The sequence below is a fragment of the Parabacteroides sp. PH5-46 genome (assembly GCF_029892785.1).
Classification (GTDB): domain Bacteria; phylum Bacteroidota; class Bacteroidia; order Bacteroidales; family Tannerellaceae; genus DFXE01.
Window position 1 is genome coordinate 1 of the sequence record NZ_JARXXA010000019.1, and the last position, 84,190, is coordinate 84,190.

Below are 84,190 nucleotides of genomic sequence, written 5' to 3' on the forward strand. Positions count from 1 at the left end.
AATAAATACAAACAAAAAATTGCCTATATCATTTTACGGATACAGACAATTTTATTAAGTGAAAAACTTAAAGCCGCTTTTTAAGGGGTGACTATATAAAGTCCTGCTATTGTATATAGTATCTTTTTCATATCCATTTATTTGATGATGTAGATTAAGGATATTCCCGCTTTGGTAGGTCCAAAATAGTTTTTGGTAAAATCGCCGATTTTCTCGGCGCATTTCTCACAAGGATACTTGGCATGATCGAGGTAGGCGTACCCTACGCCGACAGTTGCTTCTATGCTCCAGCGCTTATTGAGGATCCACTGGTAGCCGTAGGAGATACCTGCGCCGTAGAGGTAACCCTCGTAGCGGTTTTCATTGAGGCCGAACATTTTCAGTCCTCCGACATTGTAGCCTGCCACATGCGCATGCAAGCCCATGAAGTGACCCATGAAGCGCTGGCAGAACCAGTAACGAGCTTCAGGCTGTATGGCCCAATGCTTGAGTTTGCGGTTCTTGGAGAACTCCCAGGGGTTGTAATTTACAGGTAGTTCCAGCGTCCACTTAGGAGCTAGCCCGATTTCGAGGCCGAGGTTCAGCGTCGTTGTCGCATCATACAGTAAGTTCGACTTCAGGGCCACATCCTGTGATTTAGTAAAGGGTGAGAAAAATGTCAGCATGGCAAACGCCACGACAGTCTTTTTTATCCATCCAACGGTTATACAATTCTCTGTTTTCATCAATGTTAGTCTTCTGTTTTTTTAGTCTTCTCCCTTTATTTTTGCACTACCTATCACTTAGTGAGTGACAGCAGACTGGATTTATGAAAATGTAAGTGTCTAGATCTATAGTAATTGCAAAACTTATTTACATAATTTCATAAAAAGGTGAAACATTTTTACAAACAGGAGGCGCTGGAAAGTGCTGTAAAATCCGTATCAGACTGTAATAAAAAAGCCCGTTTGGAAGATTGAAGGAATAGGCTTTAAAAGAGTGGAATTTGTAAACATTTTATAAACAATCTAATAATCTATCAGTTAGATTTGTTTTTCAACGATTATTGTCTTGGCTGGAGAAGGAGAGAGGTATTTCTATTGAAAACGCATTAGGTTTAGTAAACCCACATAAAAGCCAAAGACAAGAGCGTTTAATGGATTCGAATCCGAATAAAGTCCGTTCTTTTACCGCATTTTTAGGTCTTTGCCCGCTACATGGGGCTTGTAAGTGATATGTCTTCGATGCCGATATGGCATAGATAATCCGACCGGACAATTTTTGTTTGTCTGCCCGGCTTCCGGTGTATATTTTCCAGCCTATATTATATGTATATTCACAAATTAACTGATGATAATTGTGAATATATTGAGGGGAATTAAGTATTTCCGGCGAATTTAAATGGTGGATATTTGCAGAAACTTACTGGTTTTTCTTTCTTTTCTGCCACTCGCTAAGTGACAGATTTGTTGATAAATAGTCAGATACTGCAAATATATATAAAAATCGCCATTCTTTTCTTATCTTTTCCTGGAAAATATAAATTAACTTAAATATTCTATTCTTTTATATGGCCTGTTCGATGGCTTTAGCTACCGTTTCGTTGGCCTCGTCGAGCACACTTCTGTCGAAAGAGGCCAGGTAGATGCGGGTAGTTGCCTCGGAAGTATGTCCGAGGGCTTCGCTGATAACCGCCAGCGGCAGGTTCGCCCCTTTGGCTATGGATGCCCAGGTGTGACGTGCCACATGGGTAGTGAGCTTGCTTTTCAAGCCAAGGAACTGTGAGATTTCCCCCAGTTTCTGGTTTTGTTTCCGTAGGCCGCTCTCATACTGTAGCCGGGGGGATACATCCTTCCGGGTGATGATGGGTAGGAGGTAAGGACTTTCTTCGGTAAGCGGTTGGAATATTTCCAGTATTGACTTTAGTTGTGAGTTCACTTTCAGTTCGATCCGTTGTCCGGTCTTCATCCGCTTGTATGATATGACATTGTTCTGCAAGTCTTCTTTTTTCAGGAAGGCCATATCTACGTACGACATACCTCTGGCATGAAAGCTAAAAAGGAACATAAGGAGTGCTTGCTGTAGGTGGAAAGGAAGTCCGGTGGGCTCTGAAGGCTGCGACTTAAATTCCACCTTATCAAGCAGACCCATCTCTTTTTTGCCCAGGGCGCGCTTTGGGGTGGTGGCATTTCCTGTATATACATCACGAAAGGGCGGTATACCGTGTGCCTGGAAGAGACCTTCTGCTGAAGCCTTGTTGTAGATGGCCCGCAGATTACGCATATAGAATGAAATGCTGTTGCGTGCAAGCTTTTCTTCTGTTAGCTGTGACTCAAAGTCTTTCATCAGCAGAGGGGTCATGGCGTCAAAGGTCATCCGGGGTTTCTTACTGAAGTTGATAAACCTATCCAGTACGGTCTGGTAGGCTCTGGCAGTACGTATCTGTTCTTTTTTCAGTAGTCCTTCAACTAATTTGTTGGTATAATCTGCCAGGCTGATCTTTTCTTTATGCAGCCTGTAGGCAGCAGCCACTTTGGCAGCATCGGGTGTACCTTCCCTTTCGAGCTGTAAGGCAGTAGATTCAACAAAGTATCGATCGCTTTCCAGCTCTACTCTTGCCCATGCCAGGTGTGCGGATCGGTCTCCTCCGGCGGTCTGGGGGATAATCATCTGCCTCTTTAGATCCCACTCATGGGGATACAGTTGGATACGGGTTGATACATTGTACGTGGTACGTTTACTGATAATGCGTACAAAAAGACGAGAAGCACGGCCATCCACGCTGGAGTCGCGCAACATAAATTTTACAGAGGTCATCTTATCTTTCTTAAAAGGTTAAAAAATAATTAAGTCTACTAAGAATTAGTTATTGAATATGGCGGCAAAAGTATAAAAAAAACACGAAAAATTGCAAATTGTCAAAATGTTAATTTACCCCTTGCTTGCAGGCCGTATTTAGAGCTGAAGCAGGCTTTGCTTGTAAAGAGGGCGTTTATTTAACAGTTTGGCTTTGTTGTTTTGCAAACTGCAGCACGCAGAACGGAACACGCAGTACGCATTTTTAAACATTTTTCGTTCACTATTCTATATTCTTTATTTTAAACCTGTCTTTTTGTTATTTCAAAAAGAATAGCTTTTTTGGGTGGATTTTGTGTTAAAAAGTGCTTCATTTTGTATATTTCAGCCATTCGGTTTTTGACTTGGCCGGAATAGTTAAAAAATCATTTGGATGAATCTCCGAAATCATTTGGATCAATAGGGGATTTTAATTGGATGATTTACTGAAATCATTAAGATAAAATGGAGAAAAGTGGGTGTTTTTACCAAATATCTGTTAAATATCGCTCGATATATATTAAAAAACCTTTTATTTTTTATTTTTTCGGAGGTTTTGAATAAAAGTAAAGTTAGTGGAAAGTGGTGTTTTGTGTAATTATGTGATAATATAAGGTAATTTAACATCAAAAAGACATAGTTATTGCTCCCTCTCTAAGGGGGAATGAGGGGTGAAGAATGATAAACCTTTTGTTGTACTTCGGAAGAAAGGCACTATTTTTGTAGGTTGTAAATTAAAGATGGTTTGATGAGAAGAGTAGCATTATTATATCTGGCGATTGTTCTTGCGCTTCCGCTGTCGGCTCAAATAAAGTTGAGTGATCAGGCGTGGATTAGTTTGCTGACTTGTTCACCTTCCGAAGAGGCGATATTCACTGTCTATGGGCATACAGCCATACGGGTGTGTGATCCGGCAGCAAATATGGATGCTGTCTTTAATTATGGAATGTTTGATTTCAGCAAACCTAATTTTATTTACCGTTTTGCGAAAGGGGAGACGGATTACCGCTTGGCGGTGGCGCACTTTAAACGTTTTCTGGCAGATTATGCGATGCGGGGAAGTAGCGTTACAGAGCAGGTTTTGAACCTGTTGCCGGAAGAACGGGCACGGATTTGGGAGGCATTGGTGATTAATGCTGAGCCGGAGAATGCCGTGTACAGATATAATTTCTTTTACGATAATTGCGCTACCCGCCCGGTTGCCATCGTTGAGAAGTATGTAGAGGGCGAAGTGGTATATAATCATCAGCCAAAGCCTCAGACATTTCGTCAGTTGATTAACGATTGTGCCCGAAACAAACCCTGGCTGATTTTTGGTACGGAGCTGGCACTGGGTAGTCCGACGGATAAGATTGCTACGCCGCATGAAGAATTATTTCTGCCTTTATACCTGGAAGCGGCTTTTGATAAGGCGACTGTCAAATCGCCGGACGGAACGGAGCGGAAGTTGGTTTCCCAAACGAATATACTGGCAGAGGAAGTCCCCGAAGAAATAGAAAAGGAATTTTTCACCCCTTTAGTTTGTAGTCTGCTTTTTCTGGCTGTTATGTTGTTACTTACCTGGCTGGAATGGCGTAAGAAAAGCTACTATCGCTGGCTGGATTGCCTGTTGTTTCTTATCGCGGGAATAGCTGGGGTTATTATCTTTTTCCTGGCTTTTGTGTCGGAACATCCGGCTACCTGGCCCAACTGGCTGGTTCTTTGGTTGCATCCGTTCCATTTGGCTGCAGTGGTCTTATTTGCTGTAAAAAAGTTTAATAAGGCCGCATATTACTATCATTTTATTAACTTTGCGGCGCTTACGCTGATGCTGCTGGGCTGGTACTTCATTCCGCAACATCTGAATACGGCATTCATCTTTTTAGTGGCGGGCTTTTGGCTAAGGTCGGCCGTGTACCTGAGAAGGGAAAAGGTGAAAAAAGCTTTGAAACAAGAGAATAAATGAGGAAAATACTAACATCGCTCATTGCAATACTGGCCGTTACCAGTCTGGAAGCACAACAGGTACCTAAACTGGTTGTGTGTATTACGGTAGACCAGTTGCGGGGAGATTATGTCGAATATTTCTATAATACCTTTGGTGAAGGGGGATTTAAACGTCTGCTGAATGAGGGTCTTGTCTATAAGAATATTCGTTTTGAGTTTTCAAATATAGACCAGGCAACCGCTTTTGCTACGCTATTTACAGGCTCTAATCCCTGTTTTAACGGTATATCCGGTGAAAAGGTTTACGACTTTAACCGAGAGCAGGAGAAGTCGGTTTTGCATGATGCTAATTACATCGGAAACTATACGCGGGATAACTATTCACCCAGAAAACTGTATGCTTCAACAATCGGCGATGAGTTAAAAATAGCCTCCAAAGGGCGGAGCGACGTATATGCTATTGCTCCGGACGCGGAAAGTGCCATATTGTCAGCAGGGAATGCAGCGAATGGTGCCTTCTGGATTGACAATATAAACGGGAAATGGGCTACTACTACCTATTATAAAGGCGTTCCCTGGTATATAGATCGCTACAATAACGGACAGGAATCTTTGCCGGTACGGCTGGATAAGCTGGTATGGACTCCTTCGCTAGCGCTCACGAAGTTTGATGCATTCCCTTATATAACGGATGAAAGCTCTTATCGTTATACATTTAATGAGAATCAGAGAAATTGCTATCCCGATCTGAAAACCTCTCCTTTTGTAAATGCAGAGGTAAATAAACTGGCTTTTCAGTTTCTGGAATATGGCGGCTTTGGTTCGCGTTCATGTCCGGATATGCTCTCTGTTACCTATTATGCGGGTAATTTTAACCGATTGAAGGATAGAGAGTATTCTCGTGAAATACAGGATACTTACTACCAACTGGATAAAGATATTGAGAAGCTACTGGACTTTATCGACAAGAAGGTAGGCCTACGCAATACGCTTGTTGTATTTACCGGTTCGGGATATTACAAGAGCGTTGAAGATTATCCGGAAGGAGTTCAGTTGAACGGAGGCGATTTTTATCCGAAGCGTTGCCTGGCTTTGCTGAATATGTATCTGATGCAGATATACGGACAAAAGCAATGGGTGACAGGATATTATAACGGACAGATATTCTTGAACCGAAAAGTAATAGAGGACGAAAAACAGGCGCTGGAGAGTGTTCAGAATAAGGCTGCCGAATTTGTTGCCCAGTTTTCAGGTGTGCAGTCTGTCATTACGGATTGCGCCTTAAGGAATGGCGAATGGAATGAAGGAACGGCCAAGTTTCGTAACGGGACACACTATCTGGGACGGGGTGATTTGATTATCGAATTGCAACCCGGCTGGCGGGTGAATAATGAGGTGCCCGGCGAAAAAGTAAAAATGGTACGTCACAATGCCGTTGTAACCCCTTTGATTTTTATGGGTAACGGCTTGAAGCCTAAACATATTTACCGTGAAGTAAAAGCAACGGAAGTGGCACCGTCTGTCACGCATATACTCAGGATTCGTCCGCCGAATGCTGCTACAGAGCTACCGCTTTGGGAATTGAAAGTTGAAAACTAAATATTCAATTCCCGCAAACTCACAGAGAATTATCGAATTTCAATTTTCAATTTTCAATTAAAGATAAAATGGGATTTAATGAGTTTATGACAAAGCTGTTCGGCAATAAGTCGCAGCGTGACCTTAAAGAAATCGACCCGTATGTAAAGAAAATAAAGGATGTATATCCTTCTATAGAAGTACTATCCAATGATGACTTACGTGCAAAAACCGACGAGATAAGAAAACGGATTAGCGATTATGTTGCTGAAGATCGTGCCAAAGTAGAAGAACTTCGCAAAAATATAGAAGAAAAAGAGCTGGAGGAACGGGAAGCCATTTGGGCGGAAGTAGACAAGATCGAAAAGGAGATTACCGAAAAAATGGAAATCGTACTGGAAGAATGTCTGCCTGAAGTATTTTCTATTGTAAAGGATACAGCCCGCCGTTTTACCCAGAATGAAGAGATTGTAGTAACAGCCAATCAGTTCGACCGTGACCTGGCAGCAAAACATGACTTTGTTCGCATAGAAGACGATAAGGCAATCTATCAGAACCATTGGGTAGCTGGTGGTAATGAGATTACCTGGGATATGATTCACTACGATGTGCAGTTATTCGGAGGAGTAGTGTTACACAAAGGTAAGATTGCGGAAATGGCAACCGGTGAAGGTAAGACATTGGTGGCTACCTTGCCGGTGTTCCTGAATGCACTGACCGGTAATGGCGTACATGTAGTAACAGTGAACGACTACCTGTCTAAGCGTGACTCGGAATGGATGGGACCTTTATATATGTTCCACGGACTTTCCGTAGACTGTATAGATAGACACCAGCCCAACTCGGACGCCCGCCGGATGGCATATAATGCCGATATTACTTTCGGGACAAATAATGAGTTTGGCTTCGACTATCTGCGCGATAATATGGCAATTAGTCCGAATGACCTGGTGCAACGCAAGCATAATTATGCCATTGTCGATGAGGTTGACTCCGTATTAATAGATGATGCCCGTACGCCATTAATTATTTCAGGACCTATCCCACGAGGCGAAGAACAGCTGTTTGAGCAATTCCGCCCGAATGTAGAAGTAGTGGTAAATGCCCAACGGAATCTGACAAACAAACTGCTGACCGACGCTAAGCAAAAACTGGCCAGTGACGATTCCAAAGTGCAGGAAGAAGGAAGCCTTCTTTTATACCGTTCATTCAAGGGACACCCGAAATATAAACCGCTGATCAAGTTCCTGAGCGAGCCGGGAATCAAAGCTGCTATGTTAAAAACAGAAGCTTTCTATATGGCCGAAAACATGCGTAATATGCATCTGGTTACGGATGAACTATATTATGTAATAGATGAAAAGAATAACAGCATTGAACTGACAGATAAAGGGATCGATTTGCTGACAGGTAAATCGGACGACCCGCATTTCTTTGTCTTGCCGGATATCGCTTCCGAGTTGTCACAGTTGGACAACATGACAGGCTCTGAAGATGAAAAGCAGGCCAAGAAGGATGAAATACTGGCTAATTATTCCGTGAAGAGCGAACGGGTACATACCATTAACCAATTATTGAAAGCCTATACCCTGTTTGAAAAGGATGATGAATATGTGGTAATGGACAACAAAGTAATGATTGTAGACGAGCAGACCGGACGTATCATGGATGGTCGTCGTTACTCAGACGGCTTGCATCAGGCTATCGAAGCAAAGGAACGTGTGAAGGTGGAAGCTGCCACACAGACGTTTGCTACCATTACTTTGCAGAACTATTTCCGTATGTATCATAAGCTGTCGGGTATGACCGGTACGGCTGAAACAGAAGCAGGAGAGTTCTGGGATATCTATAAACTGGATGTTGTGGTAATCCCGACGAACAGGCCGATTGCGCGTGCGGATATGAATGACCGTATCTACAAGACCAAGCGCGAGAAGTATAATGCCGTTATTGAGGAAATTAATGACCTTGTATCAGCCGGACGTCCTGTGTTGGTTGGTACTACTTCGGTTGAGATTTCTGAATTGTTGAGCCGTATGTTGACCATGCGCAAGATTGCTCATAATGTGTTGAATGCGAAACTGCACCAACGCGAAGCCGAAATCGTAGCCCAGGCAGGACAAAAAGGTATGGTAACCATTGCTACCAATATGGCCGGTCGTGGTACGGACATTAAGCTGTCGGCAGAAGTGAAGGAAGCCGGAGGTTTGGCCATTATAGGTACCGAACGCCATGAAAGCCGCCGGGTAGACCGCCAGTTACGCGGACGTGCCGGACGCCAAGGAGACCCGGGTTCTTCCGTGTTCTTTGTTTCGCTGGAAGATGATCTGATGCGTCTGTTTGCCTCCGAAAAGATTGCCGGACTGATGGATAGGATGGGCTTCAAGGAAGGCGAAGTATTGGAACACAGTATGCTGAGCAAATCGGTAGAACGCGCCCAGAAGAAGGTGGAAGAAAACAACTTTGGTATCCGTAAGCGTTTGCTGGAGTATGACGACGTGATGAACTCACAACGTAATGTAATCTATACCCGTCGCCGCCATGCACTGATGGGAGAACGTATCGGTCTGGATGTATTGAATACGATTTACGACAATACCACCTCTATTGTAGAGCAGCATGCGGACAACATGGATTATGAAGGCTTCAAGCTGGAACTGTTCCGCACCTTCGCCATGGAAAGCCCGTTCAACGAAGAAGAATTCAAAGAATTGAAAGCTGCCCAATTAACCGATAAGCTATTTGACGAAGCCTTGAAAAACTTCAAACGCAGAATGGATCGTTTAGTGCAGGTGGCTAATCCGGTTATCAAACAGGTATACGAAACACAAGGTGCTCAATATGAAAATATTCTGATACCTATTACAGACGGTAAGCGAATGTATAATATTGCTTGCAACTTGAAAGAAGCCTACGAAACGGAGAGTAAAGCTATTTCTAAAGCCTTCCAGAAATCGATAGTGCTTCACACCATTGACGAATCCTGGAAAGAGCATTTGCGTGAGATGGATGAATTACGCCACTCCGTGCAAAATGCCAGCTACGAAAATAAAGATCCTCTATTGATCTATAAGCTGGAATCGTACAACCTGTTCAAGACAATGGTAGATACGATGAACCGTAAAACGGCCAGTATCCTGATGCGTGGGCAGATTCCTGTAAGAGAGGAAGCCCCGGAACAAGGAGGCGAACGCAGAGTAGATGTACGTCAGGCCGCAGAACAAAAGCGACAGGATATGAGTCGCTATCGTACGGAGAAGAGCGATGTACTTAGCGGGGGAGGAGACGATCCTTTGCAACAGAAACCGCCTGTAGGTCCGACTCAAGCTCGTCAGCAAACACCGGTTCGCGTAGAGAAACGGGTGGGACGTAATGACCCATGCCCTTGCGGAAGCGGAAAGAAATACAAAGCCTGCCACGGAAAAGGTTTATAATTCAGAAATATAATATATGGTGTAGAGACAAGGCATTGCCTTGTCTCTACCTATTTTAATCAATAGATAATTTGATAATCGTAACGGAATTAGCCGGGAAAGTATAGGTTCGTTTTCGGTTTCCAGGGAAATGTATTGTTTTTTCGACAGGTGTAGCGTTTGATAGTTCTACAATTTCAGCATCTCTCTTTACTTTTACTTCCGGGATGTGGATTTCTGTTTTCTCTTTGTGATGTGTTGTGTTTACTACTTTCAGAATGATCTTTTTCTGCTCTTTGTCTGAAGTTGCCAGGGCTACGAGAGAAGGGAAGGGGGCTAATATGGCTTCGTGCAGTAATTCCCTGTCCGCATAGCAACGAATCGTATCATCTTTACACACAACTTTTAGCTTATACCATTGCTCGTTTTCAGTTTTGAAAGCTTTGGGGGGCGTTAGCATATCCTTTATGGTGCCTGTTTGCCGGTATAGTTCGCTGCTTTCGTTGCCGAAAGCCAGACAAATATAGTCTGCCTCATCACCTCTTTGCCCATTGTCGCGCACGAACAGGCGAAGGGGAAGATCTCCTTTGGTATGTTTAACCGATAGCGAAAGTTCATAATTGTACGATAAGGAGTCACCTGCAAATAGCGGATTGGCGGCATCTATCTCGTAATTATTGCCGGGCACTTCTATGGCTGCACGCCCGGAGAGGACTTGTGGCTTTGAAAACGTTTCTACCTCTGTGTTTAACAGCGTGTCTCCCCTATATTTATTGAACATTTGCAACAGGTAATAGGAGGGGGAAAGTGTAATTTGCGACTGATTAAATGTAATGAGCGGATAGCGCTGCATATCATAATTTCGATTCCCCAATGCCGGAGCATACGCTAGTCGCATAACACCATCCGGATTACTTTCGGCAGCAATCAGGAAGCAGGCTTCGGCCACAGCAGCGCGCAGTGTACCTCCTTCTTTACCTACGGAAGAGAACTCGCCGATAAAAGCAGAGGGTGACTGTCGCTCGTAATTCCGGCTGAAACGCTCATGATTCGATATAAAGAACGATTCAGTCGCATAGTAATGATCGTCTACCCAATCGTTTCTGTTCTGGTTTCTGAGGAGGGAACTGCTGATTACTGTCATGTCCGGATAGGCCGCGTGGATCGCATTTTTGAATAATTCAAAGCGACGGCTATATTCTATCCCGTAATTTTCACTTCCTATCTCGATGTATTTCAGATGAAATGGCGCCTGATGGCCATTGGAAGCCCTCATTGCTCCAAAGGTAGAATCGGCGGGCTGATTGGCATAAGCGATAGCGTCTAATGTCTCTTGCACGAGGATGTTCATTTGTGTGATATCTTCGATGCGGGGGCGTCTGCATTGACTGGTTATACCACTATTTACAACGTAAACGGGTTCGGCTTTCAAGTCTTCGCACATCTGTAAAAACTCATGATAGCCTACACCATTACTGCTCCCGTATCCCCAGATATTCCAGAAATGTTTTCGTTCAGCAATATCGCCTATTGACTCCCGCCACTTGGGGTAGGTGCCGCTTGTGTAGCCTTCTACAAAACTTCCCCCGGGAAACCGGATAAAGGCAGGTGACAAGTCTGCTATCTTTTCCATGATATCGGGACGTAATCCGTTGGGACGGTTTTTCCACGTCTTTTCAGGCATAAGCGATACAACATCTAGCCAGAAGAAGGTAGAACTGTCTGTAGAAAAGGTCAGGACAGCATTCTCCGCATCCTCATTGGCCGTGAACGTAAAGGCTTGTTTTCTCCATTCAAAGGTAGGTGTTACTCTCACCGTATTGCTCAAAGCCTTTGTGGCAGATGAGTCTTCCAGGGCGATGCGGATGGAGCGGGGAGTAACAGAAGTGGCTGTCCGGGTGTAAAATGATAGGTTATACTTTTCTCCTTTGCGGATGGGGATCCCTTTATAGCCTTCGGCAATTACACCTCCTCGTCCGGTAGCCTCCGAAGCGTAAACGGCAACCATTAATGAGCGCTGGTTCTTCTCGCTTAATGCTTTTCGGTCGTCTGTTGAAATGTATGAATTATCGGCCAGCTTACGCCAGCCCGGGATAGAGTCGGGATGGATGAAGGGAATCGTCCAGCCATTGGGAGTAACCAATACATTGCGTGTGCGATCATACGCACAGTGCAAGGGAATGGAACCCTCTTCAAAGCTCCTGTTTTGTATATATTCGGCATATATACCTCCGTCTATCGCATGGTTAATCTCTTCAATGGTAAGCCCGTACAACTGCTCGTTGACAGGGTAAGAAACACCTTCAGTTGTTATTGTGATGGAAGAAGTTGCCGGTAATTCGGGTTTGCATCCGGCTAAAAAGAAAATAAGTAATAAAACGATTATATGTATATATGTCCGCATTCCAGCTGGTTAGATTAGATTGTTAGGGATACAAAGCTAAGGAAAACTGGCAAACATGCAAAATAAAACGACTCACGAGCAAAATAAAATAAGTTGTGAGCAAACGAGAACAAGATGCAACCTATTTTTGTTATATAATAAGTGAAGGGATAACTATTTATATAGAAAAGAACAAATAACTCGAACTATTTAGTTAATTTTGCGTGGATAGAATGAAAAGTTTTAAATGAAAAGTTTCGCGTCAGAATATAAGATACTCATTGTTGATGACATTCCAACGAATGTTATGCTTGTTGAGGCAATCCTGAAGAAAGAAGGTTATTCATTGATCACAGCCGATAATGGTGTTGATGCTTTAAAGATCGCGCAAGAACAACACCCCAATATTATTCTGCTGGATATCATGATGCCGGGGATGGATGGCTATGAAGTATTGCAACACCTGAAAAGCAATCCGGATACGAATGCTATTCCGGTGATTATCATGTCAGCACTAAATGATATGCCCAGTATTATAAAGGGGTATCAATTAGGAGCTACAGAGTATGTGACGAAACCTTTTCAGCGGGAGGAGCTGGTAAAACGTATTGCTCACCGTTTCGAATTGTATAGCATCGAACGAATTAAGGAAGAGCTTGTGCTTACCATAGAGTCCAGAGATATGCTCTATTCTGTCATATCGCATGATTTACGGACTCCCTTAGGCTCGTTAAAGATGATGAATAATTCTATCCTTAAAATGGTTGACCGGGAAAGGGTAGGGGATGATGTTTACGAGATGCTTCTGCTAACGAACAAAACCTCTGAAGATACTTTTCAATTACTGGACAACCTTACAAAATGGTCTAAATATACTCAAAACAAGATAGCTCTCCATAAGCAAAAGACGGATATCAACGGACTGATTGAAAGTATTATTACTATCTATCAGCCTATTGCCGAACTGAAACGTGTATCAATTATTTCAAAAGGCCTGGATGAAACATTGTCGGGTATTGTTGATGTTGATATGGTAAAGACCATTGTTCGCAACTTATTGTCCAATGCTGTTAAGTTCAGCTATGAAGGAGGTACAGTGGAAATTGCTACCCGTTTGGAAGATAACTATCTGTATTTTTCCGTTACAGACCATGGAAAAGGCTTAAAAGAAGGAGACAAAGAAAGGCTCTTTAATGCCGAACATTTCTCAACCTTCGGAACCGATAACGAACAAGGCTCCGGCTTAGGCCTGATGATCAGCAAAACGTTTGTTGATTTGCACGAAGGTAAGATCTGGTTTAAATCGGAAGAAGGCAAAGGAACGACTATCTTCTTTACGCTAAAAATAAGAGAGAAAGACGAAGACGATGAGGATTAATCTTTGTTGAATGATATACAAATAAAAAAGGCTGTTCATTGAACAGCCTTTTTTATGTATTGTGGATTGAGATTATCCTAAGAATCCTAACAAGATACCGGCAGCAACAGCTGAACCGATAACACCTGCTACGTTCGGACCCATAGCGTGCATCAAAAGATAGTTGGTTGGGTCGTATTCCAAACCTACTACCTGAGAGATACGTGCAGAGTCAGGCACAGCAGATACACCGGAGTTACCGATAAGCGGATTAATCTTATTACCTTCTTTCAGGAACAGATTGAAGAACTTCACGAACAGGATACCTGCGCAAGTAGCAATCACGAAAGATAAAGCTCCCAGACCGAAGATCTTGATTGAGTTCAATGTCAGGAACTGAGTAGCCTGCGTAGAAGCTCCTACCGTAATACCTAACAAGATAGTAATTGTATCAATCAGCGGACCACGGGCTGTTTCAGCCAAACGACGTGTTACACCACTTTCCTTTAATAAGTTTCCGAAGAATAACATACCCAACAAAGGCAAGCCCGAAGGTACAAGGAAACAAGTCAAAAGAAGACCCATGATCGGGAAGATGATTTTTTCCGTAGAAGAAACGACTCTGGGAGGTTTCATACGGATCACACGTTCTTTCTTAGTAGTAAGCAATCGCATAAACGGAGGTTGTATAATTGGTACCAAGGCCATATATGAATAGGCCGATACCGCAATAGCCCCCATCAGGTTAGGCGCCAACTTAGACGAAAGGAAAATAGCCGTAGGACCGTCAGCACCACCAATGATACCGATAGCACCTGCTTGGTTAGGTTCAAATCCCATTTGAAGAGCAATGGTGTAAGCACCGAAGATACCAAATTGAGCCGCAGCACCAATCAACATTAGTTTTGGATTGGAAATCAATGCCGAGAAGTCGGTCATCGCCCCAATTCCAAGAAATATCAATGGCGGATACCATCCTTGTACAACTCCCTGATAGAGGATGTTTAGCACAGAACCTTCTTCATAAATACCCACTTGTAAACCGGCATCTTTAAAAGGAATATTACCAATTAACATACCGAATCCGATAGGTATAAGAAGCATAGGCTCAAATTCATATTTGATAGCCATGAATATAAAAAGCAAACCTACCACGATCATAATTAAATGACCGGGCGTTGCATTATATACCCCTGTATAGGTAAGGAACAGCTGAAGGTTCTCACCAAGGAATGATAAAAAACTTTCTTGCATATGCTTATCCTATTACTACGAGGTCTGCATTTTCCAATACAGAGTCGCCTTTATTCACTCTTATTTCTTTAATTACTCCGTCTCTGTCAGCATTAATACTGTTCTCCATTTTCATGGCTTCCAGAATAATAACTGTTTGTCCTCTCTTAACAGTATCGCCCACCTTACATTTGACTTCCAGTATAACACCTGGTAGTGGCGATTTTACTGCACCCTGTGATGCAGATGCTGCAGGACGTGAAACTACCGGGTCGCCGGAAGCTGTTGTTGGTGCCTGAGCCGGTCTTTTGATGGTTACCACTTGCTTTTTAGCGGGTTTCTCCAACTTCACTTTATAAGGTGTTCCGTTTACTTCCACTTCAGCAATATCTTCTATTACTGAACTGATATGCACCTTATATACATTGCCGTTTATTGTATATTTAAAACTTTTCATTCTTGTTTGTTTTTAGATCATTACTTTTTAGGAAGTTCACGTAAACCGTATATCTTAGAACTCCATGGTGAATAATTACGTGTTACTTTCTGTATAGTAAGAACTGTATTCTCCATATCATGTACGTCTTCATCCAGTTCGTAAAGAGCGGCGCTGATTGCTGCCAGTATTTCACCGGATATTTCACCTTCTCCTACAGTTGTAACAACTCCAGTTGTTTTCTGAGCTCTGCGTTTGCTGGCTGATACGGCCGTGTATCCAACCCATTTGAAGAATAAATAGAGAAGAATCAATCCCAGAAACACAACGGCCATAGCTGTAACTGTCATACCAATTCCAACTGGGTCGTTTGTTTTGAAGTTGTCCAACTTTTCGTTTGAATCCAACGTCAGGTTGTTTGTGCTGGGAGTTACTTTCTGAAGTACTACCCATTCGTCTTCTCCGTCTACTCTTCGTCCGTAACTAATATCGGCACTCTGGCTTGCCGGAATAACGATCTCATCCACCAAGGTTCTTCCATCGGAATCGTATAAAGCGATGTAGTTTTCTTTTGTAGGATCCAATGTGAAATTCAAGTGGAATGTACCACGGGATGCAATTCCGTCTGCCCAGAATAATATATGTTGTCTCGGGCTGATTTTTGTTAATACATCTCCTTTAGGGATGGGATATTTTTTAGGATCGTTTTTGTCGTTTGTCAGAAAGCAACCGCCAATATTAACTGTTCCGGCAGAACCGTTATATAGCTCAACCCATCCGCTACGTTTTCCGTAGTCATCTACAAAGTTGTCTTCGTTGATGACTAAAACTTCATTTATTCGTATGGAGGTTACGCGTTGCGCCTGCATTCCTATGGAAAAGAACAACAAGAACAACCATAATACCCCTATTTTCTTTTTAGTCATATTCATTATCGTTTTAAGAATTATAGAGGCAGATTATCATGTTTCTTAGCAGGGTTTGTCAGCTTCTTTGTCTGTAACTGCTGTAAAGCACGGATAATGCGGAAACGCGTATTACGTGGTTCGATTACATCGTCGATGTAGCCATATTGAGCCGCATTATACGGGTTTGCAAATGCCTTTCTGTATTCTTCTTCTTTTTCGGCTGAAACTTTAGCAGGATCTTCTGCGGCGGCAACTTCTTTTGCGAAGATTACTTCTACAGCGCCGCTGGGGCCCATTACTGCGATTTCGGCAGCTGGCCATGCGTAGTTCATATCACCACGTAAGTGTTTAGAACTCATTACACAATAGGCGCCTCCGTATGATTTACGCAATGTAACGGTTACTTTAGGTACAGTAGCTTCTCCGTAAGCATAAAGCAATTTGGCTCCGTGAAGGATCACACCGTTATATTCTTGTCCTGTTCCGGGAAGGAATCCAGGTACGTCTACCAATGTTACGATTGGAATATTGAATGCGTCGCAGAAACGAACGAAACGGCCTGCCTTACGTGAAGCATTGCTGTCAAGGCATCCTGCCATGATTTTAGGTTGGTTGGCTACGATACCTACCGATTGTCCGTTGAAGCGGGCAAAACCTACTATAATATTCTTTGCATAATCGGCATGTACTTCTAGGAATTCATTGTTGTCTATAATGGTTCCGATTACTTCATACATATCGTATGCCTGGTTCGGGCTGTCGGGGATTATTTCGTTTAATACATCGTCCAAGCGGTCGATTGGATCCTGACATGCTACCAGAGGAGTTTCCTCGAGGTTGTTCTGAGGCAAGAAGCTCAGCAGTTTGCGGATTAATACAAATCCTTCTTCTTCTGTGTCAACGGCAAAATGAGCAACTCCGGACTTGGTTGTGTGTACGCTTGCACCACCTAATTGTTCCTGGGTTACATCTTCACCTGTAACGGTTTTAACAACCTTAGGACCTGTTAGGAACATATAGCTTGTTCCGCGTGTCATGATGTTAAAGTCGGTCAATGCCGGAGAATAAACAGCACCTCCTGCACAAGGACCAAAAATACCGGAAATCTGTGGTACTACACCTGATGCCAGAATATTACGCTGGAATATCTCAGCATAACCGGCAAGAGCATTTACGCCTTCCTGGATACGTGCGCCACCAGAATCGTTTAGTCCGATAACCGGTGCTCCCATTTTCATGGCCTGATCCATTACTTTACAAATCTTCAGAGCCAGGGTTTCAGATAACGCACCGCCGAAAACAGTGAAATCTTGTGCGTATATGTAAACCACACGGCCATCAATTGTTCCGTAGCCTGTTACTACACCATCACCCAGGAATTTTGTTTTCTCAATACCGAAATTGGTACTACGGTGTTGCATAAACATATCAAACTCTTCGAAACTGCCTTCGTCTAGTAACATGGCAATACGCTCGCGAGCTGTATATTTACCTTTGTTGTGTTGGGCTTCAATTCTTTTTTCCCCACCACCAAGACGCGCTTTTTCGCGAAGGGCGATAAGCTCTTTTACTTTTTCAAGTTGGTTACTCATTGTTATTTTGATTTGTTGTTAGAAATGTTTGTTGTGTTATTTTTCTCCTTCCATGCAAAGTTCTGTCAGAACGCTGCAGGTGGATTTCGGATGCAGGAAAGCAATGTTTAAACCTTCTGCTCCGCCACGAGGGGCTTTGTCGATTAGTTGGACGCCTTTTGAAGCTGCTTCGTCAAGCGCTTCCTGTACAGATGGAACGGCGAATGCAATGTGATGGATGCCTTCTCCTTTTTTCTCAATAAATTTGGCGATTGTACTGTCGTCACTGGTTGGTTCCAGTAATTCGATTTTAGTTTGGCCTACTTTGAAGAACGCTGTTTTTACTTTCTGGTCCTCAACCACTTCAATGTTGTAGCACTTCAACCCTAAAACGCCTTCATAATAAGGTAAAGAAGCTTCAATACTTTTTACGGCAATACCAAGATGCTCAATATGCGTAATATTCATTTCTTATAAAATTAGTAATTAAGTAATACGTTTATAATTATGGGCGCAAAGGTACACACTTTATTTATGAATAAAGAAATAATTCTTTATTTTTTATCCTTTCTTTTCTTTCTTTGTTTAGTGTTTGATTATTAGATGAATAGCGTTTTTCAATTTGAGGAAAAAGATAAAAGAACACTAGGTGGATATTTCCGGCTTATTGTATTTTTTTACTATTTAGTATCTATCCGATATGTAAATTTGTATCCTATTGTTTATCAAATGGTTGAAACTTTTTGATAATTGCACCCATGTGTTTTGTGAAAAGTATGCATGCGTTTTGCAAAAAGTATGCATACTTTTCGATAAAAGCATGCACGCTTTTTTTCGGTTGTTGTACTTGATGTAAAAAACATTCTTTTCTGCCTGATGGAAGAATACCTATAATTAGAGTCGGTTGATAGGTTGAGATATTGAGGGGATTCGTGTTTAAATTTATGTTAAAAAAGATGCTTTTTCTGCATATCTGCTATATAACATCTTTTTTTATGCTAGCTAAAACGTTTAACCTACTAGTTTTGCAACAAATTCAGACTCAATTGTTGATTATTTTAATATTGTGAAAAAACGAGTTTCCATAAAAAGTATTGCAGAATCCTTGGGAGTGTCGACGGCTACAGTCTCTTTAGTGCTTAGCGGAAAAGCTGCGGAAGGGCGTGTGGGTAAAGAAATTTCTGAAAAAATACGTGAAACTGCTAAATCGATGAACTATCTGCCAAACGGACTGGCCAGAAGTCTTCGGATAGGACGCTCACAGACTATAGGACTGATAGTTGCCGATATTTCAAACCCCTTCTTCGGAACCTTGTCTTTATATATTCAGGAAGAGGCAGAGAAGTTCGGATATACTGTCATTATAGCCAATACGAATGAAAGCAGTACAAAGATGGGAGAAATGATAGATATCCTGAAAAGCAGACAAGTAGACGGATACATCATAGTACCTACCGAAGATGGCGATTCCTATATCACACAACTTGTGGAAAGTAATAAACCTTTGGTGTTGGTGGATAGGTATTTTCCTAATATTCAAACCAATAATGTTATTATTGATAATTATAGGGCTTCATACGATGCCACCCGTTCATTATTGAATAATGGATGCAAGCATATTTGTTTGTTTATGTATAAAAGTAAGCTTCAGCACATGATTGAACGCAAGAAAGGTTATCATGATGCTTTGGCAGAAGTTAATCGTTTTGATGAGGAATTTTTATTTGAAATAAATTATGCTAATATTGCAGAAGATATAGCAAGCAGTGTAAAAAAAATAGTTTCTATGAAAAAAACGATTGATGGTATCTTCTTTACAACCAATAGTATCTCTATTATAGGTATAAAAGAATTGCTGAACCATGGCATAGAAATACAAAAGCAGATTCAGATAGTTTGCTTTGATAAGAGTGATGCCTTTGATTTTATGAACATTACAATTCCTTATGTACGTCAGCCCGTTGCGAAAATGGGAAGAACGTCTGTTGATCTGTTGATCGATCAAATTACCAACCACGGCGACAACGAAGCAGATCTTATTATGTGTAAGCTTTCTGCAAAACTGATTGAATATCAGGATAACTGATTTTTTTTGCTCAACAAAGTTAATCGATTAATTAAATAATCTATATATAACATGAAAACTACTTCCAATCTACAAGAAAAAGATTCTTTACAAAAAGAAAAGATAATAAGCGGTAATCTCTTATGGCCGTTTATTCTCCTGACGATGCTATTTTTTGCATGGGCCGTTCCTAACAACCTAACGGATACCATGCTTGCCGCTTTTAAACGTATTATGAGCCTTTCAGACTCGAAGACGGCTTGGATTCAAGTAGTTTGTTATCTTCTGGGCTATGGCTGTTGTGCAATTCCCGGTGCTTTGTTTATTAAAAAATATACGTATAAAGCGGGTGTAATGGGAGGGCTTGCCTTATATATATTAGGTTGCTTGCTGTTCTATCCTGCAAAGATGTGTCTTCAGTTTAATGCCGAGATTAGTTTTGGCATGTATTTGTTTGCCATTTTTATCTTATTTGCAGGGCTTTCTGTTCTGGAAACATCGGCCAACTCATATGTATATGCGATAGGTCCGGAGTCGAGTGCCACACGAAGGTTGAACTTTTCACAGTCTTTTAATCCCTTCGGAGCCATTAGTGGAGTTGTTATCAGCCAGGTGTTTATCTTATCGCAATTAAACATCTTAACGGCAGCCGAAAGAGATACTATTTCTCCTGCGGAGCTTGCATCCATCCAGGGAGCCGAACTAAATGCCGTAACCATGACATATGTCTGGCTGGGTGTTTTTATGGCTATACTACTACTGGCTATTTTCCTTACCCGTATGCCCAACTTAAAAGAAGGGGGGCAGAAGCTGGACTTTGTAGGGACTTTCAAACGCTTATTCAAAAACAAAAATTATGTATGGGGAGTAGTAGCCCAGTTTTTCTATGTAGGAGCACAGATTGCTGTTTGGTCTTTTATTATCCGTTATGTGATGCAACAGCTTAATTTTGATGCTGTTATTTCATCCTTAGGAAGCAATGCTTCTGCAGCAGAGATTATCACAGCTCTTCGTTCGGTAGAACCGGTAGCCGGAGGGTTTTATTCTTTCTGTGAGTTTATAGGCCTTGACGATCTTTTACCCCGGACTGCAGAACAAGCCGGTGCAACCTACTACATTATGTCTTTGATATTGTTTGTATTGATGCGTTTTGTTTGTACATGGCTGATGAAATATGTACGGGTTGATAAAATTTTAACGGCATTGGCTGTGGCAGCTGTTTTCTTTTGTTTGCTTACTATTTACGGAACAGGCCTGGTAGGTGTCTACTCGTTGATGTGTATATCGGGTTGTATGTCGTTGATGTTTCCTACCATTTATGGAACAGGTATCAAAGGATTAGGCGAAGATACGAAGATCGGGGGAGCCGGTATGGTTATGGCTATTGCCGGCGCTGCATTACTGACGCAGATACAAGGTATCCTGTCTGATTCTTCCAGTATTACGACAGCCTACTGGGTACCGGCTATCGCTTTTGCTATCATTGCGTTTTACAGTATTACGGTATGCCGTAGACAACAAATAAATTAATGCTTTACTAACTATAAAAATTGATTATCATGAAAAAAACCGGTTTTTTACTGATTTGTTTATTGTGCTCTTTGGCTATGTTCGGACAGCAGTATCCTTATAATGGCTTAGATTCGAATATGGGTAACCTGTATCGCTTATCCAATGCGAAAACCCGCTCGATAAGCCCGGAAAACTTTACCGGAGAAAAAGGAAAAGGCGGAATGGCGGATATAAAGGACAAAGATCAGCGGAATGTAGCAAATGCCTCACATGCAGCACGCGATTTGGGGCAAGGTTGGAAAGTAAATCCGTATATCCGGATCAACTCGGGTGAAACGATAACAATCGCCGAAATCGAAGGTCCCGGTGCCATCCAGCATATCTGGATGACTCCTACCGGAAACTGGCGTTTCACGATTATGCGTATTTACTGGGATGACGAAAAAGAACCTTCTGTAGAGTGTCCGGTAGGTGATTTCTTCGCTATGGGATGGGGTGTTTATGCTCCTTTAACATCACTTGCTGTTTGTGTAAATCCGGGTAGTGCCTTTAATTGCTACTGGACAATGCCTTTCCGCAAGAAGTGTAAGATAACGATGGAAAATATCAACGACAATGACCCGATGACCTTGTATTATCAGATTGATTATACATTGACGGATGTTCCTGAAGATGCCGCTTATTTCCATGCTCAGTGGCGTAGAACAAATCCGAATCTTACATCGGATTATACTGTTGTAGACGGGATAAAAGGAAAAGGCCATTTTGTAGGTGTATATATGGCTTGGGGAGTGAATAATAATGGCTGGTGGGGAGAAGGAGAAATCAAATTCTTCATGGATGGTGATACCAAATTCCCAACTATTTGTGGAACCGGTGCGGAAGACTATTTCTGTGGTTCTTATAATTTTGAGAATAAAACAACACGACAGTATGAAGAATTCTGTACGCCATATGCAGGATTACACCAGGTTATCCGCCCTGACGGAGTGTACAGATCGCAACAACGTTTTGGCTTGTACCGTTGGCATATAACAGACCCTATTCGCTTTGACAAAGATCTGAGAGTTACTATTCAGGACCTGGGATGGCGACATGGCGGACGTTATCTGCCTCAGAAGTCTGATATATCTTCTGTTACTTATTGGTATCAGGCCGAACCACATAATAAGTTCCCCAAACTGCCCAAGTGGGAAGAAATGGAGGTTAATTAATAACAATTTATTACTCAACGTATGAGAAAAAAGGAACTCTGCTTATGCGTATTTATCGCGTTGATCATGTGGGGCTGTAACTATTCAAAAAAGGAAAGTATGGATAAATATGATAAAGGAACTTTTGGCTTTGATTTGCGTTATTTGTCGGAGAAGGATAACCGGATTGCGGTTCTGACGAGTGATGACGAACAAGCCAGAATCATTGTATCTCCCAAATACCAGGCAAAAGTTTTTACCTCTACGGCTACCGGGCTGGAAGGTAAAAGTTTAGGCTATTTGAATTATGATGTGTTGGATTCTGACGAAATTAGCGAGCACATGAATGGCTATGGGGGAGAGAACCGCTTCTGGCTGGGGCCTGAAGGGGGTAAATTCTCTGTTTATTTTAAGCCGGAAACGGAGCAGGTCTATGACAACTGGCATACTCCCAAACCCATTGATATAGAGCCTTGGTCGGTAGTTTCTATTGCCCCCAAAAGTGTATCAATGGAAAAGACAATGGAAGTAGCTAACTATCAGGGAACACAGCTGCAACTTAAGATAAACAGAACCGTACGCTTACTGGAAATACCTGCTATTTGCGCAAAGCTAGGTATCTCGGCAAATGAGAAAGTGCAGGCTGTAGCTTATGCTACGGAAAATAGTATTACCAATCTGAACGATTTTGAATGGACAAAAGATACGGGAACCATCTGTATCTGGATGCTGGATATGTTTAACCCGGGTCCCAAAGCGGTTACTTTTATTCCTTTTGCCGAAGGAGATGAGAAAGACTTAGGGATTATAGCAACAACTGACTATTTCGGAGAGATACCAGCCAGCCACTATAAAGTAAAAGAAGGAATGGTCTTTCTTAAAACGGATGGTAAATATCGTAGCAAACTAGGTATGAACGCGAAACGGACGAAAGCCATTGCCGGTAATTATGATCCGGATGCAAAGCGCTTGACAATATGTACGTTTGACGTTGATCCGAATGCTGTGTACCTGAATCAGGAGTGGAATCCCTCAAAAGATCCTTTGGTGGGTGATGCATTGAATGCGTATAATGACGGACCGTTAGAGGATGGTAGTATTATGGGACCTTTCCTGGAGTTGGAAAGTTGCTCTCCCGCAGCTTTTATTGCTCCTCAGGAATCTCTTAAGCATAATCATAATGTCTTCCATTTTGTAGGGGAAGAAGCAGATTTGACAAATATTGTGGAAAAACTATTCAATATTTCTCTGAATGAACTGAAAAAAGTTTTTTGATGAGACACAATTAACAGATAATACATAAATAATATCCATTAACAATCAATGTGTTATTGATTGTAGACAGCCTGCTCCGGCGGGCTGCCAGGGATAGTTTTGTGGTAAAACGAAACAATTTAAATAAGCAAAAGCATGAAAGAAACATTTCCTAAAATCGGCATTCGTCCGATTATTGATGGCCGTAGGCGCGGTATCCGCGAATCACTGGAAGACATGACAATGGGGCTGGCAAAGAGAGTTGCTAAGTTTTATAGTGAAACACTTCGTTATCCGGACGGCTCGCCTGTAGTATGCATCATAGCTGATACTTGTATAGGCGGCGTGAAAGAAGCAGCCAATTGTGCGGAAAAATTCGCGAGAGAAAATGTAGGTGTTTCTTTATCGGTAACCCCTTGTTGGTGTTACGGGTCGGAAACAATAGACATGGATCCCCTGATTCCCAAAGCAATCTGGGGATTTAATGGGACAGAGCGTCCGGGAGCTGTATATCTGGCTGCTGCATTAGCCGCTCATAACCAGAAGGGTTTGCCTACGTTTGGTATTTACGGAAGGGATGTGCAAGACTTGACCGATCCGGTTATTCCTGACGATGTAAAAGAGAAACTACTCCGTTTTGCCAAGGCAGGCTTGGCGGTTGCTATCATGCGTGGAAAATCATATCTGGCAATTGGCTCTGTTTCAATGGGAATTGCCGGTTCAATCGTTAATCCTGATTTCTTACAGGAATATCTGGGAATGCGGACGGAATATGTTGATTGCTCCGAGATACTTCGCCGTGTACAACAGGAAATATATGACAAAGACGAATACAAAAAGGCTTTGGAGTGGACAAAGAAAAACTGCATGCCAAGGGAAGGAGAAGACTTTAATCCCGAACATTTGAAGTTTTCACGCGAAAAGAAAGATGCAGACTGGGAATTCGTGGTTAAGATGACAATGATTATGCGTGATCTGATGACCGGAAACGAAGTGCTGGGCGAGATGGGACATCAGGAAGAAGCCATGGGACACAATGCCATAGCCGGAGGTTTTCAGGGTCAACGCCAATGGACAGACTTCATGCCTGACGGAGACTTTTCGGAAGCAATCCTTAATTCCTCCTTCGACTGGAACGGCATTCGTGAACCTTTTACATTTGCAACGGAAGACGACCACTTAAATGCTATTTCCATGTTGTTCGGCAAGTTGCTAACCAATACTGCTCAGATATTTGCCGATGTCCGGACATACTGGAGTCCGGAAGCCATAGAGCGTATCAGTGGCTGGAAACCGGATGGCTTGCTGAAAGATGGAGCGATACACTTGATAAACTCAGGTTCTTGTACATTGGATGGTACCGGATGTCAGACAAAAGACGGCAAACCGGTAATGAAGCCATTTTGGGAGATCACTAACAAGGAAGTGGATGATATGCTTCAGGCAGTAACCTGGTATCCTTCCTCATTAGAATATATGCGTGGAGGAGGCTATTCGTCACATTTCCTTACCAAAGCGGGTATGCCGATGACGATGTGTCGCCTGAATCTGGTAAAAGGACTCGGAGCTGTCCTGCAAATAGCTGAAGGATGGACGGCTACCTTCCCGGACCATGTGTTTGACCTGATTAATAAGCGAACAGATAAGACCTGGCCTTCTACCTTCTTTGTTCCTAAAACAACAGGGCAGGGACATTTTAAAGATATCTACTCTGTGATGAACTACTGGGGCGCTAATCACGGTGCGATTAGTTACGGACATATAGGAGCCGATCTGATCTCACTAGCCTCTATGCTATCTATTCCTGTTTGTATGCATAATGTGGAAGAAGACAAGATATTCCGCCCATCTGCCTGGAATGCTTTCGGATCGGATATAGAAGGTTCAGATTATAGGGCATGTGCTACTTACGGACCATTATATAAATAGAAATAAACTCTAACAAGGGGAATTATAAATCATGTATTGTTAAACAATTAAATCGGGAAATTTATGAAAAAAAAGTATTGGAAAACTCTCTTGTTTTTCTTGTGTGCTTTCTTCCTGTGCTTTACTGAGGCTAACTCTCAGGTAAATGTAACAGGAGAAATGTATGATCTGGCTAAAATGAAGAGTGGAGTACGTAATCGTCGTGTCAGCAGTTATGATCAATCAGGTAATAACAGAGACCACTTTAGTGCAATTAAGCCGGGGGAAACCCGTACAATTGCTGAGGTATCTGGTGCGGGCATTATTAATCATATCTGGATTACGATTGCTCCCGGGCCTAACGTACTAAATCGCAATGATATTATTTTGAGAATGTATTGGGATAATAAGTCCTATCCATCTGTTGAATCTCCTATTGGTCCGTTCTTTGGACAAGGCTGGAATGAGCAGTATAATTATGCTTCGTTGCCGCTGTCTGCCGGGCCTGGGAATGGTACGGGATTATCTTCCTATTTCCAAATGCCGTTTGCCAATGGAGCCAAGATAGAAATAGAGAATCAGTCCGACGTTACAATCAGTTCATTCTATTTTTATGTAGATTATCTGGAAGTAAAGAAGTTACCTCAGGATATGGGACGTTTCCATGCCTGGTATAATCATGAGTTGACGGATGCGCTTCCGGAAGGTGAAACAGAATGGGGAGTTGTAGGTAAAGAAGGAGAAAACAAAAACGGAGCAAACAATTATGTGTTTGCCGATATCAAAGGAAAAGGCCATTTTGTAGGTATAAACTATTATGTGCATTGCCCTACACCCATGTGGTATGGAGAAGGGGATGATATGTGGTTTATCGATGGAGAAACCATGCCTTCTTTGATTGGTACGGGAACGGAAGATTTCTTTAATACCTCCTGGTGTCCGAAAGAAAAATTCTCACATCCGCACTTTGGTTATCCGAGGGTGAATGACGACATCGGTTGGTTAGGACGTACCCACGTCTATCGCTTCTTTATCAATGATCCGGTATTCTTTGAAACCAGCCTGAAAGGAACTATAGAACACGGGCATAACAATAACCTGACATTGGACATGGCTACCGTTGCTTATTGGTATCAAAGCGAAGCATCTGTTATCCCTACGGCACCAACAAAAGAAATGAGAAAGCTCAAACCCTTTATCGGAGTAAACGAAATTCACAAGTGGAGACACGAATGGAGAAAGAACAAAGGGAATGGCTCGAAACTTTGGGGAAATGAATAGTGAATATTATTTAGATTAAAATTCAGGTTATGAAAAAACATTATTATAGATCGTGTGTATCGATTCTGTTGTTTACAATTTGTCTTTTTATGGCAACTTTAGGAGTTGCAGCGCAAGGTAGTCTTACTATTAATGGTATAGTAAAAGACAATACAGGAGAACCTCTTATCGGGGTAAATGTAACTGAAAAAGGTACAACTAATGGAACAATAACAGACTTTGACGGAAAATATGTGCTTACCATATCCGGTAGAAATTCCGTGCTTGCATTTTCTTATATAGGGTATGTTACGCAGGAAGTAGCCGTAGGGAATAATACAACAATCAACATCACATTACAAGACGACACAAAAGCCCTGAGCGAGGTGGTGGTTGTAGGATATGGTACACAAAGACGGGAAGAGGTAACAAGTGCTATTACTAAGATTACGTCTGAAAACTTTGTAAAAGGCCCGGTGGTATCTCCTTCTCAGTTAATCCAGGGAAAAGTAGCCGGTTTGGCTATCACTTCTGTAAATGGTGACCCATTTGGTAACCCTACAATCGTATTAAGAGGTATTGCTACGTTAGAGAGTAGTGTAGAACCGCTGATCGTTATAGATGGTGTGCCGGGTGGTAGCCTGGGAAGTCTACAGCCGGAAGATGTTGAGTCAATAGACGTGCTGAAGGATGGTTCAGCTGCTGCTATCTATGGAACACGTGGTACCGGTGGTGTGATTATTGTAACCACAAAAAATGGAAAAGGAGCACAACGCAATACTGTAGAATATAATGGTTGGTTCGGTTTTGACACCATGTATGGTACTCCTGATTTGTTAAACGCAAGCGAATGGCGTGCCTATATGGCGGAGCAAAAAGCGGCCGGATATCCTAATCGTTTTGCAGAATCTATGCAGGATTACGGGCATGATACTGATTGGTATGATGCTATTTCACGGACAGCTATCAATCACTCGCATAATATAACATTCCGTGGTGGTGGTGAAAAGACCAGTTATCTGGGATCTGTTACTTACAAAAGTATTCAGGGGATCATGAAAACAACGGAAAAGAATTTTCTGACAACCCGTCTGAATGTGAATCATTCTGCTATAAATGATAGGTTAAAACTCAGTTTAAATATCCAGAATACCTTGACAAAAGGAGGTATGTGGTGGAGTAATGCCTATAATCAGGCTGTTAAACAAAATCCTACAGCACCAATCTATGATGAAAACGGAAAAATAAATGAAATAGCTCAGTGGGATACCTATAACCCGGTAGGGATTTTGGAACAAAGAGATGAAGAACGGAAGAACAATGAATATTTAGTGAATCTGAAAGCTGATTTTGAAATTATTTCCGGACTAAAAGTTGGAACATTATTAGCCTATCAAAAGAAAGATGGATCTCACGGATTTAATGACTTTGTCGATATGTATGTTTCTCGCGTGAATGGACAGCATGGCCGAGCCGTACGTTGGTCGGACTGGGCAGAAGACAGGACGGTAGAATATACAGCAGAATACAATAAAGAAGTGGCTAAGAATCACCGTTTAAATGCTATTGTGGGTTACAGTTATCAGGATTCCATGGCAGAAGGCTTATGGGCTGATAATTATAACTTCCTGAATGACGACTTTTTGTGGAATAATATTGAGTCCGGAGACTTCCTTCAGGATGGACGTGCTGCTATGACGAGTTATAAGAATGATAGTAAGTTGATTGCTTTCTTTGGTCGTGTGAATTATAATTATGCAGGAAGATACATGATTTCGGCTAGTTTGCGCCGGGAAGGTTCTTCTAAGTTCGGAGCGAATCATAAGTGGGGTAATTTCCCGGCTGTTTCTGCCGGTTGGATGATGTCGGAAGAAGCATTTATGGATGGTACGAGAGATGTTATTTCTTCTTTGAAAATAAGAGCTGGATACGGTGTAACAGGAAGTGTACCCAATGGAAATTATATGTCTCTTTCCAGGTTAAAAGATGATGCTCCTCGTATGCTTTATAACGGACAATGGATCAGAGGTGTGCAACCAGCCAGTAATCCGAACCCGGATTTGAAATGGGAGAAGAAAGGTGAGTTGAATGTTGGGGTTGATTTTGGTTTATTTAATGACCGCTTGACAGGTAGCATTGAATATTACAACCGCAAGACAACCGACCTCTTGTATTGGTATAGTGTGCCTGTTCCTCCTAATTTGTATAATCAAACTTATACGAATGTTGGTTCATTACGTAATCAAGGTTTGGAAATAACATTAAATCCGGTAATTATCAGAGATAAAGATTTGTATTGGGATGCCAATGTAAACTTCTCTTACAATACAAATAAGTTGTTAACACTTTCCGATGGCGTATATACGCGTGATTATACAAATGAAGGTTGGCTGGGAGCACCAGGAGTAAATACGTACACACACCGTTTAGAGCCGGGTAAGCCTATAGGGAACTTCTATGGACTTGTATTTGACAGGTTTGATGAAAATGGTAAATGGGTATTTAAAGATTTCAATGGTGTAGAAGGAGATAATGCAGAAGCAGATAAACGAGTGATAGGAAACGGTATTCCTAAATATTACGCAAACCTTTCTACCTCTGTTTCTTATAGGAACTTTGACCTGTCGCTTATGTTAAGAGGTGCATTCGGATTTGAGTTGGTTAATATGATGCGCTTGTACCATGAGAACAAAACGCTGTTCCCTTTAAATGTATTTAAGTCGGCATTGGATAGTCCTCTGTATGATGATCCTAAGTATTCTGATTATTATGTGGAAAATGGAAGTTATGTAAAAATTGATAATGTAACCTTAGGCTATTCTTTTAGTATTCCGAAGCTTGCATTAACGAAAGCGAGAGTCTATGTTTCCGGATTGAACCTGTATACCTTCACCGGATTCTCAGGTATTGATCCCGAGCTGGATGTAACGGGTATGACTCCCGGATTTGAATGGCAGAATAAGTATCCTAAAAAGCGTTCGTTTAATGTGGGAGTACAGTTGACATTTTAAAGGAACATATAGTTATAAAATTCAATAGATATAGATATGAATACATTTAAAAATAAAATAACAGGCTTCCTTATTACGGTTTTTCTATTGGGAAGTTTCTCTTGTACAAATCTGGACGAGAACCTGTATGAACAGTATTTAGTGGATGATTTCTTCAAAACAGAAGAAGAAATTTTAGCTGGCTTGGCTCCTGCATACGGTGGTATGCGCGGACTTTTTGATGTAACTTTCGAGATACAGGAATATATGAGCGGGAACATGATTTCTCCTACACGTGGACAGCACTGGTATGAAGGTGGGCGTTTTTGGCGTGCACATACCTTCCAGTTAGACCCGGTAGATGCCTTATGTACAGGTCCATGGAACTATTGTTTCGGAGGAGTTAGTACCTGTAACCGCTTGCTTTATATATTGAAGGATAAGGAGTTTCCTAATAAGGAGCAGTTTATGGCAGAATTGAAGATGATACGTGCCTATTACTACTTCTATGCTTTAGATATGTTTGGTAATATACCCTGGATAGATCGTTATGATCTGGAACCGGGATTTTTACCTCAACAGGAAACACAGCCTCAGATCTATCAGAATATCCTGAAAGATATAACCGAGAATATTGAGTTTTTATCAGAAGACGTTAATACAGCTACTTACGGACGCTTTACAAAATGGGCTGCTTATTCGTTACTGGCCAGGCTTTATTTGAATGCACATGTATTTAAAAGCGAATCCCCGGAGCCAAATACATGGAAAGATCCGGAATGGGATAAATGTATTGAAGCATGTAATAAAGTGATTGCATCAGGGAAGTATCAATTGGAAAATGATTATTTTTCTAATTTTCGTGCAAGTAATGAAGGTTCCCGGGAAAATATCTTTGTAATTCCTTATGATGATGTATATGCAAAAGGTTTCTATTTACCCAATAAAGGCTTGCATTATTCCCATCCTGAAAAGTTTGGAACCAAAACACAGCCTTGGAACGGTATGTGTATGGTACCCGAATTCTTTGAAAGCTTCGACTGGGGAGGCACAGACGGGAAAGGTATTCTGGAGGATACAAATGGAGATGGTATCTGGGACAAATTTGAACCGGGAGAAAATCCTGATTTGAGATGGTCAAAAGGGTTCTTATATGGTCCTCAAATTGGTAAAGATGGTAGTATGCTTCTGTGTACAGAAGAAAGCAAAGGGAAAGGCCTCTTCTTATATCCGTTTGCTGCCAAGAACGCAAGTGGTGACCTGGATAGCGAACGCGAAGTACAGTTTATCCATACATGGAAAGATGCGGCAGGTGTTGAACATCGTGATGAACTTCAGGGATTTAACTATAAGTTTGCTAACGAATATAATGGGGCGCGTCTGAATAAATACGAATTTGAAGATGGCGGACGTGCGGATATGAATAATGACCTTCCTATCTTCCGCTATGCTGATATTTTGATGATGAAGGCTGAATGTCTCTTCAGAAAAGGTGACAAGGCAGGAGCTGTTGAACTGATAAATCAGATTCGTGCTCGCGCGTTTGAAACTCCTAAGCCTATAACGGTTGATATGTTGACAGAAGACCGCATGTGGCATGAAATCCGTTGGGAATTCTTTGGTGAGATGAAGGCCCGTCAGGATGCCCGCCGCTTCGATAAAATGTCTACACGGGCTTGGTTTGGTAAGCCAGCTTATTCTTCTCACAAGAATGACTGGATGCCTATTCCGCTTGAGCAATTGAGTGCAAATCAAAATCTTAAGCAAAATCCGCATGATTTGATGTAAGCGTAAAGTATTATGTATATATTGCATACGAGCAATTCTTTTTTGCTCGTATGCAATTAAAAATCATTAGTGTGTGAATGTATCCAACAGATTGGTTGTCAGTGGAAATCCCTGAAGGATTACCCTTCAGCTTGCTTTCAGGTATAATATTTGAAGATGAACAGTTTTTATGTAGTTGAAGGGCTGAATGTAAGCTGTAACGAAATACTTGTATACCTATATTTTTAATTTGTATTCTTATGAAAACCTACATGAAGCTTTTTTATTTACTGTTCATTGCTTGTTTTTTGGCGAGTTGTTCCGGTGAGACTCAATCGGTGAAAACAACTAGTGTTCACCAATATAATGGAGTGTACACTGGCGAAAACCTGGAACGGATAGCCTTCCCTATTGGTGGCTTGGGGGCCGGGATGTATTGTATAGAGGGGACAGGCTATATTTCGCATATGTCAGTTCGCAATCGCCCGGAGGTGTTTCATGAACCTGGCGCTTTTGCAGCCATCTCTGTAAAGGGGATTGAAAACGGAGCTAAGATACTGGAAGGCCCTGTTCCGGAATGGCGTAAGTTTGGTGCTCCGGGTAGCGGGAATGGCGCATCAGGGGCTAACTATGGATTACCTCGCTTCCAACACGCGGAATTCAACGCTCGTTTCCCGTTTGCAGAAATAAATCTTCAGGATGGGGATATCCCTTTAAAAGTCTCCATCAACGCGTGGAGTCCGTTTATACCGGGCGATGCGGATAATTCCGGCTTATCGGTCGGTATCTTAGAATATACGTTTGAAAATAACTCAGGAAAATCACTGGAAACTATCTTCTCTTTCAATACGCGAAACTTTATGAGAGCGCATAATAAAGGAGAAAATAGCGTGAAACCTATGAATAATGGGTTTATTTTATCCCAAACAGGAACAAAGGAAGAACCTTTCTTACAGGGGGACTTTGCTATATATACAGATCAGCCGAATACAATCGTGAATCATTGTTGGTTCAGAGGGGGGTGGTTTGATGGTTTAACCATGACATGGAATGTCGTAAAAAACGCTGAATCTCCGGCCGTTGCTCCGGTTGACAAGAATGCTCCGGGTGCTTCTTTATATGTCCCGATTGAGTTGAAAGCAGGCGAGAAGAAAACTATAAAAGTCTTTACCGCCTGGTATGTTCCCGGAACTAGCATGCGCATAGGAGGAGATCCTACAGATCAGGCAGATAACAATATTGCACAATGCGACCCGGCTTCCGGTTGTTGTTCAACGGAAGATGTTCAAACTTACAGACCTTGGTATAGTTCTAAATTTACCAATGTAAATGAAGTAGTTAAATACCTGCAGGCGAATTATGAAGACCTTTACCGGAAGAGCGAATTATTTACTCAAACATTCTACAATACTTCATTGCCTGCCGAAGTAGTAGAAGCAATTGCTGCCAACCTGACTATATTAAAATCGCCAACCGTATTGAGGCAGCATGATGGCCGCTTATGGGCTTGGGAAGGTTGTGGAGACAATAGTGGATGTTGCCATGGCTCCTGTAACCATGTGTGGAATTACGCGCAAGCTATACCTCATCTGTTCCCCGCTTTGGAAAGGACATTGCGCCATACGGAATTTGAAGAAGACCAAAACAAAGCAGGACATCAGACGTTCCGCTCCAACCTGCCGATCCGTCCGGTTACGCACGACTTCTACTCAGCAGCCGACGGACAATTAGGGGGGATTATGAAAGCATATCGCGATTGGCGTATCTCCGGAGATGAGATGTTTGTCAAAAATATGTATCCCAAAGTAAAAGCAAGTTTGGATTATTGTATCGATACATGGGATCCCCGTCGGGTAGGATTGATAGAAGAACCTCACCATAATACATATGATATTGAGTTCTGGGGACCCAACGGAATGCATAACAGTTTCTACGTAGGCGCATTAAATGCGTTTATCGCGATGAGCGACTACTTAGGCGAAGATGCCTCAGCTTATAAAGAATTAGCTGCGAAGGGGAAAGCCTATACTGATTCGGAACTATTTAATGGTGAGTATTATATCCAGAAAATTCAGTGGACAGACTTGAAAGCACCCGATCCAACTAAAATGACCTCCTGGACTGTTAGCTATTCCGAAGAGGCGCAGAAAGTACTTAAAAAAGAAGGGCCTAAATATCAATACGGGACGGGTTGCTTGTCAGACGGTGTTTTCGGTTCATTAATGGCACGTGTCAGCGGCTTGGAAGAACCCTTGGACGAGGCAAAGACAAGAAGCCATTTGGTATCTATCCATAAATATAATTTAATAAAAGATTTATCTAAACACGATAATCCGCAACGCCCGGCGTTTGCCTTCGGAAACGATGGAGGCCTCTTGTTGTGTAGCTGGCCGAAGGGCGGAAAGTTATCCCTCCCGTTTGTATATAGCGATGAGGTTTGGACAGGTATAGAATATCAGGTAGCTGCTCACTTGATGTTGTTAGGCGAGGTAGATAAGGGTTTGGATATCGTACGTGCCTGCCGCGACAGATACGACGGACGTATCCGCAACCCCTTCAATGAGTACGAATGCGGGCATTGGTATGCGCGTGCTATGTCGAGCTATGCGATGCTGCAAGGTTTAACCGGAGTACGATATGATGCAGTAGATAAGACCTTGTATGTTGATTCGAAGGTAGGCGACTTTAGCAGTTTCCTGAGTACGGAAACCGGCTATGGCACTGTAAGCCTGAAGAATGGTAAAGTTGAGTTGTCGGTAGCTTCCGGCACAATAGACGTGAAACGGTATGTGGTGTCAGGAAATGAAGAGTAAACAGTTTAATTTAACAATATGAAGAAAGTACATCAATTTGTATACGTTTTGCTACTTTTAATGATGAGTTTGGGCATCAGTAGTATGCAGGCACAGAACAAAAAAGGGAAAGCCGGCTTATATTCACTTTCCGAAGAAATAAGTCTGCTGAAAAGAGTGGATTTATTACCGGAATACAGAACGAATTGCCTTGTGGAACAGCTATCAAGTTATGATACTACAGGGGGGAATGATGACGGTTTCTCGGGAAGGTATTCATACATCCGGAAGGAAAACGGACACCTGGTTATAGCCGATTTAAAAGGCCCGGGAGTGATCAATCGTATCTGGACGCCCACTCCAACAAACGATACGCTAGCCTTTTACTTTGACGGGGAGAAACGGGCTCGCCTGAGGGTCTGTTTCAGCGATCTGTTCTCGGGCAAGGTATATCCGTTTGTGAAACCCATCTGCGGCAATGAAGTCGGGGGATTTTATTGTTATATTCCAATCCCGTATAAGAAATCGTGCAAGATTGTTTTTGAAGGAGAAAAGATTATGTTCCATCAGATACAATACAGGGATCTGCAAGGCTACAATGTAGACTCTTATACTCCCGAGGGATATCAGCAGCAGGAAGCGCTCCTAAAAGACGTATGCAGAATATGGTCTGAAATAGCTCCTTCTGTAAAACACTTTGCGGCAGGTAATTCTTTGGGCTATAAAGTGGAAGAGAAAACATTTACCTTATTACCCGGACAGCGTATCCCGTTCTTTGAAAAAGCAAACGGAGGACGTATTGTCGGGCTGGAAATAGATGCCGGAAACTCCTTTGAAGGCCTTCAGAAAGATGTGCTGTTGCAAGGTAAATGGGATCATGAATCAGTACCGGCTATCCAGGCTCCGGTGGCAGATTATTTTGGCTATGCGTTCGGAAAAACAGCCATGCGTAGCCTTTTAGTGGGCAAATATAAGGATATAAACTACAGCTATATGCCCTTACCCTTTGACGAAAAAGCGGAGCTGGCCTTGGTCTATGAAAAAAGAAGTTCGGCCAAGCAAAATCCCGTTCAGGTTCATACCAAAGTGTATTACAATGACACCCCCAGAAACAAGGAAACAGAAGGTAAGTTCTATTCCGTTTGGAGAAGGGAGATAGACCCGCCGGAAGGGAAGTATTATACCTTTGCCGACCTGAAAGGGAAAGGGCATTATGTGGGGACTGTTCACCTGGCGCAGGCGCTTCAACCAGGAATGACTCTCTTTTTTGAAGGGGATGATTCTACCTATGTGGATGGTAAAATGCGTATGCACGGAACCGGGTCGGAAGACTATTATAATGGGGGATGGTATGCATTGTTAGACCGATGGGACAGAGGCATTAGCCTTCCGCTTCATGGTTCTCTGGACTATTCATTGCCGATGGCGCGAACCGGAGGATATCGCTTTTATCTGACAGATAAAATGCCTTATGAGAAAGAGCTTTATATTGGAATAGAACACGGGCCGGAAGGAAATAAATACCCGGTAGATTATACATCGGTAGCCTATTATTATAGTGATACCCCTCTCTCTGAAGTAATGAAAACAAATGATGCCTTGCGAACCGTATATATACCGAAAGAGCATGAGTATTACCCTCAACTGATGGATATTACGGTAGGAGGCGGCGTAAATGTCATACACCGAAGAGGCATCCGCCTGATCGCTTCACCCTCCGGGATGGTGCGCATTATGCTGAATGACGTTCCCGAAGGGAAATATAAAGTGCATATCTCTTATTTTGAGAAGGAAAATGGCGCCGATTTTTGCATCTGGCAACGACAGAAACAGCTCACGGACTGGAACTCCACAAAAGCCTCTACCGAAGAGTTGAAGCATAAACAATATATCGGTGATATAGAACTGACTCCTCAAACAAACTCCCTGTCTTTCCACATACGGAAAAACAGAGAATCTGATGAGTTTGAGTTGGATAGAATCTATTTGGAACGGATAGAATAGGGGTATGGAACGGGTAAACAGGAGGGTGATATTGATTATAAATGTGATACTTTTCGGACTGATTAGTATCCTGTTTTATAGTCTGGTTTACCCGTTTCATTTATATTATCAGGAGCAGATTCAGCTCTTTCAGTTTACGTCAGCTTATTGGAAAGAATATATCATACATCCGGGTGGTTTTATCGGATATTTAGGGGCTTTTGTTACTCAGTTTTATTACTTTCCTCGCCTTGGAGGTGTGATTGTTTCTTTGTTGTTAGTTCTACTTTTTATTCTTACATACCGGGTTGCCCGTCTGTTGAAGTTGGGTAATTTATCTTCTGTATTTTTATCTTGGTTTGTTGGCTTTTTATTTTTGTTGTTACATGCTTCTCCCTTGTATAAAACGGCTTGTACATTGGCTGTTTTACTATCATTGGCTTTGCTGTGTCTGTATTTTTCAATTCACTCATATTCTTTGCGATATGTATTCGGTGGTGTCGTTTGTTTGGTTTTAAATCCATTGATCGGCGGGGCGTATCTGATCTTTGTTTTCTGTTGTGTTTTGTTTGAAGCCTTTGTCAAAAAAGAACGGCATTATTTGGCTGTCGCATTTGCTTATGTAGCGATCGGATTAACAGTTCCTGTTTTCAATCGTTATACTCTTTATACGGCTTCTGTACGTAATTCGTATCTGAGTGATTTTTACTATGAAATACCCGAATGGCCAGACTTGGATTATCGTAGCATAATTAATTTTGATCAACAGCGAATTTTTCGTCAGATATACTATGCCAATAATGGAGAGTGGGAGCTTATCCTGGAAGATGCGAAGCAGCATCCTCCTGTAAATAAATGGCAATTATCTTATGTAAATCTGGCCTTAGCTAAGACCGGTAGAATAGCGTCCGATCTTTTCCTTTTCGAGCAGTTTAATGAGCATTTATTCTGCCTTGAAACGAAAGATGTTATCAGTTGCCAGATTAGCTCGGATGTGTATTGGCATATAGGCTATCAGAACTATTCGCGGATGGCAGCTTTTATGGGAACTCAGATGAATAAAAGGCCGGAGCATGCAGCCCTGCTTTATCGCCTGGCAGAAATAGAAGTTTTAAATTCTAATTTCAAATTAGCAGATAAATACATATCGATATTTGAAAACACCTTGTTTTACAAACAAAAGGCAAGAGCCTTGCACTTGATGATGGAAGATAAAGAGTCCTCGGAATATGTAGATAAAAGAAAGTTTATACCTTCTACAGACAAGTTTTCCGTCATTAATTCATCGATGTTTGTAACTCAACTGAATCATCTGTTGGAAGATAATCCGCAAAATAAAAATGCCCTGGAAGTCTTATTGTCTGTTTATTTTATAAAGAGAGATATGGAGTCCTTATTGGCTTGTCTGAAGTATATAGATGGTATGAAATATGATCCTCTTCCGCCCTTATATCAGCAATGTTTATTGATTCTTCTTTCTGTAGGAAATGAATCTATCGAACAGGAATATAGTAAGTATTCGTTTGACATATCAAAAAGTATAACGGATGACTTTAAGGAACTGAATAGCCTGTTATTTTGGCTGAGTCAAAATGATCCGGACGCTCAAAGAAAGATAAACGAGAAATATAAAAGCTCTTTTTGGTTGTATTTTTTATCTGTTGCTAAATGAAAGTATTGTTGAAAAATATGATTCTGTTCGCATTGCTTCTGTATACTATTTCATGCCGGGTGTCGGTTGATGATGCGGAGATAATCAATCAATTACCGAAATTATATCCGGACTATATAGACGTAACCATACCCTACAATATCGCTCCTTTAAACTTTAAACTATTAGACAATGCGGAAAAAATATATGTTAAGATAGAAGGTAAATCAGGTGTATTAACGCAGAGCGGAAACAAACAAATCTCTTTCTCAAAAAGCAAATGGCGCTCTTTTCTGGAAGCCAATAAAGGGACAAGCCTTTTAGTGACTGTTTACTCCTTGAAAGAATCCAAATGGCTTCAATACAAGTCCTTTTCTCTTGCGGTTCAGTCCGAACCCATTGATAGCCATATCGTATACCGGCTGATTGAACCAGGATATTCCATGGCTTATAAACATGGTATTTATCAACGAAATCTGGAGACTTTTGAAGAAAAAATAATCTATCATACCGACTTAAACGGCGGAGGCTGTATGAACTGCCACTCCTTTTGCAGCCAGGACCCGGAGAAGATGTTATTTCATATCCGGGGCAAGAATTCCGGAACCTACATTCTGGACAATAAGGATATAAAAAAGATAAATACCAAAACGCCTTATACCTTGTCCAATGCCGTATATCCTTCCTGGCATCCGGATGGAGATATAGTGGCCTTTTCAACCAATAATACCTGGCAGGCATTTCATACACTGAAGGATGAACGGGTGACTGTTTTTGATTATAAATCGGATATTCTATTATATGATATCCGGAAGAATGAATTACTAACTACCCCTTTAATCGCTTCGGATGAGTTTTGTGAAACCTTCCCTTTCTTTTCTTCAGACGGAAGCAAACTATACTTTATGTCTTGCCATACAGTTGATTCCTTGCCGAAGAAATATGAAGAACAGGTATATAGTTTATGCTTTATTGATTATGATGTAGATACGCATGCATTTGGCAGTCAAGTTGATACGCTAATAAATGCTTTTACGTTTGGAAAAGGTGTCGCACATCCGCATGCTTCACCGGATGGAAAATACATACTCTATAGCGGAGTAGATCATGGGAATTTCAGTAGCTGGAATAAAGAGGCAGATCTGTATATCTACAATTTTGAAACGATAGAAAACTATCCATTAAAAGAGGCCAATAGTGATTGCTCGGAAAGCTGCAATTCCTGGTCTTCCAATAGTAAATGGGTTGCGTTTAGCAGCCGTAGAGACGATGGCTTATACAATCGGATTTATATCACTTATATAGATGAAAAGGGGAATGCCTCAAAGGCTTTTATGCTTCCGCAAAAAGATGCAGATTACTATCCGCAGCTATTAAAATCGTATAACCTGCCGGAATTTATAAAGGGGGAAATGCGTATGAGCCCTTACTTTATTGAAGATGCGGCAAGGACAAAAAAGGCCTTAGATGTACAGTTTAATGGGAGCGAAAAAAGAAGTGAAAATATTATTCATTCGATAAATTAAATACAAAAGAATCATTACAAAAAATAGCGTGTTATGGAAAAAACGAAATTGGTGATAGGGATTGATTACGGAACGGATTCTTGCCGTGCCTTGGTGGTGGATACGCAGAGTGGGGAAGAGTTGGCTTCCGAAGTGGTTTGGTATCCGCGTTGGAAGGCCGGCCTTTATTGCGAACCCAAGAAGAACCAATACCGACAGCATCCGTTGGACTATATAGAGAGCCTGGAGGCTGTTATAAAGGCTGTTCTGGCTAAGTGTCCGTCTGATGCAGCCGAACGGGTGGTTGGCTTGTCTTTTGATACAACGGGCTCTACCCCTGTACTATTGAACGAAGAGGGCCTGCCTTTGGCTATGTTGCCCGAATATGCAGAGAATCCGAATGCTATGTTTGTGCTTTGGAAGGATCATACGGCCCTCCGGGAGGCAGACGAGATCAATGCTTTGGCTAAAGAGTGGGAGGTAGACTATACCGCCTATTCGGGGGGTGTTTATTCGTCCGAATGGGTCTGGTCTAAGATGCTGCACCTGCTGCGTGCGGACGAGTCTGTTCGTAAGGTAGCTTACAGTTGGACAGAGCATTGCGACTGGATGCCGGCTTTGCTAACCGGGAAAACAAAACCGGAAAAGATGATCCGGAGTCGCTGTGCTGCAGGACACAAAGCCATGTGGAATGAAACATGGGGTGGCCTGCCTTCTACCGAATTTCTGTTGACCCTGGATCCTTTACTGGATTTGTTTACAGGGCATTTATATACAGATTGCTATACGACTGATACGGTGGTGGGGACACTTTCTGCTCATTGGTCGGGGCGTTTGGGCTTATCGTCACAGGTGGTTGTATCCGTCGGAGCCTTAGATTGTCACGTTGGCGCTGTGGGAGCTCAGATTACACCCGGCGCCTTTGTTCGTGTGATGGGTACTTCTACTTGTGATGTCATGGTGGCAAGCTATCAGGAGATGCAAGGCCGCCTGATCGAGGGTATTTGTGGACAGGTAGACGGTTCGGTGGTCCCCGGGATGGTGGGGCTGGAAGCGGGTCAGTCTGCCTTTGGCGATGTGTATGCCTGGTATAAGCAACTACTTAGCTGGCCAATGGAACAATATATATCGGCTTCCTCCTTGCTGGATGAGGAAACCAAGCAGGTATTGATGCAAGAATTCACAGATTCTATACTAGCCAACCTAACCTTAGATGCAGAACGAGTGGATTTGAAGGAGAGTACTTTGATAGCTGTTGACTGGCTGAACGGACGTCGCACTCCGGTGGCCAATCAGGCTGTCAAAGGCTCTATCTACGGGCTTACGTTGGGTACGACGGCTCCTATGTTGTATCGTGCCTTGGTAGAAGCTACGGCCTTTGGTTCCAAGGCGATTGTAGATAGCTTTTTGCAACAGGGAGTCGGTATTGATAAGGTCATAGCCATAGGGGGGATCTCCCAGAAGTCTCCTTTTGTGATGCAAACGCTGGCGGATGTACTGGGGATGCCTATTCTGGTGGCGAAGGCAGAGCAGGCCTGCGCTTTGGGAGCTGCTATGTTTGCGGCTGTAGCCTCCGGTGTGTATCAGTCGATAGACGAAGCGGAACAGAAACTGGGCAAAGGTTTTCTTTGCGAATATAAACCTGATTTTAATAAACAGACAATTTATGAAGATATGTATGAAAAATACCTTACCTTAGGAGCGTTTACGCAAAATAAAATACTATAACATGAAAAAAAATCGAGTAGTAGTCTTGATTGTACTACTATCTTTTGTAGGGGTGTCTTCTTTGTTTTCGGCACCTATTGATCTGGTAAAAAAAATAAAATGTGATTCACTTGGAGATGTAAAAGCAACGGTTAATGTAGAGCCTGTAAGCCCCGGAGTTAATAGGGTAACTGTCCGATATGTAACGAACAAAAATATTATACAGGACGATTGTGCCATACGGATTACCCCCTCTTTTAAGCCTACGTTTCATTGGGCTCCTCATCTTACGCCTGAAGACAATTATGTGATCGACAGGCATTTGTTTCGTACGCCAGCCTTGATTGTACAGGATGCCAAGCATACCCTGATGTTGATTCCCGATACGGATAATCCGTATACATCTCCGGGCTTTCAACTGTATATGGATATGAATGCACCGGACAATGAACTGGTGTTTGGGATGTGCCGTACAAATGTTACAGATCATGTGTTGTATCAGAAAGATGGTGCTGCAGTCTTTTGCGAGGGTACGATAGAACTGAAATTTTTCCTTGTTTCTTCGACTGGTGATGCCGGGATGCAGCAGAACCCCTTCCGCTTTGTGCTCAACCACTTCTGGGCAGAGAAAGGAGCTTCGGTATTCAAAGAGACGGATCTTTCGCGTAAGTTGTTTGACAAATATTGTCGACATACTTATCGCTGGGCGTTTAGTACCTGGGCAGAGCCTGTTTGGCAGGAGTTTAACATAAACGGCAAACATGTAGGAGCACCTGTCTTTATCGTGAATTATACCCAGAGCCCCAACTATCCCGGCGAGGTAAATGAGCGTGAAATGCGTTCGGTCTGGAACCAGGCCTGGTTCAGCTCGTTACGCTCGGCAAGCGGACTGTTTCGCTATGCCCGCCGAACCAATAACAAACGCTTGATGGATAATGCCCTTCTGTCGAAAGAACTGGCGCTGGCAGCTCCTCAGAAAGATGGTTTGTTTTATGCCGTAGTGGCTACGGAAATGGAACAGGTGGAGATTGGTGATAAAAAGTATAATCGCTCAAAGGGCTGGAAAACGGCCTATTGGGGCAATTCAAACCGCAATCCGCAAACCTGGGATATCCGCAAATCGCCTTTCCATATCCTGGATATGAGCTGGACGGCTTACATCATGCTTCAATGGTATGATGAGCTGGAGAAAGACAAGCGCCTGCTTGATTATGCCACCAGCTATGCAGAGGCCCTCCTGAAACTGCAGGATACCAAAGGCTACTTTCCCGCCTGGCTGGATACGGAGAGCCTGAAGGTATTGCCTCAGTTGAGGGAATCGCCGGAGAGTTCCATGTCTGCCTTGTTCTTGCTGAAGCTGTATCAACTAACCAAGGATCAGCGGTATATGTCGGCTGCATTAGCCGCTCTGAAAGTAATTGAGAAAGAGATTATTCCGGTAGGCAGATGGGAAGATTTTGAAACATATTGGTCTTGTTGCCGATACGGATCGAAGGATTTGCAAGGCAAGAAGGTGGCACGAAACAATATGTACAAGCAATGCAATTTCTCTATGTTCTGGACTGCTGCGGCTTTGATGGAAGCCTACCGGGTAACAAGCAACAGCCGCTATCTGCAAACGGGACAGCGCGTAGTGGATGAGCTACTGATGACACAAGCTTCCTGGCAACCTCCTTATATCTACGTAGATGCAGTGGGAGGCTTTGGCGTGATGAACTGCGATGGCGAATGGAACGATTCGCGGGGAAGCCTCTTTGCTGAAATGCTGATGGACTACGGAAAAGCCTTGAATAAAGAGGAATATATGCAGCGGGGTATCATGGCCTTGAAGACATCTTTCTCGATGATGTATTGCCCCGAAAACCCACGTGCCAAGAAGCTGTGGGAAAATACCTGGTCTTTCTTCTCCACGGAAGACTATGGCTTTATGATGGAAAATTACGGCCATGGAGGCAAGACTTCCCCCGAAGGAGAAGGGATGGGAGAGTTTACCATCTATGATTGGGGAAATGGTGCTGCCACCGAAGCCTACAACAGAATTCTGGATCATTGGGGCGAAGCGGTATTCAAATAGGAATAAGTTGCTAAAAAAACAGCTATTTTTTTGTTGCCGACATATGTCGGCAATATTGCCGATAATTATCAACAATTCTGCCGATAACTATCGGCAAGCCTGTTGATAATTGTCAGCAAACATTTTGATTTGCCCTCAGAGTAAGAATATAGCTGGCTTTTATTGCGATTATTTGTACTTTTGCTGAAAATTAACCAGGAATGAAGAAGGTTTTAATTAAAGATGTCGCAAAAAAGGCCGGAGTTTCTAATGCTACTGTATCACTTGTATTAAATGGGAAGGAAAAAGAAGGACGTGTAGGCAAGGAGGTGGCTGAGAGAGTGAGAAAGATTGCTGCTGAGATGAATTACCAACCCAATGCCTTAGCCAGAAGCCTTCAAAGCGGACGCACATATATTATCGGGCTGATTGTAGCGGATATATCGAACCCTTTCTTTAGTACATTGGCGTATTACGTGCAGGATCAGATAGAAAAAGCCGGCTATGCCGTGATGATCATGAATACGAACGAAAATGACGATCAGCTGGAGAAGATAATCGGCATGCTGAAGAACCATCAGGTAGATGGCTATGTCATTGTTCCTACGGAGAATGGCGAAGCCTCTGTGGCACGCTTGCTGGAGGCCAAATGCCCGCTAGTTTTGCTGGACCGTAACTTTCCCGACCTGAAGACTTATAGCGTAATGGTAGATGGCTACCAGGCGTCGTTTCAGGCCACAAACCTCTTGATAGAACGGGGCTGCAAACGTATTGGATTACTGATCTATAATAGCTTTCAGGCTCATATGTCGGAGCGTAAGTATGGTTTTGTAGATGCCCTTCAACGAAATAAATCGTATGATCCGGATTTGGTAGAGTATGTCAACTTTAACAACCTGGAAGAGGACGTGTTAAATGCCATGGATCGCTTAGTAAAGAAGAAAGTAGACGGCCTGCTCATTGCTACCAATACCATAGCGATGCTTGGTATTAAAGACTTGTTTGAAAGGAAGATAAAGATACCGGAGCAGATACAGGTGGTTTGTTTCGACAAGAGCGATGCCTTTGAATTTATGCCGAATCCCATTCCTTACATACAGCAACCCATAGAAGTAATGGGGCGCAAAGCGGCTGATTTACTGATGGAACAAATGGAAAAGAAAGACTCGGAAGTGCAGGTGTGTAAATTCCCTGCTTCGCTTGTCAGACGCTAACTCCCGTATCAGAAGTCAACAATCAGGCGGAAGTTTAGCTGGCGGCCTGTCAGATAGTTAGGAACAGCCGATTGTTTGTTGTTTGCGTCTGTAATCCAGTAATAAGAATTGGTGTTTTTGATGTCGAAAAGGTTGAAGATATCAACCCCCAGCCAGATATTTTTTAAATGGCGGAAGAAGCCTCTGTCCATGATGGCATCGGTACCACCTGCCAACTGGTACGACATACCGATGTCTACCCTGCGGTAAGGGGTTGTTTCATAGTATTTTTCTTCGTATCCGGTGCGGGGAGCTGTAACCGGAAGTCTTCCTGACAGCACACCTCGCAGATTGAGTTTTACGCGCTCGTAACCAGGGAAATAGTCTTGGAAAAAGAGCGATAGGTTATAGCCCGGATTGTTGGGTAAAGGCAGGTTCTTCACGTCATAGATCGTCTGTTCTGCCTTCATAAACGACATACTGATCCAAGAGTCTGTTCCCGGAACAAATTCGCCGAAAAACTTGAAGTCTACTCCCATCGCATAGCCATGCGCTACATTATCACCGTAATAGCGTATCTTTACGTTGTCTATTGTATAGGGATTCAGATTGTCTAGCTTCTTGTAATACAGTTCGGTAGTGAACTTAAAGTTGCGTTCAATAGCTTTGAATGCATAGTCACCTCCCAGGATGACGTGTATGGAACGTTGTGACTTGAGGTTTTTGTTCAGCTCTACAATATCGTTGCCTTTATCGTCTTTGGTAACAACCCGCAACTCCTTATAGAAAGGCGGCTGGTAGTACAGCCCGGTTGCCAGGCGGAATGTCAGATCCTGGTTGAAGTTGGGAATAAAACCCAGAGAGGCACGAGGACTAACGATAAACTCCTCATTGCATGACCAGTAACTGGCGCGTACACCTCCTGTTAAAGTAAACAATCCCTGAGGGGTACGAAACTTGAATACATCCTGCACGTAGCCGGAGACGCGTGTGCTTTCCAGCTCGTTGTTTGAATACAGGTTGGAGATGACGTGTACACCGCTTCCCGTGTGGGGTAGGGAGTAGCCTGCCGAGTCGCGTTTTTCCCACTCGCTGATGCGGTCGCTGATGTTCTCAAATTGCACAGTAGCACCCCATTGGATGGTGTTGCTCTTGATACGGTGCGAGCCATACAGACCGGCATTTATTACACTGGAATGCAGACGGTTTCTGGCATGTTCGTGATAGCGTCCGATGGCAAAGGGGGAGGGCTCATCATCGCTGTTTCCGGTCTCATCAGTATCATCGCTCAACGTATATTCTCCGGCTATGTCATAACTCTCTTCCTCCCTGCTATTGAAGGCCGAAGCCTGGAATCCTATCTCTGTATTTTCATTTGGTGTATGCTTGAGTGTAAGCGCACCGAATAAGGTCTGAAACTTGTCTCTTTCCTTTCCGTCAAAATAGACGGTAAACTTTTGGATATCAGTGGTGGTTCCGAAAACAGTTTCCCGGCTGTGGGGAGTGAATTTAAAGTTATTGGTGGCCAGGTTTCCCAGGAAATTTACTTCCCATTTGGGGGCCAGCTGGTAAGTCATATAGGTTTGCAAATCAATGAAATTGGGATCGTATTCCGCATCTGTATCCATTGTTTTTAAGAGCGAACGGCCTGTTTTATAGCGAAATCCTGTTATCTGGGTAAACTTTCCGATAGAGCTGCCTACATAGGCGTTGGCTCCCAGCAGGCTGGCTGACACGGAACCTTCAAATTCGGTTGGTTTCTTATAGCTGATATCCAATACGGAGCTCATTTTGTCGCCGAATTTAGCTTCAAATCCTCCGGCTGAGAAGCTCACAGACTCGGTCATATCTGGGTTTACGAAGCTGAGTCCTTCCTGCTGTCCGGAGCGGATCAATTGCGGGCGGAAGACCTCCAACCCGTTTACATAAACAATATTTTCGTCATAGCTTCCGCCTCTTACGGAATACTGGGAACTTAATTCATTGCTTGAGGTTACTCCCGCATGTGTTACCACCAGGCTTTCGATACTTCCGCCGGAAGGGTCGGGGAGGAGGCGGATCTTTTCCGCGTCAATGTTTTCCATGGTGTTAATCTGTCTCCTGGCGGCTGTAACAGATACTTCTCCCAGTGACAGGGAGGCATAGTTCATCTGTACATTGAGCCGCATATCGCTTTGTGCGGAGGGTATAATGCGTTCGGCCTTGTTATAACCCAGACAAGAGAATAACAGAGTCAGTGAATCCGAAGGGGATATAGACAGGGAATAGAAGCCTTTTTCATTTGTCATGGCACCTGTCATAGTACCTTTTACCTGAACAACAACCAGTTCCAGTGGGTTCCCGTCTCCGTCCCGTACATTACCGCTTATCTTGATACGGTTTTGCGCGGCAATTTGCAAAGAAGTTAATATAAATAGCAGTGCAGCTAAAGCACGAATTTTCATAAATCAATGTTTACCTTATAAGGCTTATAACGAAAAAAAAGGCAGAAGCGTATATGCATCTAAAAAAAATCCCGTATTAATTGGGTGGAATTGCTATATTTGCAACGAATAGGAAATGTTTAGATACAGACTAATAACGAATAAGACAGAGAATGAATAGTTTTTCAGAGTTGCTTAAAACGCGCCGGAGTACCCGTAAATTCACGGAACAGCTATTGTCGCCGGAGCAGGTAGAGCTGATATTGAAAGCAGGACTGATGTCTCCCTCCTCAAAGCGGGGAACACCCTGGCAGTTTATAGTAGTAGAGGATAAAGAGACCCTGAAAAAACTAGCCGGATGCAAGCCACATGGAGCCGGTTTTCTGGAGGAATGTGCCTTGGCTGTTGTAGTAATGGCTGATGTAATGAGTTCTGAGGCTTGGGTGGAGGATACTTCTATCGCCTCCATACTGATGCAGTTGCAGGCAGAAGATTTAGGCTTAGGCAGTTGCTGGTGTCAGATACGTGGACGTCAGACGGAGAGTGATGAAGAGTCGGCCCAGTATGTTCGTAATTTATTTAACGTTCCTTATCAACTGGAAGTCTTGTCTGTAATAGGTTTCGGCTATAAAGCTCAAGAAAATAAACCCTTTGACGAATCCCGCTTACAATGGGAGAAAATACATATAGGAACCTATCAGAATCCGGAAGAAAACAAAAATCTAAAAGCATGAAAATTGTATTTATTGGAGCAGGAAATCTAGCTACTGCTGTTTCGCTTGAGATGCAAAGAGCGGGAATGACTATCGGGCAAATCTATAGTCGTACCCGGGAGAGTGCTGAATCATTAGCCAAAAAACTGAATACCCAATGGACGACCAATCTGAATGAGATTATTCCCGATGCCGATTTATATATCTTTGCTTTAAAAGATGCGCTTCTTACGGAAATAATACCCAAAGTAAAGCCTAATGAAGGGCTGTGGGTACATACGGCAGGAAGTGTGCCTATGCAGATTTTTGAAGGTCATGCCAAGCGCTATGGGGTTTTCTATCCGTTGCAGACCTTCACGAAGAAGCGGAGGGTTAAACTGGACAAAACGCCTATCTTTCTGGAAGTAAACAATCCGGAGGATATGAAAATGCTGAAGAAAGTAGCGATTGCCTTGTCCGGAAATGCGCAGGAACTGGATTCGGAGAAGCGGAAGATGCTTCATCTGGCAGCCGTTTTTGCCTGTAATTTCACCAATCACATGTATGCGCTTGCAGCAAAACTATTGGAGGAACAGTCTCTTTCATACGAACTTATATTACCACTCATTATAGAAACGGCAGATAAAATAAGCGAGATTCCTCCTTCCGAAGCACAAACCGGTCCGGCTGTCCGTTTTGAAAAAGAGATTATGGATAAGCAGATTGCCATGTTAAGTGATCCGGGTATGCAGACGATTTATCGTTTGATAAGTCAGAATATCTATAAAGAAAAACTACAGCATGAGCAGTATTAGTTACGATCTGACGAAGATCAAAGCCTTTGTTTTTGATGTAGATGGCGTTCTCTCGCACGAAGTTAGCCCCCTATACCCCAACGGCGAGCCGATGCGTACCGTAAGTACAAAAGACGGATATGCCATTCACGAGGCTGTCAAGAAAGGCTTTCAGGTTGGGATTATCACTACCGGGCATACGGAAGCTGTTCATACGCGTTTTTCCAACTTGGGAGCCCAGCATATATATCTGCATAGCCGGAGAAAAATGGATGATTTTGAGGATTTTATCAGCAAAACAGGCTTGAAGGATGAGGAGATCATCTATGTAGGTGACGATCTGCCGGATTACGAAATAATGAAGCGTGTAGGCCTGCCGGTAGCCCCTGCTGATGCTGTCCCGGAGATTAAAGCGATTGCCAAATATATATCTTCCAGAAAAGGAGGAGAAAGCGTAGCCCGCGATGTAATAGAGCAAACGCTGAGAGCACAGGGCTTGTGGATGTCTGACGAAACAGCCTTCATCTGGTAATTGCTATGCTGAACAACCTGGAAAAATACCGGATCATCCTTGGATCTAATTCTCCCCGACGAAAAGAGTTACTTGCAGGATTGGGACTTAATTTTGAAGTGAAACCCATGCCGGACTTGGACGAGTCGTACCCCGAATCCCTGGAAGCAGAAGAAATCCCGGTCTTTATTGCCAATAAAAAGGCGGATGCCTATCGTCCCGCTTTAGCGAAGGATGATCTATTGATTACGGCTGATACCATTGTCTGGATAAATAATCAGGTATTGGGTAAACCGGTGGATCGGGAAGATGCGATTCAGATGCTTCGCACCTTATCTGCTCATACACATGAGGTAATTACAGGAGTCTGCTTAGCTACCACCGAGAAATCCGTTTCTTTTTCAGTTGTCTCAACCGTGCGTTTTGCCCCCATTAAAGAAGAAGATATCGCCTATTATATCGATACTTATCGTCCGTACGACAAAGCAGGTGCATATGGTATTCAGGAATGGATCGGTTATGTAGCTGTAGAGGGTATAGAAGGCTCCTTCTATAACGTTATGGGCTTGCCTATCCAGCGCGTGTATCAGGAACTGTCCCGTTTTTAAGGATTCTCTAGTATATCCAGTGCTTTCCGGTTGGGAAGATACTCTAATATCCCCTTGGAATAAGTGATTTGGTGCTTGCCTCTATCGTCCAGGTAGATAAGGTAGTATTCGATTTCCGGGATAGAGTTGGCCAGTTCTACTGCCTTATCTTTGCCAAGGGCCATCAAGGTGGTAGCATATCCGTCTGCCATCATGCAATTCTCGGCTAAAACAGTAGCGCTTAGCACATTCTGTCCTGCCGGATAACCGCTACGGGGATCGATGGTGTGTCCGTATCTTTTTCCGTCTTTTTCATAGAAATTCCGGTAATCTCCGGAGGTTGCGATCCCGCATTTTTTGCAGGGCTGTATTATATCTTCTACCTTTTTGTTTACTCCGGTTAAGTCGTCTTCCGGCTTGTTGATACCGATACGCCAGCAGTTACCGTTTTGATTCACCCCCTTCATGGCTACTTCGCCTCCTATATCTACCATGTAGTTGCTAACTCCTTCGCGTTCGAGTAAGCGAGCCACTACGTCACAGGCATATCCCTTAGCGATAGCCGAGTAATTGATCATGATGCGGGGATCGTCTTTCACCACCTTTCTACCCTCAAGCCTTATTTTCTTGTAGCCGACGAATTCCTTGATGCTGTCTACCATCTGAGGGGTTACACTATCCATTTTGCTAAAACCAAATCCCCAAAGATTAAAAAAAGGAGCTCCTGTTGCATCAAAAACACCTTCGGACTGTTCAGCTATCTTTTGTGCCTGATTGAATACCTCGATAAACCAATCATCTACCTCTACCGGCTCATTGTTATTAACCTTGGCAATGATAGAGTTCGGATTAAACGGGTTCAGGGATAGATTAAAGTCTTGCAACTCCTTATCAATCTTCTCTGTAAGCAACTGAGGCGCCTGGTATTTAATCTTGTAAAGCGTATGAAATACAGACCCGCTTTCTTCGTAATACTCTTTCTGCTGGCAACTTGCAAAGAAGAAGTTCAGAACCATAAAGGCTATAAGAACCGTAAAGGCCTTTGCCGACATATATCCTCCCTTCATTGGCGAGACACTGTTTTGAGTATATATACTTAGGATTCCGTTTTTGTGACGGGGTTCCGGCTTTTTCCATTTTATTCTGCGTTCTGCAAGTATGCTGTCTATTTCCTTAGCACTTTTGGCTACTCCGCCTACTCCTGTAATGTCTAACTTGCGGGCAGGGATATCTATTTGTATCAAGTCTCCTTCTTCCACTAAAGCGATAGGGCCTCCTTCCGAGGCTTCGGGAGAAACATGTCCGATAGCCGGTCCACGAGTGGCTCCGGAGAAACGTCCGTCAGTGATAAGAGCCGTTGTTTCAATTAGTTCCGGATCGGAAGCAATGGCTTCTGTGGTGTAAAACATCTCCGGCATTCCACTGCCTTTCGGGCCCTCATAGCGGATGAAGACAGCCTCTCCGGGTTGTATATCTTTCTTCAAAACAGCCTGTAGAGCCTCTTCCTCACAGTCGAAGACCCTGGCTTTCAGCGTAACCTGCATCAGCTTGGGAGAGATGGCTGCATGCTTTACAACGGCTCCTTCGGGAGCCAGATTCCCTTTTAATATAGCGATGGCTCCTTGTGGACGGATGGGATCGTTAAGCGGTTTAATGATGTCGCTGGCTTTCACTCCCAAGGCCGGAAGATACTTGTTGCAGCCTTCATAGAACCCGGTCTGGCGCATGATGTCCAGGTTCTCACCCAAGGTTTTTCCGGTTACGGTTCGTACATTCAGATGGAGGAAATCTTTGATCTCTTCCATGATGGAAGGTACCCCTCCGGCATACCAGAAATATTCGCCCGGCCAGTATCCGCTGGGTCGTATATTCAATAGGAAAGGTATCTTTTGATGTATTTCGTCAAACAGTTCCGGTGGCAAGTCTATCCCCAATTCGTTAGCAATGGCCGGAAGATGCAGCAAACTGTTGCTCGAACCGGCTATGGCAGCATGTACCATAATGGCGTTTTCAAACGCTTCACGGGTCATGATTTCAGAGGGGAGTAGGTCTTCAGATGCCAGCAATATGGCGCGTTCTCCTGCCCGCCGGGTGATGTCTTTTAAGTAGTGTATATGTGTGGGGATCAGAGCCGAACCGGGCATCGCCATGCCTAATGCTTCGGCCATTACCTGCATGGTAGAAGCTGTTCCCATAAACGAACAAGCTCCGCAATCAGGGCAGGCATCCCGTTTATAGGTCATAAATTGTTCTTCTGTAATCTCCTTACGGGCATATTGGGCATTGTATTTGCCGATTTGCTCTAAGGTCAGCAGATCCGGGCCGGCTTTCATAATACCGCCGGGAATAAATACGGAAGGCATGTTGATCCTTGCGATAGCCATCAGGTGAGCCGGTACGGATTTGTCGCAGCTAGCAATGAAAAGTCCTGCATCAAAGGGAGTTGCCTTTACGTGGATCTCTATCATGGCAGCCATGATATCACGCGAAACCAGCGAATAGTTCATGCCGTCGTGTCCCTGGGCTTCTCCGTCGCATATATCTGTTACGTAGTAATTGGCCGCTTTTCCTCCTCCATCATTTACGCCCTTGTCGGCTTCTTCTACCAGCTTGTCTAAGTGGGCGCTTCCCGGATGGCTGTGTCCGTAGCTGCTTTCTACTATGATCTGAGGTTTGCTTAAATCATCGATGCTCCATCCGCTACCTAAGCGTAGAGAATCAAGTTCCGGTGCTAATCCGCGTAATTCCTGACTTTTCATATCTCTTCTTCTATTTGATACCTGTTACGTTTGGGTGAATCTCTTGATATAAGCTCACCCAGAAAACCTGTAAGGAACATCTGGGTTCCTACAATCATGGCTGTAAGTGATATGTAAAAGTAAGGAGAATTTGTGACTAAGGGGCGCAAATCGCCTGAAATAATGGAAATAAGCTTCATGGCCAATACATAGCCCAGGGCTAGAAAGCCAATCAGGAACATCACGCTTCCCCATAGTCCGAAGAAGTGCATGGGCTTTTTTCCAAATTTAGATGTAAACCAAAGGGTTATCAAATCTAGATAGCCATTCACGAAACGATCCAGCCCAAACTTTGTGCTTCCGTATTTACGTGCCTGATGTTGAACTACTTTTTCACCAATCTTGCTGTAACCGGCTATCTTTACCATGTATGGAATGTGCCGGTGCATATCGTTGTACACTTCTATGTTCTTGACAACGATATTCTTATAGGATTTGAGCCCGCAATTAAAGTCATGCAACTTTACACCTGAAAACTTCCGGGCAGTAGCATTGAACAGCTTGGTAGGGAGTGTTTTGGATAATGGGTCGTAGCGCTTTTTCTTCCAGCCGGAAACCATATCGTAGCCATCTTCCATGATCATCCGGTATAGCTCCGGAATCTCATCAGGACTGTCTTGCAGGTCTGCATCCATCGTGATGACAACATCTCCCTCTGCTTTCTGAAAACCGCATTGCAAGGCCGGGGATTTCCCATAATTCCGGCGGAATTTGATCCCCTTGACATTAGGCGATTTCTTTTGAAGTTCTTTTACTATTTCCCAGGAATTGTCTGTGCTTCCATCATTTACGAATATAATTTCGTAAGAGTAATTGTGTTCTTTCATCACCCGTTCGATCCAGGCTTCGAGCTCCGGCAACGATTCGGCTTCATTGTATAAAGGAATAACTACTGATATGTCCATTATAGGTTATCTCCCTTTTTATTATTTTGATTAATTAATCCGGTAAAGTTGTTGCGGCATAATAACGCGGCAACAGGTATAGATAGTATAATACCATAGAAAACATTTGTGAAAATACCCTGAATGGTCATCTGGATAGGCGTAGGGGTTGCCATCTGCTCTATGGTTTCCTTCATCTGCTCATTCAGATCCATTTTCCTCATCATCTCCACCATCTGCTCCATGGATGAAGAAAGCAGGTCTGGAGGTGCGATGTAACGGTAGAAAACATAATGAAGCAGCGAAACGATAAGTCCCGCAAAGAAATAGAGCAGGATACCATATTGCCAGGCATGGAAAAAGCTGATTTTTCCTCCCAGCTGATATTTGTATAAAGAGGTGAAAAGTAGCGCCAGAACAACCGTTAGCGGAGTTAAGACCCAGTAAATAATCTGCATGAAAGGCATTGTTATTCCCAGTATGAAAAAAACATATTTTATTACCCAGAAAATTCCCAGTAATAAACCATACGACATGGCGCTTTTCAACAGGTCTTTATTCTCTTCCATATAAAGTTGTTTAAAATAAAAATGGAAAATTGAAAACGAAAATACAAAGATACTCTTTAATAATTTTCAACTTTCAATTTTCCATTTTCAATTAGCAAGCTTGCTTGCTTCTGAGCCTCTTGTCGGATTCGAACCAACGACCCCGAGATTACAAATCACGTGCTCTGGCCAACTGAGCTAAAGAGGCAAGTGGGTAAGCTTACTACATCGCGCCGCTACAACCAAGTACCCTTGCTGCGGTCAAGCCCTGGGGGATTCCGAGGGAGCATGCCGTATAGGACTTACCCGGGCGCAAAGGTAGACATTTTTTGTTAGAATGCAAGAGGCGAATAAAAGAAATCTTCTGCATTCCGCATAAACACTTGAGTATCTTATTTTTTTGAAATGAAAAAAAAAGCTCTTTCTATTGTTTTTCCAACAGGCCTTTACTTTTTTTCAGTGACTTCGTTGGCTGAAAATATTTAGACGTACCTCTAATTTAATTTACACCTACCTCTAAATAAATTTACACGTACCTCTAATCTGATTTAGACGTACCTCTAAATTATTTTGGACGTGCCTCTAACGGGAAATAGATTTTGTTAAGATTTATTTTTAACTTTGTATTGAACAAATATTACTTATTAAACTCTAAATTATTAAACGAAAATGAAAAAGTTCTTTTTTATGTGGGTGGCTTTAGCCGTTTTATTTACTTCATGTGGTGGCGATCCTGTTAAATTTAATGACACAATAATTGATGGATTGACAGAAGTGGATAATAAGATAGAAGCGCTGGATGATCTGATTTATGAGAGTGAATATGAGGATGCTCAGATTCTATTGGATTCATTACAGCTGCATGTAACGAATTGCCTGGGTGTTGTTTCTGCATTAGATTTTAAATCGGGAGAAACGTTTAAAGAAAAGTCATTGGAAATACTAAGGTTGGTTGACAAAGAATTTATTTCCGGTTATAAAAAGGCGATTGGAGCATATAAACTAGCCGATGCAATAGAAGATGAAGACGAGATGCAGGCTAGGTATGATGAAATATATAAGGAAATGCTTCCTATGTATGAGGAGTATAATAAGTTGGACGAAGAACTGATTGATATTCAAAAAGCATTTGCGAAAAAGAATGACATGATATTGGTAGACCAATAAATGATATTGCTATTTGTTGATAAAAGCTGTCTTAATATTATATTGAGGCAGCTTTTGTTTTCTTTGAGGAATCGTTTACCTTTGTGCTTCAAAAATTATAAAAACGCAAACATCAAATGGGCGGATTCTTCGGGACTATATCTAAATCGGCATGTGCTACCGATTTGTTCTATGGCACAGATTATAACTCACACTTAGGAACCCGTAGAGGGGGGATGACTACTTTGCATAACGGGGTGTTCAAGCGTTCGATCCATAACTTGGAGAACTCTTATTTTCGTACCCGTTTTGAAAAGGAACTTGAAAAATTTGAAGGTAATTCGGGGATAGGAATTATAAGTGATACGGATCCTCAACCTATCTTTATCAACTCGCATCTGGGAAAATATGCGCTTGTTACGGTTGCTAAGGTGAATAATCTGGTAGAACTGGAGAAGGAACTGCTGGCCAGTGGTTGTCACTTCTCGGAGTTAAGTTCCGGACAAATAAACCAAACAGAGCTGATCGCTTTGCTGATCTCGCAGGGAGGAACGTTTACCGAAGGAATAGAGATTGTACAGAACAAAATAAAAGGCTCCTGTTCTATGCTGATTCTTACGGAAGACGGAATAATAGCCGCCCGGGATAAATTGGGCCGTACGCCTGTTCTGGTAGGGAAGAAAGAAGGGGCTTATGCAGCTTCCAGCGAACCGTGTAGCTTCCCCAACCTTGATTTTGAATTGTCTTACGATCTGGGGCCGGGAGAGGTTGTTATGCTTACTCCTGATAGCATGGAGGTATTGCGTGAGCCGAATGAAAAAATGCAGGTATGTTCTTTCCTTTGGGTATATTACGGATATCCGGTTTCCGACTATGAAGGAGTAAATGTAGATGCCGTGCGCTATGCCTGTGGTATGTCTATGGCTCAGAAAGACAATGTAGAGGCTGATTATGTGTCTGCCATCCCCGATTCGGGTATAGGTATGGGACTGGGATATGCCGAAGGAAAAGGCATTCCGTATCGCCGCGCCATCATCAAATATACGCCTACCTGGCCTCGTAGCTTTACTCCGGCTAATCAGTCGGTGCGCGACCTGGTAGCGAAAATGAAGTTAATACCCAACCGTCAGTTGCTACGCAGCAAAAGGGTTATTTTTTGTGACGACTCCATTGTGCGTGGCACCCAGTTACGCGACAATGTAAATATATTGTATGGCTATGGAGCAGATGAAGTGCACATGCGCTTGGGCTGTCCTCCTATCTTACATTCCTGTCCGTTTATCGGCTTTACAGCTTCTCGCTCACCGCTGGAATTGATAGCCCGCCGTACGGTAAAGGAGCTGGAAGGAGACGATACGAAAGACCTCGACCTGTATGCTCAAACAGACTCTGAGCAGTATAATAAAATGATAGATTGTATCCGCAGGAAGTTAAATATTACTACCTTGCGCTTTAATACGGTTGAAGACCTGGTAGCCGCTATTAAGCTGCCAAAAGAATGTGTTTGTACGCATTGCTACAACGGAACAAGTTATTTTTAAACGTAAATAAAATGAAGATAGTAGACAGGTTTCTGAAGTATGTTTCATACGATACTCAGTCGAGTGAAACATCCGGGAAAACGCCAAGTACCCCCGGTCAGCGAGTATTGGCTGAAGAGATAGCAAAGGAATTGAAAGAGATCGGTCTGGAAGATATAACATTGGATGATAATTGTTACCTGATGGCTACGCTTCCGGCAAATACGTCTAAGAAGGTGCCTGTTATCGGCTTTATCGCCCACCTGGATACCAGTCCGGATATGTCGGGAAAGGATGCAAAACCTCGTATTGTAGCTTATAAAGGAGGCGATATTGTTTTGTCGGAAAAGCAAGGGGTTGTATTGTCGCCTAGCATGTTTCCCGAACTGAATGATTATGTGAATCAAGATATTATCGTAACAGATGGTACTACCTTACTGGGAGCCGACGATAAAGGAGGAATTGCTGCCATTATATCAGCCATGCAATATCTGATTGAACATCCTGAAATAGAGCATGGAAAGATACGGATAGCCTTTACGCCTGACGAAGAAATAGGGCAGGGGGCAGACCATTTTGACGTAAAGCAATTTGGCTGTGAATGGGGCTATACCATTGATGGAGGGCAAATTGGCGAGCTGGAGTATGAAAACTTCAATGCCGCTGCCGCCAAGGTAACCTTCAAAGGGCTGAATGTACATCCCGGAACAGCTAAGGGTAAAATGGTGAATGCCTCGCTATTGGCTACTGAGTTTGCTTCGTGGTTACCGGTAATCAAGCGACCGGAGCATACCGAAGGATATGAAGGCTTTTTCCACCTGACAAATATGAGCGGGACAGTAGAGGAAGCAAGCCTTTCTTATATTGTGCGCGACCATGATCGTAAGCTGTTTGAGCAAAAGAAAGAAATGTTGCAATCGCTTACTAATCTGATGAATGAACGATATCCGGGCAGTACACAGTTGGAAGTGCGCGATCAGTATTACAACATGCGCGAGATAGTAGAACCTCAGAAGCATATCATTGATCTGGCTTACAAAGCGATGGAAGCTGTGGGTGTGAAACCGATTGTAAAACCTATCCGTGGGGGAACCGATGGTTCGCGCCTATCCTTTATGGGACTACCTTGTCCGAACATTTTTGCCGGAGGCCTGAACTTTCACGGAAGGTATGAGTTTCTGCCAGTGAAGTCGTTGGAAAAAAGCATGGAAACAATTATAAAAATAACAGAGTTACTAACAAAGCAATCTTAAATAAAAGAAGACATGAAGAAGACGCCATTTACTGATGTACATATTGCATTAGGTGCGAAAATGCATGAATTTGCAGGGTATAATATGCCGATTGAATATTCCGGTATCATTGATGAACACATGACCGTGTGTAATAGTGTAGGGGTATTTGATGTATCTCACATGGGCGAATTTTGGGTGAAAGGCCCGAAAGCCATTGAATTTCTGCAGAGTGTAACAACCAATGACGTATCGACTCTGGCGGTAGGAAAGGCACAATATACCTGTTTTCCCAACGATAAAGGTGGTATTGTAGACGATTTTCTGGTATATTGCTACGAGCCGGAAAAATACCTGCTGGTTGTAAATGCTGGTAACATCCAGAAAGACTGGGATTGGTGCGTAAGCCATAATACAATGGGAGCCGAGTTGGAAAACTCATCCGATAATGTAGCTCAGTTGGCCGTACAAGGTCCGAAAGCAACGGAAGTGTTGCAACGCCTGACTTCGATTGACCTCTCTGCCATACCTTATTACTCGTTCGTAACGGGAGAATTTGCCGGATGCAAGAACGTAATAATCTCGAATACAGGATACACCGGAACCGGAGGCTTTGAGTTGTACTTCTATCCCAGCGATGCCATGACCATCTGGAATGCCATCTTTGAAACAGGCAAGCCGGAAGGTATCAAGCCCATTGGCTTAGGAGCCCGTGATACGCTTCGCCTGGAGATGGGTTTCTGCCTCTATGGCAATGACTTGGACGATAATACCTCACCAATAGAAGCAGGCTTAGGCTGGATCACCAAGTTTGTAGAAGGCAAGAACTTTCCAAACCGTGCCGAACTGGAACGCCAAAAGAAAGAAGGCGTTAGCCGCAAGCTGATCCCGTTTGAAATGATAGACAAAGGTATCCCCCGCCATGGCTATGAAATAGCAGACAAAGACGGTAATATCATAGGAGTAGTAACATCCGGCACTATGTCGCCCTTCCTCAAAAAAGGAATCGGCATGGGCTACGTAAAACCCGAATACGCCAAGGCAGGCACCGAACTATTCATCAAAGTACGCAACAGAGACCTGAAAGCCGAAGTAATCAAAGCTCCATTCAGGAAATAAGAAGAAATACGATAAAAGAGTAAAGGCTGTCCCTCAAAAGATAGCCTTTCTTTGTACTTTGCTGGAACCCCATCTCAAAAATGATTGGTTTATCTTACATAGTTGGAGAAGATAATCCTTATCTTTATAGCAAATTTGAAACCAACAAGTATGACAACAAAACCTTATGATAATATACCGGAGGGTGATTCTACTAAAAAGGTGGATGAGCCGGCTATTGCGTATGAAAGAAATATGAATCTAAAGGCAGAAGTAACAAAACTAATCATGAATATTGATGATCCTGTATTGTTGCAAGAACTAGTAGATGAGCTAACCTGTTTGGCTGCAACTTCTATGTCTACTCGTTCGCCAATTCAATATACACTAGAAGAGCTAAAGGAACAGTTGGCGATAGCGCAAGAGCAATCTGCTCAAGGCATGGGGATAAGTCATGATGAAGTGCTGAAAAGGGAACCGCAATGGTGGATGTCAAAATAGAATGGCAGCCTATCGCTATCAAGCAATTAGTAGATCATTATTCTTTTTTGTCTGAGAAAAATGAAAGAGCAGCTTTGTTGCTATATAACACATTAATAGCTGCTCCTAATATGCTTAAAGTGTTTCCTTATGCCGGACAAATTGAGCCATTATTGACTGATTTGCCGGTTTGTTATAGGTATTTGTTGGTTATTCGAAGGTTTAAAATCATTTATACAGTAAGAGAAAATATAGTAGATATTCATGCCGTCTGGGATTGTCGCCAGAATGAAGATACTTTAAAACAAGAGTTAGGGAAATATATATGAAAATAGACGTTTGTTTTTCGCCGGCTTTGTATCCGGTGTATCATGATGCTGAGAGTGTTGTAGTGGTGGTGGATGTTTTCCGGGCTACTACTACGATGGCTACTGCGTTTCAGAATGGAGTTCGTAGTATTCGTCCTGTTGCAACTATTGAAGAGGCGATAGCCTATAAGGAAAAAGGCTGGTTGGTTGGTGCCGAGCGGAATGTGAAGCGTTGCGATTTTGCCGATTTTGGCAATTCCCCATTTGATTATACCCCAGAGATGGTGAAAGGCAAGGATGTTGTGTTTACAACAACAAATGGGACGAAAGCCATTACTGTAGCGAAGGATGCTTATCGTGTTGTGATAGGCGCCTTTGTGAATTTGCAGGCAGTTGCGGATTACTGTCTGAAGCATCAGCGGGATGTAGTGGTTCTTGCTTCCGGCTGGGAAGATAAGGTAAATATTGAAGATACCTTATATGGTGGGGCTCTGACGGAAGTATTATTAAATACTGGACAGTATCAGACAGCAAGTGATGCTGCTGTAATAGCCCGTGATATGTGGAATACCCACAAGCAAGATCTGAATACCTATATGGAACAAACCGACCATTTACCCCGACTGAAAGCCAATCGGCTGGAAGATTCTGTTCCCTATTGTCTTTCATTAAACCTAACGAATGCTGTCCCAGAGCTTCATATCGAAAATGAAATGCTGATCTTACGTAATTATAAATAATGGAAAAACATATGAAAAAAGTGCGCTTTGGAGTTGTTGGAACGAATTTTATTACGGATTGGGTGATTGCCGGAGCCAGGCAGGATGAGCGGTTTGAGTTGGTGGCGGTTTATTCCCGGACGCAGGAAACAGCGGATGCTTTTGCTGCAAAACATCAGATACCTCATACCTTTACATCTTTGGAGGAGATGGCTAAGAGTCCACTGATAGATGCTGTATATATTGCGTCTCCTAATTTTCTGCATGCTTCGCAGAGTATCTTGTGCATGCAATATGGCAAACATGTACTTTGTGAGAAGCCTTTCGCTTCCAATGCCAAAGAGGCCAAAGAGATGATACAGGCTGCTCAAACATATAATGTAACTTTAATGGAGGCTATGAAACCGACACTTACCCCTAACTTTACAACTGTAAGGAAAAATCTGGGAAGGGTAGGGACGGTACGCCGTTATTTCTCTTGTTACTGCCAGTATTCCTCCCGCTATGATAAGTTTAAGGAAGGGATCGTTTTAAATGCCTTTAAACCGGAGTGTTCAAACGGGGCAATGATGGATATAGGAATTTATACGGTGTATCCGATGGTGGTTTTGTTTGGACGTCCGTTGAAGATTGATACTTCGGGGATTGTCTTGTCTTCGGGGGCAGATGGTCAGGGTGCTGTTAACTTCCTGTATGAGGGTATGAATGCAACTATCCTTTATTCCAAAATAGCCAACTCGTCATTACCAACTGAGATTCAGGGTGAAGACGGAAATATAATGTTAGATCGTATCAATATAATAGGGAATGTCAGCTTTACACCTCGTTTGCAGGCTGCTTCGGGTAAAGGTCCCCAGCCTGCTATGGAGGATATCAGTCTAGTTACCGATAAAGACGAATACTTCTATGAGATAGAGGAGTTTATAAACCTGGTTATTTCCGGCAAACGAGAGTCATCTGTCAATTCACATGAGAATTCTCTTATTACGATGGAGATAATAGATGAAGTTCGTCGTCAGTTGGGAGTAATTTATCCTGCAGACAATTAAAACCGGAGGATAGTTTTATTCCCCTTCCGAGTCGAAATCAAAATCAAAATCAAAGTCGAAACCATCGTTTTCGGCAAACATATCCAAGTCGCGACGATCTTTTTTAGTGGGTCGTCCAAGTCCTTTGGCTCTGTTTACGAAGCCGGATATCTTGTTCATTTCCAGTATTTCATATTGTTCGGGAGGCGTAATGTTTTCCAGGAACTCAGGAACCAGTTTGGCTCCCATGCGGCGCTCTGTTAGTCCCAATACTTTAAACGAATAAGTAACAGGTGGTTTCTTTACCTGTATAACCTCTCCCAGTTTGATCATACGCGAAGGCTTTACGCTCACCCCATTAATCATGATTCGATTCTTTTTGCATGCTTCGGCAGCAATCGTGCGGGTTTTAAATATGCGGGTAGCCCACATCCACTTATCGATTCTTACTTCTTCCATTTATTTATTGTTAAATAAATTCATTGTTGTTTGTATGCCGGATAGGCAGAAGCTTTTCACCATTTCTACGGCTCTTTTCACCTTTTCGGGCATGGCTTTCATTTCGTCGGGATCAAAAGGTGAGAGGACGAAGTGTGCCTGGCTGCCACGTGGGAAGTCACTTCCTATACCGAAGCGTAAGCGGCTGTATTCTTGTGTGTTTATAATTTCTTCTATGTTGCGTAAGCCATTATGCCCGGCATGGCTTCCTTTAGGCTTCAGGCGTAAGGTGCCAAAGGGTAGGGCGATATCGTCTACAATAACCAATAGATTTTCCTCGGGAATGTTTTCCTTCTGCAACCAGTAACGAACGGCCAATCCGCTGAGGTTCATGAATGTGTTTGGCTTTAACAACACCAATTCTTTGTTTTTGATACGTAATTTAGCGATTGCTCCGTAGCGTGCTTCGGTGAAGGGTACGCCGGCATCTTCGGCTACTGCATTTACAATACGAAATCCTATATTATGACGTGTTCCCCAATACCGGGACTCAAAATTGCCTAATCCTACTATTAGATACTTCATAATTACTTATAATAAAGCAAGGGAAGAACATTCGGTGAACGCTCTTCCCTTGTGTATGTTTGGAAGTGTATATCCTGATTATTTGCCTGCGGCTGCGGCAGCAGCTGCTCCACGAGCAGCACGTGTCAACTTAACGGCAGCTACAACAGCATTCTTAGCATTTACCAGTTCCAGCTTGTCAAAGTGAAGAGAACCAACTTGTATTGTTTTACCCAAGCCTAAGTTTGTTATGTCTACAAGCAACTTTTCAGGGATATCTTTGTACAAGGCTTTCACTTTTAGTTTTCTCATCTCCAGGCTTAATTTACCCCCTGCTTTTACACCTTCAGAGTGTCCTTCCAGTTTAACAGGTACCTCGATAACGATTGGTTTGTTATCAAAGATTTCCAAGAAGTCGATATGCAGAATTTCATCTGTTACCGGCTGAGTCTGAATATCTTTAACCATAGCCATTGCTTTTTTGCCACCTTCCAGAGATAGTTCTACCAAGAATACTTCCGGAGTATAGATCAGATTACGGATAGCCTCTTTTGTAACTGTAAAGTGTGTTACAATGATACCATTACCATTATGGCTTTCGATAAGCTTTTGACCTTTACCTAATTTTCCTTCATACGGTAAAGCAACCACTTCGCTTCCATATAAAATAGCAGGGATACTGCTTTCTTTACGAATGGCTTTAGCCGCTTTCTTACCTACTGCTTCTCTGGGTGTTCCTTCTAATTGATACGTTTTCATTTCTTTAATTTGTTTGTGTTACTCAAAATTAGTTGCTTCCTAATTTCCCATCACACTTATGGGCTTAAAAAAGCGCTGCAAAAATACGTCTTTCTTTCGTATTAACAAAGGAATAAAAGCTTTTATTTCAATCTGTATCCATTAAATTTACGCTCAATTCCGATCCTAGGATAATAAAATACCAACAGGATAGATGAAGGTTTATTCGATGAAAGACAGGAGAAAATCGGCAAAATCGTCATCTCTCCAATCACCTTCAAAGCGTTTACCATTAATAAAGAAGGTGGGAGTTCCTTCCACTCCATTATCAACACCCGACTGGTAGTCTTTCTGCACCTTCTGCAGGCATTTTTCGCTATTCATGTCAGCTTGAAATTTTGAGACATCGAGCTTGAGTTTTTGCGCATATTCGAGCAAGTTGTAATCCTGTAGATACTGCTGGTTGTCGAATAGCAACATCTGCATTTCCCAGAACTTACCTTGCTGTGCTGCCGCTTCGGCAGCTAGCGCTGCATTCATGGCGTTGGCATGTAATTCTGTCAATGGGAAATTCCGGAAAGCAAACATCAAATCCTGCCCCAGACGTTCCTGTATATCTCGCATCACGTAAAAAGCCTTTCTGCAATACGGACATTGATAATCTGCGTATTCTACTAACTCAATAGGAGCGCTTATTTGTCCCCTTATGTGTTCATGTTGATTCACTACTATAGCCATACTTTTTATTTTTAATTACTTTCTATTACAACACCGGAATACTGGTATTTGTTTTTTCCTTACCTTCGCAGGATTACTTGCTGCTTTATCCGACAAATAATTATTTATATGAACAAACTAATCGCTATTATTCTGTGTGCCATCTTATTTGCTTGCTCTACGACAAAAGAGCAAAAGGAGTTTTTTACCAATCCGGTGATCCCGGGAGATATGGCAGATCCCTCTATAATAAGGATAGGCGAGACTTATTATGCTACCGCTACATCCTCAGAATGGGCTCCTTTTTATCCGGTATTTACTTCTACGGATTTGGTGAATTGGACACAAACCGGACATATTTTTAACAAGCAGCCGGAATGGACCTTGTCTTCGTTTTGGGCGCCTGAACTTTTTCATCATAACAACCAGGTATATTGTTACTATACAGCTCGTCGTAAGACGGATGGTATTTCTTATATCGGGGTAGCTACAGCGCCGGATCCCACCAGCGAATTCACCGATCACGGATTATTGATAGAGTTTGGAACAGAAGCTATTGATGCCTTTATCTATGATGATGAAGGGCGATTGTATATTAGCTGGAAAGCCTACGGGCTGGATGAGCGCCCGATAGAACTCTTAGGTAGCAAACTCTCCAATGATGGTTTGTCTTTGGAAGGAGAGCCTTTCTCATTGATGATAGATGATGAGAATATCGGCATGGAAGGCCAGTCTCACTTTAAGCAAGGAGATTATTATTATATCGTCTATTCAGCCCATGGATGTTGTGGCCCGAATAGTGATTATGATGTATATGTAGCTCGTTCTACTAACTTTAAAGGTCCGTATGAGAAATACGAGGGGAACCCCATCCTTCATGCAGGCAAGGATTTTATCTCCTGTGGGCATGGTACGGTTGCTACAACGCCTGATGGTCGGATGTTCTATCTGTGTCATGCTTATTCTTCCGGTGATGATTTCTATATGGGGCGTCAACCGGTTTTGCAAGAGATAACCGTAGGAAAAGACCAGTGGGTGCATTTCCTGGGAGGAGATACCTTGTGTAAAGTACAGCCGATGCCTTTCAAACATACAGTTCAGCAAGTATCGGTGGATTTTGAAGATTCATTTCAGGATAAACAACTGAAAAAAGAGTGGAGCTGGAACTATGTTTACTCAGACTTTACAGCCAAAATAGAAAATAATCAACTGGTTTTATCAGGAATACCCAAGGAGGGAAATTTGTATGGTACGGCATTATGCCTTCGTCCGTCAGCACCTCATTATAGCTATGAAGTTCAGATATCCAACAAAAATAAGAGTGCAAAAGGATTGACGATGTATGGCGACAACAAGAATCTGTTAATCTGGGTGTTTGAAGAAGATAAACTAGTCCTTAAAACCATTGTAGACGGACATGAAACGCTTCTGAAGGAGATGGCCTGGGCGGATGATAATATATTACTGGGGATAGAAGTAAGCAAGGGTTGTTACTGTTCTTTCTACTGGAGCAAAGACGGAAAAACAAAAGAGTCTTTGGATATAGCGTCTGTAGACTGTAGCAAGCTTGTTCGTTGGGACAGAGTGGCTCGTTCGGGGGTAATCCATATAGGCGATCAGGAAGCTCCGGGCGTTTTCTCGTCTTTTAAAATGACGTATTTGTAAAATACTTTATAAAGAGAAGGAGGGGAATGCTGCCGGCAATATGTGTAGCCTGCTTTATCCCCCTAATATAATGGATGGTTAATCTATTACCTTCTTTTTTTGTCTTACTTAGTGGTTACTTTTAGAGTAACTTCTACATTGTTTCTGGTAGCATTGGAATACGGGCATACCTGGTGTGCCTCTTGTACGAGAGCTTCCGCTTCTTTTTGGTCGATGCCGGGAATGTTAACATTCATCTCTACAGCCAGCATAAAGCCTCCTTCGGCTTTTTCACCGATACTTACTTTGGCAGTAACAGATGATTCGATTCTCTTTCTTTGTTTTAAGGCTACGAGGTTAAGTGCACTACCGAAGCAGGCTGAGTAGCCTGCCGCGAATAATTGTTCAGGGTTCGTGTAGGGGCCATCCGCTCCGCCCATCTCTTTAGGGGATCTCACTTCAAGGTTCAATACTCCGTCAGAAGATTTTACGTGTCCATTCCTTCCACCTACAGAGGTGGCGACAGCGGTATATAATACTTTCATATCAATAATTTTTTTATTTTTGTTTGACTTTCATCTATTAAACAAAAAGGATCTATAAAGGTTCAAAAAATGAAAAAAAATGAATGATGCAACAATCAGACGTGTCCGTCTGTACAACCAATTGTTAACAACTTGCAGCTTGAAAGAACCGCAAGAAGTAGTTTCGTGGATGGGTGCCATGCAGGCACAAGCCTACAGTATGGCAAAATGGGCGATAGGCCTGCGCCTTCCTGAAACAACAGATCGATTAGTAGAGCAAGCCATTAATGAGGGGAAGATCATCCGAACTCATATCATGCGTCCTACCTGGCATTTTGTGTCGGCAGACGATATTTACTGGATGCTGGAACTAACGGCTCCCCGCATTAAATCTATCATAAAAAACTATCATAAACATTTTAATGACGATGATTTATACCTGGAAAGAACCACTCCGTTAATGCTAAAGGTGTTGGAAAAGGAACCGCATCTTACCAAGCAGGAAATAGCCGACAGGATGAATGCCACCGGACTAGATATAGACCTTCACCGCCTTGGGAATGTCATGACATGGGCTGAGTTGGATGCTGTTGTCTGTAACGGAATAGTAAAAGGAAGTAAGCAGACCTACTGCTTATTGGAAACTCGTGCTAAAAAGAAGGCTTCGCTGACTAAAGATGAGGCGATAGCCAAGTTAGCAGAGCGGTATTTTAGCAGTCATGGACCTGCCACCTTGCAAGATTTCGTCTGGTGGTCGGGTTTAACTACTACGGATGCCCGTAAAGGGATAGAATATATACAACCGGCCTTTATCAGCGAAAAGAAAGGAGAACAAACCTACTGGTTTAAGAGTGACCTTCAACTCCCTCCGGACTCAGACGAGCCATCTACATTATTACTTCCGGCCTTTGACGAGTATATCGTTGGCTATAAAGACAGGGCAGAAATACTTGTGGATAAGCATTACAAAAAAGTGATAAGTATGAATGGTATTTTCTCTCCGGCTGTAACACTAAACGGAGAAATTATCGGTACATGGAAAAATGCTTCCATCAAGAGTAAAGGAGCAGAACTAACCTTTTTTGAAAAGGTAAGCAAGAAAACAGAATCCTTGTTTAAGCCGGTGTCGGACGCTTATAAATCGTTCCGAAACGGTTGATTATTTCAGAATTTCAAGCAGTTTATCCAGTTTAGGAGCCATAATGATTTCTGTCCGGCGGTTTTTGCTGCGGCCGTCGGCTGTTTCATTGGTGTCTACCGGCATGTGTTCACCTCGTCCGGAGGGTTGTATCTGTAACGAATTAACCCCATAATCCTGTGTAAGAATACGAACTACGGATGTGGCGCGAATGACACTTAGGTCCCAGTTATCCTTGAATTGTACCGTCTTGATCGGTTTGCTGTCTGTGTGGCCTTCGATGTAGACGTCTATATCGGTTTGTTTATTCAATACACCGGCCAGTTTTGATAAAGCCTCTTTTCCTCGTTTGTCCACTTTTGCACTGCCCGACTCAAAGAGGAGTTTGTCTGCCATGGCAACATATACCTTGCCATTCTTTTCCATAACGGTAAGCTCATCACTACCAAAGCCAAGCAAGGCATCTTTCACACTGTTGAGCAACGCCTGTACTTTCTCATTTTGAGCATTCACCAATCCTTGCAATTCGTTGATTGTTTGTTCTCGACGGCTCAGTTCTTCCATTTTCTGGTTTAGTAGAGTGTTCAGCTTGTCTTGTTCACTCATATTGGAAGACAAGAGCGACTGATACCTTCGTATCGAATGCCCCAATGATGCGGTATCACTCAATAGCGCTTCCAGGCGGTTGGTTAATTTTTCACTGTCATCCAGGCAATTCACCAACTGTCTTTTAAGGTCTTCTCCTTGTTGGATAGCTTCCAGACGTCCGTTTTCAGCCAACAGGTACTTCTTTTTTGACACACAGGAAGTACTGCAAATCAGGACTGTCGCAATAATTAAACAACCAACTTTTTTCATGTAAAATACTAATTAATGAACTTGAGGCAAACCGGCATGTCTACTTCAATATTCTTTTCAATATTCTTCAACAAACCTGAATCCTGGTCAATTTCAAATACTTCTATCATACTATCGTCCCGACTGGCAGATAAAAGGAATTTGCCATTGGGGGTGATAACAAAATTGCGGGGATGCAAGCCTGTATCCTGATAGCCTGTGCGAGTCAGTTTACCATCTTTTTCATTGATGGTAAAGATGGCTATTCCGTCTCCTTTCAGGCGATTGGAGGCATACAGGAATTTACCGTTCGGAGTGATTCCAATGTCTGCACTACCTTTTGCGTGTAAGGTGTCAGCTTCTATCGTCTGGAATTCACTAAGCTCTCCGTCTTTATAATTGAATCCGATAACCGTTCCCGACAGTTCATTCAGCAGGTACATGTATTTACCGGAGGGGTGAAACATAAAGTGGCGTGGCCCTGATCCGCTGGCTACTTTGAATGATTTTAACGAACCTTCTTTCAGGAATAAGGCAGAGTCCGGGTGGTTGATCTCGATGCGATACATGCGGTCGGTACCCAGGTCGGCAGCGAATAAATACTTATTATCAGGCGAAAATTTCACACAATGAATGTGAGGCATCCGCTGACGCAATGTATCGGATCCCGAACCTTCAAACATAATCATTTGAGAAGCAAATGCCAGTTTTCCGTTTGATTCAACAGGAAATACGGTAATACTTCCGCCTCCGTAATTTGCTGTCACTACATCTTTTCCATTGGGGGATACTGCAATATTGCAGGGAGATGATGCATACGTTTTTTCGCTGTTCAGCAAGGTTAGCTTGGCTTGTTCTTTTTCAAAGGATATTGCATTGGCAAATGATGTCTCGTTCTCTTGTTCCGTTACAGCGTAGATATACTTTCCATCTACTGTTATGTCCATATAGGAGGGGTTATTTACCTTTACCATATTTACATACTCTGCATTACCATTTTCTGTGTCAAATTTATAAACATATATTCCCTCACTCAGTCCCAGGGTGTATGTTCCTACCAGTAAGTATAAAAAACCGTTCATAACTTTTAATTTGCTTTTTATTGATTCTTTTTGTTTAAGGCCGTATTATTGTTCCGCAAGATACACATTTGCTTTTTAATGACAATCTTTGTGTTTTAAAACTTTCGGGGTTCTGCCAGTACATAATAATTTGAAATCTCCAATACACCCGGGTCACCAGGTAAGGAACCGATCAGTATGATATGCGAACTATCCGTATCCCATATTGCTAAGGGAAAATAAGAAATATCAGGAAAGAGCTCTTCCAACGGATAGCTGAAGCGTTTTTCATACTCCGTATGCAATGGTGATTGGGATAAATCATCTCCTTCATAAAGGAAAGCACTTTTACCATATAATAGCGTGATATAATCGTAAAAGAAAGGGCGTATACTTGCCAGTTGGGCCAGGTGTTCTTCTCGTCCGTTATAATTGTTTATCCAGTATCCCAATAAGGCTAAAGGGGCTACTTCGTCCTGAATATAAGACAAACCAAGTGTGAAGTTTTTAACATTGGATACGTAGTTGTAACGGTTGGATAGAAGTGCATCCTCTTCCCAGTCAATACCCAGGAAGTCGCCAACTAATTCAACTGTTACCTCTACCGACTCGGTCAGGATCATGCTGCTGTCTCTATACAGGCTTATCACTGTTTTATAAGTACCCGGCAAGTAATAACTTTGTTCGCGGGATACAATCATCTTGTCGATATTACATACATCATAAAACACCTCCGGTGTGTCCCATATCAGAGAATCCAGCTGGGTCATCAGATTATATGTTATATTGATCCTGTCTCCGTTCTTGTCTTTTTTGTAGATAGCATAATCAGTCTTCTCAAACAAGTTCAGACGTACCGGGCTAACAGAAAAGGTAACTGTATCTGTAAACGGCAGTCGTTCCTCGGGTGTAGTATTGCCTTCTTCTTTGGCACAGGAGATGCAACAAGCAAGCAAGTAGGCAATCAGCATTACCGGTAGAAACATGCGTATTTTCATTCTTTGCAAATTATTTCAGATTTTCCGGTGTAAAATTAAGAAAAAGTCTCTACAAATCGAACCAGTAGTTGAGCTTAATCATGAATGTATTTGTAGAGGGGAGGCCAAACATGTGGTCTAAATTGTTTCCCCATCCCGAAACGTGCTGATTCTGACGGTCTGACATACTATGTTCCCATACCAGATAGAGTGTAGAGCCGGGCATATATTCCCAACGGGCCACCAGGTTGGAGCGAAATTCGTTGAAGCTGAAGTCGGGATTGCCAAACGGAATCTCCGCATTATATGCGTGAAAACGTTTATTATATGTTTTCGATTTGGTGTCGGCAGCTTCTTTAAAGTCGCTGAATGTGCCGGACGAGGTAAATGGCGAACCGTAAAATTGCACGGATACGTCGGGGGTTACGTTTACCTGTAGTTTCATCGTTAGGCCGTATGTTTTTTGTTTCATGCGTCCCATGAGATAGGTTGCCTGGCTATGCTGTCCGGCTGTATTGCCTTCCGGAGGTATAGTGCCTACATATTGCAGATTGTCATTATTCCATGAGTAATCAAACTGGCCCGACAGGTAGGTGTGATTTCCCAGGCGGAAGGTAAGACTGGGTGACAGGGTATTGAATTTATTATAGCCATCGGTTTCCATGTCTCCTACATACTTTACCTTAAACATCACCCGTTTAGCCTTGTCTGTGTTGAAAGTGACAATCGTGTAGAAATAAGGGTCGTAACGCATATCCGGGCCTCCCCGTAGCTGGCGCGTCTCTACCCAGTTCCAGGCGAAGTTTTCATATATACTCAGTTCAAATCGATTCAGGAACATGCTTTCCCATTGGAAATTCACATGATTGTCTATGACATTCCCCCCATAGTCCCATTTGTTCCCCTGTGAGAGCATCAGGGTATTGGAGCGGAATATTTTCCATACGTCTGTTTGTTTGAATCTTATTTCTGTTTCGTTGGAGATACCATCTGCCTGTTTCAGGTAGCCGATGTCATTCAGGTCGAAGCCGGGAGATGTCCACTTAAACTCCTCCGAGAAGGACCATTTGGCATTTCCTTTCCTCCCTACTTTTATATATCCGCTTGTCCCGTTCAACGATGTTCGGTTTTTGTCTACTCCCAGATAGTCTGATGCGGAGATTCGCTGATAGTAATGGACGGGGTTTGTCTGTACAAGCGTAATGGCTTCTTTCGTTCCGTTCAGCGAACTGAACATTCCTTTTGCGTCGATGTAATACAGGCGGTTGCTGAAATAGTGGGTATAGTCGATACCGGCTGTAAAAGCATTGCGAACCAGCACTTTTTCCAGGTGCGGCTCGTTTAGCGACCGGTTCACAGATGTAATCATACCTCCCAGTAATACATTCCCTTTCCAGTTCTTTTGTACCCGGCCAACTGTATAGTTCGTTAGCGGTTCTACTACCTGTTTGCTTTCTTTTCCGTCATGGGTCACTTTGGCGCTTGAACGAGCGGTTACGCTTTGTACTACGCCTATCGTTACCCCCTTCCGGTTGGTACCGGTTAGCTTCAGGGCTCCGATAATCGGTACATTTTCTTTTGTTTCGGCAAATCCGGAGATATTGTCTACTTCCGGTTGGATTGAAGGGGCAGAACCGATGCGGCGGGTATAGAACATCATATCATTTCCGGATGAAAAGTCAAGGATGTGCTTTCCTTCCAGGAAAAAAGGACGTTTTTCATCGTAAAACGTTTCAAGAGCAGTCAGGTTCATCACCGAAGGATCCAGCTCTACTTGTCCGAAATCGGGATTAATGGTTACATCTAATGTGAAGTCGGACAGGGCGAATTTGGCATCCAGTCCTACGTTTCCACTCCAACTGTTCCCTTTCTGGTACGGGCTACCGGCTATCTTAGGTTCACGTTGATATTTGCCCATTGTATAAGGACGGAATTCCATATTCCGGGGTTTCGGCAGATCGTTCATGCCGTGTAGTTCACCAAAGGAAAATACGTGGCCATTGTTCTTTAGCGGGATTAGACTCCAGTTCTGGGTTTCGCTTTTGTGACGGATGATACGCCGTATGTGCAATCCCCAGATTCCCTCTTTCGAGAGGTGGTTATAGCGTAGCTGGCTGAAAGGGATACGCATTTCGACCGACCAACTCGAATCGGCCTTATTTATATGTGTTCGCCCCTCCCATACAGCATTCCAACTACTGTTTATATCTAATTTGTCTGTTACGATCAGGTCGCTTTTATTGCCTCCTGCATTGATGTTAAACTCAGGAGCTGCCCGATAATCGTGGTAGGTATCGAATGCCACGCTGACAAGGTCGCCCAGGCTGTTGTCGTCTCTGTTTCCGATGAAACGAATGATTTTATCCGGTTCATCTTCTTTGCAGTAAACAGCGATGTAGATGGATTTGTCGTCGTATAAAACTTTCATCCGGGTGGGGGAGGTAGAGGGCGTCCTTTCATGCGGACTATTCTGTACAAAAACATCAGACCATTCTCCCTGTGTTTGCCAGCATGCGTCATCAAGCTTGCCGTCGATCACAGGCTGTTTTTCTGTTATTTTTGTTATCTGATAGGCTCTCTTATAGGCTTTGTCAAATGGTATAACATCCTGCTGGGCAAAAGACAACAGATGAAAGCCTGACAAAAGAAGTAGTAGTACATGTTTTTTTACTTCCATCTGCTCATTCCCCATAATGGATTATCCTGAAACTTCTCCCAGTCTGCTTTTAATTGTGCTTCGCAAGCCAGGATTACTTGGTGTTGCCCGGTAGTGTTTCGAGGGTCTTTTTTGATGACTTCTATGTATTGAAGCAGGTTGAAACACACCGTGTATTCGCCTGCGGCAATGATGGCATCGGGCATACCGGAGGCTATTTCTTCCGGTGTAAACCAAAGGGTTGTTCCCATAGAAGCTGCCTTTACGGAGTTTTGTTGTATCTTTTCGCTTGGTTTTAAATAGGCCGGAAGGTGTTTACTTTTTAGGTTTGCTTCCCAGGTTTCGCCGGGTCTCAGTTCGTAGATTCCATTCATGATGCAACGGTTCATCCAGCCTTCGTCTGTGTAGGTACTCCGGTAGTTCATCCTTCTGAGATGCTTCATAAAGATAGAGGATGTCAATAGTAGAACAGAGCTTACCCGGTTGGCTACCAATGTGGCTATATCACCGAACTTCAGGTTCAGAATAGATGGTATGCTGTCTTTCACAATCGTTCCCTCGGCCAGTTTAACGAGCTTTTTCTTTGCAAATAAAAAAGTAGCTACGCCTATTATGGCAATGAACCAGCAAACCACCAATAGCCCGGATAAGAATGAGTCTGCCCTCCATAGCAGGGATAGGGTAGTGAGGAGAGTCATAATACCTCCTACTATCCAAAAGTAAGAAGACAATTTATGCAAACTGAGTTTGTTGAACCACTTGGGCAGTTGCAATTTGCTTGCCTTATACGAGTCCATGTAAGGGCTCGATACGTCTGAGATAATAATCAGGTCGAGACATTTATCCTCTTTTCCGGGATAATTGCTTCTCATGCGTTGTTCGGCCAGTAGGATGGGCTCTATGCCTTGATTGTCAACAATCCCGCCGTCCATAATGCCGAAAGCCTCTACCTTTTCTTTATATTCTTTTACCTCCTGCGATTCACCCATCTCAAAGTTTTGCGGAAACATCACAGGCTCAAAGCCGCTGGGGAAACAAGACGAACAAGCCAGTATCTCCGACAGTCGTATATGCCGGGCGATGGTGCGCGATATCCTTATTTTGTTATTTCCGATAATGCCGTAGCCGCTGTCTTTATCCTGCTTGCCTGTCGTAGCCTGAAAGCGGAAGGCCAGTCCGTTAGTGAAATCGGTAGCATTGGCTGAAAACTGGCTGATATGGCCCTCTTTTACGTGATCCATCAGCTTGCCGAAACGGGCTCCGTTGAACAGTTTTTCATTGTATATATCTGCCATTGTGCGGATAAGCGAAGCACTTTCTCCTTCCTTATACGATGAAAGGTTCTGCATGGCAAGGGTAGCCAGGTCTACATCCGTAAAGAATGAATAAAGCGCATTGAATATTTCCGGCGAAGCTTCTTCCCGGCTTACTCCCAGCAGATACCTCAATCCGGTAATGGTTCCACCGGATATGGTAGATAGTGCCACTACTTGCTTTAGCAGTGTAGAACCATCACCTGTTTGTACGGAATCCAGGTACGACAGAACGCCCAGGTGGAATGTAGCCGCACGATAGCCTCCTCCCGAGAACGTCAATGCTATTTTCAGATCTTCTTTTCCCATGATCGTTGTTGTTACTTTGTTTCTTTCTTTATTCTTTCCAGATATTGGTTGCTGAAATCAACCTTTAGTTCTACCCAAAGCGGCAGATGATCCGACATTTGGAAAGTGCGCCATTTAGACATATAGTATTTTTCCACTTCTTTGTCAGTTTTTCCTACGGTATATTTGGGGTCGAAGTATTTGCGGTAAATGCTTACGTCATCAGGAGTATAAACCGATTCGGTAAAGTTAAAGGCTCCGGCTTTCTGTTCTTTTTTGGAGAAAACAGTCATTGCCTTATCCAGCTTTAGGTTGAAGGCTATCTGATCGTAATGCTTTGTATTTCCCAGATCTGTAGGATGTTCTTTGATGCAATCAGGAATGAAGAATCCATTCTTTTCGAGTGCCAACATGGTTTCGTCTCCACATTTGGGAATATTGAAATCTCCCAGCAGGATGTAGCTGGTATCTTCTTTCTTGGAGCGTTTGGTCAGGAATTTGGCAATGCTGTCTATCTCGGCTACTCTTCGTGGGTCTACTCCGCTGGATTTTCCGTAATATATATGCACCATTGCCAGATGAAACTTAAACCAGCCGGCCTGTAGTGCTACACAGAATGGGGTACGCGCATACTGATATTCACCTTGTATCAGTTTGTCCTGCGGAAGCACGATTTCTCCGGCCATTTTCCGAAAAAAAACCTTGTTGGTGTCATATACAAAGGCGATTCGTTCGCTCCCTCCGGCACTCCCTTCGGTACTGTCTGTTACAATGTAATCCCAGCCATGTCCCAGGATATTCATAACCTTTTCAAGTCCGCTCATATTACTGGATACTTCCTGAATGGCGATGAGGTTGAACCGACTAAGTATTTCGGCAATGTAATACAGGCTCTCGGTACGACGATTATTTCCGAATTCCCGAATATTCCAGGTAGCCAGTAAAAGAGACTCTTCTGCTGTTTTCTGAGGTATTTCCCTGTCAAGCTGACGACGCAATAATAAAAGTCTTTCCACCACGCGTAGTCGTTCTTCTGTATCCGCTATTTTCCGGATTGGATGATAATATGGCATAATAGTAGTTTAAGGTGTGAGTAATCATTTACAACAAAATTAATATAATAGCCTGAAAATGAAAAGAAATAAATGCCAAATTTTCAAAAATCCACAAAATACAGTAAATCTATTATTTTGATGTTAAAACACCTTATATCCTTTCATATTTCATCAAAAAGCAAATTTGATCTAACACCTCTTTTATTCAAAAGCGACAAAAATATAAAAAACAAAACATTTATTAACCAAATCGATATAAGATTTAATATATATTTGGTAAAATAATCAACTTTTCCCCATTTTATCTTCATGATTTCAGTAAATCATCCAATTAAATTCCCCCATTGATCCAAATGATTCCGGAGATTCATCCAAATGATTTTTTGACTATTCCGGCCAAGCTTAAAATCAAGTGGCGAGAATGTGTAAAACGAAGCACTTTTTAACGCAAAAGCCACCCAAAAACGCTATTCTTTTTAAGATAACAAAAAGACAGGTTTGGGTTAAAGAATATAGAATAATAGACGAAAAATGTTTAAAAGAGCGTTCTGCGTGTTCCGTTCTGCGTGCTGCAGCTTGCAAAACAACAAAGCTTAAGTGCCAAATAAACGTCTTCTTTGCAAGCAAACCCTGCTTCAGTCCCAAATACGGCCTGCAAGCAAGGGGTAAATTAACAATTTGACACTTTGCAATTCTCTGTGTTTTTTTATACTTTAGCAGATATATTCAATGACTAATCCTTTTGGACTTGGCGTTTTTTTAACCTTAAAAAGAAAGATAAGATGATTTCCGTAAAGTTTATGTTGCGGGCCTCCAGTGTGGAAGGACGCGCTTCTCGCCTTTTTGTACGTATTATCAGCAATCGTACTGCGTACAATGTGTCAACCCGTATCCAACTGTATCCCTGTGAGTGGAATTTGGATAGGCAGATGATTATCCCCCAGGCTGCCAGAGGGGATCGATCCGCCCACCTGGCGTGGGCAAAAGCGGAGCTGGAAAGTGACCGCTACTTTGTTGAATCCACCGCCTTACGGCTTGAAAGAGAAGGTGCACCTGATGCTGCCAAAGTAGCTGCTGCCTATAGGCTGCATAAAGAAAAGATCTGCATGGCGGATTACACCGACAAATTAGTCGAAAGATTGTTGAAAAGGGGGCAGATACGTACTGCCCGAGCCTACCAGACCGTACTGGCCAGGTTTATCAATTTCAGCAAGAAACCCCGGATAACCTTTGACACCATTACCCCCTTGTTAATGAAAAACTTTGAGTTTCAGCTCTCAGAAGAGGGGCTAGCACGCAACAGTATTTCATTCTATATGCGTAACCTACGGGCTATCTACAACAAGGCAGCAGAGGAAGGTCTCTTCCAGGCACACAGCATAGAGCCCTTTCGTGATGTATTCACCGGGAATGACACCACTAAAAAGCGTGCCCTGAGCAAAAAAGAAATGAACTTGCTTGACGAAGTGGAAGCTAAGCTACAGCCTTCAACTTCCACCGGACTTCCTTTCCACCTGCAGCAGGCCCTTCTTATGTTCCTTTTCAGTTTTCATGCTAGAGGCATGTCTTACGTAGATATGGCCTTCCTGAAAAAAGAAGACCTCAAGGATGATGTTATATCATACAAGCGGATGAAGACCGGACAACGGATCGAATTGAAGGTGAACCGGAAGCTTAAGGATATACTGGAGATCTTCCAGCCACTCACTGAAGAAAGCACCTACCTTCTCCCCATCATCACCCGGAAGAATGTCTCCCCCCGCTTGCAATATGAGAGCGGCTTACGGAAACAGAACCAGAAGCTGGGAGAAATCTCACAGTTTCTGGGGCTTAAGAACAAACTCACTACGCATGTAGCCCGCCATACCTGGGCATCCATCGCCAAGGAGGCAAACCTGCCTCTGGCAGTTATCAGCGAAGCCCTCGGACACACCTCCGAGGCAACTACCCGCATCTACCTGGCCTCTTTCGACAGAAGTGTGCTCGATAAGGCCAATGAGACGGTAGCAAAAGCAGTTACCCATGCTATGTAGCTGATAGAATATTAAGTTAATTTGTATTTTCCGGAAAAAGATAAGAAAAGAATGGTTATTTTTATCTATATTTGCAGTATATATCTGTTTATCAACATATCTGTCACTTACCAAGTGACAGAAAAAAGAGAAAAACCAATATGTTTCTGCAAATATCTACCATTTAAATACGTTGAAAATACTTAATTCCTGTCAATGTATTCACAATTATTGCGAATTGAATTTGTGGATATACATATAAAGTAGTCTGGAAAATATATATCGGGAGCTGAGCATACAAACAAAAATTGCCCGGTCGGGTAAGCTATATTCTGTCGACATCGAAGCCCCACGCCTTACAAGCCTCATGTAGAGGACAAAGGCTGAAAAATGTGGTAGAAAAACAGACTTTAGCCGAATTCGTATCCATTCAAGGTGTTCACCTTTAACTTTTATGCGAGCAAAATCAATCTAATGCGTTTCCAACACAAATACGCCTCTTCTTCTCCCAATAGGTCGATAATTGTCGAAAAATCGACATAACTATCAGATAATTAGACTGTTTATAAAATGTTTACAAATTTCACTCTTATAAGGCTTATTCCTTCACTCTTGCAAACGGGCTTTTTTATTACAATTTGAGACGGATTTTACAGGACTTTCTGACGGCTTCTGTTTATAAAAATGTTTCACCTTTTTATGAAACTACACGGACGGTTTTTGTAATTACCGTAAATATAGACATTTACATTTTTATTAAGCAGGCTCCCTGTCACTTGGTAAGTGATAGGGAGTGTAAAAATAAAGAGGAGGGAAGCCTAAAAATAAAAGACTAACATTGATGAAAACAGAGAATTGTATAACCGTTGGATGGATAAAAAAGACTGTAGTGGCACTAGCCATGCTGGCGTTTTTCTCGCCCTTTATTAAATCACAGGATGTAGCCCTTAAGTCGAACCTGCTGTATGATGCGACAACGACGCTGAACCTCGGTCTTGAAATCGGCCTGGCTCCTAAGTGGACGTTGGAACTACCTGTAAACTACAACCCCTGGGAGTTCTCCAAGAACCGCAAACTCAAGCATTGGGCCATACAGCCCGAGGCTCGTTACTGGTTCTGCCAGCGCTTTATGGGGCACTTTATGGGTTTGCATGCACATGTGGCAGGCTACAATATGGGAGGATTGAAGATGTTCGGTCTCAATGAACACCGCTACGAAGGTTACCTCTACGGCGCAGGTATCTCTTACGGCTACCAGTGGATACTCAGTAAGCGTTGGAGCATAGAAGCAACTGTCGGCGTTGGATACGCTTACCTCGATCATGCCAAGTATCCTTGTGAGAAATGTGCTGAGAAAATCGGCGATTTTACCAAAAACTATTTTGGGCCTACAAAAGCGGGGATCTCTCTAATCTACATCATCAAATAACTGGATATGAAAAAGATACTATATATATTATTTATAGCGTTGTTGCAATCTCAATTGTCAACTGCCTACTGTCAACTGTCAACTGAGCTTTTGAAGTTGCATTCGCTCCGCCAAGTGGAAGATTCCGTGCAATTAATCATGGATATTGACCTGATAGACGTACGCCTTAATACAGAACGCTCCCTGGAGTTGACTCCGGTATTGTCTTCTCCCAAAGGACGGGAAGTAAAGATGAAGAGTGTGCTTGTCAACGGACGCCACCGCCAGAAGGCTTTCGAAAGGGAGGTGGAACTCAATGGATGGCAAAAGCAGGTTGCTTCGGCACACTATGCCGTTATTCCACTCAAGGCTGAGAACCGCAAGGTCGTTCGTTACCGCCAGGCTGTACCTTATGAGAACTGGATGCGTGAAGCACAACTGGACGTACAGACCGACCTCTGCGGATGCGGAGGTGAACCGGCAGAATGGGATAGTCGTAAACTGGCCAACCGTATCATACTCGAAGGGGTGAAAGAATATAACCCCACGATCCATGTAGCCTATATCCGCCCCGAAGCGGAACAGGTAAAGGCACGCAGCGAACAGAGCGATGTCTTCCTGGATTTCCCCGTAGCAAGAACGGAAATCAATCCAAGTTTCGGCAACAATCCCCGCGAACTGGCCAAGATTGAACAGATTATTGGCGGGATACGATCAGACAAGAATCTGACAGTAACCAGTGTACTCATCACAGGTTATGCCTCCCCCGAAGGAAATGTAAACACAAACAACCAACTGGCACGAGGTCGCGCAGAGGCGTTGAGGAATTACCTGTCCATGCGTGCGGGCATCCCTTCACACCTCTACCAGATCGGTTACGGAGGCGAAGACTGGGAAGGCTTAGCCTGGCTTGTACAGCAATCTTACATAGAGCCGAAAGCCACGATACTGTCGATCATCAACTACTACAACCCGGAAGAGCGTAAGAATCGCCTCAAGGCACTCAACGGTGGAGGACCTTACCAGCAGATGCTGCATCAGCTGTATCCACAACTGCGCCGTGTAGTAGCAAGGATAGACTATAATGCCAAGAACTTCAATGTGGAAGAAGCCAAACAGGTAATCAAAACACAGCCTCGACAGCTCAGTCTCAATGAAATGTTCCTGGTAGCTAACACCTACCCGGAAGGCAGTCAGCAGTTTATAGAAGTATTCGAAACAGCTGTAAAGCTCTATCCCGAAAACCCGGTAGCCAATCTGAACGCAGCCGCTTCGGCACTCAAAGCAGGCGATCAGGTGCGCGCAGAAAGGTATTTGCAGAACGTAGTACGCAACACGCAGAACGGAAATGCAGTACGAGATACAGGAGAGTACTATAATAATCTAGGGGTGTTGGAAATGCTTAAAGCTAATACAGCCAAGGCAAAGAGTCTCTTCAAACGTGCATCAGAAAAAAACCTAGATGCAGCCCTGAAGAACCTTGACGAAATAAAGAGAAAAGAAGAAGCAGAGAAATTGCTTCGCAATTAAATGGTTAATTATAAATTATAAACAACTGGTAATTGATAATTCACAATTAAATAGACTTTTTTTATTAATTAAATTCAAGTAAAAATGAAAAAGACGTTTAAATTTTTTATGATGGCTGCCATCGTTGCAGCTGGTTTTACGGCTTGTTCGAGCGAGGAGGTTACTCCGGACCCGAAGAATCCGATAGACAACCCTGAAAAGGTGGAAGGCAAAGAAACCTATGCCTACTTCTCTTTACCTACGGGAGATACTCGTGCGTATACCCCGACACTTTCTCCTGACGATTCAGATGCTGATGTAAATGATAAATTGATTGATCCGAAGGATATTACCCTTTTGATTTATAAGTCGAATTCCGGTGTGTTGGAAAAGAAAGTAGATATGGAAGGTACCAGTAAAACGGTTCTGGTAACGGCTGGAAAGAAAAAAATCTTTGTTGTAGCCAATTATAAAGATATGTCGACAAGTCCTAATAACATGGTTAAAACAATAGGCGATTTTGCTGAAGGAAGTAGCACGATTGACGAGCTTATGGCATTGTATTTCGATGCAAAACAAGCAAATACATCTGCATTTAATTTTTCAATCTTGCATAAACGCGTTAGTAATGGTGGTCTTCCTGCCACTAATGACAACAGTATCGAGTATGATCTGAAATCCGACATTGATTCTGAAACAGCAGCAGCAGGAGATCCTAAAGCAGGAGGTGAATCTACAACCAATACGTTTAAAATCCAGCTAAACTTTATGTTAGCAAAAGCGAATCTTTATCTGGCAACTGATGTTATAAAAACAATTACAGACACAGAACCAGGTGTTAATAACATTCAGTATGCAATTCGTAACTTGGCACGTAAGACCAACTTGATTCGCAAGGGTAAAGATAAAGGTGTGCAGTCGTACTATTTCAACGAAGATTTTGATACCAACCCTCAAAGCGCTGTTGCTCAAACCCAATTTGATCCTGAGTTTGACTATACACCTGAATTTATTACTCTAAATCCTACTACTGCTACAGTTACTCCTACTCGTTATTATTATGTTCCTGAAAACAATCATTATTTGTTGCTTCGCGGGCAGTCTTCTTATTTTGCCATCAAAGCTACATTTGAGCCCAATGCTGTAGTGAAAACAGTAGAATACAATGTCTCCAATAAACAACCTAAGTTAACAACAGATAAGATCACCAGTACTGCTTTTTCAGATAAGAACTATATCTACACTATTAAAGAGATACCGTTGAAAAACGGAACAATCCCAGCTGGTTCTTACTACAAGGATATAGATTTACTGCGTCAGGCTGCCTGGATTTACAATACAGGTGAAGCGTATACTGCCGCTAATCAAACCGATGCTGCCGATATCTTAGGTGTAAGGACAGAAGATAAGGACACTTATTACTACCAGTTCACCAACTGTGTAAGCTACTACCGTCTGGATATCGGTGAAGACAAGACCGGAAATAGCCTTGAACCGGGTGTATTGCGAGGTAACAAATACCAGGTGAAGATTGCTTCTATTACAGGCCCTGGTCTTCCTGAAGAATCTGATTTGATCGAACGTCCTTGGGAGCCTGTTATTGCTAATACCCACTTGCATGCTGTAATTATTCCTGCTAAGTGGACACCTGTTGTACAGGAAGGAAACCTGAATTAATAAACATTTAGTAATCAAAGAGAGGAAGGGCGGTTTTCTTCCGCCCTATCCCCTCCTTGAACATTGAACATTAAACTTTAAAACAAATGAAACCGATAAAAGAAATAAGTGTCCGGATTGCTGCCTTCTGTACCGTATGGGTATTCCTTCTCTCCTCATGGGGATGCGTACAGGACGATTTGTCGGAATGTGGAATAGGCGTGCAATTCCGGTATATCAAGAATGTAGCAGGTGTTGATAAGTTCGCAACCGCCGTTGAACGCATCTCGCTTTTCGTCTTTTCGGAAGACGGGCGGTTCATCAGTGAGTTCAGCGACCAAGGATCAGTCCTTCAGGACAATTACATCATGACCGTACCCCTGAAAGCGGGTAACTACAAACTCGTAGCCTGGGGGAACCTGGACGAGTGCTATGATATCACAGACTGCATACCGGGACAGACGACTATTGAAGAATTTATGCTTAAACTCAACCGCCTTGACGACACAGTAACCGAACATCCTACCCACCTGTTCTACGGGGGCGTACAAGAAGTCGGAATAGAAGCAGCAGAAGGAAGGAGGCTTATATTGATGGATCTGACAAAAGATACCAATACGATTCATGTAACAGCCCGTGGCTTACCCGTTACAGACAACAATACCCGTACCGGCAGTAACAGCCGCTTCCAATGCACCATCACCTCGCGCAACGGGGATTATAACTTTGACAATTCGATAACCGGAAACCGGTTAACCTATATACCCAAGGATAGTATTGAAGAAAAATCGCTCAAGTCTGAGTTTGTCGTTATGCGCGAGCTGAACGACCATTCGACCGGATCGCGACTGCTTATCACACATCAGGGAGAATCAGAGGATGAAGAAGTGCTGCTTGATACCAGCCTGTCTGAACTATTGGTACCACTCTCCATTACGGGAGATTTGGACATAGATGATGAATTCCACCTTGACGTATTTTTTGAACATACAAACGGTCACTTCACCATCACCATCAACGACTGGGTTGTTGTAGACGGCGGAGGCGGAACGGTTGTGGGATAATCTTTTCTGAAAAATGAAATTTAGAACAAAATATATGAGACCGAAAAAACAACAGATCATCTTCCTTCTTTCCTGCCTGTCTTTGTGTTGGTTATTTTCCTGCACATCGGGAGAAATGGAAGTGGAACAGCCGGAGAAGGAAATGACCACCCTTCAGCTGAGCCTCACCCGGTCGGGGGATGAAGACCCGGAGACAGCGGTTGGGAAAGTACGCCTGGTCGTATTGAATCGCTCAGGACGATGCCTGCTCAACACTACTACGCCGCAAGCTGATGGCGTAACCTTTGAAGAGATAGTACCCGCCGGATACCTTCAGATATTACTCTTTGCCAACGAAGTTAACAGCTGGAATTTGGACAGCTGGCAGGAGGGACAGACTGTATCCGAGAGCGATATAAAAGCAAAACAGTTGAATTTCACAGGATACCCCACTGTGGATGAAAATAACCTGATACCCATGTTTGGGCGCTATGAGGTAATAGCAGAAGCCAACAAGCTGACGGAAATAAGCGGGACAACCCACCCCTTGGGAACCGTGGAGCGCCTTTATGCCAAAGTAACGCTGAACATCAAGTGCGATTATAGTGCTTCTTCGTTGGCCGGCACCAAGGTATTGCTCAATAAGGTAACAGTCTGCCACATGCCGGGAATATCCTACCTGATGGCTAGCCCTTACGAAGGAAGTGGATTTATCACCGAAGGTGCAGCTATCGTACCTAACAATACATCGCATGGCTATGATCCTGACAACAGTGGCTTTGAAGCCCAGGGGATTACCTTCTACATTCCCGAACACATCCTTAACAGCCGGGATAAATACACCTACCTCACCGTATACGCCTACCAGGCAGACAATACTTCCAATACACGAAAGTACACCCTGGTGATAGGTAACGGTATGGCAGGGAAGACTGTTGAATGGATGAAAGGCGATGGGCCTACCCTGGCCGACTTGGCTGTAACACGCAATACACACTATCAGTTCAATGCAACTATCACAGGCTTCAATCAGTCGTTGACCGTCAATGCCAAGGTCGTAACTTGGGAAACGATAAATATACCCGCCGAATATCCCACCTACTTCCTGAGCGTATCCCGCAGTAGTTTAAACCTGGCGGTAGGAGAGACCGGCAGCGTATATGTTAATACCGACTACGGGAGCTGGACAGCCGAAATAGAAACGGGTAGTGACATTACAATCACCAACGGTTCGGCAAGCGGCCCGGGATACTTCACCATTACCGTAAACAACGCTATCACGACCGCTAATGTGATCAAGGTAACGGCCGGGAATATGACAAAAAAGATCATAGTAGAAAATTAATTGTTAATGATTAATTATTAATGATTAACAGAAAGATAACACATATG

General features: G+C 42.9%; 62 protein-coding genes, 1 tRNA gene and 1 pseudogene. 39 read left to right on the forward strand and 25 right to left on the reverse strand.

Features of this window, described 5'->3' with window-relative positions; genetic code table 11:
• Positions 1-137 precede the first annotated feature (137 nt).
• Together M2470_RS15855 and M2470_RS15860 are read right to left on the reverse strand one after the other, a co-directional pair.
• On the reverse strand, positions 138-665 hold the full coding sequence (locus tag M2470_RS15855; protein ID WP_280746044.1) for a DUF3575 domain-containing protein: 528 nt from the start codon (positions 663-665) through the stop codon (positions 138-140).
• An 880-nt stretch (positions 666-1,545) separates the two neighbouring features.
• A complete protein-coding gene (locus M2470_RS15860) occupies positions 1,546-2,796 on the reverse strand; it encodes a site-specific integrase (protein WP_280746039.1) in 1,251 nt (416 codons plus the stop codon).
• Between the two features lie 766 nt (positions 2,797-3,562).
• Between M2470_RS15860 and M2470_RS15865 the strand changes: the two genes are divergently transcribed.
• From M2470_RS15865 to secA, 3 genes are all read left to right on the forward strand, one after another.
• Positions 3,563-4,759, forward strand: a complete 1,197-nt coding sequence (locus M2470_RS15865; protein WP_280746038.1) for a DUF4105 domain-containing protein — start codon at positions 3,563-3,565, stop codon at positions 4,757-4,759.
• Positions 4,756-6,339 (forward strand): alkaline phosphatase family protein, encoded by a 1,584-nt coding sequence (locus M2470_RS15870; RefSeq protein ID WP_280746037.1) that lies wholly within the window; start codon positions 4,756-4,758, stop codon positions 6,337-6,339. Before M2470_RS15865 ends, M2470_RS15870 begins: the two co-directional genes overlap by 4 nt.
• A 68-nt stretch (positions 6,340-6,407) precedes the next feature.
• The gene (gene secA / locus M2470_RS15875; RefSeq protein WP_280746036.1) at positions 6,408-9,752 is read left to right on the forward strand and encodes a preprotein translocase subunit SecA; all 3,345 of its coding nucleotides are present in this window, start codon (positions 6,408-6,410) and stop codon (positions 9,750-9,752) included.
• Positions 9,753-9,807: 55 nt separating this feature from the next.
• Here secA and M2470_RS15880 read toward each other — a convergent pair whose 3' ends face one another.
• Positions 9,808-12,135, reverse strand: a complete 2,328-nt coding sequence (locus tag M2470_RS15880; protein WP_280746035.1) for an alpha-L-arabinofuranosidase C-terminal domain-containing protein — start codon at positions 12,133-12,135, stop codon at positions 9,808-9,810.
• Positions 12,136-12,361: 226 nt separating this feature from the next.
• On the opposite strand from M2470_RS15880, the gene M2470_RS15885 reads away from it, so the two are divergent.
• Positions 12,362-13,492, forward strand: coding sequence for a hybrid sensor histidine kinase/response regulator (locus M2470_RS15885; protein ID WP_280746034.1), 1,131 nt, complete (start codon positions 12,362-12,364; stop codon positions 13,490-13,492).
• 72 nt (positions 13,493-13,564) lie between these two features.
• Here M2470_RS15885 and M2470_RS15890 read toward each other — a convergent pair whose 3' ends face one another.
• The 5 genes from M2470_RS15890 to mce are packed head-to-tail and all read right to left on the reverse strand — an operon-like array spanning position 13,565 to position 18,087.
• Positions 13,565-14,725, reverse strand: coding sequence for a sodium ion-translocating decarboxylase subunit beta (locus M2470_RS15890; RefSeq protein ID WP_280746033.1), 1,161 nt, complete (start codon positions 14,723-14,725; stop codon positions 13,565-13,567).
• Between the two features lie 4 nt (positions 14,726-14,729).
• Complete coding sequence (locus M2470_RS15895) at positions 14,730-15,161, reverse strand: biotin/lipoyl-containing protein (RefSeq protein ID WP_280746032.1); 432 nt, start codon at positions 15,159-15,161, stop codon at positions 14,730-14,732.
• A 20-nt stretch (positions 15,162-15,181) separates the two neighbouring features.
• Entirely contained in the window at positions 15,182-16,066 is an 885-nt protein-coding gene (locus M2470_RS15900; RefSeq protein ID WP_280746031.1) for an OadG family transporter subunit, read from the reverse strand.
• 20 nt (positions 16,067-16,086) lie between these two features.
• Positions 16,087-17,640, reverse strand: a complete 1,554-nt coding sequence (locus tag M2470_RS15905; RefSeq protein WP_280746030.1) for an acyl-CoA carboxylase subunit beta — start codon at positions 17,638-17,640, stop codon at positions 16,087-16,089.
• A gap of 36 nt (positions 17,641-17,676) precedes the next feature.
• Positions 17,677-18,087: a methylmalonyl-CoA epimerase gene (gene mce / locus M2470_RS15910; protein ID WP_280746029.1), complete on the reverse strand. Its 411-nt coding sequence runs from the start codon at positions 18,085-18,087 to the stop codon at positions 17,677-17,679.
• Positions 18,088-18,685: 598 nt separating this feature from the next.
• On the opposite strand from mce, the gene M2470_RS15915 reads away from it, so the two are divergent.
• The 15 genes from M2470_RS15915 to M2470_RS15985 all read left to right on the forward strand — a co-directional run bounded on the left by M2470_RS15915 (position 18,686) and on the right by M2470_RS15985 (position 44,473).
• Positions 18,686-19,705 carry a LacI family DNA-binding transcriptional regulator gene (locus M2470_RS15915; RefSeq protein ID WP_280746028.1) on the forward strand — a complete coding sequence of 340 codons (1,020 nt, stop codon included), beginning with the start codon at positions 18,686-18,688 and terminating at the stop codon, positions 19,703-19,705.
• 51 nt (positions 19,706-19,756) lie between these two features.
• Positions 19,757-21,214: an L-fucose:H+ symporter permease gene (gene fucP, locus M2470_RS15920; protein WP_280746027.1), complete on the forward strand. Its 1,458-nt coding sequence runs from the start codon at positions 19,757-19,759 to the stop codon at positions 21,212-21,214.
• Between the two features lie 29 nt (positions 21,215-21,243).
• On the forward strand, positions 21,244-22,410 hold the full coding sequence (locus M2470_RS15925; RefSeq protein WP_280746026.1) for a glycoside hydrolase family 172 protein: 1,167 nt from the start codon (positions 21,244-21,246) through the stop codon (positions 22,408-22,410).
• A 99-nt stretch (positions 22,411-22,509) separates the two neighbouring features.
• The gene (locus M2470_RS15930) at positions 22,510-23,664 is read left to right on the forward strand and encodes a DUF6786 family protein (RefSeq protein WP_280746025.1); all 1,155 of its coding nucleotides are present in this window, start codon (positions 22,510-22,512) and stop codon (positions 23,662-23,664) included.
• A gap of 135 nt (positions 23,665-23,799) precedes the next feature.
• The gene (locus tag M2470_RS15935; RefSeq protein ID WP_280746024.1) at positions 23,800-25,572 is read left to right on the forward strand and encodes an L-fucose isomerase; all 1,773 of its coding nucleotides are present in this window, start codon (positions 23,800-23,802) and stop codon (positions 25,570-25,572) included.
• Positions 25,573-25,635: 63 nt separating this feature from the next.
• Positions 25,636-26,832 (forward strand): glycoside hydrolase family 172 protein, encoded by a 1,197-nt coding sequence (locus M2470_RS15940; protein WP_280746023.1) that lies wholly within the window; start codon positions 25,636-25,638, stop codon positions 26,830-26,832.
• Between the two features lie 89 nt (positions 26,833-26,921).
• On the forward strand, positions 26,922-29,822 hold the full coding sequence (locus M2470_RS15945; RefSeq protein WP_280746022.1) for a TonB-dependent receptor: 2,901 nt from the start codon (positions 26,922-26,924) through the stop codon (positions 29,820-29,822).
• Between the two features lie 36 nt (positions 29,823-29,858).
• On the forward strand, positions 29,859-31,589 hold the full coding sequence (locus M2470_RS15950) for a RagB/SusD family nutrient uptake outer membrane protein (protein WP_280746021.1): 1,731 nt from the start codon (positions 29,859-29,861) through the stop codon (positions 31,587-31,589).
• Positions 31,590-31,828: 239 nt separating this feature from the next.
• Complete coding sequence (locus M2470_RS15955; RefSeq protein ID WP_280746020.1) at positions 31,829-34,381, forward strand: GH116 family glycosyl hydrolase; 2,553 nt, start codon at positions 31,829-31,831, stop codon at positions 34,379-34,381.
• A gap of 84 nt (positions 34,382-34,465) precedes the next feature.
• The gene (locus M2470_RS15960; RefSeq protein ID WP_280746043.1) at positions 34,466-36,364 is read left to right on the forward strand and encodes a glycoside hydrolase family 172 protein; all 1,899 of its coding nucleotides are present in this window, start codon (positions 34,466-34,468) and stop codon (positions 36,362-36,364) included.
• A gap of 4 nt (positions 36,365-36,368) precedes the next feature.
• A complete protein-coding gene (locus M2470_RS15965; protein ID WP_280746019.1) occupies positions 36,369-38,015 on the forward strand; it encodes a DUF6057 family protein in 1,647 nt (548 codons plus the stop codon).
• Between the two features lie 17 nt (positions 38,016-38,032).
• Entirely contained in the window at positions 38,033-39,520 is a 1,488-nt protein-coding gene (locus M2470_RS15970; RefSeq protein ID WP_280746018.1) for a hypothetical protein, read from the forward strand.
• 33 nt (positions 39,521-39,553) lie between these two features.
• Positions 39,554-41,227 carry a ribulokinase gene (locus tag M2470_RS15975; RefSeq protein WP_280746017.1) on the forward strand — a complete coding sequence of 558 codons (1,674 nt, stop codon included), beginning with the start codon at positions 39,554-39,556 and terminating at the stop codon, positions 41,225-41,227.
• Between the two features lies 1 nt (position 41,228).
• Positions 41,229-43,280: a hypothetical protein gene (locus M2470_RS15980; RefSeq protein WP_280746016.1), complete on the forward strand. Its 2,052-nt coding sequence runs from the start codon at positions 41,229-41,231 to the stop codon at positions 43,278-43,280.
• A 200-nt stretch (positions 43,281-43,480) separates the two neighbouring features.
• Positions 43,481-44,473, forward strand: coding sequence for a LacI family DNA-binding transcriptional regulator (locus M2470_RS15985; RefSeq protein WP_280746015.1), 993 nt, complete (start codon positions 43,481-43,483; stop codon positions 44,471-44,473).
• Between the two features lie 8 nt (positions 44,474-44,481).
• Here M2470_RS15985 and M2470_RS15990 read toward each other — a convergent pair whose 3' ends face one another.
• Positions 44,482-46,896 carry a TonB-dependent receptor gene (locus M2470_RS15990; protein WP_280746014.1) on the reverse strand — a complete coding sequence of 805 codons (2,415 nt, stop codon included), beginning with the start codon at positions 46,894-46,896 and terminating at the stop codon, positions 44,482-44,484.
• Between the two features lie 152 nt (positions 46,897-47,048).
• On the opposite strand from M2470_RS15990, the gene M2470_RS15995 reads away from it, so the two are divergent.
• Genes M2470_RS15995 through M2470_RS16010 form a run of 4 tightly spaced genes read left to right on the forward strand, consistent with a single transcriptional unit; the run spans position 47,049 to position 49,480 of the window.
• Entirely contained in the window at positions 47,049-47,609 is a 561-nt protein-coding gene (locus M2470_RS15995; protein ID WP_280746013.1) for a nitroreductase family protein, read from the forward strand.
• A complete protein-coding gene (locus tag M2470_RS16000; RefSeq protein WP_280746012.1) occupies positions 47,606-48,382 on the forward strand; it encodes a Rossmann-like and DUF2520 domain-containing protein in 777 nt (258 codons plus the stop codon). Before M2470_RS15995 ends, M2470_RS16000 begins: the two co-directional genes overlap by 4 nt.
• Complete coding sequence (locus tag M2470_RS16005; protein ID WP_280746011.1) at positions 48,369-48,893, forward strand: HAD hydrolase family protein; 525 nt, start codon at positions 48,369-48,371, stop codon at positions 48,891-48,893. The genes M2470_RS16000 and M2470_RS16005 overlap by 14 nt, the downstream gene beginning before the upstream one ends.
• Positions 48,894-48,898: 5 nt before the next feature.
• Positions 48,899-49,480 carry a Maf-like protein gene (locus M2470_RS16010; RefSeq protein ID WP_280746010.1) on the forward strand — a complete coding sequence of 194 codons (582 nt, stop codon included), beginning with the start codon at positions 48,899-48,901 and terminating at the stop codon, positions 49,478-49,480.
• On the opposite strand, the gene M2470_RS16015 is transcribed toward M2470_RS16010, so the two are convergent.
• The 5 genes and pseudogenes from M2470_RS16015 to M2470_RS16035 all read right to left on the reverse strand — a co-directional run bounded on the left by M2470_RS16015 (position 49,477) and on the right by M2470_RS16035 (position 53,897).
• Complete coding sequence (locus tag M2470_RS16015) at positions 49,477-50,475, reverse strand: FAD:protein FMN transferase (RefSeq protein ID WP_280746042.1); 999 nt, start codon at positions 50,473-50,475, stop codon at positions 49,477-49,479. The two genes, M2470_RS16010 and M2470_RS16015, sit on opposite strands and share 4 nt — an antisense overlap.
• 54 nt (positions 50,476-50,529) lie before the next feature.
• A pseudogene (gene ilvD, locus M2470_RS16020) lies at positions 50,530-52,218 on the reverse strand (dihydroxy-acid dehydratase); the annotation flags it as partial.
• Positions 52,215-53,162 (reverse strand): glycosyltransferase family 2 protein, encoded by a 948-nt coding sequence (locus M2470_RS16025; RefSeq protein WP_280746009.1) that lies wholly within the window; start codon positions 53,160-53,162, stop codon positions 52,215-52,217. The pseudogene ilvD and the gene M2470_RS16025, both read right to left, overlap by 4 nt.
• Entirely contained in the window at positions 53,162-53,710 is a 549-nt protein-coding gene (locus M2470_RS16030) for a DUF4199 domain-containing protein (protein ID WP_280746008.1), read from the reverse strand. The genes M2470_RS16025 and M2470_RS16030 overlap by 1 nt, the downstream gene beginning before the upstream one ends.
• Positions 53,711-53,823: 113 nt before the next feature.
• A tRNA-Thr gene (locus M2470_RS16035) sits at positions 53,824-53,897 on the reverse strand.
• 461 nt (positions 53,898-54,358) lie between these two features.
• Here M2470_RS16035 and M2470_RS16040 point away from each other — a divergent pair.
• The 8 genes from M2470_RS16040 (at position 54,359) to M2470_RS16075 (ending at position 61,241) form a co-directional block, all read left to right on the forward strand.
• The gene (locus tag M2470_RS16040) at positions 54,359-54,856 is read left to right on the forward strand and encodes a hypothetical protein (protein ID WP_280746007.1); all 498 of its coding nucleotides are present in this window, start codon (positions 54,359-54,361) and stop codon (positions 54,854-54,856) included.
• Between the two features lie 116 nt (positions 54,857-54,972).
• A complete protein-coding gene (locus M2470_RS16045) occupies positions 54,973-56,376 on the forward strand; it encodes an amidophosphoribosyltransferase (RefSeq protein WP_280746006.1) in 1,404 nt (467 codons plus the stop codon).
• Between the two features lie 11 nt (positions 56,377-56,387).
• Entirely contained in the window at positions 56,388-57,608 is a 1,221-nt protein-coding gene (pepT, locus tag M2470_RS16050; protein ID WP_280746005.1) for a peptidase T, read from the forward strand.
• Positions 57,609-57,620: 12 nt separating this feature from the next.
• Positions 57,621-58,706: a glycine cleavage system aminomethyltransferase GcvT gene (gcvT, locus tag M2470_RS16055; RefSeq protein WP_280746004.1), complete on the forward strand. Its 1,086-nt coding sequence runs from the start codon at positions 57,621-57,623 to the stop codon at positions 58,704-58,706.
• Positions 58,707-58,856: 150 nt separating this feature from the next.
• Positions 58,857-59,186, forward strand: a complete 330-nt coding sequence (locus M2470_RS16060; RefSeq protein ID WP_280746003.1) for a hypothetical protein — start codon at positions 58,857-58,859, stop codon at positions 59,184-59,186.
• On the forward strand, positions 59,168-59,494 hold the full coding sequence (locus M2470_RS16065) for a type II toxin-antitoxin system RelE/ParE family toxin (protein WP_280746002.1): 327 nt from the start codon (positions 59,168-59,170) through the stop codon (positions 59,492-59,494). Before M2470_RS16060 ends, M2470_RS16065 begins: the two co-directional genes overlap by 19 nt.
• Positions 59,491-60,213: a 2-phosphosulfolactate phosphatase gene (locus tag M2470_RS16070; RefSeq protein ID WP_280746001.1), complete on the forward strand. Its 723-nt coding sequence runs from the start codon at positions 59,491-59,493 to the stop codon at positions 60,211-60,213. The genes M2470_RS16065 and M2470_RS16070 overlap by 4 nt, the downstream gene beginning before the upstream one ends.
• 11 nt (positions 60,214-60,224) lie before the next feature.
• Complete coding sequence (locus M2470_RS16075; RefSeq protein ID WP_280746041.1) at positions 60,225-61,241, forward strand: Gfo/Idh/MocA family oxidoreductase; 1,017 nt, start codon at positions 60,225-60,227, stop codon at positions 61,239-61,241.
• A 15-nt stretch (positions 61,242-61,256) separates the two neighbouring features.
• Here the strand turns inward: M2470_RS16075 and M2470_RS16080 are convergent, their stop codons facing one another.
• From M2470_RS16080 to M2470_RS16095, 4 genes are all read right to left on the reverse strand, one after another.
• On the reverse strand, positions 61,257-61,679 hold the full coding sequence (locus M2470_RS16080; RefSeq protein ID WP_280746000.1) for an RNA-binding S4 domain-containing protein: 423 nt from the start codon (positions 61,677-61,679) through the stop codon (positions 61,257-61,259).
• Complete coding sequence (gene pth, locus M2470_RS16085) at positions 61,680-62,243, reverse strand: aminoacyl-tRNA hydrolase (protein ID WP_280745999.1); 564 nt, start codon at positions 62,241-62,243, stop codon at positions 61,680-61,682.
• Between the two features lie 78 nt (positions 62,244-62,321).
• Positions 62,322-62,981: a 50S ribosomal protein L25/general stress protein Ctc gene (locus M2470_RS16090; protein ID WP_280745998.1), complete on the reverse strand. Its 660-nt coding sequence runs from the start codon at positions 62,979-62,981 to the stop codon at positions 62,322-62,324.
• A gap of 201 nt (positions 62,982-63,182) precedes the next feature.
• On the reverse strand, positions 63,183-63,698 hold the full coding sequence (locus M2470_RS16095; protein ID WP_280745997.1) for a DsbA family protein: 516 nt from the start codon (positions 63,696-63,698) through the stop codon (positions 63,183-63,185).
• A 108-nt stretch (positions 63,699-63,806) separates the two neighbouring features.
• On the opposite strand from M2470_RS16095, the gene M2470_RS16100 reads away from it, so the two are divergent.
• Positions 63,807-65,342 (forward strand): family 43 glycosylhydrolase, encoded by a 1,536-nt coding sequence (locus M2470_RS16100; RefSeq protein ID WP_280745996.1) that lies wholly within the window; start codon positions 63,807-63,809, stop codon positions 65,340-65,342.
• 104 nt (positions 65,343-65,446) lie between these two features.
• Here the strand turns inward: M2470_RS16100 and M2470_RS16105 are convergent, their stop codons facing one another.
• Positions 65,447-65,866 carry an organic hydroperoxide resistance protein gene (locus M2470_RS16105; RefSeq protein ID WP_280745995.1) on the reverse strand — a complete coding sequence of 140 codons (420 nt, stop codon included), beginning with the start codon at positions 65,864-65,866 and terminating at the stop codon, positions 65,447-65,449.
• 79 nt (positions 65,867-65,945) lie between these two features.
• Here M2470_RS16105 and M2470_RS16110 point away from each other — a divergent pair, with 79 nt between their 5' ends.
• The gene (locus M2470_RS16110) at positions 65,946-67,004 is read left to right on the forward strand and encodes a winged helix DNA-binding domain-containing protein (RefSeq protein WP_280745994.1); all 1,059 of its coding nucleotides are present in this window, start codon (positions 65,946-65,948) and stop codon (positions 67,002-67,004) included.
• On the opposite strand, the gene M2470_RS16115 is transcribed toward M2470_RS16110, so the two are convergent.
• The 6 genes from M2470_RS16115 to M2470_RS16140 form a co-directional block, all read right to left on the reverse strand.
• Complete coding sequence (locus M2470_RS16115; protein ID WP_280745993.1) at positions 67,005-67,841, reverse strand: OmpA family protein; 837 nt, start codon at positions 67,839-67,841, stop codon at positions 67,005-67,007.
• Between the two features lie 8 nt (positions 67,842-67,849).
• The gene (locus M2470_RS16120; RefSeq protein ID WP_280745992.1) at positions 67,850-68,902 is read right to left on the reverse strand and encodes a lactonase family protein; all 1,053 of its coding nucleotides are present in this window, start codon (positions 68,900-68,902) and stop codon (positions 67,850-67,852) included.
• Positions 68,903-68,997: 95 nt separating this feature from the next.
• The gene (locus M2470_RS16125) at positions 68,998-69,879 is read right to left on the reverse strand and encodes a hypothetical protein (RefSeq protein ID WP_280745991.1); all 882 of its coding nucleotides are present in this window, start codon (positions 69,877-69,879) and stop codon (positions 68,998-69,000) included.
• A 49-nt stretch (positions 69,880-69,928) separates the two neighbouring features.
• Positions 69,929-72,535, reverse strand: a complete 2,607-nt coding sequence (locus M2470_RS16130; protein ID WP_280745990.1) for a DUF5916 domain-containing protein — start codon at positions 72,533-72,535, stop codon at positions 69,929-69,931.
• Positions 72,526-74,136: a patatin-like phospholipase family protein gene (locus M2470_RS16135; protein ID WP_280745989.1), complete on the reverse strand. Its 1,611-nt coding sequence runs from the start codon at positions 74,134-74,136 to the stop codon at positions 72,526-72,528. The genes M2470_RS16130 and M2470_RS16135 overlap by 10 nt, the downstream gene beginning before the upstream one ends.
• 11 nt (positions 74,137-74,147) lie before the next feature.
• Positions 74,148-75,188 (reverse strand): endonuclease/exonuclease/phosphatase family protein, encoded by a 1,041-nt coding sequence (locus tag M2470_RS16140; RefSeq protein ID WP_280745988.1) that lies wholly within the window; start codon positions 75,186-75,188, stop codon positions 74,148-74,150.
• 764 nt (positions 75,189-75,952) lie between these two features.
• Here M2470_RS16140 and M2470_RS16145 point away from each other — a divergent pair.
• From M2470_RS16145 to M2470_RS16170, 6 genes are all read left to right on the forward strand, one after another.
• A complete protein-coding gene (locus M2470_RS16145) occupies positions 75,953-77,203 on the forward strand; it encodes a site-specific integrase (RefSeq protein ID WP_280745987.1) in 1,251 nt (416 codons plus the stop codon).
• Between the two features lie 880 nt (positions 77,204-78,083).
• Positions 78,084-78,611 carry a DUF3575 domain-containing protein gene (locus M2470_RS16150; protein ID WP_280746040.1) on the forward strand — a complete coding sequence of 176 codons (528 nt, stop codon included), beginning with the start codon at positions 78,084-78,086 and terminating at the stop codon, positions 78,609-78,611.
• A gap of 6 nt (positions 78,612-78,617) precedes the next feature.
• Positions 78,618-80,120, forward strand: a complete 1,503-nt coding sequence (locus M2470_RS16155; RefSeq protein WP_280745986.1) for a DUF3868 domain-containing protein — start codon at positions 78,618-78,620, stop codon at positions 80,118-80,120.
• A gap of 84 nt (positions 80,121-80,204) precedes the next feature.
• Positions 80,205-81,776: a hypothetical protein gene (locus M2470_RS16160; RefSeq protein ID WP_280745985.1), complete on the forward strand. Its 1,572-nt coding sequence runs from the start codon at positions 80,205-80,207 to the stop codon at positions 81,774-81,776.
• A gap of 86 nt (positions 81,777-81,862) precedes the next feature.
• Complete coding sequence (locus M2470_RS16165) at positions 81,863-82,819, forward strand: FimB/Mfa2 family fimbrial subunit (RefSeq protein ID WP_280745984.1); 957 nt, start codon at positions 81,863-81,865, stop codon at positions 82,817-82,819.
• A 34-nt stretch (positions 82,820-82,853) separates the two neighbouring features.
• Positions 82,854-84,143, forward strand: a complete 1,290-nt coding sequence (locus M2470_RS16170) for a hypothetical protein (RefSeq protein ID WP_280745983.1) — start codon at positions 82,854-82,856, stop codon at positions 84,141-84,143.
• Positions 84,144-84,190 lie beyond the last annotated feature (47 nt).

Coding starts and splice junctions, on each gene's coding strand:
- M2470_RS15855 (WP_280746044.1), bottom strand. CDS start 665: ATGCTGACATTTTTCTCACCCTTTACTAAATCACAGGATGTGGCCCTG.
- M2470_RS15860 (WP_280746039.1), bottom strand. CDS start 2,796: ATGACCTCTGTAAAATTTATGTTGCGCGACTCCAGCGTGGATGGCCGT.
- M2470_RS15865 (WP_280746038.1), top strand. CDS start 3,563: ATGAGAAGAGTAGCATTATTATATCTGGCGATTGTTCTTGCGCTTCCG.
- M2470_RS15870 (WP_280746037.1), top strand. CDS start 4,756: ATGAGGAAAATACTAACATCGCTCATTGCAATACTGGCCGTTACCAGT.
- secA (WP_280746036.1), top strand. CDS start 6,408: ATGGGATTTAATGAGTTTATGACAAAGCTGTTCGGCAATAAGTCGCAG.
- M2470_RS15880 (WP_280746035.1), bottom strand. CDS start 12,135: ATGCGGACATATATACATATAATCGTTTTATTACTTATTTTCTTTTTA.
- M2470_RS15885 (WP_280746034.1), top strand. CDS start 12,362: ATGAAAAGTTTCGCGTCAGAATATAAGATACTCATTGTTGATGACATT.
- M2470_RS15890 (WP_280746033.1), bottom strand. CDS start 14,725: ATGCAAGAAAGTTTTTTATCATTCCTTGGTGAGAACCTTCAGCTGTTC.
- M2470_RS15895 (WP_280746032.1), bottom strand. CDS start 15,161: ATGAAAAGTTTTAAATATACAATAAACGGCAATGTATATAAGGTGCAT.
- M2470_RS15900 (WP_280746031.1), bottom strand. CDS start 16,066: ATGACTAAAAAGAAAATAGGGGTATTATGGTTGTTCTTGTTGTTCTTT.
- M2470_RS15905 (WP_280746030.1), bottom strand. CDS start 17,640: ATGAGTAACCAACTTGAAAAAGTAAAAGAGCTTATCGCCCTTCGCGAA.
- mce (WP_280746029.1), bottom strand. CDS start 18,087: ATGAATATTACGCATATTGAGCATCTTGGTATTGCCGTAAAAAGTATT.
- fucP (WP_280746027.1), top strand. CDS start 19,757: ATGAAAACTACTTCCAATCTACAAGAAAAAGATTCTTTACAAAAAGAA.
- M2470_RS15925 (WP_280746026.1), top strand. CDS start 21,244: ATGAAAAAAACCGGTTTTTTACTGATTTGTTTATTGTGCTCTTTGGCT.
- M2470_RS15930 (WP_280746025.1), top strand. CDS start 22,510: ATGGATAAATATGATAAAGGAACTTTTGGCTTTGATTTGCGTTATTTG.
- M2470_RS15935 (WP_280746024.1), top strand. CDS start 23,800: ATGAAAGAAACATTTCCTAAAATCGGCATTCGTCCGATTATTGATGGC.
- M2470_RS15940 (WP_280746023.1), top strand. CDS start 25,636: ATGAAAAAAAAGTATTGGAAAACTCTCTTGTTTTTCTTGTGTGCTTTC.
- M2470_RS15945 (WP_280746022.1), top strand. CDS start 26,922: ATGGCAACTTTAGGAGTTGCAGCGCAAGGTAGTCTTACTATTAATGGT.
- M2470_RS15950 (WP_280746021.1), top strand. CDS start 29,859: ATGAATACATTTAAAAATAAAATAACAGGCTTCCTTATTACGGTTTTT.
- M2470_RS15955 (WP_280746020.1), top strand. CDS start 31,829: ATGAAAACCTACATGAAGCTTTTTTATTTACTGTTCATTGCTTGTTTT.
- M2470_RS15960 (WP_280746043.1), top strand. CDS start 34,466: ATGCAGGCACAGAACAAAAAAGGGAAAGCCGGCTTATATTCACTTTCC.
- M2470_RS15965 (WP_280746019.1), top strand. CDS start 36,369: ATGGAACGGGTAAACAGGAGGGTGATATTGATTATAAATGTGATACTT.
- M2470_RS15970 (WP_280746018.1), top strand. CDS start 38,033: ATGATTCTGTTCGCATTGCTTCTGTATACTATTTCATGCCGGGTGTCG.
- M2470_RS15975 (WP_280746017.1), top strand. CDS start 39,554: ATGGAAAAAACGAAATTGGTGATAGGGATTGATTACGGAACGGATTCT.
- M2470_RS15980 (WP_280746016.1), top strand. CDS start 41,229: ATGAAAAAAAATCGAGTAGTAGTCTTGATTGTACTACTATCTTTTGTA.
- M2470_RS15985 (WP_280746015.1), top strand. CDS start 43,481: ATGAAGAAGGTTTTAATTAAAGATGTCGCAAAAAAGGCCGGAGTTTCT.
- M2470_RS15990 (WP_280746014.1), bottom strand. CDS start 46,896: ATGAAAATTCGTGCTTTAGCTGCACTGCTATTTATATTAACTTCTTTG.
- M2470_RS15995 (WP_280746013.1), top strand. CDS start 47,049: ATGAATAGTTTTTCAGAGTTGCTTAAAACGCGCCGGAGTACCCGTAAA.
- M2470_RS16000 (WP_280746012.1), top strand. CDS start 47,606: ATGAAAATTGTATTTATTGGAGCAGGAAATCTAGCTACTGCTGTTTCG.
- M2470_RS16005 (WP_280746011.1), top strand. CDS start 48,369: ATGAGCAGTATTAGTTACGATCTGACGAAGATCAAAGCCTTTGTTTTT.
- M2470_RS16010 (WP_280746010.1), top strand. CDS start 48,899: ATGCTGAACAACCTGGAAAAATACCGGATCATCCTTGGATCTAATTCT.
- M2470_RS16015 (WP_280746042.1), bottom strand. CDS start 50,475: ATGGTTCTGAACTTCTTCTTTGCAAGTTGCCAGCAGAAAGAGTATTAC.
- M2470_RS16025 (WP_280746009.1), bottom strand. CDS start 53,162: ATGGACATATCAGTAGTTATTCCTTTATACAATGAAGCCGAATCGTTG.
- M2470_RS16030 (WP_280746008.1), bottom strand. CDS start 53,710: ATGGAAGAGAATAAAGACCTGTTGAAAAGCGCCATGTCGTATGGTTTA.
- M2470_RS16040 (WP_280746007.1), top strand. CDS start 54,359: ATGAAAAAGTTCTTTTTTATGTGGGTGGCTTTAGCCGTTTTATTTACT.
- M2470_RS16045 (WP_280746006.1), top strand. CDS start 54,973: ATGGGCGGATTCTTCGGGACTATATCTAAATCGGCATGTGCTACCGAT.
- pepT (WP_280746005.1), top strand. CDS start 56,388: ATGAAGATAGTAGACAGGTTTCTGAAGTATGTTTCATACGATACTCAG.
- gcvT (WP_280746004.1), top strand. CDS start 57,621: ATGAAGAAGACGCCATTTACTGATGTACATATTGCATTAGGTGCGAAA.
- M2470_RS16060 (WP_280746003.1), top strand. CDS start 58,857: ATGACAACAAAACCTTATGATAATATACCGGAGGGTGATTCTACTAAA.
- M2470_RS16065 (WP_280746002.1), top strand. CDS start 59,168: ATGGTGGATGTCAAAATAGAATGGCAGCCTATCGCTATCAAGCAATTA.
- M2470_RS16070 (WP_280746001.1), top strand. CDS start 59,491: ATGAAAATAGACGTTTGTTTTTCGCCGGCTTTGTATCCGGTGTATCAT.
- M2470_RS16075 (WP_280746041.1), top strand. CDS start 60,225: ATGAAAAAAGTGCGCTTTGGAGTTGTTGGAACGAATTTTATTACGGAT.
- M2470_RS16080 (WP_280746000.1), bottom strand. CDS start 61,679: ATGGAAGAAGTAAGAATCGATAAGTGGATGTGGGCTACCCGCATATTT.
- pth (WP_280745999.1), bottom strand. CDS start 62,243: ATGAAGTATCTAATAGTAGGATTAGGCAATTTTGAGTCCCGGTATTGG.
- M2470_RS16090 (WP_280745998.1), bottom strand. CDS start 62,981: ATGAAAACGTATCAATTAGAAGGAACACCCAGAGAAGCAGTAGGTAAG.
- M2470_RS16095 (WP_280745997.1), bottom strand. CDS start 63,698: ATGGCTATAGTAGTGAATCAACATGAACACATAAGGGGACAAATAAGC.
- M2470_RS16100 (WP_280745996.1), top strand. CDS start 63,807: ATGAACAAACTAATCGCTATTATTCTGTGTGCCATCTTATTTGCTTGC.
- M2470_RS16105 (WP_280745995.1), bottom strand. CDS start 65,866: ATGAAAGTATTATATACCGCTGTCGCCACCTCTGTAGGTGGAAGGAAT.
- M2470_RS16110 (WP_280745994.1), top strand. CDS start 65,946: ATGAATGATGCAACAATCAGACGTGTCCGTCTGTACAACCAATTGTTA.
- M2470_RS16115 (WP_280745993.1), bottom strand. CDS start 67,841: ATGAAAAAAGTTGGTTGTTTAATTATTGCGACAGTCCTGATTTGCAGT.
- M2470_RS16120 (WP_280745992.1), bottom strand. CDS start 68,902: ATGAACGGTTTTTTATACTTACTGGTAGGAACATACACCCTGGGACTG.
- M2470_RS16125 (WP_280745991.1), bottom strand. CDS start 69,879: ATGAAAATACGCATGTTTCTACCGGTAATGCTGATTGCCTACTTGCTT.
- M2470_RS16130 (WP_280745990.1), bottom strand. CDS start 72,535: ATGGAAGTAAAAAAACATGTACTACTACTTCTTTTGTCAGGCTTTCAT.
- M2470_RS16135 (WP_280745989.1), bottom strand. CDS start 74,136: ATGGGAAAAGAAGATCTGAAAATAGCATTGACGTTCTCGGGAGGAGGC.
- M2470_RS16140 (WP_280745988.1), bottom strand. CDS start 75,188: ATGCCATATTATCATCCAATCCGGAAAATAGCGGATACAGAAGAACGA.
- M2470_RS16145 (WP_280745987.1), top strand. CDS start 75,953: ATGATTTCCGTAAAGTTTATGTTGCGGGCCTCCAGTGTGGAAGGACGC.
- M2470_RS16150 (WP_280746040.1), top strand. CDS start 78,084: ATGCTGGCGTTTTTCTCGCCCTTTATTAAATCACAGGATGTAGCCCTT.
- M2470_RS16155 (WP_280745986.1), top strand. CDS start 78,618: ATGAAAAAGATACTATATATATTATTTATAGCGTTGTTGCAATCTCAA.
- M2470_RS16160 (WP_280745985.1), top strand. CDS start 80,205: ATGAAAAAGACGTTTAAATTTTTTATGATGGCTGCCATCGTTGCAGCT.
- M2470_RS16165 (WP_280745984.1), top strand. CDS start 81,863: ATGAAACCGATAAAAGAAATAAGTGTCCGGATTGCTGCCTTCTGTACC.
- M2470_RS16170 (WP_280745983.1), top strand. CDS start 82,854: ATGAGACCGAAAAAACAACAGATCATCTTCCTTCTTTCCTGCCTGTCT.